The following is a 114,154-nucleotide window of genomic DNA, read 5'->3' on the forward strand; positions in this document are numbered from 1 at the left end:
CGGATCACCGCAAGTGAGAACAACGGCGAGGACCGTGACGCCGCCATCATCCGGCTCGATCCCGCCGCCGGCCAGCCCAACGGCAGGATCGCCGGCCGGTACCCGGTGGCCAATGTGTTGACCGCCGACCAGATTCACGTCGGGATGACGATCTGCAAGATCGGTGCGCAGACCGGTGAGACCTGCGGTCCCGTCAGCGCCATCGTCGGCAATCTTGTGGAGACCGATGTGTACAGCACGATCGGCGACAGCGGCAGTCCCGGCTACGTGGTCAACCCGGACGGCACCGTCAGTGCGGTCGGTCTGCTGATGGGCGGACCGGTCGACGATGACTACTCCACCGACTTCGTCCTGCTGGATCCGTTCCTGCGGCAGTGGGGTTTGCACGTGGTGCGTTAGGGTGCGCTGAAACGTCGCGATTCCGCCGACCTGCGCAGCGCCAAGGTGCATGCTGGACCCATGGCTCATTACAAGAGCAATGTCCGCGATCTGGAATTCAATCTGTTCGAGCTGCTGGGCCTGGAGCAGTGCCTGGCTGACGGCGCGTTCGGAGACCTCGATGGCGACACCGTGCGCCAGATGCTGGCCGAAGCCGCCCGGCTGGCCGAAGGGCCGGTCGCCGAGTCGTTCGCCGCTGGCGACCGCCATCCACCGGTGTTCGATCCGGCCACCCACCACGTGACACTGCCCGAACCGTTCAAGGACTCCCTGCGGGCCTGGCAGGCCGGCGAGTGGTTCCGGATCGGTCTGAGCGAGGAGGTCGGCGGCGTGCCGGCGCCGGCGATGGTGTCCTGGGCCATCAACGAACTGGCGTTGGGTGCCAACCCGGCGGTGTTCATGTTCATGACCGGCCCGATCTTCGCCAACATTCTCTACGGCCTGGGCAACGAGCAGCAGCGACACTGGGCGGCCATGGCGATCGACCGGAACTGGGGCGCCACTATGGTGCTCACCGAGCCCGACGCGGGGTCGGATGTCGGGGCGGGCCGGACCAAGGCCGTCGAGCAGCCCGACGGCAGCTGGCACATCGACGGGGTCAAGCGTTTCATCACCAACGGTGACAGCGACGACCTCTTCGAGAACATCATGCACATGACCCTGGCCCGCCCCGAAGGCGCCGGGCCGGGAACCAAGGGGCTCAGCCTGTTTCTGGTCCCCAAGTTCCTGCCGGATCCCGAGACCGGGGAGCCCGGTGAGCGCAACGGGGTGTTCGTCACCGGACTGGAACACAAGATGGGGCTGAAGGTTTCGACCACCTGTGAACTGACCTTCGGCCAGCACGGTGTGCCGGCCAAGGGGTGGTTGGTCGGCGACACCCGCAACGGGATCGCGCAGATGTTCCACGTCATCGAATATGCGCGAATGCTGGTCGGTACCAAGGCGATCGCGACGTTGTCCACGGGCTACCTCAATGCGCTGGAGTATGCCAAGTCGCGCATTCAGGGCGCCGACCTGACCCAGATGACCGACAAGTCTGCGCCGCGGGTGACAATCCTCCACCACCCGGATGTGCGGCGGGCCCTGATGATGCAGAAGGTCTACGCCGAAGGCATGCGTGCGCTGTACCTCTACACCGCAGCCCACCAGAACCCGCAGGTCGCCATGCACGTGTCCGGCGCCGACGCCGAGATGGCCGAACGCGTCAATGACCTACTGCTCCCCATCGTCAAAGGGGTCGGTTCGGAACGGGCCTATCAGTACCTGACCGAGTCACTGCAGACGTTCGGTGGCTCGGGCTTCCTTCAGGACTATCCGATCGAGCAGTACATCCGGGACGCCAAGATCGACTCGCTCTACGAGGGCACCACCGCGATCCAGGCGCAGGACTTCTTCTTCCGCAAGATCGCCCGCGATCGTGGTGTGGCGCTGGCACATCTGGTCGGGGAGATCGAGGCGGTGCTGGACAGCGCCGACGGCCACCCGGAACTGGCGGACTCACGCAAACTGCTGGCGACCGCGCTCGATGACGCGCGAGCCATGGTGGCAGCCATGACCGGATACATGCTCGGGTCGCAACAGGAGCCCCGTGAGCTCTATCGGGTTGGCTTGGGTTCGGTGCGGTTTCTGCTGGCGGTCGGTGACCTGGTGATCGGCTGGCTGCTACTGCGTCAGGCTGAGATCGCGATGACCGCACTAGACCAAGGGGCATCCGGAGACGAACAGAACTTCTACCGCGGAAAGGTCGCCGCGGCACGGTTCTTCGCAGCCAACGTCCTACCCCGACTGGGATCGGATCGGCTCATCGTGGAAAGCGAGGACCTCGCGTTGATGGACCTACCCGAGGACGCCTTCTGAGCATTGCTCAGCGGTGAAGCCGCCGGCGGGCGCGATCCCGCGCCGCCGGCGGCCTTGCCTCATAGTCGACGTGTTCAGCTCTGCAGGGTGTAGCCCATCGGCATCAGCACGCTCTTCTGCTGAGTGAAGTGCTCCACACCCTCTTTGCCGTTCTCTCGGCCGATGCCGGAGTTTTTGAAGCCGCCGAACGGGCAGCACGGGTCGAAGGCGTACCAGTTGATCCCGTAGGTGCCGGTCCGGATCTTGCTGGCGATCTCGATCCCGCGCGGCACATCGGCGGTCCAGACGCTGCCGGCCAAGCCGTACACCGAGTCATTGGCGATCGCGATCGCGTCGTCCTCGGTGTCGTAGGCGATGATCGACAACACCGGCCCGAAGATCTCCTCCTGGGCGATGGTCATGGAGTTGTCCACGTCGGCGAACACCGTCGGCTCGACGAAGAAGCCGGATTCCAGGCCTTCGGGGCGGCCACCACCGCAGACCAGCCGGGCGCCTTCCTCGATGCCCTTGGCGATGTAGCCCTCGACCCGCTCGCGCTGCTTGGCGCTGATCAGCGAACCGATCTGGGCGCCCGGGTCATCCGGCAGGCCGACCGGCAGCGCGGTGACGAAGTTCTTGACCGCCTCCACGACCTCCTCGTAGCGGGAGCGCGGCGCCAGGATGCGGGTCTGCGCCACGCAGGCCTGGCCGGTGTTCATGATGCCGGAGAACACCAGCATGGGGATGGCCGAAGCCAGGTCCACGTCCTCGAGCACGATGGACGCCGACTTGCCGCCGAGCTCCAGCGTGCACGGCTTGAGTAGGTCCGCGGCGCGCTTGCCGATCTCCTTGCCGACGGCCGAGCTGCCGGTGAAGGAGAAGATGTCCACCCCGGGGTGGGAGGTCAGGGCCTGGCCGGTCTCGGCGCCACCGGGCACGATCGACAGCACACCCTCGGGCAGGCCCGCGTCGGCGAATGTCTGTGCCAGCAGGTTGGCACTGAAAGGGGTCTCCGCGGCCGGCTTGAGCACCACCGTGCAGCCGGCCAGCAGGGCCGGGCCGAGCTTGTTGACCGCCAGGAACAGGGGCACGTTCCAGGCCACGATTGCCCCGACCACGCCGATCGGCTCGCGGCTCACGATCGTCTGACCGTAGGCGCCGGTGCGCACTTCTTCCCAGCTGACCTCGTCGACGGCGGGGCCGGCGAAGAAGTTCAGGGCGCCCAGCGAGCTCATCCAGTGCATGGTCTCGACGCTCAGCGGGGGCTGACCCGTCTCGGCGCCCAGCAGTCCGGTGAACTGGTCCTTGCGCTCTTCCATCAGCTTGATGGCCGCGGCGATGACCTTGGCTCGCTCGGCCGGCGGGGTGGACGGCCACGGTCCGGAGTCGAAGGCGGCACGGGCGGCGTCCACCGCGGCGTCCACGTCGGCCTTGGTCGCCAGCGGCACCTTGCCGACGTACTTGCCGGTGGCCGGGCTGTGCACCTCAATGACCTGGTCGGTCGCCGGGGCGGTCCACTTACCGCCGATGAAGAGGGTGTCGTATTCGGTGATGCTGGAGTCCATGGGCGTCACCCTACCTAGCTGACGGGCGGATTAGAACACGTTGCAGTCAATGGGTTCGGTTGGGCTCTAGAACCAGCACGAGATTGCTCACGCCGAACTCGCGAATGCCCGGCGCGGAAGTGATCGACCACGCCCATCGCGGGTGATAGCGGGGGAAAGCCGCGACCAAGGCGCCGGTGTGGCGGGCCCAGTCCAGCCCCTCTGCGGCCGACACCGCGAACAACGACGAGCCGTAGTTGTTCTTCGGCGGGTGGCCATGCCGGCGGGTGTAGCGCCGCGCGGCGCGCCGTCCGCCCAGATAGTGCGTCAGGCCCATCTCGTGCCCGCCGAACGGGCCCAGCCACACCGTGTACGACAGCACCACCAGCCCGCCCGGCCGGGTGACCCGAAGCATCTCGTCGCCGAGCTGCCAGGGCCGCGGCACATGTTCGGCGACGTTGGACGACAGGCAGATGTCGACACTGGCATCGGCGAACGGCAGCGCCATACCCGAGGCCCGGACGAAACTACCGGCGCCGGCGGCCGGTCGCGGTCCGGCTGCGTGCATCTCGTCCGCGTCGGGCTCCACACCGATGTAGCGCAGTCCCGTCTCGGCGAATGCAGTGGCGAAGTAGCCGGGCCCGCCGCCGACGTCCAGTAGGGTCCGGCCGGCCGGCTCGTCGCCGCGCGTGCCCCGCCACAGGTCGGTGATCATGGTGGCCGTGTCGTCGGCCAGCGCGCCGTAGAACCGGGCCGGATCGCTCTGTTCGTAGCGGAACTGCGACAGCAGGCGCACCGACCGGGTCAGCGTCGCGCGTCGCGCGAACAGATCGGTGCCAGCCACCGGGCAAGCCTAGGCCCCGAATCAGACGACTACCCTGGTCGGCGTGTCTGCTGTGCGTTCGGTCCTGCTGCTGTGCTGGCGTGACACCGGGCATCCGCAGGGCGGCGGCAGCGAGACTTATCTCCAGCGCATCGGTGCCGAGCTGGCCGCCGCCGGCGTTGCGGTCACCCTGCGCACAGCCCGTTACCCGGGTGCGCCGAAACGTGAGGTCGTCGACGGGGTGCACATCAACCGCCGCGGCGGGCCGTACACCGTGTATCTGTGGGCGGGGGCCGCCATGGTCGCCGCGCGGTTCGGCCTTGGCCAGCTGCGGCGGGTGCGGCCCGACGCGGTGATCGACACCCAGAACGGGTTGCCGTTTCTGGCCCGGCTCGCCTACGGGCGGCGGGTCGCGGTGCTGGTGCACCACTGCCACCGTGAGCAGTGGCCCGTTGCCGGGCCAGTGCTCAGCCGGATCGGCTGGCTGGTGGAGTCGCGGCTATCGCCCCGGCTGAACCGGCGCAACCAGTACCTGACCGTCTCGCTGCCCTCGGTGCGCGACCTGATCGAGCTCGGGGTGGGCGCCGAACGCATCGCCGTGGTGCGCAACGGCCTGGATGAGGCGCCGCCGGACACCTTGGCACACCCCCGTTCGGCAACACCGCGGGTGGTGGTGCTGTCCCGGTTGGTGCCGCACAAGCAGATCGAGGACGCCCTGGACGCCGTTGCCGCGCTGCGGGACCGGGTGCCGGGCCTGCATCTCGACGTGATCGGCGGCGGCTGGTGGGATGACCGGTTGGGGGAGCACGCCGCGGGACTCGGGATCACCGACGCGGTGACCTTTCACGGCCATGTGGACGAGGTCACCAAACATGAACTGGTGCAAAGGGCGTGGGTGCACGTGCTGCCCTCCCGTAAGGAGGGCTGGGGCTTGGCGGTCATCGAAGCGGGCCAGCACGGCGTCCCCACCATCGGCTACCGGGCCTCCGGTGGGTTGACCGATTCGATCGTCGATGGCGTCACGGGGGTGTTGGTCGATGACCGCGACGAGCTGATCGAGCAACTGCATGGGCTGCTCACCGATCCGGTCCTGCGCGAGCAGCTCGGGGCCAAGGCGCAGGCCCGCAGCGCCGAATTCTCCTGGCGCCAGAGCGCCGAGGGCCTGCACACCGTGTTGGAGGCGGTCCGAGAACGCCGCTACGTCAGCGGTGTGATCTGACGCGTGCGGCGCTCGCTACGCCGTGGATGTCTGCTCAGGGCGTGCGTCGCCACGGCTGGAGCTGCTCGAGCTGAGCGGCGAGGCCCAACAACGTCCGTTCTGATCCGGGTCTGCCGACCAACTGCACGCAGACCGGTTGGCCGTGGTTGTCGAGTCCCGCGGGCACGGTCATCGCGGGCCAGCCCACCATGTTCCACGGTGCGGCGAAGGGGGCGTATCGCGCATTGGCGAGCAGAGAGGTGAGCCAGCCGCGCTCGGACCAGCGACGCGACTTGATCGGAGGTTGAGCCAGCGCCGGCGTGATCAGGACATCGGTGTCGGTGAAGAAATCCAGCGCCCGGCGCCGCCAGACCTCGCGCCCCTTGGGGTGGGAAAGGCCGCGCCGGTAGACAACATCGCCGATCCGCACATGGACACGGTTACGCCGCTCCAATTGTGAGATATCGGTGCACGCATGTGCGTCGGCGGCAACACCCGCTGTCCACAACGCCAGGGCAGTAGTACTCATCAGCGTTGCCGGGTAGCGCGGGGTCGCCGACCGAACGACGTGAACGGCGCGAAGCAGGTCAGCGCTGCGACGGGCCGCCTCGGCCCACGCATGCGCGACAGGCGTTGCGGGTCCGGGAGCCGACGTCGACACGGCGATCCGCAACGCGGACGGTTCGATCAGTTGCGCCGCGCCGGGGTTATCGGCCATCACCGAGAACATCAGCGCTGCATCGGCGACCGTGGTCGCGAGCGGTCCGTTCTCCGACATACCTCCCCACGAGGTCTGCGCCTCGCCAACCGGCACGACCCCGAGACCAGGCTTGAGTCCCACCAGACCGCAGCACGCCGCGGGGATCCGAATCGAGCCCATGCCGTCGTTTCCATGGGCGATGGGCACCGCCCCGGACGAGACCGCGGCCGCGGAGCCTCCGGACGAGCCTCCGGGGGTGCGCTCGGGATTCCACGGATTGCGGGTCACGCCGAAGGCGGAATCGGTTGCGCCCCAAACACAGAGCTCGGGGACACGGGTGAGGCCGACAATTACCGCGCCGGCCGCGCGGAGACGGCGAACGATCTCGTGGTCGGAGCTCTGCGGCGTGGCGATCGTGGCCAGTGAGCCGTCGCGCATCGGTTCGCCGGCGACGGCGATGTTGTCCTTGATGGCGATCGGAACGCCCGCCAGCGGGAGCGAACCGCGGTCGGCGCGGGCATCGACGTCGTCCGCCTCGGCCAAAGCCGCGTCGTGGCGGATCACCTGCCACGCGTTGAACGCCGGCTGCGTCTGCTCGATCCGGTGTAGTGCCTGCTCCGTAGCGGTTCGGGCCGTCAGCGTGCCGCGCTGAACCGCGGCCGCGATCTCGGTCGCCGTGTGCTCCACGCCGTGACCCTATCTCGGTGTCGGACGTCCTACCGGGGCATACTGGCCGTAGCAGTGTGCAGACAGCGGAAGGTGCGGCGATGCCCGACGATCACGCTATGCCGGTGTTGCTCTACGACGGCGTCTGCGGAATCTGCAATCGATCGGTCCAGACGATCCTGCGGTTCGACCGGCGGGGCACGCTGCGATTTGCGGCACTAGACAGTGACTTCGCTCGCAGCGTCATCGAGCGCCATCCGGGTCTGCAGGATCTCGACTCGATGGTCTTCGTGCAGAACCCTGACCGGCCCGATGAGCGAATCGCTGTGCGGTCGGCTGCGGCTCTGCAGGTGCTGAGCTATCTCGGTGGCCCCTTTCGGCTGCTGCTGGCGGCGCGCCTGATTCCGGCAGGACTGCGTGATTGGCTCTACGACCGCTTCGCCGCGATCCGCTACCGGCTCGGTGGCCGCCATGACACCTGTCCGGTGCCGTCTCCCGACGTGCGTTCCCGCTTTCTGGACGTCTAGGTGCCCGTAGCGGCATATGTAGTCGACACGTTTACGGCGGTCAGGTTCCGGGGGAACCCCACCGGTGTGGTGCTGCTGGATGGCCCGGCCGAGACCTCGTGGATGCAGGCGGTGGCGGCAGAGTTCAACCACCCGGCAACAGCTTTCATCGGACCAGCCGATGCTGGGTCCGGTCCACGAGCTCTGCGGTGGTTCAGCCCGGTGGCCGAATTGGCGTTGTGCGGCTCGGGAACCCTGGCCAGTGCGCATGTCCTGGGCGGGGAGCAGTCCTTCCAGGCGGGCTCCCGGTTGCTGTCGTGCACGACGGATGCCGATGGTGCGATCAGTATGGGATTTCCGGCGGATCCGGTGCGCGGCGAGTCGCCGACACCGGAGCTGGTGGCGGGCTTGCCCCAGGTGAGCATCCGGTCGGTGTGGCGGGGAAACCTGGATGTGGTTGTGGAGGCCGGATCGGCCGCCGAGGTCCGTGCGCTGCAACCGGACACGGCGTCGTTAGCGAAGGTTGATGCCCGCGCGATCGTGGTGACGGCGGCCGGTGACGGCGGCGCCGACGTCGTGAGCCGGGTGTTCGCGCCCCGATTCGGAGTGCCCGAGGATCCGGTGACCGGATCAGCGCACTGCACTCTGGCCGCGCTGTGGGGACCGCGCCTGGGGGTGGAGGAGTTCTCGGCCGAGCAGGCCTCAGGGCGCGGCGGTGAACTGCGGGTTCGCTGTGACGGCGACCGGGTCATCTTGATCGGTCACGCCGTGACCGTCCTGCACGGCGAGCTTCGCCGTTAGTCGCGCACGCGTCGCCGCATCGACGCCACCGCCAGCCCGCCCGCGCCCACCAGGAGCAGGGTCAGCCACACCAGATGCGCGACCATGGCGGCCCGGCGCTGGCCGGCCGCGACCTTGGGCGCGCGCCCACCGACCCGGTACAGGGTCAGGTCGGCGTCGCGGTAGGACACCGGCAGTCGAGTCAGGGTCTTGGCTGCCGCGCCGATCTCGCCGTCCACGGCTGTCTCGTTGACCACCCAGCCCACTCCCTGCACGCCCAGCGTGGTGGGCTCGGCCCCGGACAACAACGCCTCCTGCACCTCGCGGGCATGAGTGCCCTCGCCCGGCACCGTCTGGCCACCGACCGTCAGATCGCCGGTGGTGAGCACCTCGGCACGCACCCAGCGGGGCAACGGATCGAGTACCGGAGCCGAACCGGCCCAGGAGAAGTGGCGCATGGTGTCGGCCGGCAATACCGCTACCGGTCGCGGGTCGGCGTTGATCTTGGCCGCCACCGCTGCCCACCCCGGCGGATACTGCACCGGAGTCAGTTGACCGGCCACTCCCCAGGTCAAGTCAGGCAGAACGACCAGCAGAGCAAGGCAGCACGCCAGGGCCGCCCGCGCCGGCGGCAACCGATCCCGCAGGCCCAGGACCGCTCCGGCCCCGGCCAACAGGTAGCCCGGCACCGCCAGCGCCACCCACTTCTGGCCGTCGCGCAGCATGCCGAGCCCGGGCACGACATCGGTCGCCCAGCGCAGCGCGACCAGGCCTGGCCCGGTGGCCAACAGGGTGAAAACCAGCACCGTCGCGCCCGCCAGGATCAGCAGCGGCCGCACCGCAGGCAGGTCTCGGACCGAGGACCACCCCAGCGCCAGCACACCGACGAACACTGCGGTCGCCACCAGCGCGAAAGCCGTTCGGCGTGAGCCGGGAACCGCCTCGGCGTTCCAGATCCCGCCGAGCCCGGCAAGACTGCCCAGCGTGCCCAGCCCGGGCTCCGCACGCGCCGCGAACACCGCCGCTCCGAGCGCCTCGCCGCGCGCGGACCCCGAGCTCAGTGCCGACGCCATCAGCCAGGGCAGTGCGGCCGTTGCCGCGATCGCCATCGTGCTCACCGTGCACCACCAGCGTGGCGGTCCGACGCCGGGCCCCGCGACGCAGACCAGCGCCACCACCGCGGCCAGGATCAGCCCGGTCGGGGTCAACCCGGCCAATGCCAGGAAGAACGCCAACCCCCACAGCCCGGAGGCGCCGGAACGCAATCTCAGCATGGCCACCGCCACCCAGGGCAGACAGCCGTAGCCGACCAGCAGGCTCCAATGGCCCTGGAGCAGGCGCTCGGCCACATAGGGATTCCAGAGCGCCACGGTGATCGCCACCAGCTGACCGGGCAGCCCGGCATCGGCAAGCGCCTCCGCCGCCAGGCGTGCGGCACCGCAGCCTGCCAGCCACAGACCCGCGAACAGCAGCGCCTTGACCACGTAGCCGCCGTCGAACATCCGCGATGCCAGCGCCACCGCGAAGTCCTGCGGCACCGCGCGCGGAGCCGCTTCGCCCAGCCCCAGAGCCGATCCGGTCAGGTACGACCTCGGTGTCGAGACGGCGTCGCGCATCAGGAAGTAACCCGGGCGCAGCAGGGGCGCCAGGATGAGCAGAGTCAGCCCGAGTGCATAGCACGGCGCAACCCAGCGCCCGGCTCGCACCACAGCGGAACTACGGCTGGTCGGGAACCGAATCCGAGGGGCTCGATTCCGGTGGCCCCGCCGGGCGGTCCAGCTGGGGACGTTGCGTCGGCAGCTTCTCGGTCTCAGCCTCAGCTCCGGAAGGACGTTCTGCCATCGGTGCCTTGGGTGCGAATCCACCGAAGAACCCACCTTCGGAGCCATCGCGACCGGCACGGGCCAGAGCGGCCTCGGCCGGCAGGCTGAACCAGCCGATCAGCACCCCTCCGATCAGGCAGATCAACCCCGCGGCGGCGAAGGTGATCGGCAGGATGCGGGACCACAGCGCGAACCGGTCGCGCTCGTTGCGGGCCGCGTTGACCTGCGCTTCGATGGTCTCCTCGGCGCTGGTGACCGTGTAGTCGGCCAGCGCGACCTCCGGCTGGAGCGGATCGCGGGCGTAGTAGTGGTTGGCGTGCACCTTCGACTTCACGATGGTGCCCGAGACCGGGTCCACCCACATCGTCCGCTGCGCGGCGTAGTACCGCGTCATCGTGACGTCCTCGTCGGGGTCGGCGCCCTCGATGTTCCAGATCCGGCCGGGGGCGGTGATCTCACCGTCTTCGTCGTGGCCGTACAGCGAGGGGTAACGGACCGGCTCGGCCAGCCTGCCGTCACTGTCGTAGCCGACGTTCTGCACAAACCGGTAGGTGGTCAGCCCGTTGACGTCGTCCTCGGCCTCGTAGTTGGCCTCATATGCCTTCTGCGCGATCGGGTCGAAGTACTCGTAGGACTGCTTCTTGGTCTCGAACGGGAACCGGTACGTCAGTCCCTCGTGAGGCAGTGCGATGTTGGTGGGCGGAGCTTCGTCTTCGAAGTTGCGCGGCCGCTGCACCGAGCCACCCGGGTGAGTGTCATCGGAGATGGCCTGCGCGGTCGTACGGTTCAGGGTCACGGTGTCGACGATCGCGAGCAGCAGGCCGGCTTCCCTCTGCCGGTCAGCGCGCCGCAACGACGAGCCGACCTGCAGGGTCACCACGTCGGCATTGGCAGGCGACTCGACGGTGATCTGCTGCTGGGATACCAGGGGGACGTCCTGATCGACGATGGCGTGTTCACCACCGAGGGACTCCGGGTCCAGTGCGGCGCCGCTGCCGTTGCCGATCAGGGTGACATCGATGTCCAGCGGGATCTTGGCGATCTTGCCCACCGTGTAGGTGGACAGCAACATTGCCGCGACCATCAGGGCGGCGCCGAGGCCCATGACTGCGCATGCCGCGATACGCATCATGATTGCTCGGTTCACGTCGCCGCTTCCTCCTTAAATCCGTACCTAAATCTGTTCGACCCTAACAGCACTAGATGAAACAGCTACTGTGTGTCCATCGATGCCCCGGTCGGAAATCAGATGAAACAGCAGGTGGGTGGCGCACGCAGCTTCCTGCCCGCTGTCGAGGGTATGCGCGCCTGCGCGGCAATCGGGGTGGTCATCACCCACGTCGCGTTTCAGACCGGACATTCGTCGGGCATCAGCGGCCGGTTGTGGGGCCGCTTCGACATGGCGGTGGCGGTGTTCTTCGCGCTGAGCGGATTCCTGCTGTGGCGGGGCCATGCGGCGGCTGCCCGTGGGCTGCGTCCCACGCCGCCCACCGGGCATTACCTGAGGTCGAGGGTGGTGAGGATCCTGCCGGCCTACCTGGTGTCGGTGGTGGTGATACTGGCGCTGCTGCCCGATGCGGGCGGGGCCAGCTTGACCGTCTGGCTGGCGAATCTCACGCTGACGCAGATCTACATTCCGTTGACGCTGACGCCGGGACTGACCCAGATGTGGAGCCTGGCGGTCGAGGTCAGCTTCTATCTGATGCTGCCGTTCTTGGCCTGGGGGGCCCGCCGGCTACCGGTTCGTGCCCGGATCCCGGCGATCGCGGGATTGGCGCTGCTGAGCCTGGGGTGGGGTTTTCTGCGGATCCACACACCGGTCGGGGTGAACCCGCTGAACTGGGCGCCCGCCTACGGCTGCTGGTTCGGGGCGGGCATGTTGCTGGCCGAGTGGGTCTACACCCCGGTCGGCTGGGTGCACCGGCTGGCGCGTCGGCGGCTGCCGATGGCAGGCGTGACCCTGGTGGCGTTTCTGGTGGCGGCGTCACCGCTGGCAGGGCCGGAAGGGTTGACCTCGGCCACGGTCGGCCAGTTCATCGTGCGTACCGCCATGGGCGGTGTGCTGGCGTGGTCGCTGCTGGCCCCGCTGGTGCTGGATCGCCCCGACGTGCGGCACCGGTTCTTGGGCAGTGCGCCGATGGTGACGTTGGGTCGTTGGTCCTACGGAATCTTCATCTGGCACCTGGCGGCGCTGGACATGGTGTTCCCGGTGATCGGCCGTTTCGCGTTCACCGGGGTCATGGCGGTCGTGCTGGCGCTGACGATGGCCTTCACCGTCGCGATCGCCGCGGTCAGTTACGCCTTGGTGGAGCAGCCGTGCCGCGAGAAGCTACGCGGCTGGGAGACTCGGCACCCGACGGTACGTGGCGAGGGCGCTCAGGCGGCCCTGCCGGACGGGGTGTACTCGGCCGCGTCGCTGGTGAATTCGGGCGTTCCGTAGGCCTTGAGCCGCTTCTTGAGCAGTCGGAGTACGTAGGCGTTGGTCGGGCCGCGCAGGCCGGGGATGCGTACGGCCTGTTGCACCAGCAGGAGGCGGCCGGTCACAAACGGTGCCGTCAGGGCGATCCGCAGATAGTCACCCGCACTGAGGGTGACACTCATCTTGGCGGCGACGTCGCGTTTTCCACCGCAGAACGTCTTGACGAAAAAGGCTTTGCTGTAGCTCTTTTCGACCGCGTCGGCGATACGCTCACTCAAGGTGTTCTCTTGCCGCAGGTAGGCGGCCATCGTCGAACGGACCAGCTCCCCGCAGGTGGAGTCGTCGAAGTCGTCGCGCAGCAGCGCAGCGCGGGCACTGAACACGCGGATGATCTCGTCGGGTGTGGTCGGCAGCATCTCCTCGGGCAGGCCCAGGAGAACGCAGCGGTAGCGGGTGAACTCGACCTGGGCGCGCTCGCTCGACGTGAACTCCGTACGTCCCTGGCGACGGGCGTCCATCGCCAGCACGAAGAGGTTGATCATCCCGGCCGGCATCTGGTCGATCTGCGGAATCGGCAGCCCGTAGATGCCGATGTCCCACTTCGGGGAGCGCTTGAGTGCGTTGAACCGGACCATCGAGTGCATCAGCCGCACCATGGCGGCCGCCTCAAAGCCCGGTCCGTACCGGTCCAGCGCGCCCGGCAGCGTGGTGACCGCGAAGAAACTGGTGGTCTCGTTGACCCGTCCGGCGGCACGCTTGCCCGACAGTGCGCCGGTCAGCGCCATCGGCAGCGCGGCGTAGGTGTTGAGGAAGGTCGCGATGAATGCGCCGCGGACCACGAACGGTGCCAGCAGAGCCATCGGGAGCCGGGAGTGCTCGGCGCCCTTGTGCACCAGGTCCATGTCCAGCCAGTCCGGTGTGGACTCCATGTCGGCGATGAACGCGGCCAACTCCGGCGGGGCGTCGGGCACCGTGTCGATACCTTGCCGGCAAGCCTGCTTGAGCATGCCGATCAGGGTGCTGACGCTGTACTGGCCCATCAGTGCCGCGTAGGAGTCTGACACCACGTCGCCCAGCCAGGTGGCCGTGGTGATCAGCTCGACGGCGGCCTCGTCGGCCAGCAGCTTTGCTCGGGTTTCGGGCTTGCCCGGCAGCGACGCGACGTCGTTGGGGTCGGTCGTGGTGCGGTAGGGCTGCACATCGAAGTCCAGGCCACCGTAGAGCTCGGGCAGCAGCTCGGCCTGACGGCGGACGCGCTCGTGGAGCTCGGGGTAGTGCGTGGACATCCAAGACCTCCGGTTGCTAGCAGATCCTCTGCACAATGACACAAATTCATGTATTTGTGCCACGATAACACGTGGGGGCGTCCCGACCGCGGTCTGCGCGCCGGTCCAGCTCACTCGCAACATGACAGGATGAACGAGATGGCCGGTCCGGCAGTAGTCAAGGTCGGCGAACCCGTGAGTGGCACGGCGGGCGCCATCCTCGACGCCGCCCGGGTGGAGTTCGCGCGGCATGCGTTTCGCCGAGCCAACATCGATTCGGTCGCCCAGCGTGCCGGCGTGAGCCGGCGAACGTTGTACCGGCACTTCCCCACCAAGGAAGCGCTCTTCGAACAGCTCGTGGAGACCGATACCCAGGCCCTCTTTGTCGAGCTGGGCCAGGCCGCCCGGGCGCAGGACGCCGCAGGTGCAATCGTGGAGTGCTTCACCCTGGCGATGCGCCGCATCACCGAAAGCCCGCTGGCCACCGCGATCATCGAGACCGAGCCGGAACTGCTCGTCGGCATCAACACGCCCAGCGGCGAAAAAGCGCTGCTGCGTGCCAGTCACCTGGTCGCTGCGACGCTGCGGCTGTGTGGCGTGACCATGCCCGACGACACGGTCCTGACCGCCGCGGAGATCTTGGTGCGCCTGGTGGGATCACTGCTCACCAACCGCGCGGGTGTGCTCGATATCAACGACACCGCCGCCGTCCGGGAATACGCGCAGACCTACCTGGCCCGCCTGGTCTGGTGACGGGGGACCTCAGGCCAGCTGCCCAGCGGGCGTGTAGTCGTCTGCGTCGCTGGTGAATTCGGGCTTGCCATAGGTATTCAGTCGGAGCTTGACGAGCCGCACCATGTAGTCGTCGGTCATCTGACGCAGCGCCGGGACCCGGTTGGCCCACCGCACTGCCATCAGACGCCCGATGATGAACGGTGCTGTCATCCCGACGCGCAGGTAGTCGCCCACACCTATGGAGACGCCCATGGTCTTGGCGACTGCGCGGTCGCCGTTGCAGAACGCCTTGGTGAATGCTGTTTTGCTGTAGCTCTTTTCGACCGCATCGGCGATACGTTCCCATCGAGTGTCGACCGGTCGCAGGTAGGCGGCCATGGTCGAGCGCACCATCTCCCCGCAGGTGGCGTCGTCGAAGTCGTCGCGCAGCAGCGCCGCGCGGGTATGAAAGAGGTGAATGATCTCGCCCGGGGTGGTCGGCAGCAGTTCCTCGGGCAGACCGAGAAGAAACGCCCGGTAGCGGGTGAATTCGACAACGGCGCGTTCGCTTTTGGTGAATTCGGTGCGCCCTGCGCGCTGGGCGTCCGTGGCCAGCAGGTAGAGATTGATCATGCCGGCCGGCATCTGGTCGACCTGAGGCACCGGAATGCCGTAGACATCGGCGTCCCACTTCGCGGAACGTTTGAGCGCGTTGTAGCGAACCATCGAGTGCATCAGGCGCACCATGGCCGCCGCCTCGAAGCCGCGACCATGGCGCTCCAAGGCCCCGGGCAGGGTGGTTACGGCGAAGAAGCTGGTGGTCTCGTTGACCCGACGCGCCGAACGGCGGCCGGACAAGGCGCCGGTCAGTGCCATCGGCAGCGCCGCGTAGGTGTTGACGAAGGTGGCGATGAAGGCGCCCCGGGTGACGAACGGCGCGAGCAAGGCCGCTGGGACTCGCGAGTACCGCGCGCCCTCACGCACCAGCTTCATGTCCAGCCACGGCGGTGTCGCTTCCATGTCGGCGATGAATGCCACCAACTCGGGCGGTGCGTCGGCGACCGCGTCGATGCCTTTCCGGCAGGCCAACTGAAGCATGCCGATCAGGGACGCGACGCTGTACTCGGACATCAGGCTCGCATAGGGGTCTGCCACCACGTCCCCGAGCAGGGTCGCGATGCAGATCAGCTCGACGGCTCGCTCGTCGGACAGGTAGGGAGCGCGGTCGGCGACCCACTCCGGTAGGGAGGATCGGTCAGCTGGATCGGTGGTGGTGCGGAAGGGCTGAGTGTCGAAGTCGATATCGCCGTAGAGGCCGGGCTGCAGCTCGCGCTGACTGCGCACACGTTGGGCCAGCTCGGGGTAGTACTTAGGCATGACGCGTCTCCAGGGAACTAACATATTGTAAGTTACACAAGTAACAGACTGTTAGTTAGGCTGTCAACCATGACTTCGGGGCAGTCACGGCGGCGTTTGACCGCCGAGGCCCGGCGGCGTCAGATCCTCGACGTCACCCACGCGATCGTGGACGCAGAGGGTTTCCACGCCGCCACTCCGAATCGGATAGCGAGTGAGGCGGGCATCAACCGCTCCCTCATCTACCAGCAGTTCGGAGACCCGGCTGGCCTCTTCGTCGCCCTGATCGATCGCGAGGTCGCGCGGGCGGGCGCCCAGTTCGCCGAGGTGATCGCCGCAGGGGCGGATTCGGCGGGCGGCGACGGCGACCTGGTCGACAGATTCGACAGTGTGGTTCAAGCCGCCGATGCGCATCCTGCGACCTGGCGACTGTTCCTCTTCCCGCCGCAGGGCGCACCCCCGGAACTGCACCAGCGTCTTGGGCAGGCGCAGGAAATCGTGCGCGCCTACCTAGCTGGGGAGTTGCTGCGCAGCTACCCCGACCTACCCGATCCCGACTACACCGCCCGGGTATTGCAGGCCGCGGCGCGCGAACTCCTGCAGCTGCGGCTCAGCGATCCTGCCGCCGCCACCCGCGAGCGGCTGCACGCACTGGCCAGGTCGCTGGCATTGCCGCTCCCCGGTGCGGTGACGGCGAGGGGTCAGTAGCCGCCGCTGTGCGCCAGTATTCTGCGCGGGTTGTCCACCAGCATGGTGTGCAGATGTTCATCGGTGACGCCACGCTGCCGCAGGGCCGGGATCACGTCGTTGTGGATGTGCAGGTAATGCCAGTTCGGGGCGGTCACCGAACTCAGTTCGCCGGGTAGCGCATCGAAGTAACAGTTCGCGTCGTGGGAGAGCACCATCTTGTCGGCGTGGCCGCGCTCGCACAGCTGCGCCACCGTGTTGACCCGGTCCTCGAACGGCAGGATCGCGTCGATGCCGAATCGGTCCATGCCCAGATACGAACCGGCCGCGATCAGCTCCTCCAGATAGCCCAGGTCCGTGCTGTCCCCGGAGTGCCCGATCACCACCCGGGACAGGTCGACGCCTTCCTCTTCGAAGATGCGCTGTTGCTCGAGGCCGCGGCGCAAGCCGGCGTGGGTATGGGTGGAGATCGGTGCCCCGGTGCGGCGGTGGGCCTGCGCGACTGCGCGCAGGACCCGCTCCACCCCGGGGGTCACGCCGGGTTCGTCGGTGGCGCACTTGAGGATTCCCGCTTTGATCCCCGTATCGGCGATGCCGGACTCGATATCGCGGACGAACATGTCAGCCATGATCTCCGGGCCGTCCAGCAGGGTGCCGGGGCCGCGGTAGTGGTAGAAGAAGGGCACGTCGTTGTAGGTGTAGATGCCGGTGGCGACCACGATGTTGAGTTCGGTTCCGGCTGCCACCCGGGCGATCCGCGGGATGTAACGGCCCAGTCCGATCACGGTCAGGTCGACGATGGTGTCAACGCCGGCGTCCTTCAACTGGTCCAGTCGGGTGATCGCATCGGCCACCCGGGTGTCCTCGTCGCCCCAGGCCTCCGGATAGTTCTGGGCGATCTCGGTGGTCATGATGAACACGTGTTCGTGCATCAAGGTGACGCCCAGATCTGCGGTGTCGATCGGCCCACGCGCCGTATGGCATTGCGACATGGCCCGATCGTAGGGAGCTTCTCCGGCGGCCGGTTGTGTTCGCCGAGAATCTCCTAGCGCGACAGCAGGTTGTCGCGGATTCGCGCGTAGGAGTGGGTGTACAGCTCCACTTCGCGGGGACTCAGCGAGTCGAACAGGCCCGCGCGCACCGCGTGGACATGGCCGGGCGCGGCTGCCCGTAGCTTGTCGGCGCCCGATCCGGTGAGCTCGGCGAACAAGCCGCGTTTGTCCTCCTCGCACTTGACCTGCTGTACCCAGCCGGCGTCGGTCAGTCGCTTGACTGCGCGGGTGACTCCGCTGCGCGTCGTCACGGTCATGTCGGCCAGCTCGTTCATTCGTAGTCGGTGCGCCGGAGCCTCCGACAGCAGCGCCAGGATCTCGAAGTCAGCCAGGCTGATGCCCGCGTCGGCGGTCAGCTGCCGGTCCAGACTCCGCAGTAACAGTCGCGTGCTGTCGAGGTAGCCGCGCCACATCCGCTGCTCCTCCTCGCTGAGCCATCGGGTCTCCATCCTCCAAATATAGTTGATTTCACGATGACCATCCAGGTCTGCTGGCCCGCTTTAGCTGCGGCACGGTCGGGAATGTCACAAAAAATAGTTGCGTTCGCAACTATCAGCTAGAGTGATCAACAACGAGCCAAGGAGGCCCCGCCGTGACGAGCACCGGTATGCAGTTCGGCATCTTCACCGTCGGAGACGTCACCGTCGACCCGACTACCGGCCGCGCGCCGACCGAGGCAGAACGGATTAAGGCGACCGTCACGATCGCCAAGAAGGCCGAGGAGGTCGGCCTGGACGTGTTCGCCACCGGCGAGCACCACAACCCCCCGTTCGTGCCGTCGTCGCCGACGACGCTGCTGGGCTACATTGCGGCACAGACCGAGCGGATCGCGCTGACCACCTCCACCACGCTGATCACCACCAACGACCCGGTGAAGATCGCCGAGGACTACAGCGTGCTGCAGCATCTCGCCGACGGCCGGGTGGACCTGATGCTGGGGCGGGGCAACACCGGCCCCGTCTATCCCTGGTTCGGCAAGGACATCCGCACCGCGCTGCCGCTGACCGTGGAGAACTACCAGTTGTTGCGCCGGTTGTGGCGCGACGACGTCGTGGACTGGAGCGGGGAGTACCGCACCCCGCTGCGCGGGTTCACCCTGGCGCCGCGCCCGCTAGACGGAGTTCCCCCATTCGTCTGGCACGGGTCGATCCGCAGCCCCGAAATCGCGGAACTAGCAGCGCATTACGGAGATGGGTTTTTCGCCAATCACATCTTCTGGCCGCCGTCACACACCAAGCGAATGGTGCAGTTGTACCGCCAGCGCTTCGAGCACTATGGCCACGGCGGCGCCGACCAGGCCATAGTCGGTCTGGGCGGCCAGGTGTTCCTGCGGCCCAACAGCCAAGACGCCGTGAACGAATTCCGGCCGTACTTCGACAACGCCCCGGTGTACGGGCATGGTCCGAGCCTGGAGGAGTTCAGTGCCCAGACGCCGCTGACGGTCGGGTCGCCCCAGCAGGTGATCGACAAGACCTTGCGCTTCCGGGACTACGTCGGTGACTACCAGCGCCAGCTGTTCCTGGTGGACCATGCGGGTCTGCCGCTGAAGACGGTTCTGGAGCAGCTTGATCTGCTGGGCGAGCATGTCATTCCGGTGCTGCGCAAGGAGTTCGCCGTAGGCCGGCCCGCGCACGTTCCCGGTGCGCCGACGCATCAGTCCTTGCTCGCCGCGGCGCGGCAAACCCAGATTCAGGAGGCGTCATGAGAGTGGTTGCGATCAGCGGCGGCCTGCGTGAGCCGTCGACCACCCGCCTGTTGGTCGACCGGCTGGCTGCGGCGGTGGGCGACGAACTGGACCGGGCCGACATCGAGGTCATCGAGCTGCGCCGACTGGCCCGTGCGATCACCGACGCCATGCTGACCGGGTTCGCCGCGCCGGAGCTGGCCGAGGTGTTCGACGCGATCGCCGGCAGTGATGGGGTGATCGCGGTGACACCGACGTTCAACGCCACGTTCAGTGGGTTGTTCAAGTCGTTCTTCGACGTGCTACCCGAGCGGACCCTGGACGGGCTGCCGATGTTGATTGCGGCCACCGGGGGCACCGAGCGGCACTCGCTGGTGCTTGATCACGCGCTGCGCCCGATGTTCAGCTATCTGCATGCCCTGGTCTCGCCCACCGGGGTCTACGCCGCCACCGCGGACTTCGGAGCGGATCGGGCCGGCTCGGCCCTGTCCGTACGAATCGCCACCGCGGCCAGAGATTTCGCTCGCCTGGTGCGCGCGAGCGGCCCACGGCCGCACCCGGAGAAGTTCACCGACGAACTGACCGAGATTCAGGGCCTGCTGACCGGCACGCGCTGACCAACCCGACACGACAGACAAGGGAGAGATGGCAATGACGAAATTGGCGGTTATCTACTACTCGGCCACCGGCCACGGCACCGCAATGGCGCAGCGGGTGGCTCAAGCCGGCGAGGCGGCCGGTGCGGAGGTCCGGGTCCGGCACGTCGCCGAGACCCGCGATCCGGAGACCTTCGCCGGCAACCCGGCGTGGACCGCCAACCACGCGGCCACCAAGGACCTGCCCGCAGCCACCGGCGACGACGTCGTCTGGGCCGACGCCGTGATCTTCGGCTCGCCCACCCGCTTTGGTTCCCCCGCGGCGCAGTTCCGCAACTTTCTCGATGGTTTGGGCGGGCTGTGGGCCAAAGGCGAACTCGCCGACAAGGTCTATGCCGGCTTCACCTCAAGTCAGACCGCACACGGTGGGCAGGAAGCCACGCTGTTGAACCTCTACGTGTCCCTCATGCACTTCGGTGGCATCCTGGTGCCGCCGGGCTACACCGACCCGATCAAGTTCGCCGACGGCAACCCGTACGGCGTGGGGCACATCACCGGGCCGGACAACCAGAATCCGCTGGACGAGGCCACCCTGGCGGCACTGGACCACCTGGCCACTCGGGTGGTGGGCGTCGCCGCCAAACTCGCAGCGGGCTGATCGCCTTACTCAGGCCACCCACACCGTCTTGAGGTTGCAGAACTCGCGGATGCCGTGCGCCGAGAGCTCTCGGCCGTATCCGGATCGCTTGATGCCACCGAACGGCAACTCCGGATAGGACACCGTCATCCCATTGATGAAGACCTGACCGGCTTCGATCTCGTCGGAGAAACGGCTGATCTCGGCCTCGTCGCGGGTCCAGGCGTTGGACCCCAGCCCGAACGGGCTGTCATTGGCGATCGCAATGGCCTCGTCGATGTCGCGGGCTCGGTATACCGATGCCACCGGGCCGAAAACCTCTTCGGTGAAGATCGGCATGTCGCGGGTGATGTCGGTGATCACCGTGGGCGGATAGAACCAGCCGGGCCGGTTCAGTCGCTTGCCGCCGCAACGGATCACCGCGCCGCCGGCGGCGGCGGCATCAACCTGCTGGGCGACCTCGTCCCGGCCCCCTTCGGTGGCCAGCGGCCCGACATCGGTGTCCGGGTCGGTCGGATCGCCGACCCGAAGCGCGGACATCTGGGCGACGAACGCGGCGACGAAGTCGTCGTAGATATCGGTGTGGACGATGAATCGCTTCGCCGCGATACAAGATTGGCCGTTGTTCTGCACCCGCCCCGTTACGGCGGTGCGTACCGCGGAGTCCACGTCGGCTGAGGGCATCACAATGAACGGATCGCTGCCGCCCAACTCCAGCACGGTGGGTTTGATCTCGTCACCGGCGATTGCGGCGACCGACCGTCCGGCAGGTTCACTGCCGGTCAGGGTCGCCGCCGCCACCCGGGGGTCGCGCAGGACGCGTTCGACGGCGCCCGAGGAGATCAGCAGGGTCTGGAAGCAGCCTTCGGGAAAACCGCCGCGGGCCAACAGGTCGGCCAGATAGAGCGCGGTCTGAGGCACGTTCGACGCGTGCTTGAGCAGTCCCACATTGCCGGCCATCAAAGCAGGGGCGGCGAACCGCACCGCCTGCCACAGCGGGAAGTTCCACGGCATGACCGCCAGCACCACCCCGAGAGGTTGGTAGCGGGCGAATGCCCGAGACGCATTGACCTTCGATGCGTCGGCCACCTCGTCGGCGAGCAGCGTCGCAGTGTTGTCGGCGTAGTAGCGGAAGCCCTTGACGCACTTGAGGGCCTCGGCTTTGGCCGAGGTCAGGGTCTTGCCCATCTCCAGGGTCATCAGGGCGGCGACGTCATCGGCTTCGGACTCCAACAGATCGGCCGCGGCGTGCATCCACCGGGCGCGCTGCGCGAAATCGGTGCGACGGTATTCGATGAAGCGTTTCGCCGCGCGGGCGATGGCGGCGTCGACTTCCGCGTCGCTGGCGGCGGGGAAGGTCTTGACCGTCTCGCCGGTGGCCGGATTGGTGGTGGCGATGGGTGTGGCGGGCACGCGGAACCTCCTACGGGGCGCTGCGAAAGGACGACTGCGTGTCCAGCCTGCCATCTTCTGACCGCGTAGGCTCGCGACGAGCCAGCGTCAGTACATCGATAACGGGAGTTGCCTGATGCGTTTCAACCCACCGCCCAACTGGCCGCCCGCCCCACCCGGCTGGGCGCCGGACGCCAACTGGGCGCCGGATCCGACGTGGCCGCCCCCGCCGCCCGGCTGGCAGTTGTGGGTGGAAGACGGTGCGGGCGTCCCACCGGGCGCATACCCGCCTTATGGCGCGCCGTGGCCGCCTCCCGAGCCCACCTCACGCAAGGGCTTGTGGCTGTCGCTGGGGGCGGCCGCGGTGGCGCTCGCGGTGGTAGTGGGACTGGTTCTGAGTTTCGGCGGCCGGCTCACCGCGGAGGACAAGCCGTCCCGCAAGCCCGATATCACGACTCTGACCTCGGAGATGTTGGTGGAGCGGGCCGCGTTCCCGGACCCGACCGGCGGCAAGTGGATCAGCGGGGTGGACAGCGCCGGCGACGCGCCGTCGGACATGCCGAACCTGAACGTCGACCCGCCGGAATGCGCGGACTTCTACTCCAGCCCGTCGACCGCCACACAGACGGCGACCGCGACCTTGGCGAAGCTGCAGCCCGGTGGCCTGCGCACCATGCGGGTGCGCCTGGCGCTCACGCCGGACCACCCGAATCTCAAGCAATTGGTGGACAAGTGCAAGACGTTCACCCAGACCTTCGAACAGGGCGGGCGGTCGGTGACCACCGACATCCAACTGAATTCCCTCGATGCGGAGGGAGTGCCTCCGTGGGCGGTCGCGACAGTGATCACCAGCGCGAGCAAAGCCGCCAGCCGATTGCCGATCTCGATCACGGCCGCCACCATCTCGGGCTACTACCGTGGGGTGCTCGTCGTGGCGACCAGCAACAACGTCGGTCTGCGTATGGACAGCGACGATTCGGATGAGCCGGCGCAGGAAGAAGACCTGGTGAAGCTGTTCAACACCCAGATCGAGAAGCTCGAGGCCGCGCAGTAGCGGATCCCTGCGCCTGTGGGCGCTGGCCCGCGTCGTCCGACTCCGTCGGCTGGGCCTATTGCGGTGGCCCGCTGCCCTCGACTTCGTCGAGCTTGCGACCGCCGCGTGCAACCACCGCCGTGGCAGCCAGGACCGCCATGGAGACCAGGGCCGCAAGCTGTACCCCCGCGGAATGGCCGGCATAGCCTTCCACCGACCGCCAGGGATGCCGGCACAGCATCGCGCCCGCGAAAATCAGGCCACCGGAACTCAACCCGAGTCGTGCGGCATCGAAGGCTCGCTGCCGATCTCGTAACGCCAGCAGCAAGACCAGCGCGGCCCCGAACACCGCCGCTCCGATGACCCCGGCGATCAGAAAGCCCACCGTCAGCGCCGCGGTAGCCGCCGCATTGCGACTCGGCTGCCAAGGCTGCACCGGCGGGCCTGGATCGGGTCGCCGACGAGCCGGCCACCAGGCCAGCAACGCCAGCAACGGCAACAGCGCCAGCCCGATGGCCATGCCCAGCCGGTACATCCGATTGGGCCCGAACGTCAGGGTGATCGTGCCGTCGGTGCCCGCAGGCAGTACGAAACCCTGTTGCCAGCCGTTGGCCACCACCGGTGTCAGCCGGGCGCCGTCTGGTGCACGGGCCACCCATCCGTTGTTGATGCTCTCGGGGACCACCAGTACCCGAGCGGCTGACGACCCGGGAACCTGCACCTCACGCCGTTCCGCTCCCCAGCTGCCGAGCATCGCGGGAGTGGTGGCGGCACCATGGGGGGCCACCGGCGGCCCGGACAGCAGCGCACTGTCGATGACAAAAGCCGGACCGGGGCTGACCATCAACTCCTGCGCGCCGGGGGGCAACGCGATCGGACGTTGATCGCACGCCTGTGCCGGTATCGGCTTATCGTCGAGCAGCGCCCCCACTGTGGTGCTGATCGAGGTGTGCACGAAACGGCCCGCGATCGCGAGGATGGGCCCGTGATCGCAGTCGACCCGGACCTCACGTGACCGGTTGCGGGCGGGATCGGCGGGAGCGACGGGCCGGCCATCGGGCCCGAGCACACTGACCTCGGACAACCCCGGCGGTTTGAGCTGATCGAAGCCGATCGCGGTGCGGTCGATCACGTCCTCCCATGCCAGCAGGCTGATGGCCACCGTGTCGGTCACCCGTGGCAGCAGCCTCACCTGCTCAGTGTCGGCGTCCGTCAGCTCCCGGACCTGCGGCCCCGAACCCAGGTCGATGGCCACCAGGGTGGGACGTGCCGGCAGGGGAGACTGGCTGGGCGTGAACCGCACCCCGGTCACCTTGACCGGCCGGGGCAAGGTGATGGTCAGCGTCGGCGGGGTGTGGTGCGCGACCACGCGTTGCGACGCCGTCCACGCGGTGCCGGGATCTCCGTCAGCAGCGGCATAGGCCGCCCCCAATGCGTCGAGAACATCGGCGTCACCGCGGGCCCGGAGGACGCCCGGCTCGGCGATCAGGTCGATCAGGTTCGGTCCCTGGCGGGGCCGCACCCAGACGGTCGGGGTCACCTGCATGGGGCGGGGGACGTTGAGGGTGCGGCTGAAGGAGGCGGGTTCCTCGGGCTCCAGCATCATCGACGCTGCACAGCGAACCGCGCCGGCGGCCGGCGCACAGCCGACCCGGCCCGGTAGCCCAGCGCCAAGGTCCCACTGCGTCACCTGGGCACCGGCGGGTGGCGCTGGAACCACGGCTGTGTGGCGCAGGTCCACCGGGTGGGCGAAACCCGAAGCGTCGTATTGGGTCACGGCCAGATCGGTGATTCCGAACTGCACCCCCGGTGAGCCGTCGTCGGTGCCCGCTGCGGTGATCCGCACCCACGGTGTCTCGCCGTAGGGCAGGGCCGCGATGAGAGGCTCACCGGCACGGTCGAACCGCAGCGTCGTGGTGCCATTGACCGTGGAGATCTGAATCCTGCGTACCTGCGCGCCAACGGCCGTCGCGCTGGGGGTCAAGGTGATGGTGCCGTTGGTCAGTGGGTGATCGAAATCCACTTGCAGCCACTGGCCGACAGCCGTCTGCAGCGCATTGGACACCCACGCTGTTCCCGAGTCACTGTCGATGGCAGAGGCCGGTGAGGTCGACGGGGCCACATCGGGCAACGTGGTGGCGTCCGAGGACGAGCTGGACGCGGTGAGGCGGCCGCCCATCCACCCGCCGAACACGGTGCTGGCTCCAGGAGTCGGATAGTCCGGCACCCGGCTCAGCGTGTGCCGGGGGTCGCCGGCCGCCCGGATCGTCGACGCGTTGTCGTCGACCCGGCCGTAGTCGGTCTCGCGGGACAGCGGCGTGTCGGTGACGGTGACGACCGGTGTGCCCAGTTCTGCGCGCCGGGCATCGGCGGTCATCAGGACGGGTCCCAGCGGCGGCTCGCCTCGTAGGCGTTGGTGCTCGTCGAGTCGCAGCAGTACCTCGGGTCCGCCGTCGACCCGCGGCATCGCGTCGAGGTCGGTCAGATATGGCGCGCCTGGGTTGGCGGCGGCCGGGTCCCCGACACGGTAGATCTCGATCGCTGGGTAAGCCGGCCGCAGTCCGCTGTCCGCGACGAAACCGGGGACCGTGCCCGTCCCGACCGGATCGCCGAACTGGGCCACCCGCCGCAGTCCGGGTGAGCCGTCGACGGCGCGATGCACCAACAGGGGCCGAGCCGAGCGTGAGGTGTCGGGGTCCAGATCGTTGCGCACCACCAGGTAGGAGATGCCCTGCCGGGCGAGGGTGTCGGCCAGGCCGGCGGACGGACGGCCGGCGGCGAACAGGCGTTGTACCGAGTCGAGCGCCCGGATGGTCTGCGGCGGGGTCAGCGGAATCGAGTCGCGCACCCCCCACGGGCCGACGTCGAGGACCTGCAGGGGCTCGTCATGGCTGGTGCCCCAGGTCTGGGTGGCGAACGGGGCCCCCGGCGCCACCAGGACCCGGCCGGGTGTGGGACCACTACCGTTGTGTTCGGTAAGCCAATTGGCGGCATCACGCCAGTACTGCGGAAGCGCGCTGTAGGTCCCGTGCGGGGTCAGCCGGCCGGTCCAGGCCAGCGAGGTGGCGACCAGCAGGGCCGTGAGGACCACCAGGCCGACTGCGGCGGGCTTGTGGTGTTCGGGGTGGATGAACGCGCGGCGCCACACCAGCGCGGGCGCGCTGCCGGGCAGCGGGATGCGGCCCAGCAGGTGGATGAGGCCCAGCACCACCGGAATCCGGATCACCGACTCGAGTTTGTGCAGGTTGCGCAGCGGGGCGCCGGTGCCGTCGAGGAAGTTCTGCACCGCGTGGGCCAGCGGCGAGCCCAGTCCACCCGCATAGCCGACGGCCAGCAGCGTCACCCCGATCAGCAGCATGGTGACCAGCCGACCGGCGCCGGGTGTCCGCCGTGACAGCAGGCCGGTCAGTCCGGCCAGACCTGCGGCTGCCACCAGGCAGGTGCCCAGGATCATCACCGGGCTGGTGACCAGCGGCGCCCCGGCCGTGGCGTTCGGCGCTACGAACGGCGTCCAACTGTGTGTACCCCGCAGCATCTCGGTCAGCGAAGTCCACCTGGTGGTGACACCGGCCGATTCGATGAAATCCAGGAACGGCGGGCTGACCCGGCCCAATAACACCAGCGCCACCAGCCACCACGTCACGGCCAGCATCAGGGCCGCCAGCCACCAGCCGGTGAAGCGCCACCAGCGTCGGCTCGGGCGATGACACAGCCACCAGATGATGGCCGGCAGGCAACCCGCCAACGTCGCGACCGCGTTCACGGCGCCCATCAGCGCAACCGCGACCCCAGCCTGGCCGGCGAGCATCCGGGCAGGCCGTTCCGGCGGGTCCGCCTCGGGATCGCCTGGCGCGCCCAAAGCCCGGATGACCGGTAGCAAAACCCACGGGGCCAGCGCCATCGGCAAGGTCTCCGAGGAGATCGACCCCAGAGTGGTCAACACTCGGGGTGACAGGGCGAACGCCGCGGCGCCGATCAACCGCGCCGTCGGTGTCCCGATCCGCAACGTCTCAGCCACCCGTAGGAGGCCCCAGAACGCCACCGTGAGAAGCACCGCCCACCAGAGCCGCTGAATGATCCAGCCGGGCAACCCGATCAGGTCGCCGACCGCGAAAAAAGCGCCGTGCGGGAAGAGGTAGCCATAGGCCTGGTTCTGCACCTGGCCGAACGGCAACTCGCTGCTCCACAGGTTGATGGCGCGAGCCAGAAAGCGCAGCGGAGCCGCGGTGAGATCAAGCTTGGTGTCCGGAGAGATGCGGCCGGGTGCCTGCAGCAGGCTGCAGGCCAGTGCGACCGTGCCGACCAGCCACAACCAGCGGCGGCGCAGCGGTGTCACTGCCTGCGACGTCGTCGGCGGAGTATCGGATGTTGCCGGCGTGCGCAGGTCAGCCGCGGTTGCCGTATTCCACCCTGTTCAGTACCGAAGACTGCGGGTCGCCGCCGGCAATCTGGGGCTTGGTGTCTTGCTGCACCATCAGCGTGACCCCGAAGACGGCCGCCGCGCCCAGCAACACCCCCACGACGATGCTGATGGCGGCCGGTACCACGAACCGAGGCATGGTCAGGCTCCTCCTGCAATTCTCGCGACGTAGATCTGGGGCACCGTCAAACACAGCCCCCGCTGGCCCCCGCCCGCCAAACTAGCACGTGGGCCTCTGGTGCTCGGCGGTTCAGTGGGGCTCGACCTAGGAGAGGCGAGGCTGGGGCCGCCGCATGAGCCCGGCGGTTCAGTGGGGCTCGACGTAGGAGAGGCGAGGCTGGGGCCGCCGCATGAGCCCGGCGGTTCCGGCCGTGACAGCATGGTGCGATGCCTGGATCGCTGACTCGCCAACTGCCCGGTCTGCTGCTGAGCGCCGCGCTGCTGCCCGCCCTTGTCACGTCATGCTCGCACGATCGTGAGAAGTCGGCGCCCACGTCTGAGGCATCCCCGGCAACACCGTCGACCGCCGCACCCGCGGACCCGGTTTGCGAGGGGGTGGCGGCACTGTCGGCCCGCGACAAGCTGGCCCAGCTGGTGATGGTGGGGGTCCGCGACGCGGCGGATGCACGTGCCGTGGTTGCCGATCACCACGTCGGCGGCATCTTCATCGGCAGTTGGACCGATCTGGCCTTGCTCACCGATGGGTCGTTGAAGGAGATCAAGGCAAGCCAAGCGCCATCCGGCCCGCTGCCGCTGGCCGTCAGCGTGGACGAGGAGGGCGGCCGCGTGTCGCGGCTGTCGTCGCTGATCGGGACGTCGCCGTCGGCCAAGGAATTGGCGCAGACCCGCAGCGCCGAGAAGGTCCGTGAGCTGGCGGCCGAGCGGGGCCGCAAGATGGCCGACCTCGGTATCACTGTCGATTTCGCACCGGTCGTCGACGTGGTGGACTCCGACACCGATGACGACACGGTGATCGGTGATCGTTCGTTCGGCTCGGACCCGGCCAAGGTCACCGAGTACGCCGGAGCGTACGCGCAGGGGCTCCGTGACGCCGGGTTGTTGCCGGTACTCAAGCACTTCCCCGGCCACGGCCACGGCTCCGGGGACTCGCACACCGCAGGAGCCGTGATCACCCCGCCGCTGACGCAGCTGCAGGACAACGACTTGGTGCCCTATCGCACCCTGGTCACCCAGGCCCCGGTGGCGGTGATGATGGGTCACCTCGAGGTGCCCGGGCTGACCGAAGATCCAGCCAGTCTGAGCCCTGCTGCGGTCGCGCTGCTGCGTACCGGCACCGACTACCACGGGCCGGCCTTCGACGGCCCGGTGTTCAGCGATGACCTGTCGTCGATGGCGGCGATCACCGAGCACTACGGGGTCGCCGAAGCGGTGCTGCGCAGCTTGGCGGCCGGTGTCGACATTGCGCTGTGGGTCACCACCGACGAGGTGCCGGCGGTGCTGGACAGGTTGGAGCAGGCACTGTCCGCCGGCGAGCTGAAGCAAGAGGCCGTCGAGGCCTCGCTGGCGCGGGTGGCCGCGGCCAAGTTGCCCGGTACGCACTGCCACGGTTGATTCCGGCGGCGCGGGCAGCAAACAAGTTACTCTTCGGTAAGATCGTGCCGAGGGGGAGCGCGGAAGGACCTCGAGGCGATGGCAGCTGGTAGCAAGCGATTACCGCGAGCCGTGCGCGAACAGCAGATGCTCGACGCCGCGGTGCAGATGTTTTCGATGAACGGCTACCACGAGACGTCGATGGATTCGATCGCCGCGGCCGCGCAGATCTCCAAGCCCATGCTCTACCTCTACTACGGCTCCAAAGAGGAATTGTTCGGGGCATGTCTGGATCGCGAACTGCGTCGCTTCGTCGAGTCGGTGCGTACTGATATCGATTTTCAACAGTCCCCGAAAGACATGCTGCGCAATACGATTCGGTCATTCTTGCGCTACATCGATGCCAACCGGGCGTCGTGGATCGTGATGTACACCCAGGCCACCAGTTCGCAGGCGTTCGCCCACACCGTGCGCGAAGGTCGGGAACGAATCATCGAGTTGGTGGGTCGGTTGCTGCGGGCAGGTACACGTAAGCCCGAACCGGGCCTCGACTTCGAGTTGATGGCAGTGGCGCTGGTGGGCGCTGGCGAAGCGATCGCCAGCCGGGTCAGCACCGGAGACACCGACGTCGAGGAAGCGGGCCAGTTGATGATCGACCTGTTCTGGCGAGGGCTCAAGGAGGCTCCGGGAGGCCGCGACGGCGGCGACACCGCCGCGGCCGGGTAACTCCGCCCGCGGCCTCAGGTCCAGCCGGCTACAGCGCCCGCACTGCCCCGGTCAGGTAGGGGTAGCCCTTGGAGACGTTGCGTAGTGAAAGATCCCAGCCGCCCTCGACCTTGTCGACGTAGAGCCCTGGGCTGGCCGGAAGCAACATCGGTTTGCCGAACCGCACCGTGTAGTCCACCGCGTCCGGAAGCGCGCCTTCGATGTTGGCCAGAACCGTTGCTGCGGAGAACATCCCGTGCGCTATCGCGGTGGGAAACCCGAACAGCTTGGCGCCGATCGAGCTGGTGTGGATCGGGTTGTGATCGCCGCCGGCCGACGCGTAGCGACGAATCTGTCCCGGCGTCACCCGCAGCACCGCGTTGGGCGGTCCCAGTTTGGGCTGCTTGGCCGGTGCGGGCTTCGGCTCGTCGGACAGGCTGGTGCGCTGCTGGTGCAAGAACGTCGTCACCTGATGCCAGGCCGGGTCGTTGCCGACGCTGATGTCGGTGACGATGTCGACCAGCAGGCCCTTGCGATGCTCCCGCAGATTCTCTGCGTGCACCGTGACTGCGACGGTGTCGGTGACAGCGATCGGGCGATGGCGGGTGATCCGGTTCTCGGTGTGCACCGAGCCCATCGCCGCGAACGGGAAATCGAACCCGGTGGCCAACTCCATCACGGTCGGGAACGTCAACGCGAAGGGATAGGTAAGCGGTACCTGGTCGGCGAAACGCAGGCCGGTGACGGCCGCGTAGGCGGCGACGTGGTTGGGATCGATGGTCAGCGCGTCGACGCGCAGCGTCCGATTCGGCAGGGTTTGCGCGCGCGAAACAAAGGGCAGCGCGCCAGCGACCGCGCGCACCATGTTTCTCAGGCCACTTGGTTGGGACATCCGACTCACGCCCCCAGCATGGCTTGGCCGCAGACCCGGATGGTGTTGCCGGTCACCGCGTTCGATGCCGGGCTGGCGAAGTAGCCGATCAACTCGGCGACATCGACGGGCTGACCACCCTGGAACAGCGAGTTGAGCCGACGGCCTACCTCGCGGGTGGCCAGCGGGATCGCTGCCGTCATCTCGGTCTCGATGAACCCCGGGGCGACGGCATTGATCGTGATGCCCTTCTTAGCCAGCGTCGGAGCCAGCGCTTCGGTTAGGCCGATCATGCCGGCCTTGGTGGCCGCGTAGTTGGTCTGGCCGCGGTTGCCGGCGATCCCGGCCATCGACGACAGGCCGATCACCCGGCCGCCCTCACCGATGCTGCCGCCTGCGACCAAGCCCTCGGTGAGACGCTGCGGCGCGAGCAGGTTGACGGCCAGGACCGCGTTCCACCGAGCGTCGTCCATGTTGGCCAGCAACTTGTCACGAGTGATGCCGGCGTTGTTGACCAGCACGTCGGCTTTGCCCCCGTGGTGCTCGGCGAGGTGTGCGGCGATCTGATCCACCGCGTCGTCGGCGGTGACATCCAGGGCCAGCGCGGTGCCGCCCACTCGGGAGGCCGTCTTCTCCAGTGCCTCGGCGGCCTGCGGCACGTCGATCGCCACCACCTTGGCGCCGTCACGGGCGAACACCTCGGCAATGGTGGCACCGATGCCGCGCGCCGCGCCGGTGATGATCGCGACCTTGCCCTCCAGCGGCCGGTCCCAGTCGGCGGGGGCCGTCGAGTCGTCGGCGCCCACGTAGAACACCTGGCCGTCGACGTAGGCAGAGCGGGCCGAGAGGATGAATCGCAGCGTCGACTCCAGGCCGCTGGCTCCGGGCTTGGCGTCCGGCGACAGGTACACCAGCTGCACCGTGGCGCCGCGCTGCAGTTCCTTGCCCAACGAGCGGGTAAAGCCCTCCAGCGCGCGCTGGGCAATCTGCTCGTCGGCGCTACCGGTCTCCTTAGGGGTGGTGCCGATGACGACCAGCCGGCCGCAGCGGCCCACATTGCGCAGCAGCGGGGTGAAGAACTCATGCAGCGCGGTCAGCCCGGCGGGGGAGGTGATGCCGGTGGCGTCGAAGACCAGCCCGCCGAACGAGTCGGCCCAACGGCCGCCCAGGTTGTCGCCCACCAGCTCGTAGTCGTCGGCCAGTGCGGCGCGTAGTGGCTCGACCACCCGGCCTGACCCGCCGATCAGCAGGGGTCCGGCCAGGGCCGGCTCGCCGACCCGGTAACGGCGCAGGGTCTCGGCCTGCGGAACGCCGAGCTGCTTGGACAGAAACGATCCGGGGGTCGAGCCCAGGATCTGGGACAACAGGTCCGAGGAGAGCTTGGGGGCCTTGGGGGGCATGGTGCTGCCTTCCATGTGGGGACGTGCCTGGTGCGGGCCACGGTGTCGACAACGAACTTACTCCAGAGTAAGAATACTGGGTAGTATCAGGCCGACCGTCCCCGGCAATGCGGGGGACCCACCATCAGAGACGAGAGATCGTGGCATCTGCATCTGCTGCTAAAACTGCCGAGGCAACCGCCGGCACGCGACGCCGTGTCGCCGTCCTCGGGGGCAATCGCATTCCGTTCGCGCGCTCCGACGGCGCCTACGCGAACGCGTCCAACCAGGACATGTTCACCGCAGCGCTGGGCGGCCTCATCGATCGGTTCGGCCTGGCCGGCGAGAAGCTGGACGCGGTGATCGGCGGGGCGGTGCTCAAGCACAGCCGCGACTTCAACCTGATCCGCGAATCGGTGCTCGGCTCTGCGCTGTCGCCCTACACGCAGGCGTTCGACCTGCAGCAGGCCTGCGGCACCGGGCTGCAGGCGGCGATCTGCGCCGCCGACGGAATCGTCGCCGGTCGCTATGAGGTGGCCGCCGCCGGCGGGGTGGACACCACCTCGGATGCGCCCCTGGCAATCGGCAATGAACTGCGCCGCACGCTGCTTGCACTGCGCCGGTCGAAGTCCAACGTGGCGCGCCTGAAGCTCGTCGGCAAGCTGCCCGCCGCGCTGGGGGTGGAGATTCCGGCCAACAAGGAGACTCGCACCGGCCTGTCGATGGGGGATCACCAGGCCATCACCACAAAGCAGATGGGCATCAAGCGGGTCGACCAGGACGAACTGGCCGCAGCCAGCCACCGCAACATGGCCGCCGCCTATGACCGCGGCTTCTTCGATGACCTCGTGACGCCGTTCCAGGGGCTCTACCGCGACGACAACCTGCGGCCTCAATCCAGCCCGGAGAAGCTCGCCACGCTCAAGCCGGTGTTCGGCGCCAAGGCCGGTGACGCCACCATGACCGCGGGCAACTCCACCCCGCTCACCGACGGTGCGTCGGTGGCGCTGCTGGCCAGCGAGGAGTGGGCCGCCGCGCGCAATCTGACTCCGCTGGCGTATTTCGTCGACGCCGAGACCGCCGCGGTGGACTACGTCAATGGCGCCGACGGCCTGCTGATGGCCCCGACCTACGCGGTGCCGCGACTACTCGCACGCAACGGTCTGACCCTGCAGGACTTCGACTTCTACGAGATCCACGAAGCGTTCGCCTCCACGGTGCTGTGCCACCTGCAGGCGTGGGAGTCCGACGAGTACTGCACCCAGCGGCTGGGACTGGATTCGGCGCTGGGTGCCATCGACCGCTCCAAGCTCAACGTCAACGGCTCATCCCTGGCGGCTGGGCACCCGTTCGCGGCCACCGGTGGTCGGATCGTGGCGCAGGCGGCCAAGCAGATCGCCGAGGCCAAGGCCGCCAAGAAGGGTGCCGCGAAGAACAAGCCGGTGCGCGCGCTGATCTCGATCTGCGCCGCCGGAGGACAGGGCGTCGCCGCCATCCTTGAGGGGTAGCGCCCGGCTGTTCCCGATTGTGGTTTGACCGACGGCGAAGCCGGGTACTGCAGAGGCTGTGGTCGGCTTCGTGAGGTCGTCTGCCCCCAGCGGCACCGCGGTGCAGCCCGCCGGTGGCTCGCCGTTGAACTGAGGGGATTCAACGGCGGGTCATTTGGCCCCGTCGGCCGCGGGCGGCGCCGATGGCCCGGTCCCACAGCAGCAGTGCGCTCGCCTTCAACTGTGCCGGCTTCGCCACTTCCCTGACCATGAGTGCGGTGGCCGCCGCCTTGGTCTGCGCCGTGGCTTTGGACATGTGGCCGGAGTCGAACGGCGGCTGCGGGTCGTACTCCATCGACAGCTGGATCGCTTTGGCACGGCCCTCACCACCGATCTGGCCGGCCAGCCACAACCCGAGGTCGATGCCGGCTGACACCCCGGCGCAGGTGACGATGTTCCCCTCGTGCACGATGCGCTCGTCTCCGACCGCGGTGGCGCCGAAGGCCTTCAGAGCCGGTAGCGCCATCCAATGCGAGGTTGCGCGCCTGCCAGTGAGCAACCCGGCAGCGCCCAGCACGATCGAACCCGAGCAGACCGATGCCGTCCACGTCGCCGTCCGGTGGGCCGAGCGGACCCAGTCCAGCAGCTTCTCGTCGCGGGCATGCTCCATGGTCGTCATCCCGCCGGGAATCACGATCACGTCGGGGGCGGGAGTTTCGGCGAAGGAATGCGTCGCACCGACCACGAGGACTCCCGAGTCGGCGGTGATCGGGCCGGGCTGGTGCCACACGAAGTGCACCTCTGTGTCGGGGAGCCAGCGCAGGGCCTCGTAGGGGCCGATGAAGTCCAGCGCGGTGAAGCCGGGATAGAGCACGACGGCGATCTGCATGGGTGTTCCTTTCAGGCGAACGTCTTGCGGTAGTGGTCGGGTGAGACGCCGAGTCGGCGAATGAAAGTCCGTCGTAGGGTTTCTGCGGTGCCGAATCCGCAGCGTCCGGCGATCGCGACGACGGTGTCGTCGGTCTCCTCGAGCTGCCGGCGCGCGGCTTCGGTACGCACTCGCTCCACGTAGGCGCCCGGCGCCATACCTACCTCGTCGGTGAATACCCGGGTGAAGTGCCGGGGACTCATCGCGGCCCGGGCCGCGAGGTCGCTGATTCGGTGCGGGCCACCGGGTTCGGATTCGATCAGCTCCTGCACATCGCGGATCGGGGTGCGCCGGGAACGTGGCAGCCATCCCGGTGCCGCAAACTGGGACTGGCCGCCGGGGCGGCGTAGATACAACACCATCCAGCGCGCCGTGGTCTGTGCCACCTCGGTCCCGTGGTCTTCTTCGACCAGCGCCAGTGCCAGATCGATCCCCGCGGCGACGCCCGCCGCGGTCCACACCGACTCCGAACTCCGGACGAAAATGGGCTCGGGGTCGACGGTGACCGCCGGAAACTCGCGAGCCAGCGCGTCGGCGAACGCCCAGTGTGTGGTGGCCCGGCATCCGTCGAGCAGGCCCGCCTGCGCGGCCAGGAACGCCCCGGTACACACGCTGACCACGCGCCGGGTGTGCATCGAGGAGCGGCGGAGCCATGCCACGGTCTGTGCGTCCGCCTGCGCTGCTTGGACGCCGATGCCGCCGGGGAGCACCAGGGTGTCTATGGGCTCGCCGGGGGATGGCAGCGGCCCGGGAGAAAGGGTCAGTCCCCCGCTGGTGGCGATCGGCGCGCCGTCGACGCTGGCCACCGTGACCCCGTAGCCATCCTCGCCGCGGCCCTGACCGAAGAGTACGAGCGTCGCGGTGGCGAAGACCTCCGCGGGCCCGAAGACGTCGAGAGCCTGGATGCCGGGATAGCCGAGGATGACCACGGTGCGTGTCATTGCACCAGTGTCGGCCCCGGGCGCGATGGCGTCTACGCCATACATCCCACAGATCAGGACAAGCCGCATCGACCGAGCCCCAGCCCGGAAATGCAGCAGGCCCCCAAGGGGTCTCCCCGGGGGCCTGCGCGGTCTGTGCTCAGCGCTTTAGAACGCTGCTTCGTCGAGCTCCATGATGTCGTTGTCGATGTTCTCCAGCACCGTGCGGGTGCTGGTCAGCAGCGGCAGGAAGTTCTTGGTGAAGAACGACGCCACCGCGATCTTGCCCTCGTAGAAGGACCGGTCGGCGCCTTGGGCGCCGGCGTCGAGCTTCTCCACCGCCACCGCGGCCTGGCGGGTCAGCAGCCAGCCGATCATGAGGTCGCCCACGCTCATCAGGAAGCGGACCGAGCCCAGGCCGACCTTGTAGATGCTGGAGATGTCCTCCTGCGCGGCGATCAGGTAGCCGGTCAGCGTCGCCGCCATGCCCTGCACGTCGGCCAGCGCGGTCGCCAGCAGTTCGCGTTCGGCCTTCAGTCGACCGTTGCCCGTCTCATTGGAGATGAAGGCTTCGATCTCGCCTGCGACGTGGCCTAGTGCGGCGCCCTTGTCGCGGATGATCTTGCGGAAGAAGAAGTCCTGTGCCTGGATCGCTGTGGTGCCTTCATAGAGCGAGTCGATCTTGGCGTCACGGATGTACTGCTCGATCGGGTAGTCCTGCAGGAAGCCGGAGCCGCCCAGGGTTTGCAGGCTCTCGGTGAGCTTGGCGTAGGCCTGTTCGGACCCGACACCCTTGACGATCGGCAGCATCAGGTCGTTGATCTTTACGGCCAGGTCGGAGTCCACCCCGTGCAGGATCTTGGCCACGTCGGAGTCCTGGAAGGTGGCGGTGAACATGTACAGCGCCCGCAGTCCTTCGGCGTAGGCCTTCTGAGTCATCAGCGACCGTCGGACGTCCGGGTGGTGGGTGATGGTCACCCGGGGCGCGGACTTGTCGGTCATCTGGGTCAGATCGGCGCCCTGGACCCGCTCCTTGGCGTACTCCAGTGCGTTGAGGTAGCCGGTGGACAGGGTGGCGATGGCTTTGGTGCCCACCATCATTCGGGCCTGCTCGATAACCTCGAACATCTGCGCAATCCCGTTGTGCACGTCGCCCACCAGCCAGCCCTTGGCCGGCACGCCGTGCTGGCCGAAGGTCAGTTCACAGGTGGCCGAAACCTTCAGGCCCATCTTGTGCTCGACGTTGGTGACGAAGGCCCCGTTGCGTTCCCCAAGCTCACCGGTTTCGAAGTCGAACAGGAATTTCGGTACGAAGAACAACGACAGTCCCTTGGTGCCGGGCTTGGCGCCCTCGGGACGCGCCAGCACCAGGTGGAAGATGTTCTCGAACAGGTCATCGGAATCGGCCGAGGTGATGAATCGCTTCACACCGTCGATGTGCCACGAGCCGTCTTCCTGCTGGACGGCTTTGGTGCGGCCGGCACCCACATCCGAACCGGCGTCCGGCTCGGTCAGCACCATGGTCGAGCCCCAGCTGCGTTCGGCGGCGAGGACGGCCCACTTCTTCTGTTCCTCGGTGGCGATGTTGTAGAAGATGTTGGCGAAGCCAGCGCCGCCGCCGTACATCCAGATCGCGGGGTTGGCGCCCAGGATGTGCTCCTGCAACGCCCACATCAGTGCCCTGGGCATCGGTACGCCGCCCAGTTCTTCAATGACACCGATCCGGTCCCAGCCGCCGTCGAGGTTGGCTCGCACGGACTTCTTGAAGGACTCCGGCAGTTTGACCGTGTGGGTCTCCGGGTCGAATACCGGCGGGTTGCGGTCACCGTCGACGAAGGACTCGGCGATCGGCCCCTCGGCCAGCCGGACCATCTCGTTGAGCATCTCCCGGGCGGTCTCGAGGTCCAGGTCACTGAAATTGCCCTGGCCGAATGCCTGGTCCAGGCCGAATACCTCGAACAGGTTGAAGACCTGGTCGCGGACATTGCTCTTGTAGTGGCTCACTACTTCCTCCTCATGGAATGCCACTTGATGGTTGGGTACTCGGGATTAAGTTACCCACCAGTAACGTAACCTGAAATATACTCGCCAGTAGCCATAGTGCAAGCTGATGTGAGCTACGTCCTTCGATCGGGTAACCAACCGGTTGGTCTCCGCCCGGGAATCTGGTCGTCAACGGCCCATCTGCCGAGGCCACGGGCCCGGCGGGTAGGGTTCGGGGCGAAAACCACAGACCAGACGAGCCGAATGGGTCCCCGGTGAATCCCCACGTGAGTTCCGAGAGCAAGCTGACCCCGCTGACCCCCACCTCGCTTCGGGAAGCGTTCGGGCATTTCCCTACCGGGGTGGTGGCGGTGGCCGCCGAGATCGACGGTGTTCGGGTCGGCCTGGCAGCCAGCACCTTCGTACCGGTCTCGTTGGAGCCCCCATTGGTGTCCTTCTGCGTGCAGAACTCCTCGAGCACGTGGCCGAAGCTCCAGGACTCGCCGCGGTTGGGTATCAGCGTGCTCGGCGAGGCGCACGACGTGGCGGCCCGCACCCTGGCCGCCAAGACCGGTGATCGATTCGCCGGGTTGGAGACGGTGACCAACGATGGAGCGGTGTTCATCAAGGGCACCGGGGTGTGGCTGGGCAGCTCGATCGAACAGTTGGTCCCCGCCGGCGACCACACCATCGTGGTGCTGCGAGTGTGTGAACTCACCGTGGATCCCGAGATCGCGCCGATCGTCTTTCACCGCAGCGGCTTTCGCCGGCTCGGAGGTTAGGCCCCCGTCGCGGCGCCGGCGAAGGTGCGGCGATCGCCACAGATGTGCTGCGATGGGCAGATGGCTCCGCATAGCAGTGACCCGGTCGAGTTGAGGATCATCGCCGAAACATTGGTGACCGAGGCCGCGGAATTCGTACGGTGTCGGCGCGCCGAGGTGTTCGGCGCCCCGGGTGCCGAGAATTCGCCTGGGCTGGTCCAGACGAAGAGCACCCCGACTGACCCGGTGACCGTGGTCGACACCGAGACCGAGAGCTTCATTCGGGACCGGCTGTCCGTGCTGCGACCCGGCGATGCGGTGCTGGGCGAAGAGGGCGGCGGTTCCACCGGCCACGAGCCCGACCTTGTGACCTGGGTGGTCGACCCGATCGACGGCACCGTCAATTTCATGTACGACGTCCCGGCATACGCGGTCTCGGTGGCGGCGCAGATCGGTGGGGTGTCAGTGGCCGGCGCGGTCGCCGATGTGGTGGGTGGCCGGATCTACTCTGCCGCCGCCGGATTGGGTGCCCAGGTGCTCGATCGGAACGGCTCGGTTGGGCTGCGGTGCACCGATGTCAGTGAGCTGTCACTGGCGTTGCTGGGCACTGGCTTCGGCTATTCCCCCCGGCGCAGAGCCGCTCAGGCGGAGCTGCTCACCCGGCTGCTGCCGGTGGTCCGTGACGTGCGCCGGATCGGATCGGCCGCACTGGACCTGTGCATGGTCGCCGCGGGGCGCCTCGATGCCTACTTCGAGCATGGGACCAAGCCCTGGGACTACGCCGCCGGCGCGCTGATCGCGGCCGAGGCGGGTGCGCGGGTGGTGCTGCCCAGCCCGGACGTCGACAGCGGGGAGGTACTGATTGCGGCGGCGCCCGGCGTCGCAGATGCCTTCATCGCACTGCTGCATCAGGCAGGCGGTTGGCCGCCGATGCCGGAGTAGCCGCCACGCGCGAGCACGCCGGTTCCCGCCTTACCGAGTCAGTCTGCTTTGCGCCGGAAGATCTTTCGGCCTAGCCAGACGACCGGGTCATAGCGGTTTCCGGCCACCCGCTCCTTCATCGGAATGATGGCGTTGTCGGTGATCGTGATGTGTTCCGGACAGACCTCGGTGCAGCATTTGGTGATGTTGCACAATCCGAGTCCGGCCTCGTCTTGGCCGAAGTCGCGCCGGTCGGCGGTGTCCAGTGGGTGCATATCCAACTCCGCCAGCCGGATGAACATGCGCGGTCCGGAGAACTGCTGCTTGTTCTCCTCATGGTCGCGGATGACGTGGCAGACGTTTTGGCACAGAAAGCATTCGATGCACTTACGGAACTCCTGCGAGCGCTCCACATCCACCTGCTGCATGCGGTACTCGCCGGGCTTGAGATCGGCCGGGGGCTTGAAAGCCGGCATCTCGCGGGCCTTCTGATAGTTGAACGAGACGTCGGTGACCAGGTCGCGAACCACCGGGAAGGTTCGGACCGGAGTCACCGTGATCGTCTGCTCCGGGTCGAACGTCGACATCCGTGTCATGCACATCAGCCGGGGAAGGCCGTTGATCTCGGCCGAACATGATCCGCATTTGCCGGCCTTGCAGTTCCAGCGCACCGCCAGGTCCGGTGTCTGGGTCGCCTGCAGCCGGTGGATGACGTCGAGCACCACCTCACCCTCGTTGACCTCGACCTCGAAATCCTGCAGTTCACCGCCGTCGACGTCACCGCGCCAGACTCGCAGCTGCGCGTTGTATGTCATTACGCTCTCCGTCCCGGATGTTGCGCCAGCTCTTGGTCGGTGTAGTACTTCTCCAGCTCGGAGATCTCGAACAGCTCCAGCAGGTCCTCGCGCATCCCGGTCTGGGCCTCGGGTGTGACCGTGATGTCGGGTACGACGCGGTCGTCCGAAGCCCGGCAGACCAGCAGGGTCTTGCGCCAGCTGGAGTCCATGCCCGGGTGGTCGTCTCGGGTGTGCCCGCCGCGGCTCTCGGTGCGCTGCAGCGCGGCCTTAGCCACGCATTCGCTGACCAGCAGCATGTTGCGCAGGTCAATCGCCAGGTGCCAGCCCGGGTTGTAGTGGCGTCCGCCGTCGACCGCCACGGCGGCGAACCGGGCTTTGAACTCCTCGATGCGAACCAGCGCCTGCTCCAACTCGCCCGCGTTGCGGATGATGCCGACCAGATCGTTCATCGACTGTTGCAGGTCGGAATGCAGCGTGTAGGGATTCTCCGGGTTACCGCCGCCGGCCGGCCCGTCGAACGGTGCCAGCGCCAATTGGGCCGCGGCTTCCAATGCTGCCGGGGTCACCGCCGGTCGAGCCGGTAGCGCCTGAACATACTGCGCCGCACCCAACCCCGCCCGGCGACCGAACACCAGCAGATCTGACAGGGAGTTGCCGCCCAACCGGTTGGATCCGTGCATTCCGCCGGAGCATTCGCCGGCGGCGAACAGCCCGGGTACCGCTGCGGCGCCCGTGTCCGGGTCGACCTCGATACCACCCATCACGTAGTGGCAGGTGGGCCCGACTTCCATCGCATCCTTGGTGATGTCGACTTCGGCGAGCTGCATGAACTGGTGGTACATCGAGGGCAGTCGCCGCTTGATCTCCTCAGCGGTCAGCCGCGAGGCGATGTCGAGGAACACCCCGCCGTGCGGCGAGCCGCGCCCGGCCTTGACTTCGGAGTTGATCGCGCGGGCCACCTCATCGCGCGGCAGCAGGTCTGGGGTCCGACGAGCCGAGTCGTTGTCTTTGAGCCACTGGTCGGCCTCTTGCTCGGTTTCGGCGTATTGGCCCTTAAACACCGGCGGGATGTAGTCGAACATGAACCGGGTGCCGTCGGAGTTCTTGAGCACGCCGCCGTCGCCACGTACGCCTTCGGTGACCAGAATTCCCTTCACGCTGGGTGGCCACACCATGCCGGTCGGGTGAAACTGAACGAACTCCATGTTGATCAGTGTTGCGCCGGCCCGCAGCGCCAACGCGTGTCCGTCTCCGGTGTACTCCCAGGAGTTCGACGTCACCTTGAAGGACTTGCCGATCCCGCCGGTGGCCAGCACGATCGCCGGTGCCTCGAACAACACGAAGTTGCCGCTTTCGCGCCAGTAGCCGAAGGCGCCCGAAACGGCGCCGGACGCTTCGTCCTTGAGCAGTTCGGTGATGGTGCATTCGTGGAAGATCTTGATCCGCGCTTCGTAGTCACCGAACTGGGCGTAGTCCTCCTGCTGCAGCGAGACCACTTTCTGCTGCATGGTGCGGATCAACTCCAGCCCGGTGCGGTCTCCGACGTGTGCCAGCCGTGGGTAGGTGTGGCCACCGAAGTTGCGCTGGCTGATCTTGCCGTCGGGAGTGCGGTCGAACAGGGCGCCGTAGGTCTCCAACTCCCAGACCCGCTCCGGTGCTTCCCGGGCGTGCAGTTCGGCCATCCGCCAGTTGTTCAGGAACTTCCCGCCGCGCATGGTGTCGCGGAAGTGCACCTGCCAGTTGTCCTTGGAGTTGACATTGCCCATCGACGCTGCGCAGCCACCCTCGGCCATCACGGTGTGTGCCTTACCGAACAGCGACTTGCACACCACCGCGACGCTCAGGCCCTGCTCACGGGCTTCGATGACCGCGCGCAGGCCAGCGCCGCCGGCACCGATCACGACTACGTCGTAGGAGTGCCGTTCGACTTCAACCATGAATCCTCACTCGTCTATGAGTTGACACTTCGAAAACGCTTGTCAGCCAATGAATCGCAGGTCGCTGATGGTGCCGCTGGCGACCAGCATGATGTAGAAGTCGGTCAGCATCAGGGTGCCCAGTGTGATCCAGGCGAACTGCTTGTGATGCACGTTGATCTTGCTGATCTGTGACCACATCCAGTACCGCACTGGGTGTTTGGAGAAGTGCTTGAGGCGCCCGCCGAACACGTGCCGGCACGAATGGCAAGACAAGGTGTACGTCCACAGCATCGCGACGTTGCCCACCAGAATGAGATTGCCCAGTCCGAAGCCGAAGCCATGTGGGCCGGTGTCGGAGTGGAATGCCCCGATCGCATCGTTGGTGTTGATGACGGAGATGACGGCGGCGATGTAGAAGAAGTAGCGGTGGCTGTTCTGGATGATCAGCGGAAACCGGGTCTCCCCGGTGTAATGGGCGCGGGGCTCGGGGACGGCGCACGACGTGGGCGACTGCCAGACCGTCCGGTAGTAGGCACCGCGGTAGTAATAGCAGGTCAGCCGGAAAAGCAACAGGAACGGCAACGACATCGCCGCGTAGGGAAGCCACCACACATCGGGCAGGAAGCGTGGCCAGAACTCGCTGGCCTCGGGGAGGCAGCCTTGGCTGACGCAGGGCGAATAGAACGGTGTCAGGTAGTGGTATTTCTCGACGAAGTAGTGGTTCTGCTGAAACCCGCGGGCCGTCGCATAGATGAGGAAGGCGGCGAAGCCCAGGTCGATCCTCAGCGGGGAGAGCCACCAGCGGTCGGTCCGCAGCGTCCGATTGGCGATCCGTGCGCGCGTCGCCGAGAAGACGCCGGGGCCGGGACGATTCACGGCGGGTGCGCTCATCTGGTGGGGTTCCCTTCGGCTGGAGTTCGTCGGAGGGCGCCCCTTATCGACAAGCAGCACCCGGTGGGTTCAGTACCTGCCTTGGCCGCCGACGCCCTCGTCGTCGACGTCGCGCCAGAATTCGCTGTCGTACTCGGTGTCGGGGATGGTGACCTTCTCGTGCGACCGCTCGGCCGCCCAGCGCTCCAAGTCCATCTCTCCGGCATCCGATTCGAGGAGCTGGACATCGGTGAGGATGCGTTCGGCGTCCAGTTCTATGCGGCGCATTCCGGGAATGTCACCGACGCGGGTCTTCAGCCCCAGCACGCAGCGCCGCAGGTCACCAATCAGGGTGTGCAGTTCGGCGAGTTCGGTAGTGCTCGACACCAGGCCTCCTCGGGTGGTACAGCTCACAGTACGTCCACCCGATGCTAGTCACATCTGGAACCGAACGTGAGACAGATCACGTTGTCCGCGGGACGTGTTGGGCGCCGAAAAGCCCCCGAACGCAGGTGTGTGCGGGGGCTTTCGGGCCGGTGTGGCGGTGCCGGGCTACTTGGTGATGGTGATCCGCTGCGGCTGGCTGCCGGCGTACACGCCCGCTACCCGCACCGTCAGAACGCCGGCGTCATAGGACGCAGAGACGGCTTCGCCGGTGACGTTCGCGGGAACTGCGAACGAGCGGCGGAACGCGCCGTAGCGCACCTCGCGAAGCGTGCGGTGGGTGTCGCCCTCGGTGTCGGCATGCTCGTCGCGGCGTTCGCCGTGGATCACCAGTCGACCACCGCCCAATTCGATCGTCACGTCCTTGTCGACGTCGATGCCGGGTAGCTCCAGCCGGACCACCGCGTCGTCGCCGTCCTTGATGATCTCGGCGGCCGGGTGTAGTCCGCTCGAAGCGGGCGATCGCCAGTCGTTGGCCGTGGCCGGGCCGAAGAAGTCTCGGACCCAACGGTCGGTGTCGGAGGCGGGCTTGAGTGGACGCTGCCAGAGTGTCAGAGTGCTCATGGGTCTCTCCTTTGAGGTGATTGCCGCGTGCCGGTCTGGTGCCGGTCCGTCACCGAGTAGAACTTGAGTCGACCGCGCTAAAGTTCCGCGTTCGCCATGGGTGAACACCAGCGCATATGCCCTTCGGTGTGACCTGGGTCACATTTGCGTGAGCACACCTTCACGCATTTGTAACGTAGAGCGATATACCAGCAATGATTGATTGCCTAATCTTTTTTGTATGACCACGATCGAAACGCCGCGCGCCGTCAGGGACCTTGTGGTGGTCGGCCACGGCATGGTGGGCCACCGCTTCGTGGAGGCGCTCCGTAGCAGGTCAGGCGACGAGAACTGGCGGGTCACGGTGCTTGCCGAGGAGGCCGATCCCGCCTACGACCGCGTCGGGCTGACCTCCTACACCGACGGCTGGGACAGGACGCGGCTGGCGCTGCCCGGCAACGACTACGCCGGCGACGAACAGGTGCGGCTGCTACTGAGCACCCGAGTCGCCCGCCTCGACCTCTCCGACAAGTCGGTGGTCGCCGCGGACGGTCGGCGCTACGGCTACGACACCCTGGTACTGGCGACGGGATCGCGTGCATTCGTACCGCCGGTCCCCGGCCACGATCTGCCCGGTTGCCACGTTTATCGAACCCTGGATGATCTGGACGGGATCCGGGCCGACATCGAATGCATGCTCGAAGTCGGCAACAGTCGCGCCGGAGTGGTGATCGGCGGCGGACTGCTGGGTCTGGAAGCGGCGAACGCGTTGCGCGCCTCCGGGGTCGAACCGCACATCGTCGAGATGGCACCGCGGCTGATGCCGCAGCAGCTCGACGATGCCGGTGGGGTGCTGCTGAGCCGGATGATCTCGGATCTGGGCATCGCGGTGCACGTCGGCGTCGGCACCGAGGCGATCGAGCAGCTCACCCACGAGCACGGGTCGCCGAGCCTGCGGGTGCGCCTGTCCGATGGCACCGCGATCGAGGCCGGTCTGGTGATCTTCGCCGCCGGTGTCCGCCCCCGTGACGAGCTGGCTCGTGAGGCCGGACTGGCAGTCGCCGATCGGGGCGGGGTCTTGACCGACCTCTCCTGTCGGACAAGCCAATCCGATGTCTACGCGATCGGCGAGGTCGCCGCCATCGAAGGCGTCTGCTACGGCTTGGTGGGACCTGGCTACACCAGCGCAGAGGTGGTCGCCGACCGGCTGCTCGACGGCTCGGCAGAATTCGGTGAGGCCGATATGTCGACCAAGCTCAAGTTGCTCGGCGTCGACGTCGCGAGCTTCGGGGACGCGATGGGAGCCACCGAGAATTCCCTGTCGGTGGTGATCAACGATCCGGTGAAGCGAACCTACGCCAAGCTGGTGCTGTCCGACGACGCGAAGACGCTGCTCGGCGGGATTCTGGTGGGCGACGCATCGTCTTACGGCGTCTTGCGTCCGATGGTCGGCGCCGAACTGCCCGGCGACCCGCTGGACCTGATCGCACCGGCCGGCGCGGGTGAAGGCAAGACCACCTTGGGGATCAGCGCGCTGCCCGGTGCGGCGCAGATCTGCTCCTGCAACAACGTCACCAAAGAGCAGCTGTGCGAGGCGATCGGCGGCGGTTGCCACGATGTGCAGAGCCTCAAGGGCTGCACCAAGGCAGGGACCTCCTGCGGATCGTGCATCCCGCTGCTCAAAGAACTGCTGGTGGCCGAGGGGGTGGAGCAGTCCAAGGCGCTGTGCGAGCACTTCGCCCAGTCGCGCGCCGAGCTGTTCCAGATCGTGCAGGTCACCGGTATTCGTACCTTCTCCGACCTGCTGGATCGGTTCGGCACCGGCCACGGCTGCGATATCTGCAAGCCCACCGTCGCCTCGATCTTGGCGTCCACCGGCTCCGAGCACATCCTCGACGGTGAGCAGGCTGCCCTACAGGACACCAACGACCACTTCCTGGCCAACATTCAGCGCAACGGCAGCTACTCGGTCGTTCCGCGGGTTCCCGGGGGTGAGATCAAGCCCGAACACCTGATCCTGATAGGTCAGATCGCCCAGGAGTTCGGCCTATACACGAAGATCACCGGCGGACAGCGCATCGACATGTTCGGTGCCCGGGTGGACCAACTACCTCCCATCTGGCGCAAGTTGGTCGACGCCGGAATGGAATCTGGTCAGGCCTACGGCAAGTCGCTGCGGACGGTCAAAAGCTGCGTCGGTAGTGATTGGTGTCGCTATGGGCAGCAGGACTCCGTGAAGATGGCCATCGACTTGGAGCTGCGCTACCGCGGGCTGCGTGCGCCGCACAAGATCAAGATGGGGGTGTCCGGCTGCGCTCGGGAGTGCGCCGAGGCGCGCGGCAAAGACGTCGGCGTGATCGCCACCGAAGTCGGCTGGAATCTCTATGTCGGAGGCAACGGGGGGATGTCGCCCAAGCACGCCCAGCTGCTCGCCAGCGACCTCGACACCGAGACGGTGTTTCGCTACGTCGACCGATTCCTGATGTTCTACATCCGCACTGCCGACCGGTTGCAGCGCACCGCGCCGTGGATCGAGTCGATCGAAGGCGGCCTCGACCACGTCCGCGATGTCGTCTGCGACGACTCGTTGGGGCTGGCCGAGGAGTTCGAGTCCGAGATGGCCCGCCACGTCGACAACTACACCGACGAATGGAAGGGGGTTCTCGACGATCCGGAGAAGTTGTCGCGGTTCGTGTCGTTCGTCAACGCCCCCGACGCCGAGGACCCCACCGTCGCGTTCACGGTGCGCGACGGGCGCAAAGTCCCTTTACCCGTCCCAGTCCTGCGTTCATCTAAGGAGGAATCATGAACAACAGCAACATCGAAACCTGGACCACCGCTTGCCATTACGACAGTCTGCTGCCCGGACTCGGTGTCGGTGTGTTGCTGGCCGACGGCAAGCAGGCCGCACTGTTTCGCTTGGACGACGGCTCGATCCGCGCGGTGTGCAACATCGATCCGTTCTTCCGGGCGGCGGTCATGTCCCGCGGGATCGTCGGCGACCGTGGCGGGCGGCTGTCGGTCATCTCGCCGTTGAAGAAGCAGGCGTTCGCCCTCGACGACGGCAGCTGCCTGGATGACCCCGAGGTGTCGGTGCGGGTGTACCCGACCCGGATCACCCCGGACGGCTATGTGCAGGTCGGCCAGGTCGGTCCCCAGAGGGCTGTCGCCTAGCCGGCCGCCTGGCCCATGCTCAGATCCATGTCCGCCTGATCCACCGCCAAGCGGTATCCCCGTTTGACGACGGTGGCGATGATGTTCTTGTCGCCCAGGCTGGTGCGCAGCCGCAGCACAGCGGTCTCCACCGCGTGGGTGTTGGCCCCGTGGCCAGGCAGTGCCGCTAGAAGCGTCTCGCGTGAGACGACTCTGCCCGGCTGGTGCGCCAGTGCGCGCAGTGTGGCCATGCCCGCCGGCGAGACCGGCCTGGACACCCCGTCGACCGAGACTCCGCTGCCGCTGATCTCGATACGGTGACCGGCCGCGGAGATGATGTGGGTGCGCAGTCGCGGCAACTCATCGGCGATGTGTCGGGCCAACGCCCCCAGCCGCATCCGCTTCGGCGCCGAGGTCGGAACACCCAACAGTTCCAGTGGCCGCGCCGTCAACGGCCCGATGCACATGGCCTGTACGTCGGATCGCAGTGCGCGCAACAAGGCGTCGGAGATACCCAGTTCGGCCGCACGAGTCAGCGTCGCCATGACAGCCGCCGCGGAGGTGAAGCTGACCGCGTCGAACTGCCGCTGCGAAATCTGGATCGCCAGCTTGTCGAACTCACCGCCGGGCCGGGCCGGCCGCCACCGGTAGACCGGGATGGGCAGCACCTCGGCTCCGGCTTTGCGGAACTGCTCTAGCAGCTCCGGTACCGGATCCCAGTCACCGGTGGTGCCGTGCAGCTGAACCGCGATGCGGGCACCGGCGATATCGGACTTGAGATAGTCGGCGATGGCCGCAGATGACTCGGAATCGGGGGACCACTCCTCGGGCAGGCTGACGGTGCGCAACGCTTCCACCGCTTTGGGGCCGCGCGCCACGATCCGCGCGGTGGACAAGGCCGCGATCAGCTGCTCGGCCAGACCCCATCGGTGTGCGGCCCCGATCCAGCCGCGGAAGCCCATCGCGGTCGTCACCACGAGCACGTCGGGCGGCGCCTCGATCAAGGATTCGGTACGCCCGCGCAGCGCGACGTCGTCGGTCAGATCGATCATGGTGATGGCCGGGGACGCGCAGACCGTGGCGCCGTGGCGCCGAAGCAGGTTGGCGAGCTCGTCCGCGCGTCGCGCTGATGTCACCGCGACGCGGTAGCCGCAGAGAGAGCCGGCCACGTTATGCCGTAGCCATCGCGGCCAGCGCGGGCTTCGCGGGCTGTACGACGTAGATCGGCCGACGCACATATCGCAGCCACGTCAGCGCCCCGGCGACGACGTAACCCACCAGGAAGATGCAGAAAGCCGCAGTGGCCGAGCCGCTGGTCATGTACGACTGGCGCAGCGCCAGGTTGATCCCTACGCCGCCGAGGGCGCCGATGGCACCGGCGAATCCGATCAACGCCCCGGACATGGCGCGCGCCCATTGCCGTCGATCGGTTTCGCGCATGCCCAGGCGGTGACTGCGCGCCTCGAAGACCGAAGGGATCATCTTGTACACCGAGCCGTTGCCGATTCCGGAAACGATGAACAGCGCCACAAAGCCGATCACGTAGCCGACCATGATCGCCCCGGATGTGGGGCCGCTGCGGTTGCCGTCGATGGTGCTCACGGCGACGAGAAGTCCTGAGGCCGCGAACAGGCCGCCGAAGGCCGCCAGCGTGACGCGACTGCCGTCGAGCCGATCCGCCAGGCGGCCGCCGACAATCCGGGACAGTGACCCCAGAAGCGGCCCCAAGAACGCAATCTGGGCCGCGTGCAGGGAAGCCGACGCGGGGCTTTGGCCGCCCCCGACGAAGCTGATCTGCAGCACCTGACCAAACGCGAAGGAGAATCCGATGAACGAGCCGAACGTCCCGATGTAGAGCAGGGCGACGATCCAGGTGTCGAGTTCGGGAAGAATCGACCGCATCGCCGTCAGGTCGGCCTTCTGACCGTCGAGGTTGTCCATGAACAGCGCCGCGCCGATGGCAGCTACCGCGAGCACCACCAGGTAGATCGCACATACCCAGTACGGCTGTCGGTTACCGGCGGTGGCCAGCACCGCCAGGCCGACCAGCTGGATCAGGGGCACACCCAGGTTGCCGCCACCGGCGTTGACCGCCAGCGCCCAACCCTTGAGCCGGTGTGGGTAGAAGGCATTCACGTTGGTCATCGAGGCCGCGAAGTTGCCGCCGCCCAGACCGGTCAGGGCCGCGCACACCAGGTAGGGCCACAGGGGCAGGCCGGGATGCGCCAGCAGGCCCATCATCCCGACGGTGGGAACCAACAGGACCAGCGCCGAGAAGATCGTCCAGTTCCGGCCGCCGAACGCGGCAGTGGCCAGCGAGTAGGGGATGCGCAGCACGCCGCCGGCCAGGGTGGCGGTGGCCGCCAGCAGGAACTTGTCGCCGGCGGTGAAGCCGTAGACCGCTTCAGGCATGAACAGCACCATGACCGACCAGATCGACCAGATCGAGAAACCGGCGTGTTCGGCGATGGTCGACCAGATCAGATTCCGCCGAGCGATCTTGTCGTTACCGGCCGTCCAGGCCACGGTGTCTTCAGGATCCCACCTTGTGATTACGTGTGAACGCGCCATGAAGTCACGGTAGAAATCTTTCGTTACCGCCATGCTGCCCGAAATGACCCGCCCGTGAACTTCTCCTCACGGAGCTGACGTGCCGCAGTGGGGACGGCGTCTACTCACCACGCGTGGAAGGCGCCCCGGGGTAGCCGGTCCGACACGATGCCGGCGCTCCTGCCGGCGGTCGAGGGAGCAGGTTCAGCGCACCGAGACCCGTGGTTGAGCGGTGATGAACCGGTCGGCGACGATACGGGCGATCCCGGGATGGGTGCCCAGTGGCTTGGTCACCAGATCTGCGCCGGCGGCATACAGACGGCGCTGAAACAGGCCGTCGGCCAGTAGGTAAGACGCCACGGCGACACGGCCCGGGCGGCGGCTGCGCAGGCAGGCCACGGCCTCGGCGACGCTGGGTCCGCCGGTTGCTGCGAAAGCCAGTTCGACGGGCGCATCGATCAACGCAGACAGCAGCTCGGTGGCCCGGATCAGGTCATTGCGCGCGGCGGGGTCCGACGATCCCGCTGCCGCGAGAATAACCGAATTACCTGCACGCCAGCCGGATTCAATCAGCCGAGCCGCGACCACTGCGGCAACGCGCGGGTCGGGTCCGAGTGCCGGAGTGAGGGTGACGTCCGGGTGTCCGCTGGCCGCGACGTGAGTGGGTACGTCGACTCGGACGTGATATCCACGTGCCAGAAAGGCGGGCACGAGTATCGCCGGGCGGCCGCTGTCGGCCTCCGCGGCAAGGACCTCCGCCGGACTGGGTCCCAGCACGTCGACGAATGCCACCCTGACCGGCTGCGCCAGCAGCGAACCCACCCGTTCGGCCAGCTCTCCGATCATGACGACACCCTCGGGCGCCCGGGTGCCATGCGCGACCAGCACCGGGGTCATGCGACGCCCTGCTCACTGTCGACCGCCAACCGGTACCCGCGTTTGACCACAGTGGCGACGATCTGGCTGTCGCCGAGCGCAGTTCGTAACCTCAGCACCGCGGATTCCACCGCGTGCGTGCTGGTGCTGCGGCCCGGGAGGGCCCGCAACAGCGTGTCGCGAGCAACCACGTGACCCGGACGCTGCGCGAGCACGCGCAGAGCGGCCAGGCCGGCGGGGGAGACCGGCATCACAATACCGTCGACGAGGACCCGGCTCTCCTCGATCTCGATCCGGTGACCGGCGGCGTTAACGGCGGTACTCATGTACAAGGTGTAGCCCCAGCCGATTTCATCGGTGTTACCGACCGATTTCCGAATAGTTGCTCCATCGGGTCGGTGGCGTCCATCACGCATCACGCCGACACCTTCTCGGGGTCCTGCGCACCAGCGGCCCGATGGGAGCCTCGTGCCAGCGGAGGCCGGCGGACGTACATCACCCATGTCAGTCCCGCAGCCGCGCAGTAGGACGCCAGGAACACCCAGAACGCCGGTGTCTCGCTTCCGAAGCTGGCGTATGCCTGCCGCAGAATCAGGTTGATGGCCACCCCGCCGAGTGCACCGACCGCGGTGGAGAACCCGATCAGTGCACCAGAATGCGAACGGGACCAATGGCGACGTTCCGCTTCAGTGGCAGCCAGTGAGCGGCTTCGGGCCTCGAAGATCGACGGAATCATCTTCAGCACGGACCCGTTTCCCATCCCGGCCAGAACGAACAGCACCATGAAAGCCGCGATGTAGAACACGATCGTCGAGGTAGCAGCGCGACTGTTGTGGTCATCGATGGTGCTGGTGACGACCAGCACCGCAGAGGCCACGATCATGCCGAGGAACACCACCAGGGTTACCCGCCCGCCACCACGGCGGTCGGCCACCCGACCACCGTAGATGCGGGATAGGGCGCCCAATAGGGGCCCCAGAAAAGCGATTCGGGCGGCGTAGAGCGCCGCCTCGGCGGGGCTGTGGCCGGCTTTCTCGAAGGTGGCGTGCAGTACCTGGGCGAAGGCGAAGGCGAATCCGATGAACGAGCCGAAAGCTGCGCAGTACAACGCCGAAACGATCCAGCTGTCGGGGACTGACAGAATCGATCGGATGCCGCCCACCTCTTGCCCGCCGTGGTCGAGGTTGTCCATCCACAGCGCAGAACAGACGCCGATCACGGCCAGCAGTACCAGGTAGATCGCGCACACCAGTTCGGGCTTGGTGTTGCCGACTGTGGCCAGTACCAACAGGCCGACCAGCTGGATGGCGGCGACCCCGAGGTTGCCTATGCCGCCGCACAGCCCGAGGGCGACGCCTTTGAGTCGTTGCGGGTAGAAGGCGTCGACGTTGGCCAGCGCCGCGGCGTAGTTGCCGCCGCCCAATCCGGTCAGCGCCGCGCACACCAGATACATCCAGAGCGGTTGACCGGGATTGATGAGCAACAGCAGCGTCCCCACGGTGGGAATCAGGAGAATCAGCGACGAGAACACCGCCCAGTCTCGGCCGCCGAACTTCGCGTTGGCCCGCACGTACGGAACGCGGGCGCATCCGCCGACCAGAGTGGCGACCGCCGCCAGCAGAAGTTTGTCACCGGCCTTGATGCCGTAGACGGATTCGGGCATGAACAGCACCACCACCGACCATAACGACCAGATGGAGAACGCGACATGCGTGCTGGCGGTGGACCAGATGAGGTTGCGTCGCGCGATCGCGGCATTGCCGGCCTCCCAGGCCGCGCAGTCCTCCGGATCGAAATTGCTGATGTGGCGCTTGGTCATACGGTCTCCTCGGGCTCCGGGACCACCGCTATACGAAGAATCTCGCATCACGATGGACGGAGTGCGAACCTACCGAGCCGATCTGGCAAGCAGCAGAGCAGAACCTGAAAATGAGATGGACCGCCGACGCCGGAGTGGCCGGCGTCACGTATTTAGCCTAGGCGCAGCGCATTTCGCCTGGCTGAGCAGCTCAGCGACGAAGCGTTGCGTTCGGTTGGAAACATCTGTCAGCTGACTGGAAACCAGCCGTCGACTGCCTTCGCGAACTGGAGATACAGCGGAATTCCGATGGTCACGTTGTAGGAGAACGTGAGTCCCAGGGAGGCGGCCAGCGGCACCGTGGGACTGGCCTCGGGTATGGCCGCTCGCTGCACCGCGGGTACCGCGATGTAGGACGCCGCGCCACACAGCACCGCGAACAACACGTAGCTGCCGGTCTCGAAGTGGGTACCGGTAAGCAGGGCATAGATACGGATGATGATGATCCCGCTCATCGCAAACAGATTCGGAGCCAACAGTCCGAACGCGATCAATCCGCGACCAGCGCTGCGCAGATCCTGGAGTTTGCGCGACGCCGTCATTCCCATCTCGAGCAGAAACAGGCACAACATCCCCTGGAATGCCGTCACGAAGACGCGGTCGTCGTCCTCGATGACGGAGGCGCCCTGCAGACGACTGACGAAGCCGATCATGATCCCACCGAACAACAGGAACAGTCCTGGGTTGAGCAGCACTTCTCGCGCCAGTGCTCGCGTGCTCGGTGCCGAAGCCGAAGAGGCTGCCGCAGTATCCGACTCGGTGCCCTCCAGCCTTTCCAGTGAGAGGTCGATCTCGTCTTGAACCCCTTGGGTGTACCGCGTCGAAGCGTTTCCGCCCACCTGGGCGGCCCCGACCAGCTGCCGACTGGCCTGCGCGGTGTAGCCGGGCTCGTCGGCCATGTTGCCCAAAGCGTCCACGCCGCGCTCCCGAATCCGCGCGACCAGGATCAGGGCTACGAGGCAGCCCGGGATCTCCATCACCGCCAGCATCACCGGCATGTACGCGTCGAACGCGATGTCCAACGTGCCGAGCACGCCCACGCAGGTCGCGAATGTGCCGGCCGAGTCCGAGCCGTAGTAACCGGCGACCGTGGCCCGATCGATGCGGCGCATGCGGGTCATCCGCGCAAGCAGGCCGTAGGTGACGAATCCGATAGTCAGGTTGGTCAGGAAACCCAGCACGATGAGCCCCAGAACGCCACCGATCTTCGATGTGTCGAGCGTGGCGAGCTCTTCACCGCCACGCCAGCCGATGGCCACCAGCAAATACAACGTCAGGCCCTGATACAGCACCTGCGGGAACTCGAACTTGATCCGCAGCAGGGGGATGAGGAACCCCATGTAGAAGAAAAGCAGCAGGGGCTTGAACAAGTTGTGGGTGAAGTTGTGCCAGAACTCGTACAGCATGTGGTGTCTCTCCAGGGGTTCTTCGTACAGCGGCCAGGGCAAGCCCGCGACGGTCACACCATAAGTCCCGTTTTGTCGGGCGTCTTGCCGAAGTCGGCCCCTGGAGACGATTGGCAGCAGAGTGGCAGGGAGCCAAAAATTCGGGCCCCGGGCCCACGTCATCGGTGCCCTGGGTGCGGGGGGCCGGTGGAAGATCTGGCGCGATGAACACGCAGCTCATCGCCGCGGCAGCGTTGTCTCTGGGGAGAAGCGAACCGTGCATGTGCAGCTCGCAGCAGGATCCCGGGTGAGCCGACTGCAACATTAAGTTAATGAATAATCGTGCCGGTGGGTAGATCCCACGGGTGATTCTTATGAACGCTCCAATGATGCGACCGGGCTGGACGGTCTGCCGCCCGGCCACTCGGCGTGCACCGCCCGTCCATCGGGCGTTAACCGAGCGCTACCAGACGTGGCCGTCGCGCCAGTCACACGCGAGCGCGGCGCTGGTGTCCAGGTCGATGCCGACCGGCATGACGAACACGGAGCCGTCCGCCTCGGGGGTGCGGGCCGGTCCAGACGGTGACAGTACCGACGTCGCTCCCTGCCACAGCAACCATCCGCGCGCGGTGTACAGGCGGTGGCCGATGTCCGGCGAACTGAGCGCCCCGAGTTCGAAGGCGCCCCGGATCACCTGTTCGCAGGCCTGAAGGACGGCGGTGGCCAGGCCTCGTCCGCGGTGCTCGGTCGCCACCGTGACGGCTTCGACGTAGCCGCAGCGCAGGGATCTACCGCGGTGGAGAAGCTGGCGCCGGATCACCGAACCGTGGGCGATCAGGGTGCCGTGATGCCAGATCAACGCGTGCATGCCGCCGAGCGCGTGCTGCCAGTCGGCGTCGGAGAGGGTGCCGCCGGAGGACTCCGTGACCAATCGCTGCGCGCCGCGACGGGTCTCGTCATCCAGATCGCTGGTATGGATCAGGCGGGCGGTGTGGAGCTGGCCGGACACCCGACCTACCAGGCAGAATGCGGCGCGGGGTGCTGGCGCGGCCGCGACCAGTGCATCCGCACGGTCTGTCCGGGTCTGACCTGGGCCAGCGTGTCGAGGTCGTCATCGACGACGACGCCGATCACCGGGTAGGCGCCGGTCACTGGGTGGTCGGGGCCCAGGATGATCGGGAAGCCGTTCGGCAGGATTTGAATGGCGCCCCGGTCGGTGCCCTCCGCGGGCAACTGCCTTTCCGGCCACCGGTATTCCAGTGGCATTCCCACCAGTCGCATGCCGACTCGGTCGCTGCGGTTGCTCACCAGCCAGTTGGTACGCACCATGATGTCCGGGTCGACGAACCAGTCATCGCGCGGTCCAGGCCTGACCCGCAGCTCGACCACATCGTCGGGGATGGTGGCCACCGGTGCCTGGTCTATCTCGGCATAGTTGCCGGTTCGCTCGCCGACCCGCAGGACGTCGCCGTCGCGCAGCGGCGCGGGGCCGATCTCGCCCATCACGTCGTAACTGCGTGAACCCAGCACCGGTGCGACGTCGATGCCGCCCCGCACCGCCAGGTAGGTGCGCAGGCCTGAACGGGGGGTCCCCAGCGACACGACCTGGCCGCGGCGGATCCGCTGAATGCTGTTGGTGCCGAAGGTGACTCCATCGACCTGAGGATCAGTGTCGGCGCCGGTGACCGCGATGTCGACATCGCCGCCACAGACCCGCGCGGAGAACCCGCCGAAGGCCACTTCGATGGTGGCCCGATCATCGGGGTTGGCGAGCAGCCTGTTGGCCAGCTTGTGGGAACGCCGGTCGGCTGCGCCGGAGGTACTGACGCCGAGGTGTCCGAGGCCGGACCGGCCCAGGTCCTCGACCAGGGCCAGGGGGCCGGTGTGCAGGATCTCGAGGGTGGTGGTCATGGCGATCACGCGGCCCGGAACTGCACTGATAGGCCCGGCGTCAGCAGTGCGGGGTCGGGCCGATCCAGGTCCCATAAGACGGCGTCGGTATGGCCGATGATCTGCCAGCCGCCGGGCCACTCACGCGGATAGATACCGCTGAACTGGCCGGCCAGTGCCACCGAGCCGGCCGGAACCGCGGCCCGCAACTCGGCCCGGCGCGGTACCTGCAGTCGGGGATCCCCGCCGAGCAGATAGGCGAACCCCGGAGTGGAGCCGCCGAACCCGACCAGCCACGGTGCGGCGGTGTGGGCGTTGATGATCTGGGCGACACTGAGGCCGGTGCGCTGAGCCACCTCGGTCAGGTCCGGCCCGTCGTAGACGACGTCGATAATCACGTCCGCGGGGCCGTGTGGGGCGCGGGCCGCGCCGGCGTCGGTGTCGACATGCAGGTGTGTCAGCCGATGCCGGATGCCCGGCAGAAAGCGGGGAGAAGCCACCTTCACCAAAACCGTGTGTGAGGCCGGGACGATGTCGACGACGCCGGGGAAGTCGGCCGAACGCAGCGCCGCAGTCCAGGCCAGAACGTCGCTGGTGGAGTCGAACTGCAGCAGCAAGGCGCTGTCGCCGTAGTCCAGGATCGCGTCGGTCTTGGTGAAACCCGGGAAGTCCAATGCCACGCTCATGCCACGACCGTAGCCCCCAACGGCGTCAAATAGTGACGTAGAACACAATTCTGCGGGGGCTGCCAGAGGGGTCTTACCGAACCTCCAGAGTTGCGCCTAGCCAGTGATCGTGGCGATCAGCGCCGGCAGCTCCCGGGCCACCACCGGATAGCTCAGGGGTGAGGCAAACGCGATGGCGCCTGCCTGCTCCTTCGTGGTGAAGATGCTGCGCGACTCGTAGGCCGCAATCTCGGGGTCGGCCAACAGCGCCGAGCGCTCGTCGTCGCTATCGGTGGTCCAGATCAGCACATCGGCGTTGCCCAGTGTCTGCCCGAGCCGATCACCGTCGATCAGCGGCGCAGCGTCGGCGACAGTCAGCCCCATCTGGGCCAGAAATGCCGTGCGCCAACCGGTGGCGGCGCTCACGGCGCCCCGGTCGAGGCGCCCGGCCAGCAGCAGCACCTTCTTCCCGGCAAACCCGGGGTGCGCGGCGGCAACATCGGTGAACGCGGCATCGACACCGTCGACCAGCGACTGCATCTGCTGACCGCGATGCACCGCTGTACCGATGGCGGCGGCCTGAACCTTCCAGGGTTCGAAGAAGGCTTCACCGCTCGACTGCGGCACGGTCGGTGCTATCGCGGACAGCTTCTGATACGTATCGGCGTCCACGCCGGCATTCGTGGCGATGATCAGATCGGGTTTGAGGTCGGCGATCGGCTTGACTGCGATCCCCTCAGCCAAGGTCAGCACTACCGGCTTGGCGTCCCCGAGCTGGCGCCGTGCCCAGGGCCAGACTCCGAAAGGCTGATCCCCGAACCATTCGGTCACCGCGATCGGGACGACGCCCAGGGCCAACAGGTCGTCCTGCCCGGTGTAGCCGGCACAGACCACCCGGCGTGGGGGCTCCGGGACGGTCGTCTCGCCGAACAGGTGCTTGATGGTGACCGGTCCGGGCGCCGCGTCGTTGCCGGGCTGGTTCGATGAGCAGGATGTCAGCAGTGCGGCGGCACCAGCCGCGCCGCAGAGGCCGAAGAAGCCGCGCCGGCTCCACTGGTCGGACATCGCGTGAGATTAACTCCGATCAGCGGGGCTCGCCATACCCGCCACCGCCCGGAGTTTCGATCACCAGCACGTCCCCGTGGAAAACGTCGACGGAATCGCATCCGGCCAACTCGGTCACGGTGCCGTCGGCGCGTTCCACGCGGTTGCGGCCCAACCCTCCGGGCAGGCCGCCTGCCATCCCGTAGGGCGCAACCCGCCGGTGCCCCGTCAGCACGCTGACCGTCATCTGTTCGAGGAACTCGATTCGCCGCAGCCCGCCATCGCCGCCGCGCCAATGTCCGGTACCGCCACTGCCGTGGCGTATCGAGAACTCGCGCAGTAAGACCGGAAAGCGCATCTCCAGGATCTCGGGGTCGGTGAGCCGCGAATTAGTCATGTGGGTCTGCACCACCGAGGCGCCGTCGAAGCCTTGTCCTGCGCCGGACCCGGAGCCGAGCGTCTCGTAGTACTGGTGGCCGGTGTTGCCGAACGTGACGTTGTTCATGGTTCCCGAGCCTTCGGCCTGCACGCTCAGGGCAGCCAGCAATGCGCCGGTGATGGCTTGGGAGGTCTCGACGTTGCCGGCTACCACCGCGGCCGGGTACGCGGGCGACAACAGCGTCCCGGCCGGGATCCTGATCTGCAGCGGGCGCAGGCAACCGTCATTGATCGGGATGTCGTCGGCCACCAGAGTTCGGAAGACATAGAGCACCGCGGCCGTGGCCACCGAGGACGGCGCATTGAAGTTCGTCGTCAATTGCGTCGACGTTCCCTCGAAGTCGATGACGGCGCTGCGCGCCGCGCGGTCGACGGCGACGCGTACCGCGATGGTTGCGCCGGAGTCCATCTCATAGTGGAACTCGCCGTCGTCGAGGGAATCGATGACACGGCGGACGGCTTCTTCGGCGTTGTCCTGCACGTGGCGCATGTAGGCCTGTACGACCTCCAGGCCGAAATGGGCGATCATGGAATGGATCTCGTCGATGCCCTTGTTGTTGGCGGCGATCTGTGCGCGAAGATCGGCGAGGTTGGTCTCCGGGCTACGCGAGGGATACGTCGCGCCCGCCAGAAGCGCGCGGGTCGCCTCTTCGCGGAATTGCCCGTCGTCGACCAACAGCCAGTTGTCGAACAGCACGCCCTCCTCGACCACGGAGTGGCTGTCTGCCGGCATGGAACCGGGTGTGGTTCCGCCGATCTCGGCGTGGTGACCGCGCGAGGCGACGAAGAACAACACGGGGTCGTCTTCGGTGGCGCAATCGGCGTACACCGGGGTGACGACAGTGATGTCGGGGAGATGCGTGCCGCCGTGGTACGGATCGTTGACCGCATAGACCTGACCGGGCCGCATGGTCGCGGCCCTGCGCGCGATCACTTCCTTGACGGTCGCGCCCATCGAGCCCAGGTGTACCGGGATATGCGGTGCATTGGCCACCAGGTTGCCGTGCGCATCAAACAGCGCGCAGGAGAAGTCCAGCCGTTCGCGGATGTTCACCGACTGGGAGGTGGCCTCCAATCGGGCGCCCATCTGCTCGGCGATCGCCATGAACAGGTTGTTGAAGATCTCCAGCAGCACGGGATCGGCCGCGGTGCCCGCCGCGGCCGCTGCGGTGGTGGCGAGCTGTTGCAGCACCAGCTGTCCGTCGGCGGTCAGCTGAGCCTGCCAGCCCTCATCGACCACCGTGGTGGCGTTGTCCTCGGCGATGATGGCCGGCCCGGTCACCATGTCGGCGAGCGATTCCCGCCGGTACAGCGGTGCATCGCGCCAGGCGCCGCCGCTATACAGGCGCACCATGGCGCCGCTGCGGCCGGACGTGGTGCTGCCGCCTGGCTGGAACAACTCGGGTTGCGCGGTGAGCCCTGTTGCCTCGACGGCGACCGCCTCGGCGATCAGCGGGCGTTCCATCAGAAACGAGTACATGCTGCGGTGGCTGTCCCCGAAAGCCGTCGTCATCGCGGTCAGGTCACCGAGCTCGACGGGGATCGAGGTGTCGGTGCCCGCGTAACGCAGGTGCACGCGCCGGATGATTCGGATTCGCTCGGGCGAGACATCCTGGGCGGCAAGCTCGTTGCGCGCCTGTCGTTCCAGGTCGTCGGCGACGTTGCCTAGTTCGGCGAGGTTCTCGGCCTCCAGCGGTATCTCTGTCGCGCGTTCACGAATCACCGTGGTGTCGGCCAGTCCGATCCCGAGTGCGGAGAGCACCCCCGCCATGGGCGGCACCAGCACCGTGCGGATACCGAGTTCGTCGGCGACCGCGCAGGCGTGCTGCCCCCCGGCTCCGCCGAAGGTGGTCAGGGCGTAGCGGGTGATGTCGTGGCCCTTGGCCACCGAGATCTTCTTGACGGCATTGGCCATGTTCGCCACGGCGATGCGCAGGAATCCCTCGGCCACCTGTTCGGGACTGCGCGCGTCGCCGGTGGCGATGCTGATTTCGTTGGCCAAGGCGGCAAAGGACCGCTCGACGGTCGCGGCATCCAGCGGCTGGTCGCCGGCGTCGCCGAACACGGCCGGGAAGTGGGCGGACTGGATCCGACCGAGCATCACGTTGGCATCGGTGACGGTCAAGGGACCGCCGCGCCGGTAGCAGGCCGGTCCGGGGTTGGCGCCGGCGGACTCCGGGCCCACCCGATACCGACTTCCGTCGAAGTGCAGGATCGAGCCGCCGCCCGCCGCGACCGTATGGATGTGCAGCATCGGTGCCCGCAGCCGCACCCCGGCAACCTCGGTGGTGAACACCCGCTCGTATCCGCCGGTGGCCACGCTGTAGTGCGACACGTCGGTGGAAGTGCCGCCCATGTCGAACCCGATCACCGAGTCGAAGCCGGCCAGCGCCGACATGCGGACCATGCCGACGATCCCGCCGGCGGGCCCGGACAGGATCGCGTCTTTGCCGCGGAAGTGATCTGCGGCCGCCAGGCCGCCGTTGGACTGCATGAACATCAGCCGCACGTCGGTCAGCTGGTCGGCCACCTGCGCCACGTAGCGGCGCAGTACCGGTGACAGGTAGGCGTCGACGACGGCGGTGTCGCCACGGGGAATCAATTTGGGTAGTGGACTGGCCTCGCACGACAGGGAGACCTGGGTGAATCCGATCCGGCGGGCGAGCTCGGCGATCGCCTTCTCATGCGCGGCATTGCGGTAGCTGTGCAGGCACACCACCGCGCACGCGGCGATACCGTCTGCGTGGGCGGCGCGTAGTGGCCCCGCCAATGCCTCCAGGTCGGGTGTCTGCAATACGGTCCCGTCGGCGGTGATGCGTTCGTCGACCTCGATGGTGCGTTCGTAGAGTTGCTCGGGCGCCACGATGTGCCGGTCGAAGATGCGCGGCCGATTCTGATAGGCGATCCGCAGCGCGTCGCCGAAGCCCCGCGTGATGATCAGCAGGGTGCGCTCGCCGGCGCGCTCAAGCAGCGCATTGGTGGCCACCGTGGTGCCCATCCGCACCGAGTCGATCAGCCCGGTCGGAATCGGCGCGGTGTCGTCGAGCTGCAGCAGCGCACGGATTCCGGCCACGGCAGCGTCGCGGTAGTTGCCGGGGTTCTCCGAGAGGAGCTTGTGGGTGAGCAGGTGGCCGTCGGGGTGGCGGGCCACGATGTCGGTGAACGTGCCGCCCCGGTCGATCCAGAACTGCCAGGTAGCCGACACGGGTCACATTCTGCCGTCGATGGGCGGGGGTGGGGAAGCCAGTCCGGGGCTGCGGTGTCCGGTGAGCAGCGCGACCGCGAAATCGGCGTAGGTGCGTGCGGTTTCTTCCGGCGTGGCGGGGCCGTCGGCGTTGAACCATTGCGGCAGCGAGGTGCACATGGTCGTGATGGCGCGTCCGGCGATCCGGCGGTTCAGAATGTCGCCGACGTCGACGGCGCACTCCCATGCGCAACGGTCGATTGCTGCGTCGAGCATGTGTTGCAGGTGATTTCGCGAGTCCGCGATCCGTTGGCGATTCGCGGCGGTAAGGCTGCGCATCTCGCTGGCTCCGATGAACGCCAGCTTCTGGCGGTGGGTGTGGAACAGTGCCAGAGCTTCCACGGCCAGGCGCACCTCATCGAGACCGGACGTGGCTTCGGCGCGGGCGGCGTCGACTCGCCAATGCAGTTCGGTCATCGTCAGGTCGAGGATCGCGACCAGCAGGGTCTGCTTGTCGGGGTAGTGGTGGTAGATCCCGGGAACACTCATACCGGCGCGGGCAGAGATGTCCCGCATGGTGCTGCCGTGATAGCCGGTCTGAACGAAGGCGTCGATGGCCGCCGCCAACACGCCGTCCAGCGCCAGGGGCGGAAAGCGTCTCCAGTCGCGGGGGCCCGCGTCGGCGTCGCCGTCCTGCGCGCGTCGCGGATTGACCGGAGGGCGGGTGACGGTGCCGGCAAGGATCTGGGCCGGCGTCACGCCGAGAGCTCCGGCGCACTCCTGAAGTCGCGACACCGAGATCCCCGTTTTGCCGTTCTCGATCGCGCTCACCGTGGCGGGGCTGACCCGAAGGCACTGTGCGAGGTCTCGGACGGTCAGGCCCCGGGCACGGCGTGCGGCGCGGATCGCGGTGCCGCACTGCTGCGAGCCTGCCACCGTCACCTCCGCTGTTGTTCAGGAATACTGAACTATACCGCAGCGGAATCTGCGCCCCTGAACCGTTTTTTGACGGCAAATGCTCCGTTGTGTCACAGTCCGTAGTGTTCGGGCCGAGTGATCGGTCGGTAAATGCGAGTGGGTGATGGGGTGACATGGCGATCGAGTTGAGCTACTCGCCGGACGTGACGGCGCTGGTCGAGAAGACGCGGGCATTCATCGAAGAAGTGGTACTTCCGGTCGAAGACCGCCACGGTGGCGACATCGCTGCCGCGGGCGGGGACGCCACGGTGCAAGAACTGCAGGCCGCGGCCCGCGACGCGGGCGTGTTCGCGCCGCACGCGCCCGTCGAGTACGGCGGGCTCGGGCTGAACATGTCCGACCGCGCGCCGGTGTTCGAGGCGGCGGGCTACTCCCTGTTCGGGCCGTCAGCGGTCAACATCGCCGCCCCCGACGAGGGCAACGTGCATCTGCTGGCCGAGGTGGCCAGTCCCGATCAGAAGGCTCGTTACCTTGCACCGCTGGCGGCCGGCGAGGTGCGGTCCGCCTTCGCGATGACCGAACCTGCGCCGGGCGCGGGCTCGGATCCGTCGGCACTGGCCACCACCGCCGAACGTCGCTCGGGCGATTGGTACATCAACGGTCGCAAGTGGTACATCACCGGTGCCGACGGTGCCGGATTCTTCATCGTCATGGCCAGGACCTCCGGCGAGGCCGGCCAGCGCGGCGGGGCCACCATGTTTCTGGTACCCGCCGATACCCCGGGCCTGACCGTCGGCCGGCACATCCCCACCCTCGATCGCTCCATGGTGGGCGGGCACTGCGAGGTGTTCTTCGAGGACGTCCGGGTTCCCGACGAGGCGGTGCTGGGCGAGGTGGACCGCGGTTTCGAATACGCCCAGGTCCGGCTGGGGCCCGCGCGGATGACGCACGTCATGCGCTGGCTTGGCGCCGCGCGGCGTGGCCATGACACCGCGCTGTCGCACATCGTGACACGCGAGGCGTTCGGGTCGGCGCTGGGTGATCTGGGCATGATCCAGAACATGGTGGCCGACAACGAGATCGATATCGCGGCCACGCGGTCGCTGCTGGTACGCGCGTGCTGGGAACTGGATCAGGGCGGCAATGCCGGCGATGCGACGTCGATCGCCAAGACTTTCGCCGCCGAGGCCATCTTCCGGATCGTCGACCGCAGTGTGCAGATGTGTGGGGCGCTCGGAGTCACCGAGGACCTGCCACCGGCGCGGCTCTCCCGCGAGGTGCGCCCGTTCCGGGTGTACGACGGCCCCTCGGAGGTGCACCGCTGGGCCATCGCCAAGCGGCGGGTCGGGGCGGCGCGGCGGGCGCGCAAGGACGCCGGTCAGTGACGGTCCAGGCGCTGGACCCGGTTGCCCTGCGGCAGTACCTTGTCGCACAGGATGTTCCGGTTACGGGTGAGCTCACCGTCGAACTGATCGCCGGCGGCCGGTCGAACCTCACCTTCAAAGTCGGCGACGACGTGTCGGCCTGGGTGGTACGCCGCCCGCCGCTCGGCGGGCTCACTCCCTCAGCGCACGATGTGGGCCGCGAGTTCGTCGTCACCGAAAAGCTCTACGGCACGGGAGTTCCGATCGCCCGGCCCGTGGCGTTGGACGCCGAAGGTGTGGTCTGCGGCGCCCCGTTGACCGTGACGGAGTTCGTGACCGGCCGGGTCTACCGGCATAAGGACGACCTGGATTCCCTGACGGACCCGGAATTGGCCGCCAATGCCGCGGCGCTGGTTCGGGTCCTGGTGGATCTTCACGCGGTGGACTATCGCGCCGTCGGGCTCGAATCCTTCGGCAGGCCCGACGGGTTCCTGGAGCGCCAGGTCCGCCTGTGGGCCCGGCAGTGGGACCTGGTCAAGGCCGGCGAGGCCGATGCCGCACTCTCCGTGGACGTGGAGAAACTGGCCGCCGCGCTGAGCGAGAGCATTCCGCAGACGTCGCAGCCCTCGGTGGTGCATGGCGATTTCCGCATCGACAACACCATCTGCGATCCAGAGCACGTGGACCGGATCCGTGCCGTGGTGGACTGGGAGTTGTCCACCCTCGGTGATCCGCTCACCGATATCGCATTGATGTGTGCCTACCGGTCGCCGGCGTTCGACCTGGTATTCGGCCATCCCGCGGCCTGGACCAGCGAGCGTTTGCCATCGGCCGACACCCTGGCCGAGCAGTACGCGCAGCAGTCGGGCCGTGACCTGAGCGGCTGGAGTTTCTACCAGGCGTTGGCGAGCTTCAAAATCGGAGTCATCGCCAAGGGAATCACCCACCGCGCCCAGCACGGTGCCCAGGATGTGCAGAACGCCGATGAAGCGGCGCAGGCCACGCCGGAATTCATCGCCGCGGCTCTAAAAGCGTTGAAGCAGAACTGAAAGTCAGGAAAGGTGAGTCGGGTGAGCGTACTGGACAAGTTCCGCATGGACGGCAGGGTCGTCGTGGTGACCGGGGCATCCTCGGGCCTCGGGGTGTACTTCGCCAAGGCCTTCGCCGAGGCCGGTGCCGACGTGGTGCTGGCGGCGCGGCGCGTGGAGAAGTTGGCGCAGGCGGCTGATCTGGTGGCTGCTGCCGGCCGGGTGGGCCTGCCGGTGGCCACCGACATCGCGGACCCGGCTGCCGCTACGGCCATGGTGGACGCCGCGATGGAGCGGTTCGGCCGAGTCGACGTGCTGATCAACAATGCCGGAATCGGGACGGCGCATCCGGCCACCCGCGAAACCCCGGAACAGTTCCGCGAGGTCATCGACGTCAACCTCAACGGCGCCTACTGGGCAGCGCAGGCCTGCGGACGGGTGATGCAGCCCGGCTCGTCGATCGTCAACATCTCCAGCATTCTCGGCCTGACCACCGCCGGGCTGCCGCAGGCGGCCTACGCAGCCAGCAAAGCAGGGCTCATCGGGCTGACCCGGGATCTGGCCCAGCAGTGGGGCGAGCGTAAGGGGATTCGGGTCAACGCGATCGCGCCGGGCTTCTTCGAATCAGAGATGACCGAGCAGTACCGCCCGGGCTATCTGGAAAGCATCTCCCACCGCATCGTGCTGGGCCGGATGGGCGATCCCGAAGACCTCGCGGCGTCGGTGCTGTGGCTGGCCTCCGATGCCGGCGGCTACGTCACCGGGCAGACCATCGCCGTCGACGGTGGCTTCACGATCAACTGAAGCCGCGGTTCCCATGCCCCGTCCGCGGTAGCCTCGGCGCATGGATCCCGTGCTCCCGCAGCAGTACTTCGATCTGCGTCACGCACCCGACTGAATGCCCACCGATATCGCGGGCATGCTGCTCGATCGCCTTGGCGACCAGCACCCCGGACTGCGAACCCGGCAGCGGGACTGGACCTGGGACGAGGTGGTGCGTGAATCGGCCGCGCGGGCCGCGCTGGCCGCCACGCTGCGCCACGATGGGCCGTTTCACATCGGAGTGCTGCTGGACAATGTTGCGGACTTCGTGTTCTGGCTCGGCGCCGGGGCGCTGGGGGGCGCAGTCATCGTCGGCATCAACCCCACCCGCGGTGACGCCGAGATGGCCGCCGAGATCCGGCACGCGGACTGCCAGCTGATCGTCACCGACGCAACCGGCATGGATCGGCTACGCGGACTGGACCACGGCCTGGACCCCGCGCGCTTCCTGGTCATCGACGACCCCGGCTACCCGGCCTTGGTCGAGCGGCATCGGGTGGAGCCTGCCGCTGCCGCCGGAGTGGACGCAGCATCGCTGCTGCTGTTGCTGTTCACCTCCGGCACCACCGGCGCCTCCAAGGCGGTCAAGTGCAGCCAGGGCCGGCTGGTCCGGATCGCCGAAGCGGCCACCGCCAAATTCGGTCACGTCCGCTCCGACATCGACTACTGCTGCATGCCGCTGTTCCACGGCAACGCGATTATGGCGCTGTGGGCGCCCGCACTGGCCAACGGTGCCACGATCTGTCTGACGCCGAAGTTCTCGGCGTCGCAGTTCCTGCCCGACGTGCGCTACTTCGGCGCAACGTTCTTCACCTACGTGGGCAAGGCCCTGGGCTATCTGCTGGCGACCCCGGAAGGGCCCGACGACGGCGACAACGCCCTGGTTCGCGGCTTCGGCACCGAGGCGTCTCCGCAAGACCAGGCCGAGTTTCTCCGTCGCTTCGGCGCGGTCCTGCATGAGGGCTACGGCTCCAGCGAGGGCGGCAACGCCGCGATACCGGATCCGGCGGCGCCGCCCGGCGCGCTGGGGCGCCCGGCGCATGCGGGCATCGCGATCGTCGATCCGACGACCCGTGCCGAATGCCCCCCGGCGATTCTCGACGAGCACGGCAGGGTGTGTAACGCCGACGACGCGGTGGGTGAGATCGTCGACAAGTCTGGGGCGCGCGACTTCGAGGGCTACTACAAGAACGACGCCGCGGACTCCGAGAAAGTCCGGGACGGGTGGTACTGGACCGGCGACCTCGGCTACTTCGACGAGGCCGGCTTCGTGTACTTCGCCGGCCGCCGCGGCGACTGGATCCGGGTCGACGGCGAGAACACCTCCGCGCTGACTATCGAGCGGGTGCTGCGCCGGCACCCGCTGATCATCAGTGCCGGCGTCTACGCGGTGCCCGACCCCCGCTCCGGCGACCAGGTGATGGGCGCCATCGAGGTCGCCGACCCCGACAGCTTCGACGTGTCGGCCTTCGCCGGGTATCTGGCCGCCCAGCCCGATCTGGGCAGCAAGGGTGTCCCGCGGTTTCTGCGGGTCTCCGCGGGTCTGCCCGTCACCGGTTCGAACAAGGTGCTCAAACGTGAGTTGCAGGCGCAGCGTTGGCACACGTGCGAGCCGGTATACCGCTGGGTCGGACGGGGTGCCCCCGAGTACACCCGCATGACCGATGACGACAAGCGCTGTCTGGACGCCGAATTCACGTCCTACGGCCGGCAGAGCTACTTGCGAGGCGCAGGCTAGCGCTAGGGCTGTGCGCCCGGCCCCTTCTTCTGCGGGCTCCTCCACGGGCTGTAGTCGGCGATCAGATCTTCCTGCGGCGGGCGCTGCGCCTGCGCGACGTGCTGCAGGTTGATCCGCACCCGGTAGTACAGCGAACTCGGACCGCGCATGCCGTCGATCAAGACATCTTCGGGCGCCAGCTGCTGCACTACCGCGGGATGGCTTTGCCGCCAGACCTCCAGGGCGGCCAGCGCCTCATCGCGCGTCTTGGTGCGGGCTATCTCGATCAACGGCAACGGGGACGTGCGCCGGCCGTCGACACTCTTGCGGGCCCCGCGTGGCGCCCGCTCCGCGGGGCCCTGCGCTTGGGCCAGTTCCAACAGCGATTCCAGCCTGCCGGCGGCCGCGTCCATGCCCGCCCACGGATCGCCCAGCTGGGCGTACCGCTGCGGCACGGTGTCCAGCGTGAACGCCGCCGGATCGGCGTCGGCGACTTCCTCCCAATACAGCGGCGTCGAGACCCGAGCATCGGCGGTGGCGCGCACGGAGTAGGCAGAGGCGACAGTGCGGTCCTTGGCGTTCTGGTTGAAGTCCACAAAGACGCCGTGCCGCTCTTCCTTCCACCACCGGCTGGTGGCCAGCTGCGGGGCACGCCGCTCGATCTCGCGGGCCACCGCCTGGGCTGCCAGGCGAACCTGGGCGAACTCCCACTCGGGCGTGATCCGCGCGTAGATGTGCATGCCTCGCGAGCCCGAGGTCTTCGGCCAGGCTGTCAGCCCGTGGTCGGCCAGCACTTCGCGGGCAAGCAGGGTCACCTCGACGATCGCCGACCACCCGACGCCCGGCATCGGATCGAGGTCGACCCGCAACTCATCGGGATGCTCCAGGTCGGCGGCGAGCACCGGATGGGGATTGAGATCCACGCAGCCCAGATTGATCACCCACGCCAGTCCGGCCGCGTCGTCGACCACGACTTCGTGCGCCGAGCGGCCGGAGGCGTAGCGCAGTTCCGCGACCGACACGCAGTCCGGGCGGTTGGTCGGTGCACGCTTCTGAAAGATGGCCTCGGCGCCGATGCCGTCGAGAAAACGCTTGAGGATCATCGGCCGTCCCGCCACGCCCCGCAACGCGCCGTCGGCCACCGACAGGTAGTACCGAATCAGCTCGAGCTTGGTACGTGGGGCGCTGGCTATTCCCCCTGGGAACACCACCTTGTCCGGGTGGGTGACCACCACCCGGTGCGCCGCCACGTCCAGCGACAACCCGCCGGCCATGCGCCCATGTTAATGAGAGGCCACCATCCGCCGCCCGACGGCGATCTGCGTCACATAAGGTTGTCTCATGGCTAAGCTCACTGACCTGCCCAGCCAGGCCGTAACCAAGCTCGGTCGCTATCTCGAACGCGGTGGCGCCGAGTTGCACTATTTGCGCAAGATCCTGCAGTCGGGCGCCCTGAAGCTGGAGTCCCCACGGTTCATCGCCAGTGCGCTGGCCGATGGGGCGCGCTGGGGCGAGCTCGGGATGATTCCCGCGCTCAATGCCCGCCGGAACCCGAACGGCCTCGCCGTCATCGACGACGACGGCAGCATCACGTTCAAAGAACTCGACGACGCCGTCAACGCGGTGGCCAACGGCCTGCTTGCGATGGGTGTGCGCGGTGGTGACGGGGTGGCGATCCTGGCCCGCAACCATCGCTGGTTCCTGATCGCCAACTACGGCTGTGCCCGGGTCGGTGCCCGGCTGATCCTGCTGAACAGCGAATTCTCCGGCCCGCAGATCAAGGACGTCTCCGAACGTGAAGGCGCCAAACTGATCATCTACGACGACGAGTACACCGCCGCCGTTGCGCAGGCCGAGCCCACGCTGGGCAAGTTGCGGGCACTCGGTGTCAATCCGGACACCGATGAGCCGTCGGGCAGCGCCGACGAGACGCTGGCACAGCTGATCGCGCGCAGCAGCAAGGCGCCGGCACCCAAGATCACCAAGCCCGCCTCGATCATCATCCTGACATCGGGCACCACCGGTACCCCCAAGGGCGCCAACCGCAGTACGCCGCCCACGCTGGCGCCTATCGGCGGCATCTTGTCGCACGTCCCGTTCCGGGCCGGTGAGGTGACATCGCTGCCCTCGCCGATGTTCCACGCACTGGGATACCTGCATGGCACCTTGGCGATGTTCTTCGGCTCGACCTTGGTGCTGCGGCGTCGCTTCAAGCCGGCCACCGTGCTCGAAGACCTGGAGAAGTACAAGGTGACGGGCATGGTCGTCGTCCCGGTCATGTTGTCGCGGATCCTCGACCAGCTGGAGAAGACCAGCCCCAAGCCGGACCTGTCCGCGCTGCGGATCGTGTTCGTCTCCGGGTCGCAGCTCGGTGCCGAACTGGCGTCGCGGGCCTTGAAGGATCTGGGGCCGGTCATCTACAACATGTACGGCTCCACCGAGGTCGCCTTCGCCACCATCGCCGGGCCCGCCGACCTCCAGCACAACGCTGCAACCGTGGGACCGGTGGTCAAGGGCGTCAAGGTCAGGATCCTCGACGACAACGGCAACGAAGTGCCGCGAGGCGAGGTCGGTCGGATCTTCGTCGGCAACTTCTTCCCGTTCGAGGGCTACACCGGTGGCGGAGGCAAGCAGATCATCGACGGTCTGTTGTCATCCGGCGACGTCGGTTACTTCGACGAGCGTGGGCTGCTCTATGTCAGTGGCCGCGACGACGAGATGATCGTCTCCGGCGGCGAGAACGTCTTCCCCGCCGAAGTCGAGGACCTGATCAGCGGACACCCCGAGGTGATCGAGGCGACCGCATTGGGCGTCGACGACAAAGAGTGGGGTGCACGCCTGCGGGCCTTCGTGGTGCGCAAAGAAGGTTCCAGCGTCGACGAGGACACCATCAAGGTCTACGTCAAGGAACACTTGGCCCGCTACAAGGTGCCGCGGGAAGTGGTGTTCCTCGACGAGCTGCCGCGTAACCCCACCGGCAAGATCCTCAAGCGCGAACTGCGCGACCTGTAGTCATCAGCACCGAGATTGCTTCTAGGGTCGTGCGCCCGACGGATTCACAACCCTAGAAGCAATCTCAACGCCGTCGTGGGCGACCATCGCCGATTGCCTCAGTCGAAACCCGTTGCGCCGTCGAGTTGTTCGCGCAGGATATCGATCTGGCCGCAGTGCCGGGCGGTCTCTTCGAGCATGTGGATGTAGATCCAGCGCAGTGCCACACGACCGAGGCGTCGGTGCGCCACGGTGTGGTCGAGCGGATATGCCGCGGCGATCTGCCGGGACCGCTCGCACTGCCGGCGGTACTCGGCCACTAACGCCGGCAGCGAATCGCCCTCGGAGAGATCGAATTCCACAGCCCGATCGTGTGGGCGGCGGTTGTCATCGAGCTGGCCCTGCAACAGCTGCTCGAACCAGCCGAATTCCGCCCAGCGCAGGTGCTTGACCAATCCCCCCACCGTGGTCGGTGACGACACCAGGTGCCGGCGGGCGTCGGCCTCCGAGAGTCCGGATACTTTGTGCACCACGATGTCGCGGTAGTCGTCTAAGAACGCCTCGAGAGTCTCGCGTTCTGAAGACCCGACCAGGCCACGACGACCCGGGGGCAAAGGCGCATCGGTCACCGTGTCAACGGTAGTGCGCAATCCCGCTAGGGATCCCGGGGCAGGCCCAAGAGCCGCTCGGCGATGATGTTGAGCTGGACCTCTGAGGTGCCGCCATAGATGGTGGTGGCGCGGCTCATCAGCAGGTACTCGGCCCACCTGCCGGGCAGCTGCTCGCGATCGCCGATCGCGGCGTCACCGGCGAATGTGCCCACCGCGAACTCCGCATAACCCTGGCCGGTACGCATTGAGAGCAGCTTGGACACCGCTGCCGCAGGCATCGGGTCCTTGCCGGCCAAGGTCAGCAGCGTAGAGCGCAGATTGAGCAGTTTTGCCGCGTGCCCCTCTGCGATCAGCTGACCGGCCCGCCGCTGCTCGCCATGATCGAACTGGCCGTCGCGGATGAACTCCACGAACCCGTCGAGGCTGGCCAGGAACGGCATCTCGCTGCCGCCGATCGACACCCGCTCCGCGGTCAGCGTGTTGCGGCTGACCTCCCAGCCCCGGTTCACCTCGCCGAGGACCAATTCGTCCGGCACGAACACGTCGTCGATGAACACGGTGTTGAACATCGCGCCGCCGGTGAGTTCCCGCAGCGGGCTGACGGTCACGCCCTCGGCCTTCATGTCCAACAGGAAGTAGGTGATGCCGTCGTGCTTGGGCGCCGAGGAGTCGGTTCGGGCCAGCAGGGCACCCCACTGCGAGAACTGTGCGGCCGACGTCCAGATCTTCTGGCCGCTGATCCGCCAGCCGCCGTCGACTTTGGTGGCCTTGGTGGTCAGGCTGGCCAGGTCTGAACCCGCGCCGGGCTCGGAGAACAGCTGGCACCACACCAGTTCCCCGCGGAAAGTCGGCGGCAGGAACCGTTGCTTCTGCTCGTCGGTGCCGAACGCCACGATCGACGGCATGAGCCACGCGGCGATGCCCAGCGCCTGACGCCGCACCCGGCCGGACGAGAACTCCTGCTCGATGATGATCTGCTCGATCGGTTCGGCGGCGCGCCCCCAGGGCTTGGGCAGGTAGGGCAGTACCCAGCCGCCCTCGGCGATCGCGACCGTGCGCTCGTCCTGCGCCATGGCTTTGAGCGCGGCGACCTCGGCCCTGATCTCGGCACGCAACTTCTCGGTGTCGGGGTCCAGGTCGATGTCGATCTTGCGCATGCCGCCGGCGGCGGCGGTGTCGACCACCTGCTGCGGGTGTGCCGAACGGGTGCCGAAGGACGCCGCCAGGATCAGTGCCCGCCGGTAGTACACGCCCGCGTCGTGCTCCCAGGTGAAGCCGATTCCGCCATGCACCTGAATGCAGTCCTGCGTGCAGTGCTGTGCGGCGCTGGGCGCCAAGGTGGCAGCCACCGCGGTAGCGAACTGCACGGTCGAACCCGCTGCCTCCCATCCGTTCTGGTCGGCCTCGTCGATAGCGCGGGCGGCGTCCCATACCGCGGCGGTGGCCCGCTCGGTGTCGGCGATCATCTCCGCGCACTTGTGCTTGATGGCCTGGAACTGGCCGATGGGTCGACCGAACTGCTCCCGGATCTTGGCGTATTCGGCCGCGGTGTCGGTGGCCCACCGGGCCACGCCGATGGCCTCAGCGGACAGCAGCGTCGAGATCAGCGCCTGCGCGCGTTCGCCCGACAAGCTGCCCAACACCGCCGAGCTGTTCACCTCGACGCCGTCGGCGCGCACCTGCGCGATGGGCCGCAGCGGGTCCACGCTCGCCACCGGCTCGATCTCGAGCTGGTCGGCGCGCAGCAGCACCCAGGTGGTGGCCTCTTCGAGCGCCACCGGCAGCACCAGCAAGGACGCCTGAGCGGCGGCGGCCACGGCGCGAGCCTCGCCGCGGACTACCAAACCCGTCCCACCGGCGGTGGCGGTGAGGCCCGGGTTGACCGTGTAGGTGGCGATCACCTCGCCACTGGCCAGCCCGATCAGCTCAGCGGCCGTGGGGTTGTTGGCGGCGATCAGGGCGCTGGCGATGGCCGACGGTACGAAGGGTCCCGGTACTGCGCCGTAGCCGAACTCGGCCAGCACCACCGCCAGCTCCAGGATTCCGAATCCCTGTCCGCCGACGTCCTCGGCCAGGTGCAGACCTGTCAGTCCCTGCTCGGCCGCGGCTCGCCAGAACGACGGTGGGTTCTCGATCGGAGCGTCCATGGCCGCGTGCAGCAGCTCGGAGGGCACGGCGCGTGTCAGCAGGGCCCGCACGGAATCGGCGAGGTCCTGGTGCTCGGAGTTGATCGCTATCGGCATGGGAGACGCCTTTCGGTGGGTACGTCAGCTGAATCTAACAACCAGTCGGTTGGTTGACCACGTGGGTCAGGGGCAGTCCGTCGCGGAGCCGGCGGCAGTTGTCGACGGCCACAGTCAGGTAGCGCCGCATGGTGTCGGCGGTGTACCAGCTCACATGCGGGGTGAGCACCACGTTGTCCAGCCCGAGCAGGGGGTTGTCGGCGGTCACCGGCTCAACGGCGAAGACGTCCAGGCCCGCGCCGGCCAGCCGCCCCCGGCCCAACGCCTCGGCCAGCGCGGCCTCATCGACGATCGGCCCACGAGAGGTGTTGACCAGCACCGCGTCGGACTTCATCTGCGCCAGGGCCGCGTGGTCGATCAACCCCTCGGTAGTAGCGGTCAGCGGAACGTGCAGCGAGACGATGTCGGCTGCCGCCAGGAGCTCCGGTAAGGGGCGCCAGCCCGGCGTGCCGTCGTCGCGGGTACTGGTGTGCAGCACCTGGGCGCCCATGGCGGCCACGATCTGGGCCACCCGCTGCGCGATGCTGCCGAAGCCGACCAGGCCCACGGTGGAGCCGCCGATGTCCCGGCAGCGTTCACCGAGATCGGGATCGGTGGGCCAGCCGCGAATCTGTCGGGTCGCCCGATCCAGTGGCAACAGCTGCCGCAGCACGGCGAGCATCAGCATCACAGTGCCCTCGGCGACTGAGGCGGCGTTGGCGCCGGGCATATTGGCCACTGCGATCCCACGCTGTGTTGCGACATCGACGTCGATGGTGTTGATGCCCACCCCGAACTTGTGCACCAGCCGCAGCGCCGGACCGCTTCGCAGGTCGTCGCCCGAGAGCGGGCGCAGGATGTGCCAGAGCACCTCTGCGTCAGCCAGCTCACGATGTAGCGTTGCGTCATCGTCAGCGGCGCACCATCGGATGTCTAGCCAATCCGATTCGGGTGCAACGAATTCGAGCACCTTCGGACCGGGGATGAAGTGCGCCAGGACTTTCAGCGTCATGCTCAGGAGCTCTCCTCGGTGTAGATGGCCCGGTAGAAGACGTTGGCCAGCGTGCGAATACACGTTGCGTCGTCGGGGTCGGCGCCATGCCGGGGCGTGGCCAGCTGGATATAGCAGAACTGGTTGAGCATCGACACGATCGCCACGGCCAGCAACTCCGGGTCGTCATCGGTGCAGAAACCCTCCGACTGCGCGCGCTTCACCGTCTCGGTGATGTGACCGACAGGCACCGCACAGATCTCTGCCCAGTAGCGGGCGAAGTCGTCATTGACCATCGCCAGCTGGGAGACACCCACCATTTCGGCCAATCGATTGCGGTAGGTGTGCCAATGTGCGGCCGTGGCCTGTTCGATCCGTTCCCGATTGGTCAGGCCGTGTCGTGTGACGTTCGAGGCCCGCTCGCCGGCCTCGTCGCGAAAACGCAATGCCCACTCCCGGACCATCGCCTCTTTGGAGTCGTAGTAGTTGTAGAACGATGCCGCTGAGCGTCCCGCCTCGGTCGTGATGTCGGCGATGGTGGTTGCCAGAACTCCCTTGCGGGCGATCACTGCCCGCGCGGCCGCGTCGATCGCAGCCTGAGTGCGCCGGCCCCGGTGGGTGGGCAGCGGTGCCCGCCGGACGGGTTGTTCGGAGGATTTCGGCACCGAATCGGACTTCCTGTCTCAGTGGGCCTGGATCAGATCTAAATCTGATGTTAGATTCAGTTTCAGATCTTGACCAGAGGAGTAGCTGCAATGATCAAGCCGCACGGTGTCAACACCGAGTTCGAAATCAGTGGGATCAACCACGTGGCGATGGTGTGCTCGGACATGGAACGCACCGTCGACTTCTATACCAACATCTTGGGCATGCCGTTGATCAAGTCGCTGGACCTGCCCGCGGGCATCGGTCAGCACTTCTTCTTCGACGCCGGCAACGGGGACTGCGTGGCCTTCTTCTGGTTCCGCGACGCCCCTGACCGGGTTCCCGGTATCTCGTCGCCGGCCGCCATACCCGGGATCGGCGAGATCACGAGTGCCGTGAGCACACTCAATCACCTCGCCTTCCATGTGCCGGCGGACAAGTTCGATGCCTACCGCCAGCGACTCAAGGAGAAGGGTGTTCGGGTGGGGCCGGTCCTCAACCACGACGAGTCCGAGTGGCAGGCCAGCCCGACCTTGCATCCCGGCGTCTATGTCCGCTCCTTCTATTTCCAGGACCCCGACGGCATCACCCTGGAATTCGCCTGCTGGACCAAAGAATTCACCGGCGACGAAGCGCACGTCACGCCCAAAACGGCAGCCGATCGCCGGGTTCCGGCCAGCACCTAGCCCGCTCTAGGCGGGATGGCGAGACCGATCAGCAGGTCGAGCTCGTCGACGCAGGTGTGTAGGGCAGCGGCCTGCAGCACTTCGCCCCCGGGCGCCACAAGCTGGTCACGGGCCGCCTGAGCGTGCGACGCAGCGGGAGTCCAGGCTCCGCCGGTCAGGGCGGCGACCGCCGCGGCCAGCTCGTCGATGGCAGTGTCGGTCGGTTCGGTGACGGTTTGGCCGGCCTCGGTCACGACGCGCGCGAGATGAAGGACTGAACCGGCCAGCAGGGACAGTTGAGCGGCTTGTCGATCGGCGACCCGCGTCGCGTCGCGCAAGGACCACCGCAACGGACAGATCTGCGCTACTTGCTCGGCGGTGCCACGGGCTTCGCTCAGGCGGGCCAGCCGGTGGTAGAGCTGCGCGGCCACCGGCTGTAGCCAGTTCGGATCCCCGGATCGGTGATCGAGCTGGCTGAGCAGCACCCGCAGCGTGGCCAGCACCTCGGTACGGGCAGCGCGCAACACCGCCAGCGGATTCTTCGGAAACAGAACCACGCTGAAGATCACCGCGATCCCACCGCCGATCAGGGCATCGAACAGTCGTTCCGCCCCGACACCACCGTGCGGAAACGCCAGCACGAGGATCGCCGAGATCACCGTCTGATTGACGAACATCGGGCGTTGGATGAGGAACCGTCTCCCGACCAACAACGCTGCGCACAGCGAGGCGAAGACAACAACGGCCATCGCGAACGGGCCGGTGCCCAGGAACCTGTGCACGCCGCTGCCCAAACCGATCCCCAAGCCGACGCCGACCATCATCTCGACCGCGAGTTCTGCGCGGACCACGTTGGTCGCCCACATGCACACAGCCGCCGCGATCGGAGCAAAGAACGGGGCAGGGTGCCCGAGTGCATCGCGAGCGAGATACCAGGCAAAGCCCGCGGCCAGTGCGGTCTGCGTGCTGGGCCACACAACGGTCCCGAGCAGGTCCGACCGTCCACGAAACAGACCGCCGCAGGTACGCAATACGGTTCTGGTCATCGTCGTAGAGCCTAGACAACACATCGAGGCGCAGGCCCCGAGATGACGAAAGGGTCCGGGCAAGAAGCTGGACGCCTATCACGGCCGCCATTAGTGTTTCGGGTGCCCGAGTTCGACGTGCTGTGTCCGATAGATGACGACAATCCAGAAGGCCAGGTGACGATGGGACGGGTGACCACCCGCCGTAGTGCCCGTCACCTGCTAGGTGGCCGTGCAGCGGACAGGTCTGAGACGCTGGCCGTGGAGGAGCCGCTGGAGATCAGGCTCAACGGCAGCGCCTTGACGGTTACCATGCGCACCCCGGGCTCCGATATCGAACTCGCACAAGGGTTTCTGCTGACCGAAGGGGTGATCGCCCGACGGGACGACATTGCGACCATCCGGTATTGCCCAGGTGCCGATGCGGACGGAGTGAACAGCTACAACGTTCTCGACGTCGTCTTGTCCCCCGGTGTCCCGCTGCCCGAGATTGACGTCACGCGCAATTTCTACACAACGTCGTCGTGTGGCGTCTGTGGAAAGGCGTCGCTGGAGGCGGTTCGGACGGTCAGTCGACACTGCCCCGGCGACGATCCGGTAACCGTTTCGGCGCAGGCCATCACCGTCATGCCGGGCCGACTCCGTGAGGCGCAGAAGGTGTTTGACAGTACCGGCGGTCTGCATGCGGCAGCACTGTTCGACAAAGATGCCCAGTTACTGGTGGTGCGCGAGGATATCGGCCGGCACAACGCGGTGGACAAGGTAATCGGTTGGGCGGTCGAACATGGCCGGATCCCACTGACCGGCACGGTCCTGTTGGTCAGCGGGCGCGCGTCGTTCGAGCTGACGCAAAAGGCAGTGATGGCCGGGATACCCTTATTGGCAGCGGTTTCCGCGCCATCCTCGCTGGCGGTCGACCTCGCCGCGCAGTCCGGTATGACGCTCATAGCGTTCCTGCGCGGAGAGTCCATGAACGTCTACAGCAGGGCTGACCGGATCATCCACTGAACGTGGAAAACAGGTGCGATGAAGTGGAACTCTGATACATTCCTCGATCACTATGACCCTTTTTCGCAGTCCTTTTCGGCGCCCTACCCGCAACGTTGCCCGCGCGATGGTCATATGGGCCGCCGCGGTCAGCTGCGCCGGGACGGCGTTCGCGGAACCGCCACTGATCAACGGTGTCTTCCAGGGCGCTGACGAAGAGTTCGCCTGGACGATAGCCACCAGCTGTAGCCAGGTCGACTGCAATGGGACCGTGAGCAGCAACCAGGGCTGGACAAGTCCGATGAGGCTGATCAATGGGGAGTGGCACTTCAGCATCACCAAGCCCGACGGTGGGCTTTGCGCGGACGGCAGCTATGTGCCGACCGTGATTGGGGTGATGATCGACCCGGTGTCGCTCGGCGGTGTCGTCACGACCAGTTCCGACGGAGAGTGCCCGGGAAGCACCCTGACCTCTCGGCCGTTCCAGCTGCACCAGCTCGGCTGAGGCCCACCTACCGGCGTCATCGCCCTTGATCGGCCGCGGCGCGCAGGTGCAGCTTCGCATCCATGACAGACCTTCGGTCCTGAAGTCGGCATCCGGGGAACTTCACCGGCGCTGCCTACGACTAATGGAATGGGCGAATGGGGTGTGGTGATGAGTTTGTGGGATGCGCATATGCCGCAGGTGGGCGCGTCGGAGTCGGCGTTCGGTGCTCAGTCCGCGCAGGAGACCGACACGGTGACGGTGAACGCACGCTGTCGGGTCCTGGGCCGTTTCAACAGCGTTTATCCGGCATTTTCCGTGGTCACTCCAGCGTAGGGTCGGTGGAATGCCTCTGATGCGTAGTGAAGGTGACAGCTGGGATATCACCACCAGCGTTGGTTCGACCGCCTTGTTCGTGGCGACCGCCAGAGCGTTGGAGGCCGCCAAGCCTGATCCGCTGGCGGTCGATCCCTACGCCGAGCTGTTCTGCCGGGCGGCCCGCGGGGACTGGGCCGCCGTGCTGGACGGCAACCAGCCCGACCATGAATTGTTGACCAACGATTTCGGTCAGCACTTCGTCAACTTCCAGGGCGCCCGCACCCGCTACTTCGACGACTATCTCCGGGGTGCCGTGGCGGCGGGCATACGTCAGGTAGTGATTCTGGCGTCCGGACTGGACTCGCGGGCCTTCCGGTCGCCCTGGCCGGACGGCACCACGATCTTCGAATTGGACCAGCCGCAGGTGCTCGCCTTCAAGAGCTATGTGCTGTCTCAGCGTGGCATCCGGGCGACTGCCGAACGGCGGGAAGTGGCTGTCGACCTGCGTGAGGACTGGCCCCAGGCGCTGCGCGACGCCGGCTTCGACCCGACCAGGCCCTCGGCGTGGATTGCCGAGGGCCTACTGATCTATCTGCCCGCCGATGCGCAGCAGCTGTTGTTCGCCGGGATCGACGGCTTGGCCGCCCCGGGCAGTCACGTCGCAGTGGAGGACGGTGCCCCGATGCCCGAGGACGACTTTGACGCTGCGGTAGCGGCCGAAGTCGCGGCCGGCGACGACACCCGCAACTTTCATCGGTTGGTCTACAACGAGCAACATGCACCCGCCGACCAGTGGTTCGGGGCTCGGGGATGGGCGGCGGTCGCCACACCGCTGGCCGAGTATCTGCGGCGGCTGGGTCGGCCCGTCCCGGACCCGGCCACCCCAGCCGGTCAGATGGTCGCGCGGAACTCGTTGGTCTCGGCGGTCAAGGAGTAGTTGCGGTCCGCCATCGGTTGGCGAACCGCTGTGGAGGACGAGTTCGCCATGCGGTACCGTGCACATTTAACGAAAATGGTTTTCAATAAGGAGTCGGTGATGGGTTGGGACGGCGTCGGCGCGTCAGTGCGCGATTCGTGGACCCGAAGTCCGCGTTCAGGGGTGACGAATGTCGCCCGGCGAGCGTCTCGATCGATCTCGACAAGTTAGCTTATGCAATGCTAACTTCAGCCGGGTTGGTTCAAGGAAATACAGCAAAGGGGCGAGTCACGCATGAACAACGGTGATGCGGCTGTGCTCACCCCGCAACCCCGGGTGGACGAGGAGACGGTCAGCCGGTTCGCCACCTGCTGTCGGGCCCTCGGTATCGAGGTCTACCAGCGCAAACGGCCCGCCGACCTGGCAGCTGCTCGCACCGGTTTCGTCGCGCTGACGCGGGTCGCCCACGAGCAATGTGACGCGTGGACCGGCCTGGCCGCCGCGGGTGACCAGTCCCCGCGAGTGCTGGCTGCCATCTCGCAGACTGCCGCCAGCTCCGGAGCGTTGCAACGGCGCCTGGAACTCAAGCCGGGAGCTCTGGGTTTCCACTACGACACCGGGCTGTACCTCAAGTTCCGCGCCACCGAAGCCGACGACTTCCACCTGGCCCACGCCGCACAATTGGCGATGGCCGGCCGGTGCGCCGAGGCCAACGCAGTGGTCGCCGAGATCAGCAAGCGCCGTCCCGACTGGAATGACGCTCGCTGGATGGCGATTGCGGTCAACCACCACGCCGGTCGCTGGTCAGAAATGGTCAAGCTGCTGACGCCGATCGTCAACGATCCAGACCGCGACGAGCTGTTCTCGCACGCCGCCAAGATCGCGCTGGGGATCGCCTTGGCCCGGCTGGGTATGTATGCGCCGGCGTTGTCCTACCTCGAGGAGCCGGAGGGCCCGATCGCTGTCGCCGCCACCGATGGCGCGCTGGCAAAGGGTCTTATCTTGCGGGCGCAGGACGATGAAGAGTCCGCGGCGGAGGTGCTGCAGGACCTCTACGCGGCCAATCCGGAGAACGAAGAGGTCCAGCATGCCTTGCTGGACCACAGTTTCGGGATCGTCACGACCACCGCGGCCCGTATCGAAGCCCGCACCGATCCCTGGGACCCCGCGACCGAGCCGACGGCTGAAGACTTCGTCGACCCGTCCGCCCACGAACGCAAGGCTGAGCTTCTGGCCGAGGCCGAGCGGGAACTCGGTGAGTTCATCGGTCTGGCCGAGGTTAAGAACCAGGTGCAGCGCCTCAAGAGCTCGGTGGCCATGGAAGTGGTGCGCAAGCAACACGGGCTTGCCGTCGGTCAGCGCGCGCACCACCTGGTTTTCGCGGGCCCGCCCGGAACCGGTAAGACCACCATCGCCCGCGTGGTGGCCAAGATCTACTGCGGCCTGGGGCTGTTGAAGAAAGAGAACATCAAAGAGGTCCACCGCGCCGACCTGATCGGTCAGCACATCGGGGAGACCGAGGCCAAGACCAACGCGATCATCGACAGCGCGTTGGACGGCGTGCTGTTCCTCGATGAGGCCTACGCCCTGGTGGCCACCGGTGCCAAGAACGACTTCGGCCTGGTCGCCATCGACACGCTGCTGGCGCGGATGGAGAACGACCGGGATCGCCTTGTGGTGATCGTCGCCGGTTACCGGGCCGACCTCGACCGGCTCCTCGACACCAACGAAGGTCTGCGCTCGCGCTTCACCCGCAGCATCGAATTCCCCTCGTACGAGCCGTCGGAGCTGGTGGAGATCGCCTACAAGATGGCCGAGCATCGCGACAGCCGTTTCGAGCCGGACGCCCTCAGTGAGATGCAGACACTGTTCGCGCAACTGGCGGCGGCGTCGAGCCCGGATGCCAATGGTGTTGATCGGCGCAGCCTCGACATCGCCGGTAACGGCCGGTTCGTGCGAAACCTGGTGGAGCGCTCCGAAGAAGAGCGTGAATTCCGGCTTGACCATTCCGAACAGTCCGGCACCGGGCTGTTCACCGATGAGGAGCTCATGACCATCACGACCGACGATGTTCGTAACTCGGTGGCACCGTTGCTGCGCGGCCTGGGCCTGGAGGGCAAGGCATGAGCGAGCAGTTCGATGAAACTGAGGACGGGCGGCGTTCCTTCGCCTCTCGCACTCCGGTGAACGAGAACCCCGACCGGGTGGAGTACCGACGCGGGTTCGTCACCAAGCACCAGGTCAGTGGGTGGCGCTTCGTCATGCGGCGGATCGCTTCCGGAGTGGCGCTGCACGACACCCGGATGCTGGTGGAGCCGCTGCGCTCGCAGACCCGGGCGGTCCTGATGGGTCTCCTGGTGCTCGCCACGGTGGTCGGCGGCTGCTTCGTCTTCACCCTGATCTGGCCCAACAGTGCGGCCAACAACGATCCGGTGCTGGCCGATCGATCGACTTCGGCGTTGTATGTCCGGGTCGGCGATCAGCTGCATCCGGTGCTGAACCTGACCTCCGCGCGACTCATCGCGGGTCGGCCCGTCAACCCGACCACGGTGAAAAGCGCTGCGCTGGACAAGTTCGCCCGCGGCAATCTGATCGGTATTCCCGGCGCCCCGGAACGCATGGTCCAGAGCGGCTCTCGCGACGCCGACTGGACGGCATGCGACTCGGTGACCGGCTCCGCTGCCGGGGTCACGGTGATCGCAGGGCCGTTGGACAACAGTGGTTCTCGCGCCCGCGCGCTCGACCCGGAGCAGGCAGTCCTGGTCGACAACGGTGCCGGCGCATGGCTGCTGTGGAACGGCAAGCGCAGCCGGATCGACCTGGCCGACCACGCCATCACCGGTGCCCTGGGACTCGGCGACCGGGGTTCGGCGGTTCCCACCCCACGCCCGATCGCCACCGGACTGTTCAATGCGATCCCGGAGGCGCCCGCTCTGGTGGCGCCGGTGATCCCCGGCGCCGGCGACAAGCCGTCGTTCGACTTGCGCGTTGCCGCGCCGGTCGGTGCCGTGGTGGCCGCGCATTCTCTGGAGGGGCAGTCCGACAGCGTGCTGCGTTACTACGCGGTGCTTGAGGATGGGCTACAGCCGATTTCGGGTGTGTTGGCGGCGGTGTTGCGTAATTCGGATTCGCAGGGGTTGGATCGGCCGCCGGTGTTGGGTGCTGATGATGTTGCGCGGTTGCCGGTGTCGGGGTTGTTGGATGTGTCGCGTTTTCCGGAGCGTCCGGTGCGTGTGGTGGATGTGGTGTCGGCTCCGGTGACGTGTGCGCAGTGGGTTAGGGCTGTGGGGGCGTCGACGAGTTCGTTGGTGTTGTTGTCGGGTTCGGTGTTGCCGTTGCGTGAGGGTGTGGCGACGTTGGATTTGGTGGGTGCTGGTGTGGGTGGGACTGCTGCTCGGGTGGCGTTGCCTGCAGGTTCGGGGTATTTCGTGCAGAGCGTTAATGGTGATCCGGCAGCGGATCCGGTTGCAGGTCCGTTGTTTTGGGTTTCTGACACGGGTGTGCGTTATGGCATTGACACTGAGGGCGGCACCACTGGTGGTGAGGGTGACACGGTGTCGGCGTTGGGTTTGAGTGAGCCTGCGGTGCCGATTCCGTGGTCGGTGTTGTCGCAGTTTGCGGTGGGGCCGTCGTTGTCGCGGTCGGATGCGTTGTTGGCTCATGACGGTTTGGCGCCGGATGCGCGGCCGGGTCGTCGGGTGTCAGCGGTTGGTTCTAGCGGGGGAGAGACCCGATGAGTCGTTTGATTTTTGAGGCACGTCGTCGGTTGCCGGTCCCGCCGGTGGATCGGGGTGCGATCACTGTGGAGCCGCCGCCGGAGTTGCCGCGGTTGGTTGCGGCGTCATTTTTGCAGCGGGCGTTGCCGGTGGTGATCGTGTTGTTGATCGTGGGCATGGTGATTGCCATGTTCGCCACGGGTATGCGGTTGATCTCGCCGGTGATGCTGTTCTTCCCGTTCGCGTTGTTGGTGGCGGCTGCGGGTATTTATCGGGGTGGGGACAAGAAGTCCCGCACTGTTGAGGTGGATGCTGAGCGGGCGGACTATCTGCGGTATTTGTCGGTGGTCCGCGACAACATTCGGGGTTCGGCGGCGAAGCAGCGGGCGGCAGCGGAGTGGTCGCATCCGGATCCGGTGGATTTGGTGGCGGTGCCGGGTTCGCGTCGGCAGTGGGAACGCGATCCCCACGATGAGGACTTCCTGGTGGTGCGCACGGGCCGCCATGTCGTGGGGTTGGCTAGTGCGGTGCGGGTGGCTGATACCGCTGATGAGATTGATTTGGAGCCGGTGTCTCACAGTGCTCTGCGCAGTTTGTTGGATACCCAGCGCACGGTGCGTGATGTGCCGGTGGGCTTGGATGTGGCGTCGGTGTCGCGGGTGACGGTGCTTGGTGAGGGTGAGCAGGCCGGCGATGAGGTGCGTGCGGCGGTGCGGGCGTGGCTTGCTCAGGCGGTGTGCTGGCATGACCCGACGATGTTGGGGGTGGCGTTGGCGTCGCCGGAGTTGGAATCTCCGGCGTGGTCGTGGTTGAAGTGGTTGCCGCACACTGATATTGCGGGTGCGGTTGATGGTGTGGGCCCGGCCCGGTATTTGGCGGCCAGTGGTGAGCAGTTGGTGGGATTGTTGGCGCCGGTGTTGGCGACACGTCCACCGTTTACCGGTGAGCCTGCTGATGCGGTGCGGCACTTGTTGGTGATTGTTGATGACCCGAATTTTGATGTGGCGGCCTCGGTGTTGGGTGCCGGTCGTGCTGGGGTGACGGTCATTGTGGTGGGCGGTGCCAGTGCTCCGCATCGTGAGCAGTACCCCGACCCGGAGCGTCCGATCTTGCGGGTGACTGCGGGTGGGGAGGCGATTGATCGCTGGCAGACCGGTGGTTGGGTGCGGTTTGTGGATGCCGCTGACAGTGTGAGTGTTGCTGATGTGGGGCATTTGGGCCGGCGGTTGTCACGCTGGGATTCCAATCCCACTCATGCCGGGTTGCGGTCGGCGGGCACTCGGGGTGCGACGTTCACCACGTTGTTGGGCATTGCTGATGCCTCGCAGTTGGATGTGCCGGCGTTGTGGTCCCCCCGTAGTCGTGAGGACGAGCTGCGGGTGCCGATTGGGGTGACCGCGACCGGGGAGCCGTTGTACTTCGACCTCAAGGATGAGGCCGAGGGTGGGATGGGTCCGCACGGCTTGATGATCGGTATGACCGGTTCGGGTAAGTCGCAGACGTTGATGTCGATCCTGTTGTCGTTGCTGACGACGCATTCGGCGGATCGGTTGATCGTGATCTACGCCGACTTCAAGGGTGAGGCCGGCGCGGACATCTTCCGGCATTTCCCGCAGGTCGTTGCGGTGATCTCGAACATGGCCGAGAAGAAGTCCCTAGCCGATCGGTTCGCGGACACGTTGCGTGGTGAGGTCGCCCGCCGGGAGTTGTTGCTGCGGGAGGCGGGCCGCCGGGTTCAGGGCAGTGCGTTTAACTCGGTGACTGAGTATGAGGCGGCGATCGCGGCCGGTCATGATCTGGCGCCGATCCCGACCCTGTTCATCGTTGCTGATGAGTTCACGTTGATGTTGGCCGATCATCCCGAGTACGCCGAGTTGTTCGACTACGTCGCCCGTAAGGGCCGTTCCTTCCGGATCCATATCTTGTTCGCGTCGCAGACGTTGGATGTCGGCAAGATCAAAGACATCGACAAGAACACGTCGTATCGGATCGGGTTGAAGGTCGCCTCGGCGAGCGTGTCGCGTCAGATCATCGGTGTCGAGGACGCCTATCACATCGAATCGGGTAAAGAACATAAAGGTGAGGGCTTTTTGGTGCCGGCCCCGGGGGCGGCGCCGATCAAGTTCCGTTCCACCTATGTCGATGGGATCTATGACCCGCCACGGCGATCGCGGGCGGTGGTGATCAATGCGCTACCGGAACCGAAACTGTTCACCGCGGGGGTCGTCGACTCCGGGCAGGACACCACGATCGTGGACGCTGAGGAGTTCATCGAGGTGGCGCCGCGCAAGTTGATCGCCACCATCGGGGATCAGCTGGCCGGGTATGGGCCCCAGGCGCCACCGTTGTGGTTGCCGCCGTTGGAGGAGCCGATCCCGTTGGCGGCGACCCTGGCCACCGCGGGGATCTCCGAGCGGGCGTTGCGGTGGCCGTTGGGGCAGATCGACAAGCCCTTCGACATGCGTCGTGACCCACTGGTCTTTGATGCCCGCTCCGCCTCGGGCAACCTGCTCATCCATGGCAGCCCCAAGTCGGGTAAGACCACCGCCTTGCAAACGTTCATCCTCTCGGCCGCAGCACTGCATTCCCCGCGGGAAGTCAGCTTCTACTGCGTGGATTACGGGGGCGGGCAGCTGCGGGCCCTCGACGGGCTGGCTCATGTGGGCAGTGTGGCCTCAGGGCTGGAACCGGACAAGATCCGCCGCACGTTCGGGGAACTCGAGCAGTTGTTGACCGCACGTCAGCAACGTGAAGCGTTCCGCGACGGCAGTATCGGTGCCTTCAACGACGGCTACGGTGAAGTGTTCCTGATCATCGACAACCTCTATGGATTCAGCCGCGACAACACCGATGCCTTCAACACCCGCAACCCGTTGCTGGCCAAGGTCACTGAACTGGTCAATGTGGGGCTGGCCTACGGCATCCATGTCGTGGTCACCACCCCCAGCTGGCTGGAAGTGCCGTTGGCGATGCGTGACGGTTTGGGCCTGCGCCTGGAACTGAAACTCCATGATGCCCGCGACTCCAACGTGCGTGTTGCCGGCGCGTTGACCCGCCCAGCTGAAGCCGTGCCGGCCAACCAGCCCGGTCGCGGTCTGACCATGGCCGCCGAGCATTTCTTGATCGCCCAACCCGACCTCGAGCAGATCGCTGCGATCAACGCCCGCCACCCCGGCTTGGCTGCACCCCCGGTGCGGTTGCTGCCGACCAACCTGGCACCCGAAGAACTCGGAACCCTCTACCCCGCACCAGAACATGTGGTGATCGGGGTGCGCGAAGAGGACCTGGCACCCGTGCAGGTCGACTTCACCACCAACCCCCTGCTGTTGGTGCTCGGTGACACCAAGTCAGGCAAGACCAGCCTGCTGCGGCACCTCATCCGCACCGTGCGCGAAAACAACACGGCTGAGCAGGTCGCGTTCACCGTCATCGACCGGCGCCTGCACCTCGTCGATGAGCCCCTCTATCCCGACAATGAGTACACCGCCAACGTTGACCGGGTCATCCCCGCGATGCTGGGCCTATCAGCGTTGATCGGCTCCAGACGCCCCCCGGCGGGCTTGTCTGCGACCGATCTGGCGGCCTGGAGCTATGAGGGCCACACCCACTACCTGATCATCGACGACGTTGATGCGATCCCCGACACCCCAGCGCTGTCTGGGCCCTACGCCGGGCAACGTCCCTGGACCACCCTCATCGAACTGCTCTCCCAAGCAACCGATCTGGGACTACGCGTCATCGTCACCGGCCGCGCCACCGGCTCCGGCCACGCACTGATGACCAACCCCCTCCTCAGACGCCTCAACGACCTACAAGCCACCACCCTGATGCTCTCCGGCAATCCCGCCGACAGCGGCAAAATCCGCGGCCAACGCTTCGCCCGCCTCCCCGCAGGCCGCGCAATCCTCCTAGCCGACAACGACGAACCCACCTACCTACAACTCGTCAACCCCCAATTCAGCCAAAGCCTCACCGGCTGATGCGGATCGCAGTGTGGAAGGAGAATCTGTCATGACGCTCAACGTGGTTCCGGAAGGCCTCGCTGCCGCCAGTGCAGCGGTCGAGGCTTTGACCGCCCGTCTGGCCGCCGCGCAGGCCAGCGCCGCCCCGCTCATCACCGCGGTGGTGCCGCCGGCGATCGACCCGGTCTCGCTGCAGACCGCTGCGGGTTTCAGTGCGCAGGGCAGCGAGCACGCCGCGGTGGCGGCTCAGGGTGCCGCCGAGCTGGGCCGCGCCGGTGTGGGTGTCGGTGAGTCCGGGATCAACTACGCCGCTGGCGATGCAGCGGGAGCGGCCACCTATTTCGGCGGCCTTCGGGGCAGCGCCGGCTGATGATTTCCGCCCCGGTCTGGATCGCCTCCCCACCGGAGGTGCATTCAGCATTGCTGAGCAGCGGCCCTGGAACGGGTCCGTTGTTGTCGGCTGCCGGGGCATGGAACTCACTGAGCGCCGAGTATGCCTCGGCGGCAGACGAACTCACCGCGGTACTCGGTGCGGTGCAGAGCGGCGCCTGGCAGGGGCCCAGTGCCGAGACGTATCTGGCCGCGCACGCTCCGTATCTGGCCTGGTTGGGTCAGGCCAGTGCGGACAGTGCCGGGGTTGCCGCGCAGCACGAGGTGGCCGCCACGGCCTACACGACTGCGCTGGCGTCAATGCCGACCCTGGCCGAGCTGTCAGCCAATCATGTGACGCACGGGGCGCTGGTCGCCACCAACTTCTTCGGCATCAACACGATCCCGATCGCGCTCAACGAAGCCGACTACGCCCGGATGTGGCTCCAGGCGGCCGCCACCATGACCAGCTACCACGCGGTATCCGGTGTGGCATTGGCGTCGGCGCCGCGGACGGCGGAAGCACCGCCGGTCATCAAGTCGTCCTCCGCCCTACCCGCCGAAGACACCTCGCCGGGCAGCGGGAATTTCTGGACTGATCTATGGAACCAGTTGGTGCAGCTCTTCGAAGACCCGATGGCGACTATTCGGGCCATCATGGCCAACCCGGCGGCCTGGTTCCCGCTGTTGTTCTTCCTCGCCTATGAGGCGTTCTTCATTCCGTTCGGTTTCACCTTCTGGGGCGTAATGCTGGGCGCCGCCATCATGGCGCCGATCGTGCTCGGCGTGGGCCTGGGCCTACTGGCCGACTTCTTAGGCGGTGACTGGACCAGCGACGCCGCGAAGCCGAAACCCGCACCGGTCGCGGCGTCACCGGACCGGCCGATCGTCGCGGTGGCCGGTTTCGGACCGGGCGTCGGTGCACCCGGTGCCGCTGGTGTCCCGGCGGCGCCGCCCACCTCGGCGGCGGCACCGCCCGCCCCGGCCGCTGGTTCGATCGGCTTCGGGTATCTGGTCAGCGGCGCCGATCCGGGCACCGGGCTGGGACCCACTCTTACCGACCGCAACAAGGCGAAGGCGACGGCGTCACGGGTGCCTGCCGCCGCAGCGGTCGTCAGCAGCTCTGCGAGGGAGAGGTCCCGGGCGCGACGGCGACGGCGGGCCGTTCTGCACGACCACGCGGACGAATTCATGGATATGAATTCCGGTCCCGGCGAAGAAGCTCCCTCAGCGACCCCGTCCATGGCCGGTTCGCAGCGTGGCGCCGGGACTCTCGGATTCACCGGGACGGTGGGTCGCGAGGCCCGCAGCGGGGCTGCCGGCCTGGCCACCTTGACCGGTGACGGGTTCGGTAGCGGTCCGAATATGCCGATGTTGCCCGACACCTGGGGCGATAGGGAAATTGACGGCTCCGCTGGGGAGCCCGAATCGGAACAGAAGTAGATAACACGAAAGGGGTGTGGTGATGAGTCTGTTGGATGCACATATTCCGCAGTTGGTGGCGTCGGAGTCGGCGTTTGGTGCCAAGGCGGCGTTGATGCGCTCGACGATGGCGCAGGCGGAGCAGGCTGCGATGTCGGCGCAGGCGTTTCACATGGGTGAGGCGGCCGCAGCGTTTCAGGGGTCGCATGCGCGGTTCGTGGCGATGGCGGCACGGGTGAATGCGTTGCTGGACATGGCGCAGGTGAACTTGGCGGATGCGGGTTCGACCTACGTCGCCGCCGACGCCGCAGCGGCTTCCGGTTACACCGGCGTTTAGAGAGGAATCTTCTGATGTCTCAGATTGTCTACAACTACCCGGCGATGTTGGCTCATGCCGCGGAGATGAACGGGTATGCGGGCACCTTGCAGGCGGTGGGTGCCGATATCGCCAGTGAGCAGGCGGCGTTGCACGCGGCGTGGCAGGGCGACACCGGGATGACGTATCAGGCCTGGCAGGTGCAGTGGAACCAGGCGATGGAGGAGTTGGTTCTGGCGTACCGCGCGATGGCGTCGACGCACGAGACCAACACGTTGATGATGAGCGCACGCGACACCGCCGAAGCAGCTAAGTGGGGCTGACGCCAATGATCGGCTCGATGAGGGAAGGCAGCGATGGGAACTGAACCCAACGCTGCCGAACTGACCGTCGAGCAAGCCTGGTACATCGCGGAAACCGTGGGTGCCGGGTCCTTTCCGTGGGTCTTGGCGATCACCATGCCCTACACGGATGCCGGGGAGCGCGGCGCGTTCATGGCACGACAGCGCGACGAGCTCACCCAGATGGGAATCGTCTCGCCGGAGGGCACGGTCAATCCGGCCGTGGCCGAATGGATCCGGGTGGTGTGCTTCCCGGACCGTTGGCTGGACCTGCGCTACGTGGGTTCAGCCGCCGGCGGGACCCAGGAGATGTTGCGCGGCATCGTGGCGCGCCGCGATCAGCCCGGCAAGCCCAGCCGGACCGTGGTGGCGCTGCGCAACGCCCAACTGGTCACGTTCACCGTCATGGACATCGATGACTCGCGCCTGCTGGTGCCGGTCCTCGGTGCGGGTCTGCGGCAGCGCCCGCCGGCCCGGTTTGACGAGTTCACCTTGCCCGCACGTGTCGGCGCGCGCGCCGACGAGCGTCTGCGGGCCGGCGCCCCACTCGCCGAAGTCCTTGACTACCTGGGCATTCCCGCCTCAGCGCGGCCGATCGTGGAGTCGGTGTTTACCGGCCCACGCAGCTATGTCGAAGTGGTCGCGGGATGTGCGAAGGACGGCCGGCACACCACCACCGAGGTGGGGATGAGCCTGGTCGACACCGACGCGGGTCGCATTCTGGTGACCCCGTCGCGGGCCTTCGATGGCGAATGGGTATCGACGTTCCGGCCCGGAACCGATTTCGCGACCGCCGTCGCGATCGAACAGTTGACCGCCACCTTGCCGGAGGGCACCTGGTTCCCCGGTCAACGCCTTTCCAGAGATTTCACCACCCAGCTGTCCTAGGCAGCGCTACAAGTACGTCCTCATAGAGCGAGAAGAACAGGGAACACCAATGACCGAAGCCCCGGTGCTGACCAGCGCCGTCATGCCGATTGTCCGGATCGCGGTCCTGGCCGACAGCCGGTTGACCGAGATCGCTGTGCCTGCGGAGTTGCCGCTGCGCGAGATCATTCCCGCGGTGCAACGCCTGGTTGCCCCGGACACCGGTGACTCGGCCGACCCGGACGCTGGTGCGACGACCCGGCTGAGCCTGGCGCCGGTCGGCGGCGCCCCGTTCAGCCTGGACGCCAGCCTCGACACCGTCGGCGTGGTGGACGGCGACCTGTTGGCGCTGCGGCCCGTGCCGGTGGGGCCCGCAGCCCCCGGCATTGTGGAAGACATCGCCGACGCGGCCGTCATCTTCTCGGCCTCCAGGCTCAAGCCGTGGGGGACCAAGCACATTCAACGCACAGCGTTGGCCGCCGGGACAGCAGTGGTCTTCGCGGCCACGGGGCTGGCTGCGGCCCACCGTGCCATCACTGGTGAGCCGACCGGTCTGATCGCTGCCGGGGTCATCGCATTGCTCACGGTGCTCGCCGCGCTGCTGTGCCGCTCTCGTTCGGCTGAAGCCGCACTCGCCCTGTCGATCGCGGCGTTGGTGCCGGTCGCGGCTGCGGGCGCCCTGGCGGTGCCGGGAGCGTTCAGCCCGGCACACGTGGTTCTGGGTGCAGCGGCGGTCAGTGCGTGGGCACTGATCTGCCTGATCCTGCCCCCCGGGGGTCGTGGGGAGCGCGGGATCGCGTTCTTCACCGCTGCCGTGGTGGTCGGCGTCGGGGTGCTGGCGGCAGCTGCCGTCGCATCCTTCTGGGCGCTTCCGCCGCTCAGCCTCGGATGCGGTCTGATCGCCGCCTCGCTGTTGTTGACCGTTGCCGCGCCGCAGGTTTCGGCGTTGTGGGCGCGTCTGCCGTTGCCGGTGATCCCGGCGCCGGGAGACCCGACCCCGTCGGCGCTGCCGGAGAGTGTCCTTGCCGACCTGCCGCGCCGCGTCCGTGTTACCGACGCCCACCAGACGGGCTTCATCGCCGGTTCCGTGTTGCTCGCCGTGCTCGGCTCGGTCGCCATCGCGTTTGCGCCTGAGGGACTTTCGGGTTGGGCCTGGTACGTGGTCGCGGGCATCGGCCTGGCTTCGGTGCTGCGGGCTCGGGTCTGGGACTCCGCGTGGTGCAAGGCGTGGCTGCTCGCCGAGCCGCACCTGGCCGCGATTGCGCTGCTGGTCGGCTACGCGGCCACCGGCCGCTACCTGGCCGCCGTGGGGGCCGTGGTGGTGCTGGCTGTCTTGGCCGCGGTGTGGGCGGTGGTCGCCTTGAGCCCGGCCGTGGGCTCGCCGGAGAGCTATTCGCTGCCGGTCCGCCGCCTGGTGGGCTTCCTGGCTTCGGGCATCGACGCCACCCTGATCCCGGTCATGGCCTACCTGGTCGGCATTTTCGCCTGGGTTCTGTCTCGATGACCGTTGCCGCACAGCACAGCCGGGGTCTGCCGGTGGCTCGAGCCGCCGGCGCTGCGGTACTGGCAGCGTTGTTGACCAGCGCGCCCGCCCTGGCGATCACCCCGCCCACGATCGACCCGACAGTCCCGCTGCCCAGCGGGGCGCCGGGCCCTGTCACGGCTATGGAACAGCGCGGCGACTGCGCCTTCTCGGCTTTGATGCCCGGCAGCGAAGTCAACACCGTGCCGGCCGGACAGCGCCTGCTCGACCTGTCCGCAGCCTGGCAGTTCTCCCGCGGTGAGGGGCAGACCGTTGCTGTCATCGACACGGGCATCCGGCCGGGGCCGCGTCTGGCGGCAGTGGAACCCGGCGGCGACTACATCGGAGCCACCGATGGGCTGACCGACTGTGATGGGCACGGCACGCTGGTCGCCGGGATCGTCGCGGGCCTGCCCGCGTCAGATGGGTCGGACGGCTTCAGCGGCGTGGCCCCGGCGGCGCGACTGTTGGGACTGCGGACCGCATCTGCGGCCATCTCGCCACGGCTGTCGGGAGACGACCCGCGCACCACGCGGGTGATCACCGATATCACCGCGCTGTCGCGGGCGATCGTGCATGCCGCCGACCTCGGTGCTCGGGTCATCACCATCTCCACCACGACCTGCCTTCCGGCCGACCGCAATGTCGACCAGACGGCGCTGGGCGCGGCCCTGCGGTACGCGGCGGTGGAGAAGGACGCGCTGATCGTGGCGGCCGCCGGTGATGCCGGACAGACCGGATCGGTCGGTGGGGGCGGGGAGGCCTGCGAGTCGAATCCGCTGACTGACCTGAGCCGTCCGCAGGACCCCCGCAACTGGGCCGGTGTGACGTCACTGTCGGTGCCGTCCTGGTGGCATCCCTACGTGCTCTCGGTGGCTTCGCTGGCTTCCAGCGGCCGGCCATCCGGCTTCACCATGGCCGGACCGTGGGTCGGTGTGGCCGCCCCCGGCGAGGAGATCGTCTCGGTGAGTAACCGCGAGGACGGTGGCCTGGCCAACGCCTTGCCTGGCAACCAGGGCAAGCTGGTTCCGCTCAGCGGTACCGGTTACGCCGCTGGTTACGTGGCGGGGGTGGCCGCGTTGGTTCGCAGCCGCTACCCCGAGCTGAATGCCATGCAGGTGGCGCATCGGATCGTCGCCACCTCCCACAACTCTGCTCGCGCACCCTCAGACGTGGTGGGTGCCGGAATCATCGACCCGGTGGCGGCTCTGACCTGGGAATTGTCCCCGGTAGCCGACCCAGCCGCTTCGCCTGCAAAGAAGGTCTCTCCGCCTCCGGCGCCGCAACCCGAGGACCCCGCGCCCCGGATCGTGGCCTTCGCCGGTACCGCGCTACTGGCCGGCTTGGTCGTCGCTGTCGCCACCGGCGCCGCGGCGGCAGCCCGCCGACGAAAGGAAAATCAACTGTGAGCTCGCAAATGACCACCATTCCCCGGCCCGGCCCGGCCCGAATCGCCTTGGTGTTGTTGGCCGTTGTGCCTGCAGTGCTGGCCAACCCGTGGGAGACCAGCGCCCAGCGCTGGGCGCTTGCCGTCGGTGTGCTCGTGACGATCCTGCTGCTCGGCTGGTGGCAGGGCCTGCACTTCACCACCATCGCGCGGCGTCGTATCGCCATGCTGCGTTCGGGCGGGGGTGCGCACAGCGACCGCCGTGCGGTCGCCGGCGTAAAGGCAACGGCAGCACTGCGGATCACGGCCTCTGCTGCGGGGGATGCGCTGCCGCTGGAACTGATCGCGGATTACCTGAACCGATACGGCCTGCGTGCCGACGCCGTCCGTGTCACCAGCCGTGACACCCGATCGGCTTCCGACGCGGGCGCCAGCGACACCTGGATCGGCCTGACCTATTCGGCGGCAGCGAACCTGGCTGCGCTGCAAGCACGTTCGGCGTCGGTCCCGCTGCAAAGTACCGTCGACGTCGCCGTCCGGCGACTCGCCGATCATCTGCGTGAGATCGGCTGGGAAACCGTGACCGTCGCCAGAGATGAGGTTCCCGCCCTGGTGGATCCCAATGCCAGGGAGGCGTGGCGCTCGGTGATCGACGGCTCCGGTGATCACGTCGCCGCCTACCAGGTGGGGATCGATGCGGCGCTGGCCGACACGCTCAGCCGGATCCGGGCTGCTCATGCCGACGAGACCTGGACGGCACTGGAGTTCGCCGAAGACGGTGGCCAGCGGACGGTCGCGGTGGCCTGCGCCCTGCGTACCGGGTCGGCGCCCGACTGCGTCCCGGTGGCAGGTCTGATATCGCAGCAGGGCAACCAGCGCAACGCACTGCGAGGCTTGCACCCGTTGTCCGGCATTCGTTTGGACGGCCACGCCGCCCTGTCCGGAGACGATCTCGCCGGCCTGCGGTGGCCCGTGGCCGCAGCAGCGCCTGCACGCTAGCCGAGCGTCTCGGGCTAGAACATGTACGGCCGCAGGAAGGCTGTCATTCGGCGGAGGTAGGTCGGCTGGCTGACGTGCAGCACGTGGTTTCCTGGGAACCAGTGCAGCGCGCACTGATCCCAGTGGTGCCAGAGCATTTCGGACTGTTCCGGTGGTGCCAGCCGGTCGCCTAACCCGGTGATGATGAGTCGGCGTTCCTTGGCCACCAGCGGGGTGTAGTTCAGCGGTGAGTGGAAAGCCGTCGCGGCGCCGAAGGCATCGTTGCCGACGTGTCCCAGCAGTTGCGCGCCGTGCAACACCACATTGGCCGGAAACCAGTCCCGGATCTCTGATTCGACGGAGACCACCGGCACATTCGGGATCACCGCCTGCAGTCGCGGTTCGACAGCGGCGAGCAGGGCACTGGTGTAACCGCCCAGGGACAGGCCGGTCAACGCAAAGCGGTCGACACCAGTGGACTCCAGGTAGTCGATCATCGAACGGAAGTCGTGAACCGCTTGGGCCATCGCCTCGGCGAAGCCGGACATGCCGTGCGAGAAGTAGCCGTATCCGCTGAAGGGCGACAACTTTTCAGCGCGTCCGCCGTGAAAGGGCAACGTGAACAATGCGACGTCGTACCCGGAACGGAAGAACCAGGGCAGCGAGAAGAAGAGCCCATTGAACAGGTAGGCCGACCCCATGAACCCGTGGATGACGCACAGCGTCGGCCGGGGTCCGTCGTCGTGACGCCAGTGCTGAAACCGCGCCGTGTTGTTGTTGCCGAGGGCATGCCAGGAATCGCGCATGGCCGGGTTGATCGCTTCGAAGCTGCTCGCAAACGACACGTTTTCGACCGAACCGCGTGCAACCCGCTCGGCCAACGGATTGGCGCGTCGGGCCGATACCCGGGGCAGCGTGGTGGGCGCCGGGAAGGAGCGTTTCGGGTCATGGGCTGATGCCAGGTCGGCGTAGAACCCCAGCCGTTCCCGCTCCTGCCGGGACTGTTTGCGACCGACCGCCGTGGTGAGTACCGAGGGGATCATCGCGGCCGCCACCATGGAGGCGACCGCGGTGCGCAGCCCGATATCGGCGACGGCCGAAACATCCACGATCGCCTTCTCCCGCAACGTCAACTCGCTGCGATGCGGCAGGCCCTGAGCGCCGGCGTCGGCCCCTGGGACGTCGGGAATCGGGATGGGCGGGTTGAGAGGGGTGACGTCAGTGGTCACGGGTCACGGCCTTTCTCGCGTGCGGTTCGCACGGACCCTTACTGATCCCGGTGCGACGTCAACCGGATGGTAACTCGATCTTGAACAGCCGCGCGGCATTGTCGTGCAGAACCCCTCGTAGCCAGGCGTCGTCGATCCCGGGAAGTGCGGTGATCGCGTCCAGGGCCTCGCGGTAGCCGTAGGGGATATTGGGAAAGTCGCTGCCGAACAGGATCCGCTCGCCCGCCACGCGCAATCGGGGGTCGACCCCGGAGGGAAAGGGCATGAACGCGTCGACGAAGGACGTGAACGCCATGGTGGTGTCGAGATGCACGCGCGGCGAACTCAGGCAGATGTCCAGAAATTCATCGTATTCCGGCATGCCCATGTGCGCGACGATCAAGGCCAGTCCAGGATGCCGACGCAGCAATCGCCGAATCGGCTCGGGCCCGGTGAAGCGCCCGGGCTGCGGTCCGGATCCGCAGTGGATCACCACGGGTATGCCGGCGTCTTCGATCACGCCCCAGACGTTGTCGAGTAGGGGATCGTTCGGATCGTAGTCGCCGACTTGGATGTGTGCCTTGAAGATTCGGGCTCCGTCACGGATCGCCTTGTCAACGTATTCGGCTGCCCCGGGCTCGGGATAGAACGTTGCCGTAGGCAGGCAATCCGTTGTGTCGCGGGCGAATTGTGCCGCCCACTGATTGAGCCAGGCGGCCATGTCCGGCTTGTGCGGATACACCAGGGAGGTGAATCGTCGGACACCGAATGCGCGCAGCGCGTCCACCCGTTCAGCCTCGTCCATCCGATAGGTGATCGGCCACGGGCGTCCGACCATCGGGCCCGCCGAGTCGAAGTAGTTCCAGACCTTGTCCATGACCGACTTGGGCATGAAGTGGGTATGGACGTCGATGATCCCGGGAAGTCCGAGGCTCGCCCACAGCTGGCGCACAGAGGCGGCCTCGTCGGCGTGGGTCATCGTATCCCCCAAGTGTTTTCGGAGACGAAATCGCTCAACGGCTGTCGGTAGGCCCACTCGTCGGCTTCCAAGGCCGGCCGGTCCGGAAACTCCGGGACCGGTCCGAGGCACAGCACAGCCACCGGCTCGGCGTCGGCGGGCATACCCACCATCTCCGCCAACGCCTGCGGTTCGAACAGGGACACCCAACCCATCCCCAGTCCCTCTGCGCGGGCGGCAAGCCACAGGTTCTGAATCGCACACGAAACCGACGCCAGATCCATCTGAGGAAGCGTGCGCCGGCCGAAGATGTGCGCCTGCCGACCATCGCGCAACGCCACCACCAACAGTTCGGCACACTCCCGGATGCCCTCCACTTTCAGGGCCAAGAACTCCTGTTCCCGACGGCCCAGCGCGCGGGCAGTGCGATGGCGCTCCTCGTCGACCAGGGCGTGGATACGCTGCCGAAGGACGTCGTCGGTGATCCGGATGAATCGCCACGGCTGCATGAGGCCCACGCTCGGTGCGGCGTGGGCGGCCGCCAGCAGCCGGGTCAGGACGTCCGGGTCGATCGTGCTGTCGGGGGAGAACCGGCGCATGTCTCGGCGCTCGGCGATCACCCGGTACACGGCTTGGCGCTCCTGCTCGGTGAACGATGGATCAGCCACGGGATCATGGTAGGAGCCACACGAAGGGACGCCCCTCATGAACCGTTCGCAACTGCTCGACCACTTCTCCGCCGACAACGCCGGCGACGTGGTCTACGGCGAGCCCCACCAGACCCCGGACGGCACGACGGTGATCACCGCCGCACGGGTTACCGCCTCGGGACCCGACGGTTCGCGAGTGACCGCCACGCCGCTGGGGGTGATGGTGATCCGCGGCGAGAAGGCCAAATGGGTGGCTGCCGTCGACGCCAATCGGATCGGGATGGTGGGAGTGCTTACCGGGCTGTTGTCCGCGGTCATCACCTGCCTGGCAGTGCTGCGTCGACCGCCCTGGCCGGACCTTCGAGCGGGCGCGCTTCGCGGTGATGGGAACTGACGGGGTGACAGCGCGCAAAGCGCACGCAGTCGCGTTGAGTTCGGTGGTGGCCGCGGCGGCGGTCTATGTGCTGATGCTGGTGGGTTACCTGCAGGGTTGGGGGTGGCTGGCCGGCATTGACGCGGCCGCACTGGACGCAAGCTACGACATAGCGGTCAAACACCCCGGGTGGGTGCGCTGGTGGGACGGCGTCTCGACCTACTTGGCTCCCGCGGTGTTCCGGGCGGTGTGCATGGTGGTGGCGGTGGTCGCGTTGCTGCGTGGGCGGTTGCGTGCCGCGCTGTTCCTACTGGTTGCGGTGGAGACGAGCGGGCTACTCACCATGGTGGCCAAGGGCTCGGTTGGTCGGCCGCGTCCGGTGACCGCGCTGGTTTCGGCGAGCTCGACGTCCTTTCCCTCCGGGCATGCGCTGGGGGTGATGGTCGGCGTCGGCGCGTTGCTGGTGTTGGTGTTGCCGGTGCTCAGGCGCAGCGCCAGGGTGGCGGCGCTGGCTGTCGGGGTGCTGGTGGTGGCCGGGGTCGGGGTCGCCCGGGTTGCGCTGAATGTGCACCATCCGTCCGACGTGCTCGCCGGTTGGGCCCTGGGCTGGGTCTATCTGGTGGGCTGGGCTCTGGTCTTCACACCGTGGCGGCGACCAGGGTTGCCCGGATCCCGCGGCGCACTGCAGGAGGCTCGTGATGACCAGCCGTGACGCCGATCCGGTGGGAGAGCTCGTCTGCTCCCGCAAAGGCTGCAGCGCCGAGGCGCAGTACGGCATGTTGTGGAACAACGCCAAGCTGCACACCCCCGAACGGCGGAAAGTCTGGCTCGCGTGTCCTGAGCACCGGGACTATTTCCGCGACTATCTGTCGTCGCGCGGTCTGTTCCGGGAACAGGTGCCGGTGGAAGATCTGCCGCGCCGTGCCGAGTCGTGACCCCGGCGCGCCGTGATCGGTGTTTGACCGGCTCCCGGCGTGCGCAGATGATGAGGAGATGCGCCGACTGCTCAGTTCGTTCAGCGCTGCGCTGTGCACAGTTGCCGCGGCCCTGACCTCGGCACCGGGAGCCCAAGCCGACGTGGCGCCGTGGTTTGCCTCCTCGGTCGGCAACGCCAGCCAGGTGATTTCGGTGGTGGGGGTAGGCGGTTCGGACGCCAAGATGGACGTCTACCAGCGCGGTGCCACAGGCTGGCAGCCAGTGGCCGCCGGAATTCCGACGCACGTCGGTTCGGCGGGCATGGCAGCCAAGGCGAAGAGCGGCTACCCGGCAACACCGATGGGCGTCTTCACCCTGCCGTACGCGTTCGGCACCGCGCCCAACCCCGGCGGCGGGCTGCAGTACGTGCAGGTCGGTTCCGACCATTGGTGGGATGGCGATGACCACAGTCCGACCTTCAACACCATGCAGGTCTGCAAGAAGGCGCAGTGCACGTTCGACACCAGCGAGAGCGAAAACCTCGAGATTCCGCAGTACAAGCACGCTGTGGTGATGGGGGTCAATGCCGCCCGCACGCCCGGTGACGGCGCCGGCTTCTTCTTTCACACCACCGACGGCGGTCCGACCGCGGGTTGTGTGGCCATCGACGACGCCAAGCTGGTGCAGATCATCCAGTGGTTGCGCCCCGGCGCCGTGATGGCGATCGCGAAGTAGTCCTCAGGCCTGCTCGGCTAGCTCCTCCCGCGTCCGCGTTGCAGGTAGTGGGCGACCATCTCGATCAACACCCGCCGTTCGGCCTGCCAGTCGACGGGCCCGCCCATGATCATCTGCGCCAGCACGATGCCCCGCAAAGCTGCCCAGATCACCTCGGCCACACCGGCATCGGCAGGGTCATCGGAGACCAGTCGCCCCAGCTGGTTGATGGCAGCGTTGGCCTGCAGCAGGTGTTCGAGGGACTGCTCGCCCAGACGTCCGCGGGTGGCCCGCAGAATCTCGAACGCGGCCAGCGAGGTCGGGCTGGCGTAGCAGCGCCATGCGGTGTCCACCACGGCCTCAATGCGTTGCCGCAGGCCCAGCTCGCCGACATCGACGGCGGACAGGCTCGTCAGTAGCTCGGTCACGCCGTCGTCGACGACGGCCATCAGCAGGCCGTTGCGGTCGCCGAAGTGATATTGGATGACCCCCCATGTGACCCCGGCCCGCTCGGCTACGTGCTTGGCGGTCGCCGCACCGAATCCCTCGTCGGTGATGCAGCGCACCGTCTCGTCGATGATGCGGGCGCGGGTGTCGTCGCCGCGCTTGCGGGGCGCGCTGGTCCGCCGGGTGGGCCCGGTCGGCCGAACAGAACCAGCGGAAGAAGTCATTGTTGACTTTATAACATAGACAGAACTATTTTTTGGGCGTGACCGAATCCAGGTATGCGTCGCTGTCGCGCGACGAGTTGGCTGTGCTGGTGCCCGAACTGCTCCTGATCGGACACATGATCGACCGCTCCGGAATGGCTTGGTGCATCTCGGAGTTCGGCCGTGAAGAGATGGTGCAGATCGCGATCGAGGAGTGGGCGGGCTCAAGCCCCATCTACACCCGGCGCATGCAGCGGGCGCTGGGCTACACCGGCACCGATGTGTTCACCATCTTCAAAGGCCTGCAGTTCGACATCGGCTCGCCGCCGCAGTTCATGGACTTCCGCTTCACCGTTCACGACCGCTGGAACGGCGAATTCGAGCTGGCCAGCTGCGGCGCGCTGATCGACGTGGAGCCCATGGGTCACGACTACATCTTCGGCATGTGCCACACCATCGAAGACCCGACCTTCGATGCCACCGCGGTGGCCACCAATGTCCACGCGCAGTGCCGCCCGGTGCACCGGCCGCCCCGCACGCCCGCCGACCGGCAACCGCACTGCCACTGGACGGTCATCATCGACGAGTCCTACCCCCCGGCCCAGCCGATTCCCGCATTGGCCGTGATCAGCGAAACCCGGGCCGCAACGTGGGAACTCAGCGACATCGACTCCCGAGACGAGGGCCTGGCCGACTACAGCGGACCGCTGCTGACCGACGTCGACTTCACCGCTTTCTCGCATTCGGCGCTGGTCCGCATCGCCGACGAAGTCTGTCTGCAGATGCACCTGCTCTACCTTTCCTTTGCCCTGGCGGTGCGTGCCCGGGCCAGCTCCGACGAGCTGGCCGCATCGGTGGGCCGGCGGCAGCTCACCGGACTGGCCGGTCTGGGCGCCCAGCGCATCAAGAACGCGATGAAGCTTTCGGCAGATATCGAGGGGGCGCTGCGCACCTTCGAGCTGCACCCGCTGCTCAATCCGATCGGCTACGTGCGGGCCGACTTCGGTCAGGACACCATTTCGGTGCACCACTCGCCCGCGCATGACGACGGCGCCTGGATCACGTTGTGTTCGCCGCAAGACCTCAAGCCCTTGCAGGCCATCGCCACCGCGGTCAACCCGCTGCTACGGGTGGAGGTCGAGGGCACCGACGACACCTGGACACTCCGGCTCACCGAAGTCGACGCCGAGGCCAAGGAACTTCCCGAGGTGATGGTGACCAAAGTCAGCACCGGCGCGGATTTCGTGTTCCGCACCCGCACCTCGCTGCCGTTGACCGTGGTGTGAATCGGCTGATAGCCGCCCGCCCGCCGGTGTGTCGGGGATCCTGGACGGTGTGGCCCCGCCTAGGGTGAGGGCCATTCCAGCCGTTGTCGATCCAAGGTAGTCAGCTATGTATGACCCGCAGGATGACGAGGCCACCAGAGAAGCGGAAGCTGTCGACGCGACGGACATGGCGCCGACGGTGATGTCGTCTCCCGGTTCCGGTGCTGTTGTCGACGCTCTTGCCTGGTCGCAGGAGGACGGCAGCGCCGGTGCCGAACCGGTGCCCTACGTCGAGGACCCCTATGACTACGACTTGGGCACCGGCCGCCGCCCGACGGTGGTGGTGCCCGCCGCGACGGTCCCCGGCCGTCGAGCGCCCTCGCGGTTGCCGCGGATCGCGCTCGGCTTCGGCATCCTGGTAGCGCTGGTCGCCGTGGCCGGTGCGCTCTACAGCCTGACCCGCAGTCACGACGAAGCGCCGGTCGCGCCCGAGACCAGCTCGGTGCTGCCGCCGGCCCCGTCGCCCAGTGCACCGCCACCGCCACCGCCGCCGGTGGCCACGACGTCGGTTGTGCCGCCGCCGGTCACCACCACGGAGCCTCCACCGACCACGACGACGGCACCACCCACTACGACCACCACGCAGCCACCCACCACGACCACCACCACGACCACCGCTCCGCCCACCACGACGACCACGACGGCTCCGCCCACCACTACGGTGCCGTCGAGCAGCGCCGAACCGCCGACCACGACCACGCCGATGACCACCGAGTACCTGACGATTCCGTTCGTTCCGGTCCCGATCCCGATCACGGTTCCGCAGAACTGACGGGCGCCCCAATCTCCTCCGTCGCTGCGGTGGCCGGACCGGGCCGGCGCAGGCACACTGGGGGAGAGCGACCGGGGTGAAAGGGGCTCGCAATGGGCGACAGCGGTGCGTTCGGATTCGACTCCGAGGACATGGACCGGATGATGCGTGAGGCGGGGGAGGGTCTACGCGCGGCGTTCGATCGTTTCGCCGGGACGTTCGCCGCTCCCAACGAGCGTGCGGGGTGGAGCGCGATCTTCGCCGATCTGGCCCGCGCGGCCCGCGCCGAGCCGACGACCACCGGTGAGACCGGTGACGGCGTCTGGGCTATCTACACCGTCGGCGACGACGGGGCCGCGCGGGTGGAACAGGTATATGCCACCGAGATCGATGCCCTGCGCGCCAGTCAGCGCAATCCCGACCCCAAACGTCGGGTGCGCTTCCTGCCTTATGGGATCGCGGTCGGGGTGCTCGACGACAATGCCGACGGTGACGACGTGACCTAGGCCACGCCCCTGGGCTTGTCCTGTTTGACACCGGTGCGCGGTGGGTTAGATTGCCAGCGTGCCTGAGATGAACCGCCGTCAAGTAATGCTGATGCTGGGTGCCGGCGCCTTGGCCGCCGCAGCGCCCAACCCGCAGGCCAGAGCTGTTCCTGCGGTTCCCGGTGCGCCCGGCGACCCGGCGCAGCCCCCGGCTGCTCCGGTTGACCCCGCCGCGCCGGCCGCACCCGCGGCCGCTGCGGCCAAGCCCGGCGGCTTCATCTGGCATGACGAATTCGACGGCCCGGCCGGATCGGCCCCCGATCGGTCCAAGTGGACGATCTCCAATCACCGCACGCCGATCCGTCGCCCGGTCGGCTGGGACCGGCCCGAGTACTTCTACCAGTACCGCGACAGCCGCAAGAACGTCTTCCTCGACGGCAATTCCAACCTGGTGATCCGCGGCACCCAGGAAGGCAACACCTTCTTCGGCGGTCTGGTGCACGGCAACTGGCGCGGCGGAATCGGGACCACCTGGGAAGCCCGGATCAAGCTCAACTGCCAGACCGCGGGCTGCTGGCCGGGCTGGTGGCTGTCCAACGACGACCCGGGCCGCGAAGGCGAAATCGATCTGATGGAGTGGTACGGCAACGGGGAATGGCCGTCGGGCACCACCGTGCACGCCAACCCGTATGGCACCGCGTTCGAGACCCATGCGATCCCGGTCGATGGCAACTGGCACAACTGGCGGGTCACCTGGAACCAGAGCGGCATGTACTTCTGGCAGGACTACGTCGAGGGGATGGAGCCCTACTTCAGCGTCCCGGCAGTCGGCATCGAGAACCTGGAGGAGCCGGGCCGGGAGTGGCCGTTCAACGACCCGGGCTACACGGTGTTCCCGATCCTGAACCTGGCCATCGGCGGATCCGGTGGCGGTGACGCCCGGGTGGGCAGCTACCCGGCCGACATGCTCATCGACTGGGTGCGGGTGTTCTAGAGGGGGCTCACCTCTCCGGTCTCCGTACTGCCCTCCTGAGCATTCAGCCAGGCCACGCCCGCCTCGGCGGCCCGGATCAGCGCGCCCCGTTCGCCGAAATAGGAAGCGATCAAGCCGAACCCGGGCAGTGACCCGAGGTACTGGTAGAGCTTCTTGGGATGCGGACGTTTGGTCACCTCGTCGAACGTCGCACGCAGGATTCCCGCCAGCTGCCAGACGGTCCGGGTGATCACCACCGGCGTCGATTCGGTGATGGCCTTCAGCGGCTTCCAGCCCGGCGGTGGTGTCTCGGGCAATGGCGCGGGGTCGGGCTGCGCGGGAATGTCCACGCTCTCGGTCAGATGCCGCCCGCACAACACCTCGGCCAGCAGCCTGACCTGCTCGCGCCGGTCGGTGACGCCGTACTCGCGCGCTATCGCGCACAGCACGATGGCGTGATTGACGAAACCCGCCAAATCACCCACCGGCAGCACCCGCGACAGGAAGCCGAACGCCCCAGGGGAAGCCACTACCAGGGTGTTCAGCGCCCCAACCCGATGCACCCACCAGTGCACCCGCTGCTCGCGGCTCATCCGGTCCCACGCTGCTGTGCCGGGCAGGTCCGCGGCATTGATCAGCTGCGCCCCGGCGTTGAGGGCGCGATTGGTGACGCTGGGGCCGCGGCCGGCCTCGTGCCGGCGCCGCCGGAGCTGAAACCTGCGGATGCGATGGCTCAGGCCGCGCGGCGGCGTGAGCAGTCGGCGGGTGCGCCTGCGCAGCCCTATCGGATCGGCCTGCGAGAGCAGGTCGAGCAGCGGGTCGATGACCGCGACCGCGCGGCTCAACGCATCGGCGACCTCGGCGTCGGTGAGGGTGGCGTGCGGCTTCGGGAATAGGCCCATACCGGTGATTGTGCCTTTGCCACGGATCGCCGAAGCGACAAACCGCTGCTGGACGTCTGCAGCCAAACGATTAGGCAGTACCCGGCGCTGTGGGCAGGGTTTGTTTCCTGTGAGATTTCATGTGCTGTTGCAAAGAAAAAACATGGTGGACACATATCGTGGTTAGCCTTTGGGCCATGAGAATCGTCGCCGCTTCAGTCATGCTCGCTGCTGCGCTCACGGGCGTGGTCACACCTGTCACAGCCTCCGCGGACGGGCCCGTCCCCAGCCCGGATGAGGTTCTCGGCGTCATGGCCGAGCTGACCAACCCGGACATCCCCGCGGTGGCCAAGGGCAACATCGTCGCCCCCGGGTTCTCCCCGGAGGAGGCGCAGACCATCGACCAGCGTCTGCGTGAGTCCCAAGAGGCCGGCCTGCTGCCGTACCACTTCGTGGTGAGCGACATCCAGCCCGCGCCGGGCAATTTCGCCGGTGCGACGGTCACGTCCGAGGGCGGCTTTCACGACCAGAGCGCGCCCGAGCACATTGTTTTGACTGAGCAGGGCGGGCGGTGGCTGATCACGCATGACACCGCGGTGACGGCGCTGGACAACTTCTGGCACAACGCCAACCGGCCGTTCGTGCCGATCGTCCCGTGGGTTAAGTAACGGGCTTTCCCGGTATTCGCACTCGGCGGCCCCGCGACACCCGTGTCGCGGGGGTTCGCGCTATCTGCGGAGCCGATGACGGGAATCGAACCCGCGTATTCAGCTTGGGAAGCTGATTCAGTGCGTGCGTCGCTGGCCGGTGGAGTGCATCGGGGCCTATGACCAGTGAGTTTGGGTACATCAGCGTGCGCCGTGGCGGATGGATGTCTCGGTGAAAAGTGACACGCTCGTGACAGCGGGACTCAAGTAGGCGCAGTGAAAACGTGGTCACGGGTTCTGTGCCGCCATTCCCGTTGTAAAGTCTCCGCCGGGAGGGTCGGTTGAACGCTACTGGGCACTATCAAGTGTGGAACGGCAACGAATGGCAAGACTATTGCCTTCGTTTGTTGAAGGCTCGGTACGCTAATCATCGGCTACAAGAGGTGCCGGATCGTGACCGGGGAGACCTTGGCGTTGAGGCATTCACGCACGACGGCGTAGCATTTCAGTGCTATGCAGCGGAAGAGCCGCTTGATGTAAAAGAGCTGTATGAAAAGCAACGGAGCAAGCTTACTTCCGATCTAAACAAACTAAATAGAGCGACAAAACGCCAAGAGCTAATCGCACTCTTTAACGGCGTGAAGATCCACACATACGTCTTTATGGTTCCCAGGCATGAATCGAAGGAACTTGTAAAACATGCGCAAGCTAAAGCGTTAGAGGTTCGCGGCTGGAACCTGCCGTTCATTGCAGACGATTTCGCCATTACCGTCGAAACTGATGAAAATTATGACTGCGAACGCGATCAAATATGGTCCATACCGCGCCCACTGATAGACGACCGGCCAATAGGCGGTGTGGAGATCGCAAAGTGGCAAGAGCAGAACAACCCACTATTCTTAGACGCCGAGCGCAAGCTACGCGACTTGGGGCTGGTAGGCGAAAGTTTGTCGGCGGCACTGCGTACACTGCTCTCAGGGTATCTAAAAGGTGAGAACATGTTGACGAGCTTGCGAAGTAGCTTTCCGGACGGATGGCAGGCAGTAGAGAGAGTGAAGTCTATGAAGGAGGACTTGCTTGCTCTCGAATACCCGCCGGGCGCAGCCGAAACACTGGGCGACGTAAAGTTGATCGCCGAGGAGTTGGCGAAGGAAATTTGCATGGCGGCGCCGACCGTCGACCAACAATCGGCGCGTGCGCTCGCGTGGTCAGCCGTTGCAGATTGGGTATTCCGCTGCCCGTTGGACTTTGTGGGTTCAGAATGACTTCGGTCGAAGCGGTGGAGGAACTATTCTCCGGCCGGTCCACGAGAATTGGGTTCAGGCGCAGGAATGATTCTATTCCTGGCGACTTGCGTATTTCATGGAGGTTGGCGGTTCTTTGTCTACTACTGGCTCGATTTCGAGCGAAGACGGCGAGGATCGAACATTTGCACACACTGTGGTGGGCGATACGCTCTGAGAACTCTCGCGACCTGATTATCCGGTGGTTCGACAATAAGCCCATACCAGATGAAATAATCGTCAGATTTGATCCCTCACTCACGCAGACGATCGACTTAGCTGTTGGTCAGGGTCTAGTTAAGTCCGACGGCCGTGGGAGTGTAAAGCTTTCTCCGACAGGCGTGGCGATGGCTCAGGCCGCAGGAACGAGAGACGGCGTTCTCGCAGACGAAAAGAGCTTTCTTGAAAGGCTACCTAGAAATATCTCACAAAAGGCGATGAAAGAGATGACGGAATGGCGTTAGATCCTGGCCTCAAAATCATCGCGGTGAGATTGGTCGTTGAGACTGTCTCGGGCGTACAGTTCGGGCATACATTCACATTTCAAGAGGGCCTAAATGTCATCCGTGGTGATAACACAAGCGGTAAATCGACGACCCTCCAAGCGATCGTCTATGCCCTGGGATTAGAAGGGATGCTGGGCGCATCGCACCAGATACCGTTACCGCATTCGATGACAGAGAAGCTCGCGTTTGATTCCGAGGAATTTGATGTCATCGAGTCGTATGTTGAACTTGAAGCAGCTAACAAGAATGGGCAATTTGTCACAGTTCGCAGATTCGTAAAGCATCCATCGGTGAATACGAAACTGATCAATGTGGCGATGGGGCCAGCGATTACAGAACCGAATGCTTACGAGTCGCGCGATTTCTTTGTTCGTCGTGCTGGCGGTGCTCAGCGTGAAGCCGGTTTTCACCACTTCTTAGCGGACTTCATTGGTTGGAAACTCCCAAACGTAACTCGAATGGATGGCTCAGAGATACCGTTGTACATGGAGACTTTGTTTCCGTACTTCTACGTTGAGCAAAAACACGGATGGTCCGGCGTGCAGGCGCGAATCCCAACGTACCTCGGCATTAGAGATGTGGGCAAGAGGTCGGCAGAATTCGTACTTAGGCTCCAAATATTTGACCTCATTTTAGAAAAACAGCGGATATCTTCTTCGGTCGCCGAATTGGAGGCGCAATGGCGTCAATCACTGCGTGACCTAGGGGAGGCTGCGGATGCTGCCGGCGTTACGCTGGCAAAGGTTCCGTCAACTCTCAAAGAGTCCTTGGAAGAAGATATTGCTGAGCCTCTGACCGTTGTCGAGGGTGATTGGGTGGCGCTTGATGAAGCGATACCTCGGCTACGCGATCAGCTTTCGGCCATGATGGCTCGGTCTGTTCCGGCGGTGAGGGATGTATCGACGCAACTTGATACCGATGTCGCTGCCGAGGAGGACGCCATCAATGACCGACTAGTTGAAGTCGCAGTTATTGTAAATCAGCGAGAAGAATTTCGCCGCCGGCGTAATCAGTTGGAGCTTCGAATTGATGCCCTCGAAGCCGATCTTCAAAAACACAAGGACGCTCGTACTCTCGTTGAACTAGGTGCAAATTTCGCGACAGAATTACTTGGAGAAAACATCTGTCCGACATGTCACCAGGATGTTCACGATGGTATGGATATCTCGTCACACGTAATGGCTGTTCAAGAGAACATTGATTTCATCGGCCGTGAATTGACGACACTGCGTTCAGCGTTGAACGATATTGAGAGTTCGGGTTCCGCTCTGCGCGTTCGTGAACGGAGTGCTCGCACCGCACTGATAGACGCGCGGCGAAGGGTCCGCGCGCTTCGTGAGACGCTTGTGAGTGCTGATAGTGCGCCATCCGCGATTGATGTGGCAAATCGACTACAGCTACAAGACCGTGTTGAGCGGCTAGAGGAGAGTGGTCGCCAAATTGCTGGCTTGCGTCAAGGACTTGTGTCGACTGCGCAGCACTGGCAAAAGCAACGTGAATTGCTTCGGTCGGTGAATGTCAACGATTTGCATGGCACGGACCTGACGAAAATACTCGCGCTTGAGACATACCTCAGATCACAACTTGTGCGCTACGGTTTCAGCTCTTTGAGTACTAGCGAAGTTGACATTAGCCGGGAGACCTACAGGCCGGCTCACGAAGGATTCGATTTAGGATTCGACTTGTCCGCTAGTGATATGATTCGCGTGATTTGGGCATATTTGATGGGCATTCTCAGGGTTGCCGACGAATATGGCGGGAACCATCTCAATCTGTTGATTTTCGATGAGCCGAAACAGCAAGATACGGCGTCGGAAAGCTATCAAGAGCTTTTACAAGAGGCAGCAGGTCAGGGCGCGAGGGGTGCCCAGCTCATCTTCGCAACGAGCGAGAATCTCGACAGTCTGCTCGCGATGTTGGGCGATACGGCGTACCACTTGCAGGACATCGGCGCAGGTAAAAAGTTGTTGCGCCCCATCACAAGTTCCTGACCTGACGAACGGCGAGTTTTCTAGAGCGAGAGCAGCCGCTTGCAGATTGAGGCGCAACTCTATCGCGGTAAAGGGGCACCCCCGCCCTTGGACGGATGTATGAGTCAGCGTCCGTCCGTCCGCTGCCCGAACCTCACGCCTTTTTAGGGGGTGCATGGGGACGGACGTTGAACATTTGTCCTGGCCGGGTGTTTTCTGCTGGTGGTCGCCTGACTCCGTTAATAAGGTGATCGCGACAACCGGTCAGGTACTGGCAGATGCGAAGGCCGAGGGGATCGTTTCGCGTAACGTCGCTGAGTCAGTGAATCGCGTATCGGTGCCACATGTATCGGTGCCACATAAGGATGCCGATACCTGTACAGAGGCCGAGGTCAGCACCTTTCTCGGGGCAATCGAAGGCCATCGCCTTGCCCACGCTTGGGAACTAGCGCTTTCCGGCCTGCGCCGTGGAGAGCTGGCCGGCCTTCGCTGGCTGGATTTTGACTTCGACGCGAAAATGCTTGCGATTGCTAACAAGCGCGTCGCGGCCCGCGGACGCACCGTCGAGAACGACCCGAAGTCTGCGGCGCCGCGCCGTATGCTGCCCCTCCAGGAATGGCTCGTCAACGTCCTGCGGTCTGCTAAGGCCCAGCAGGCGGCCCGAACGCTTGGCGCTCGGGGCGAGTATTGGCGAATGGGCGTACGTAGTCAGCAATGAGGTCGGCGAGCCGTACGCACCTGGCGTTCTATCGCGCTATTGGCGAGACACTGTGAAAGCCGCAGGCATCCGCCACATTAAGTTGCACGCGGCGCGGCACACATGCGCGACGCTGATGCATCTGCAGGTTGTCCCAGCGGCGGTGATTGCAGCATGGATCGGGCACAAGGACGCCACGCTCACGATGAAGCTGTATGCGCATTCTCAGGATGACGTATTGAAGGCAGCGGGGGCGACGTTGAACCCGGGTTGTCACAACTCGTGACACCGACGTGGTCTAGTCGAACAGTTCGAACAGCGTTTCCGCAGTTCACACGTGGAGCCGATGACGGGAATCGAACCCGCGTATTCAGCTTGGGAAGCTGATGTTCTGCCATTGAACTACATCGGCGTTGCTGCCTTGGAAGGCTAACACTCGGTTGCGGGCGGCGGTGCGGGGGTGAGCGCCCCCGGCCTCACGTCATCCCCGCCCGGGCGGCCGGCATTCGACGCCAGGGTTCTGGCAGTACATCCCGACGCCGCCGCGAACAACAGAGCCGCCCTGCACGTTCGACTGAGACAGCTCGTTGCCGGGGGAAGACAGAGCCGGAATCTGCGCCGAGATGAAGTCGTCGATGATCGGTGAAGGCCCACCCGGAAGGGGATTTGGGTCGGACGGATCCGCATTCGCGGCCGCCGCGCCTCCCAGCACCGAGAGGGTGCCGAGAGCGCCGATCGCCAGGGCGTGGGCGAAGCGTTGCCGCATCATCGCCTCCCTGGAGTCGTCGCTGGTAATTCGCCGGGTGAAGCCCCAGGCTACCCCCGGCCACCGCCGGGAAGGCGGCGCAATATCGCGGAGCGGTTACGAACGCAAAACGGTATTTGCCGAGGTGCCTCGCGTAATCAGGATCTGTTCCCAGCCGTCCCTAGCGTATCGATCATGGTGTCGGCCACGTCAGTCCTTTGTCGGGTGGTGATTCTCGCCTGCGTGGGTTGTCTGGTGGCGCCGCCGGCTGGTGCCGATCCCGCCCCCGACGCTGTCCCGGTGGCTGCGGAGGTGCCTCCGAAAGAACCTGCCACCGTCCGCACCCCGGATGGCTGGACACTGACCGTCGGCACCAGGGATGAGGCGCAGGTTCCGGTGGCGCCGTTGACCACCGCGATCTCGTCTCGCGAGTACGTGTCCAGCGGAACATACTTCGCCGAGCTGATCGCTCCCGAGGGAGAGGCGCCAGCGGGAGTCCTGGAGGCGGGGTACCAGATCGGCTGTGGAATCGACATGAGTACCGCCAACGGCGTCACCATGTCCGGTTCCGCCGGCATGGTCCCGGGGCTGGGCGCGATGGTGCCGATCCCGCCGGGGCCGGCTGCCCCGTTCCAGTTGCTGCCGGCTCTCGCCACCCCGGTCACCGGTGTGGTCACCGTCGGGCTCAAACCTGGCCTGGTGTTCATCGTGCCGGTGCATCAGAAGGTGTTCAAGGGAGCCCATCCCTGGGTCATGATCAGCGAGTTCCACGTCAAGATCGACGGTTGTGTGGGGCAGTCGTTCATTCGCTCCTACGCGGTGCTCACCCGCGAGACCGAGGAATCCGACGTAGTGCTGTCCTACGTCGGGGCCACCACGACTGTCTGATCGCGATTCCGCGGCGCCACGCCGTGCACCAGAACCCGCCGGGCAGCGGATACGCTCGTGCCGTGCTGCTCTCCGATCGCGATCTGCGGGCCGAAATCGCCGCCGGCAGGCTGGGTATCAACCCCTTCGACGACGCTCTGGTCCAGCCCTCCAGCGTGGACGTTCGCCTCGACAGCCTGTTTCGGGTGTTCAACAACACCCGCTATACCCACATCGACCCTGCCAAGCAGCAGGACGAGTTGACCACGCTGGTCGAGCCCAAACCCGGCGAGCCGTTTGTGCTGCACCCCGGCGAGTTCGTGCTGGGTTCCACCCTGGAGTGCTGCACCCTGCCCGACGATCTGGCCGGCCGGCTGGAGGGAAAGTCGAGCCTGGGCCGGCTGGGTCTGCTGACGCACTCCACGGCGGGATTCATCGACCCCGGCTTCTCGGGCCACATCACTCTGGAGCTTTCCAACGTCGCGAATCTGCCGATCACACTGTGGCCGGGCATGAAGATCGGCCAGCTCTGCCTGCTGCGGCTCACGTCGCCGGCCGAGCACCCGTATGGCAGCACGCGCGTAGGGTCGAAATATCAGGGCCAGCGCGGGCCGACGCCGTCGCGCTCGTACCAGAACTTCATCAAGTCTGATTAGCCCTCGGATGTGACGGCCGCTCCGCGGCTGCGATGAAGCCGGTTTCGGCCAGCCCTGGTGGGGGAATGGGTCGGTGACGCCGGACGAAGAGCAGCAGGGGAGGTTGCGTGGACATCGTTTTGGGAGTGTCAGTGGCGCCCTCGGCGGTCCGCATGGTGTTGGTGGAAGGCCAAAGCGCCGACGGGGTCACCGTCGAGCACGACGACTTCGACGTCAGCGCCGACACCCAAACCGCCCCGGAGCGGGTGGTCTCAGCGATCCTGGGCACCCGCGAGGGCGCCCGCGAAGGCGGCTATCAGCTCAGCTCCACCGGCGTGACCTGGAGCCATCCCGCCGAGGCGACCGCGCTGCGTGAGGCGCTGGCGGGCCGCAAGGTAGAGAACGTGATGCTGGTGTCGGCGTTCCTGGCCGCGGCCGCGCTGGCCCAGTCGGTGGGCAGTACGACGCGTTACACCCGCACGGCGCTGTTGTTCGTCGAGCCCGAGACCGCCACGCTGGCCGTCGTCAGTTCCGACGACGGTTCGATCACCGAGGTCCATCGCCAGGCGCTGTCCCCTGATGACGAGAGTGCGGTCGCGGAGATCACCGACCTGGCGGCCGGTGCCCAGCGGCTCGAGTCGCAGCCCGACGGTCTGTTCGTGGTGGGTTCGGGCGTAAACGTGGCGCTGATCAAACCGGAGTTGGAGAAGGCCACGCCCTTGCCGGTCAGCGTGCCGGAGGAGCCGGACATGGCGCTGGCCCGCGGCGCTGCATTGGCCAGCGCCCATGCGCCCCTGTTCTCGTCGTCCACCCAGGCGCAGGCCTGGGCGCAGGATCCGGGCACCGGTGCATGGGATCCGGCGCTGGTCGGCGGCGGCCACGCCTACCTCGCGCCGGGAGAGGTGGACTACAACCTCACGGCCAGTAACGAGCCGCTGGCGTACAGCGCGATGCCTGAGGTCGCCGATGATCCCGAGCTCGTCGACTCTGGGCTGCTCGACTTCAGCACCGGGATCCAGCCGCGCGAGCGCAAACCGATGCTGGTCACCGGTGGGGTAGCGGCGCTCTTCGTCGTGGGGGTGCTGGGACTGGCGATCGCGCTGGCCGTGGGTATGCGCGCGGCCAACACGTCCCGCCCCGACGTGCGGGCCAACGTCGTCACCCATCAGGCGCCGCCGCCGAAGGCTGTCGTCCCGCCTGCTCCCGCGCCGCCGGCGGCCCCGCCCGTGCCTGCCGTCGAACCAGCGCCACCGCGGGCGCCCGCTCCCGCGCCTGCCCAGCGGGTCCCCGAGCCGCTGCCGGTGGCTCCGGCTCCGGTGCCCGTTCCTGTGCCGGTGGCTCCGCCGCCCCCGCCACCGGTGCTGCCGCCCCCGCCGTTGCCCAAACTCGGTATTCCGGGCCTGCCCGGCGGCCCACCGCTGTTCGGCCCGCCCAAGGGGGGTTGGGGGCCTGGCGACAGAGGACGCGGTGGGGGCCGTGGCCCAGGTGGCGGCAAGGGGCCCGGCAAAGGACCCGGCGGCGGGCATGGGCGCGGCGGCGGCCCCTTCCCGTTCCCGCTGCCCGGCCTACATTTTTAGGTGGGGATCTCGCCCGCACGCTTGTAAGATTGACTAAGAAGTCGCCGACCCTAGTGGAGGAGGTGCGGTGGACATCGTTTTGGGGGTCTCGATGGCGCCGCCATCGGTACGCATGGTCCTGGTCGAGGGGGAACGCGCCTCAGGCGTCACCGTCGACGAGGACGGATTTGAGGTGGACGCCGACTCTCCGGTACTGCCCCATCAGATCGTGTCGGCCATCCTGGGCACCCAGGAAAGCGCCCGCGAGAGCGGCTACCGGCTGGCCTCGACCGGGGTGACCGTCGCCGACCCGCTCCAGGCCGGACAGTTGCGCGACGCCCTGGCCGGCCATCGGGTCGAGAACGTGATGCTGGTGTCGGCGTTCTTGGCCGCCGCCGCCCTGGCGCAGACGGTGGGTGGATCAGTCGGCTATGAGCACACCGCCCTGATGTTCATCGAGCCCGACGGGGCGACCCTGGCCGTCGTCGACTCTTCAGACGGCTCGATCGCCGATGTGCAGCGGGTGGCGCTGCCCTCCGACGACGCCGCCGCCATGGGCGCGCTGACCCGGCTGGCCGCTGCGGCCGGCCGACTGTCCCCGCGCCCCGATGGCCTCTTCGTCGTCGGCTCCGGTGTCAACGTCGGCATGGTCAAACCGGAGTTGGACGCAGCCAGCGCCATCCCGGTCAGCGTCCCCGAAGAACCCGAGACCGCCCTGGCACGGGGCGCGGCGCTGGCCAGTGCCCACGCGCCGCTGTTCGATTCCTCGACCTCGGCGCTGGCGTGGGCGCGCGACCCCGGCACCGGCGTGATCGACCCGGAGCTGGTTGCGCTTGGTTACGCCTGCCCGGCCGACTATGACGCGACCATGGGCGAGTTCGCGCTGGCCTACAGCGCGGTGCCCGACGACGCCTACAGCGGCTACCTGGACTTCGCCGGAGACGATGCTGTCGAGGATGTCGTCGGCTCCGACGACGAGTTCTACCCGCCGAGTTCCGAACTGCGCCTCATCGAGGAGGACAGCGCACCGATTCGTAGGCGCCCCTTCCTGCTGGCTGGAAGCGGCTTGGCGGCGTTCTTCGTCGTCGGTGTCTGCAGTCTGGTGGTCGCACTGGCGGTCAGTATTCGGCCCACCGCCGCAGACCACCCACCGCCCACCGGGCACCTCGTCGGACCCGCTCAACAGGCCCCGGCCCCGGCGCCCGCCCCCGAAGCCGCGCCGGTGCCGGCCCCCGCGCCACCACCGGCGGCCCCGCCGGCGGTCAAGGTCCCGGTTGCTCGACCTGCCCCCGCCGCCCCGGCGCCTGCGCCTGCCCCCGCCGCCCCGGCACCGAAAGCGCCGGCACCCGCGCAGGTGGCTCCGGCCCCGATACCGGTGCCCGTTCCGATCCAGGTGCCTGCACCGGTCGAGATTCCCGCCCCGGCGGCCCCGGTACCCGCCGCTCCGGCTCCGCCGCCGCTGATCCAGCAACCCGAGCTGCCGCCGTTCCTGCGTCCGCCGGCGCAGAAACCGCCGTCCAACAACGGCGGCAATCCCTCGTGGTTGCCGGGCAACAACAACGGCGGCGGGAACAAGGGGGGCAACCCCTCGTGGCTGCCCGACAACGATGGCGGCGGCAAAAAGGGCGGAAACCCCTCCCCGTGGCTGCCCGGCGTCGGCTCCAACGGTGGCGGGAACCCGTGGTTTCCGGGCCTCGGTGGCAACTCCGGCGGACGCGGCGGCACCGGCGGAGGCTCCTGGTTCCCCGGCCTCGGCGGCGGTGGCGGCGGCAAAGGCGGGGGAGGCGGCGGAGGCGGCGGAGGCGGCTGGCCCTTCTGAGCCACCGGTCTATCCACTAGCCTGGCGGCGTGGATTACGCCGCAGCATTGCTTGCTCAGACGCGTGCGTTCGGGGAGTTGTTCCGAGTAGGCGATCCCGAGCTGGCTATCCCGACCTGCCCGGAATGGAATCTGAACCAACTGTTCCGGCACTTTGGGCGGGGAAACCGTTGGTCAGCACAGATTGTCGCTGATCAGATGGACGGCCCACTGGATCCGCGCGAGGTCGCCGGCGGCAAGCCGCCCGCCGAGACCACCGCGGCGATCGACTG

Annotated in this window: 103 protein-coding genes, 2 tRNA genes and 1 pseudogene (2 of these 106 only partly in view); 58 read left to right on the forward strand and 48 right to left on the reverse strand. The window is 66.7% G+C overall.

Features of this window, described 5'->3' with window-relative positions:
* Together G6N09_RS09535 and G6N09_RS09540 are read left to right on the forward strand one after the other, a co-directional pair.
* A protein-coding gene (locus tag G6N09_RS09535; RefSeq protein WP_083026436.1) for a S1 family peptidase crosses the window boundary here: on the forward strand, positions 1 to 399 show its 3' portion. It extends 228 nt beyond the left edge of the window; 399 of the gene's 627 nt are visible here — the last part of the coding sequence; its start codon lies off the left edge, out of view; it ends in the stop codon at positions 397 to 399.
* Positions 400 to 459: 60 nt separating this feature from the next.
* On the forward strand, positions 460 to 2,295 hold the full coding sequence (locus tag G6N09_RS09540) for an acyl-CoA dehydrogenase (protein ID WP_083026437.1): 1,836 nt from the start codon (positions 460 to 462) through the stop codon (positions 2,293 to 2,295).
* Between the two features lie 74 nt (positions 2,296 to 2,369).
* Here the strand turns inward: G6N09_RS09540 and G6N09_RS09545 are convergent, their stop codons facing one another.
* Both G6N09_RS09545 and G6N09_RS09550 read right to left on the reverse strand, forming a co-directional pair.
* Positions 2,370 to 3,839 carry an aldehyde dehydrogenase gene (locus tag G6N09_RS09545; protein ID WP_083026440.1) on the reverse strand — a complete coding sequence of 490 codons (1,470 nt, stop codon included), beginning with the start codon at positions 3,837 to 3,839 and terminating at the stop codon, positions 2,370 to 2,372.
* Between the two features lie 46 nt (positions 3,840 to 3,885).
* Positions 3,886 to 4,662 (reverse strand): class I SAM-dependent methyltransferase, encoded by a 777-nt coding sequence (locus G6N09_RS09550; RefSeq protein WP_083026441.1) that lies wholly within the window; start codon positions 4,660 to 4,662, stop codon positions 3,886 to 3,888.
* A gap of 43 nt (positions 4,663 to 4,705) precedes the next feature.
* Here G6N09_RS09550 and G6N09_RS09555 point away from each other — a divergent pair, with 43 nt between their 5' ends.
* Complete coding sequence (locus G6N09_RS09555; protein ID WP_083026444.1) at positions 4,706 to 5,860, forward strand: glycosyltransferase family 4 protein; 1,155 nt, start codon at positions 4,706 to 4,708, stop codon at positions 5,858 to 5,860.
* A 34-nt stretch (positions 5,861 to 5,894) separates the two neighbouring features.
* Here G6N09_RS09555 and G6N09_RS09560 read toward each other — a convergent pair whose 3' ends face one another.
* Positions 5,895 to 7,226: an amidase gene (locus G6N09_RS09560; protein ID WP_083026446.1), complete on the reverse strand. Its 1,332-nt coding sequence runs from the start codon at positions 7,224 to 7,226 to the stop codon at positions 5,895 to 5,897.
* Positions 7,227 to 7,306: 80 nt separating this feature from the next.
* Between G6N09_RS09560 and G6N09_RS09565 the strand changes: the two genes are divergently transcribed.
* A complete protein-coding gene (locus G6N09_RS09565; protein WP_083026448.1) occupies positions 7,307 to 7,732 on the forward strand; it encodes a thiol-disulfide oxidoreductase DCC family protein in 426 nt (141 codons plus the stop codon).
* Between the two features lie 66 nt (positions 7,733 to 7,798).
* Positions 7,799 to 8,512: a PhzF family protein gene (locus tag G6N09_RS09570; protein WP_244959516.1), complete on the forward strand. Its 714-nt coding sequence runs from the start codon at positions 7,799 to 7,801 to the stop codon at positions 8,510 to 8,512.
* On the opposite strand, the gene G6N09_RS09575 is transcribed toward G6N09_RS09570, so the two are convergent.
* Positions 8,509 to 10,200 (reverse strand): MmpA family trehalose lipid delivery protein, encoded by a 1,692-nt coding sequence (locus G6N09_RS09575; protein WP_083026453.1) that lies wholly within the window; start codon positions 10,198 to 10,200, stop codon positions 8,509 to 8,511. The genes G6N09_RS09570 and G6N09_RS09575 overlap by 4 nt on opposite strands.
* Positions 10,201 to 10,207: 7 nt before the next feature.
* Positions 10,208 to 11,461, reverse strand: a complete 1,254-nt coding sequence (locus G6N09_RS09580) for a cell envelope lipid trafficking protein PgfA (RefSeq protein ID WP_163752744.1) — start codon at positions 11,459 to 11,461, stop codon at positions 10,208 to 10,210.
* Between the two features lie 102 nt (positions 11,462 to 11,563).
* On the opposite strand from G6N09_RS09580, the gene G6N09_RS09585 reads away from it, so the two are divergent.
* Positions 11,564 to 12,754 carry an acyltransferase family protein gene (locus G6N09_RS09585; RefSeq protein WP_083026557.1) on the forward strand — a complete coding sequence of 397 codons (1,191 nt, stop codon included), beginning with the start codon at positions 11,564 to 11,566 and terminating at the stop codon, positions 12,752 to 12,754.
* Here the strand turns inward: G6N09_RS09585 and G6N09_RS09590 are convergent.
* Entirely contained in the window at positions 12,691 to 14,019 is a 1,329-nt protein-coding gene (locus tag G6N09_RS09590; protein WP_083026458.1) for an oxygenase MpaB family protein, read from the reverse strand. The two genes, G6N09_RS09585 and G6N09_RS09590, sit on opposite strands and share 64 nt — an antisense overlap.
* A 138-nt stretch (positions 14,020 to 14,157) precedes the next feature.
* On the opposite strand from G6N09_RS09590, the gene G6N09_RS09595 reads away from it, so the two are divergent.
* The gene (locus G6N09_RS09595) at positions 14,158 to 14,751 is read left to right on the forward strand and encodes a TetR/AcrR family transcriptional regulator (protein ID WP_083026559.1); all 594 of its coding nucleotides are present in this window, start codon (positions 14,158 to 14,160) and stop codon (positions 14,749 to 14,751) included.
* A 9-nt stretch (positions 14,752 to 14,760) separates the two neighbouring features.
* On the opposite strand, the gene G6N09_RS09600 is transcribed toward G6N09_RS09595, so the two are convergent.
* Positions 14,761 to 16,089 (reverse strand): oxygenase MpaB family protein, encoded by a 1,329-nt coding sequence (locus G6N09_RS09600; RefSeq protein WP_083026460.1) that lies wholly within the window; start codon positions 16,087 to 16,089, stop codon positions 14,761 to 14,763.
* Positions 16,090 to 16,158: 69 nt separating this feature from the next.
* On the opposite strand from G6N09_RS09600, the gene G6N09_RS09605 reads away from it, so the two are divergent.
* A complete protein-coding gene (locus tag G6N09_RS09605; RefSeq protein ID WP_083026462.1) occupies positions 16,159 to 16,776 on the forward strand; it encodes a TetR/AcrR family transcriptional regulator in 618 nt (205 codons plus the stop codon).
* Here G6N09_RS09605 and G6N09_RS09610 read toward each other — a convergent pair.
* Positions 16,770 to 17,747, reverse strand: a complete 978-nt coding sequence (locus tag G6N09_RS09610; RefSeq protein ID WP_083026464.1) for a phosphotriesterase family protein — start codon at positions 17,745 to 17,747, stop codon at positions 16,770 to 16,772. The genes G6N09_RS09605 and G6N09_RS09610 overlap by 7 nt on opposite strands.
* 53 nt (positions 17,748 to 17,800) lie before the next feature.
* A complete protein-coding gene (locus G6N09_RS09615) occupies positions 17,801 to 18,256 on the reverse strand; it encodes a MarR family winged helix-turn-helix transcriptional regulator (RefSeq protein WP_083026466.1) in 456 nt (151 codons plus the stop codon).
* 158 nt (positions 18,257 to 18,414) lie between these two features.
* Between G6N09_RS09615 and G6N09_RS09620 the strand changes: the two genes are divergently transcribed.
* The 3 genes from G6N09_RS09620 to wrbA are packed head-to-tail and all read left to right on the forward strand — an operon-like array spanning position 18,415 to position 20,745.
* Positions 18,415 to 19,512 carry an LLM class flavin-dependent oxidoreductase gene (locus G6N09_RS09620; protein ID WP_083026561.1) on the forward strand — a complete coding sequence of 366 codons (1,098 nt, stop codon included), beginning with the start codon at positions 18,415 to 18,417 and terminating at the stop codon, positions 19,510 to 19,512.
* On the forward strand, positions 19,509 to 20,108 hold the full coding sequence (locus tag G6N09_RS09625) for a CE1759 family FMN reductase (protein ID WP_083026468.1): 600 nt from the start codon (positions 19,509 to 19,511) through the stop codon (positions 20,106 to 20,108). The genes G6N09_RS09620 and G6N09_RS09625 overlap by 4 nt, the downstream gene beginning before the upstream one ends.
* Before the next feature lie 34 nt (positions 20,109 to 20,142).
* On the forward strand, positions 20,143 to 20,745 hold the full coding sequence (wrbA, locus tag G6N09_RS09630) for an NAD(P)H:quinone oxidoreductase (protein WP_083026470.1): 603 nt from the start codon (positions 20,143 to 20,145) through the stop codon (positions 20,743 to 20,745).
* A gap of 9 nt (positions 20,746 to 20,754) precedes the next feature.
* Here wrbA and G6N09_RS09635 read toward each other — a convergent pair whose 3' ends face one another.
* Positions 20,755 to 22,137 (reverse strand): NADP-dependent succinic semialdehyde dehydrogenase, encoded by a 1,383-nt coding sequence (locus G6N09_RS09635; RefSeq protein WP_234807039.1) that lies wholly within the window; start codon positions 22,135 to 22,137, stop codon positions 20,755 to 20,757.
* Between the two features lie 115 nt (positions 22,138 to 22,252).
* Here G6N09_RS09635 and G6N09_RS09640 point away from each other — a divergent pair, with 115 nt between their 5' ends.
* Positions 22,253 to 23,170: a hypothetical protein gene (locus tag G6N09_RS09640; RefSeq protein ID WP_083026474.1), complete on the forward strand. Its 918-nt coding sequence runs from the start codon at positions 22,253 to 22,255 to the stop codon at positions 23,168 to 23,170.
* A gap of 55 nt (positions 23,171 to 23,225) precedes the next feature.
* Here G6N09_RS09640 and G6N09_RS09645 read toward each other — a convergent pair whose 3' ends face one another.
* Both G6N09_RS09645 and G6N09_RS09650 read right to left on the reverse strand, forming a co-directional pair.
* Complete coding sequence (locus G6N09_RS09645) at positions 23,226 to 27,485, reverse strand: alpha-(1->3)-arabinofuranosyltransferase (RefSeq protein WP_109558945.1); 4,260 nt, start codon at positions 27,483 to 27,485, stop codon at positions 23,226 to 23,228.
* Between the two features lie 49 nt (positions 27,486 to 27,534).
* Positions 27,535 to 27,708 (reverse strand): DUF2613 domain-containing protein, encoded by a 174-nt coding sequence (locus G6N09_RS09650; RefSeq protein ID WP_013827163.1) that lies wholly within the window; start codon positions 27,706 to 27,708, stop codon positions 27,535 to 27,537.
* 248 nt (positions 27,709 to 27,956) lie between these two features.
* Here G6N09_RS09650 and G6N09_RS09655 point away from each other — a divergent pair, with 248 nt between their 5' ends.
* Both G6N09_RS09655 and G6N09_RS09660 read left to right on the forward strand, forming a co-directional pair.
* The gene (locus tag G6N09_RS09655; RefSeq protein WP_083026476.1) at positions 27,957 to 29,141 is read left to right on the forward strand and encodes a glycoside hydrolase family 3 N-terminal domain-containing protein; all 1,185 of its coding nucleotides are present in this window, start codon (positions 27,957 to 27,959) and stop codon (positions 29,139 to 29,141) included.
* Positions 29,142 to 29,219: 78 nt separating this feature from the next.
* Positions 29,220 to 29,846, forward strand: a complete 627-nt coding sequence (locus G6N09_RS09660) for a TetR/AcrR family transcriptional regulator (RefSeq protein WP_083026479.1) — start codon at positions 29,220 to 29,222, stop codon at positions 29,844 to 29,846.
* Between the two features lie 28 nt (positions 29,847 to 29,874).
* On the opposite strand, the gene G6N09_RS09665 is transcribed toward G6N09_RS09660, so the two are convergent.
* Together G6N09_RS09665 and G6N09_RS09670 are read right to left on the reverse strand one after the other, a co-directional pair.
* Positions 29,875 to 30,717, reverse strand: a complete 843-nt coding sequence (locus tag G6N09_RS09665; RefSeq protein ID WP_083026564.1) for a MaoC/PaaZ C-terminal domain-containing protein — start codon at positions 30,715 to 30,717, stop codon at positions 29,875 to 29,877.
* 5 nt (positions 30,718 to 30,722) lie between these two features.
* Positions 30,723 to 32,096 carry a 3-oxoacyl-ACP reductase gene (locus G6N09_RS09670; protein ID WP_083026566.1) on the reverse strand — a complete coding sequence of 458 codons (1,374 nt, stop codon included), beginning with the start codon at positions 32,094 to 32,096 and terminating at the stop codon, positions 30,723 to 30,725.
* A gap of 107 nt (positions 32,097 to 32,203) precedes the next feature.
* Between G6N09_RS09670 and G6N09_RS09675 the strand changes: the two genes are divergently transcribed.
* Complete coding sequence (locus tag G6N09_RS09675; RefSeq protein WP_083026481.1) at positions 32,204 to 33,583, forward strand: acetyl-CoA C-acetyltransferase; 1,380 nt, start codon at positions 32,204 to 32,206, stop codon at positions 33,581 to 33,583.
* Between the two features lie 139 nt (positions 33,584 to 33,722).
* Here the strand turns inward: G6N09_RS09675 and G6N09_RS09680 are convergent, their stop codons facing one another.
* The 3 genes from G6N09_RS09680 to G6N09_RS09690 form a co-directional block, all read right to left on the reverse strand.
* The gene (locus G6N09_RS09680; RefSeq protein ID WP_083026483.1) at positions 33,723 to 34,451 is read right to left on the reverse strand and encodes a DJ-1/PfpI family protein; all 729 of its coding nucleotides are present in this window, start codon (positions 34,449 to 34,451) and stop codon (positions 33,723 to 33,725) included.
* 11 nt (positions 34,452 to 34,462) lie between these two features.
* On the reverse strand, positions 34,463 to 35,431 hold the full coding sequence (locus tag G6N09_RS09685; RefSeq protein ID WP_083026568.1) for a GlxA family transcriptional regulator: 969 nt from the start codon (positions 35,429 to 35,431) through the stop codon (positions 34,463 to 34,465).
* A 147-nt stretch (positions 35,432 to 35,578) separates the two neighbouring features.
* Positions 35,579 to 37,414 carry an acyl-CoA dehydrogenase gene (locus G6N09_RS09690; protein WP_083026485.1) on the reverse strand — a complete coding sequence of 612 codons (1,836 nt, stop codon included), beginning with the start codon at positions 37,412 to 37,414 and terminating at the stop codon, positions 35,579 to 35,581.
* A 284-nt stretch (positions 37,415 to 37,698) separates the two neighbouring features.
* On the opposite strand from G6N09_RS09690, the gene G6N09_RS09695 reads away from it, so the two are divergent.
* Entirely contained in the window at positions 37,699 to 38,175 is a 477-nt protein-coding gene (locus tag G6N09_RS09695; RefSeq protein WP_109558949.1) for a flavin reductase family protein, read from the forward strand.
* A gap of 60 nt (positions 38,176 to 38,235) precedes the next feature.
* Positions 38,236 to 39,096, forward strand: a complete 861-nt coding sequence (locus G6N09_RS09700) for an inositol monophosphatase family protein (RefSeq protein WP_083026491.1) — start codon at positions 38,236 to 38,238, stop codon at positions 39,094 to 39,096.
* Between the two features lie 38 nt (positions 39,097 to 39,134).
* On the opposite strand, the gene G6N09_RS09705 is transcribed toward G6N09_RS09700, so the two are convergent.
* The 5 genes from G6N09_RS09705 to G6N09_RS09725 all read right to left on the reverse strand — a co-directional run bounded on the left by G6N09_RS09705 (position 39,135) and on the right by G6N09_RS09725 (position 43,669).
* Positions 39,135 to 39,890 (reverse strand): succinate dehydrogenase/fumarate reductase iron-sulfur subunit, encoded by a 756-nt coding sequence (locus G6N09_RS09705; protein ID WP_083026493.1) that lies wholly within the window; start codon positions 39,888 to 39,890, stop codon positions 39,135 to 39,137.
* Positions 39,890 to 41,809: a fumarate reductase/succinate dehydrogenase flavoprotein subunit gene (locus tag G6N09_RS09710; RefSeq protein ID WP_083026495.1), complete on the reverse strand. Its 1,920-nt coding sequence runs from the start codon at positions 41,807 to 41,809 to the stop codon at positions 39,890 to 39,892. The genes G6N09_RS09705 and G6N09_RS09710 overlap by 1 nt, the downstream gene beginning before the upstream one ends.
* Before the next feature lie 42 nt (positions 41,810 to 41,851).
* Positions 41,852 to 42,682: a succinate dehydrogenase subunit SdhC gene (locus tag G6N09_RS09715; RefSeq protein ID WP_046188671.1), complete on the reverse strand. Its 831-nt coding sequence runs from the start codon at positions 42,680 to 42,682 to the stop codon at positions 41,852 to 41,854.
* 69 nt (positions 42,683 to 42,751) lie between these two features.
* Complete coding sequence (locus G6N09_RS09720) at positions 42,752 to 43,048, reverse strand: Rv0250c family protein (protein ID WP_083026571.1); 297 nt, start codon at positions 43,046 to 43,048, stop codon at positions 42,752 to 42,754.
* 165 nt (positions 43,049 to 43,213) lie between these two features.
* The gene (locus tag G6N09_RS09725) at positions 43,214 to 43,669 is read right to left on the reverse strand and encodes an Hsp20/alpha crystallin family protein (protein WP_083026498.1); all 456 of its coding nucleotides are present in this window, start codon (positions 43,667 to 43,669) and stop codon (positions 43,214 to 43,216) included.
* Positions 43,670 to 43,889: 220 nt separating this feature from the next.
* Between G6N09_RS09725 and nirB the strand changes: the two genes are divergently transcribed.
* Together nirB and nirD are read left to right on the forward strand one after the other, a co-directional pair.
* Complete coding sequence (nirB, locus tag G6N09_RS09730) at positions 43,890 to 46,457, forward strand: nitrite reductase large subunit NirB (RefSeq protein ID WP_083026502.1); 2,568 nt, start codon at positions 43,890 to 43,892, stop codon at positions 46,455 to 46,457.
* Complete coding sequence (nirD, locus tag G6N09_RS09735; protein WP_083026504.1) at positions 46,454 to 46,822, forward strand: nitrite reductase small subunit NirD; 369 nt, start codon at positions 46,454 to 46,456, stop codon at positions 46,820 to 46,822. Before nirB ends, nirD begins: the two co-directional genes overlap by 4 nt.
* On the opposite strand, the gene G6N09_RS09740 is transcribed toward nirD, so the two are convergent.
* From G6N09_RS09740 to G6N09_RS09795, 12 genes and pseudogenes are all read right to left on the reverse strand, one after another.
* Positions 46,819 to 47,937, reverse strand: coding sequence for a uroporphyrinogen-III synthase (locus G6N09_RS09740; RefSeq protein ID WP_234807041.1), 1,119 nt, complete (start codon positions 47,935 to 47,937; stop codon positions 46,819 to 46,821). The genes nirD and G6N09_RS09740 overlap by 4 nt on opposite strands.
* Positions 47,938 to 47,971: 34 nt before the next feature.
* Positions 47,972 to 49,372 (reverse strand): nitrate/nitrite transporter, encoded by a 1,401-nt coding sequence (locus G6N09_RS09745; protein ID WP_083026574.1) that lies wholly within the window; start codon positions 49,370 to 49,372, stop codon positions 47,972 to 47,974.
* A gap of 183 nt (positions 49,373 to 49,555) precedes the next feature.
* Positions 49,556 to 50,248, reverse strand: coding sequence for a sirohydrochlorin chelatase (locus G6N09_RS09750; protein ID WP_083026507.1), 693 nt, complete (start codon positions 50,246 to 50,248; stop codon positions 49,556 to 49,558).
* Positions 50,245 to 50,541 (reverse strand): annotated as a pseudogene (locus G6N09_RS09755) (winged helix-turn-helix domain-containing protein); the annotation flags it as partial. The pseudogene G6N09_RS09755 and the gene G6N09_RS09750, both read right to left, overlap by 4 nt.
* Positions 50,542 to 50,642: 101 nt before the next feature.
* Positions 50,643 to 52,046, reverse strand: a complete 1,404-nt coding sequence (locus G6N09_RS09760) for an MFS transporter (protein ID WP_083026508.1) — start codon at positions 52,044 to 52,046, stop codon at positions 50,643 to 50,645.
* A gap of 227 nt (positions 52,047 to 52,273) precedes the next feature.
* Positions 52,274 to 53,491 carry a sodium-dependent bicarbonate transport family permease gene (locus tag G6N09_RS09765; protein WP_083026579.1) on the reverse strand — a complete coding sequence of 406 codons (1,218 nt, stop codon included), beginning with the start codon at positions 53,489 to 53,491 and terminating at the stop codon, positions 52,274 to 52,276.
* Positions 53,492 to 53,933: 442 nt separating this feature from the next.
* Positions 53,934 to 54,479: a GNAT family N-acetyltransferase gene (locus G6N09_RS09770; protein ID WP_083026509.1), complete on the reverse strand. Its 546-nt coding sequence runs from the start codon at positions 54,477 to 54,479 to the stop codon at positions 53,934 to 53,936.
* Positions 54,480 to 54,484: 5 nt separating this feature from the next.
* Positions 54,485 to 55,381, reverse strand: a complete 897-nt coding sequence (locus tag G6N09_RS09775) for a 5-oxoprolinase/urea amidolyase family protein (RefSeq protein WP_083026581.1) — start codon at positions 55,379 to 55,381, stop codon at positions 54,485 to 54,487.
* Between the two features lie 5 nt (positions 55,382 to 55,386).
* A complete protein-coding gene (locus G6N09_RS09780) occupies positions 55,387 to 56,046 on the reverse strand; it encodes a 5-oxoprolinase subunit B family protein (RefSeq protein WP_083026510.1) in 660 nt (219 codons plus the stop codon).
* Positions 56,047 to 56,142: 96 nt separating this feature from the next.
* A complete protein-coding gene (locus G6N09_RS09785; protein WP_083026512.1) occupies positions 56,143 to 57,090 on the reverse strand; it encodes an ABC transporter substrate-binding protein in 948 nt (315 codons plus the stop codon).
* Positions 57,091 to 57,109: 19 nt separating this feature from the next.
* Positions 57,110 to 60,712, reverse strand: a complete 3,603-nt coding sequence (locus G6N09_RS09790) for a hydantoinase B/oxoprolinase family protein (RefSeq protein WP_083026513.1) — start codon at positions 60,710 to 60,712, stop codon at positions 57,110 to 57,112.
* A 3-nt stretch (positions 60,713 to 60,715) separates the two neighbouring features.
* Complete coding sequence (locus tag G6N09_RS09795; protein ID WP_083026583.1) at positions 60,716 to 61,627, reverse strand: type II toxin-antitoxin system RelB family anti-toxin; 912 nt, start codon at positions 61,625 to 61,627, stop codon at positions 60,716 to 60,718.
* A 155-nt stretch (positions 61,628 to 61,782) separates the two neighbouring features.
* Here G6N09_RS09795 and G6N09_RS09800 point away from each other — a divergent pair, with 155 nt between their 5' ends.
* From G6N09_RS09800 to G6N09_RS09815, 4 genes are all read left to right on the forward strand, one after another.
* Positions 61,783 to 62,994, forward strand: coding sequence for an acyl-CoA dehydrogenase family protein (locus G6N09_RS09800; RefSeq protein ID WP_083026514.1), 1,212 nt, complete (start codon positions 61,783 to 61,785; stop codon positions 62,992 to 62,994).
* Positions 62,991 to 64,022 (forward strand): phosphotransferase family protein, encoded by a 1,032-nt coding sequence (locus tag G6N09_RS09805; RefSeq protein ID WP_083026516.1) that lies wholly within the window; start codon positions 62,991 to 62,993, stop codon positions 64,020 to 64,022. The genes G6N09_RS09800 and G6N09_RS09805 overlap by 4 nt, the downstream gene beginning before the upstream one ends.
* A gap of 21 nt (positions 64,023 to 64,043) precedes the next feature.
* Positions 64,044 to 64,805, forward strand: a complete 762-nt coding sequence (locus tag G6N09_RS09810) for an SDR family NAD(P)-dependent oxidoreductase (protein WP_083026517.1) — start codon at positions 64,044 to 64,046, stop codon at positions 64,803 to 64,805.
* Positions 64,806 to 64,899: 94 nt separating this feature from the next.
* Positions 64,900 to 66,561: a steroid-22-oyl-CoA synthetase gene (locus tag G6N09_RS09815; protein WP_083026519.1), complete on the forward strand. Its 1,662-nt coding sequence runs from the start codon at positions 64,900 to 64,902 to the stop codon at positions 66,559 to 66,561.
* 2 nt (positions 66,562 to 66,563) lie between these two features.
* Here the strand turns inward: G6N09_RS09815 and G6N09_RS09820 are convergent, their stop codons facing one another.
* Entirely contained in the window at positions 66,564 to 67,814 is a 1,251-nt protein-coding gene (locus tag G6N09_RS09820; protein ID WP_083026521.1) for a DNA polymerase domain-containing protein, read from the reverse strand.
* A 67-nt stretch (positions 67,815 to 67,881) separates the two neighbouring features.
* Between G6N09_RS09820 and fadD2 the strand changes: the two genes are divergently transcribed.
* Positions 67,882 to 69,552, forward strand: a complete 1,671-nt coding sequence (fadD2, locus tag G6N09_RS09825; RefSeq protein WP_083026523.1) for a long-chain-fatty-acid--CoA ligase FadD2 — start codon at positions 67,882 to 67,884, stop codon at positions 69,550 to 69,552.
* A 98-nt stretch (positions 69,553 to 69,650) separates the two neighbouring features.
* Here the strand turns inward: fadD2 and G6N09_RS09830 are convergent, their stop codons facing one another.
* The 4 genes from G6N09_RS09830 to G6N09_RS09845 are packed head-to-tail and all read right to left on the reverse strand — an operon-like array spanning position 69,651 to position 74,020.
* On the reverse strand, positions 69,651 to 70,160 hold the full coding sequence (locus G6N09_RS09830) for a DinB family protein (RefSeq protein WP_083026524.1): 510 nt from the start codon (positions 70,158 to 70,160) through the stop codon (positions 69,651 to 69,653).
* Between the two features lie 26 nt (positions 70,161 to 70,186).
* Positions 70,187 to 72,385 carry an acyl-CoA dehydrogenase family protein gene (locus G6N09_RS09835; RefSeq protein WP_083026526.1) on the reverse strand — a complete coding sequence of 733 codons (2,199 nt, stop codon included), beginning with the start codon at positions 72,383 to 72,385 and terminating at the stop codon, positions 70,187 to 70,189.
* 34 nt (positions 72,386 to 72,419) lie between these two features.
* A complete protein-coding gene (locus G6N09_RS09840; RefSeq protein WP_179959823.1) occupies positions 72,420 to 73,376 on the reverse strand; it encodes a 2-hydroxyacid dehydrogenase in 957 nt (318 codons plus the stop codon).
* Between the two features lie 2 nt (positions 73,377 to 73,378).
* Positions 73,379 to 74,020: a TetR/AcrR family transcriptional regulator gene (locus G6N09_RS09845; RefSeq protein ID WP_083026528.1), complete on the reverse strand. Its 642-nt coding sequence runs from the start codon at positions 74,018 to 74,020 to the stop codon at positions 73,379 to 73,381.
* A gap of 90 nt (positions 74,021 to 74,110) precedes the next feature.
* Between G6N09_RS09845 and G6N09_RS09850 the strand changes: the two genes are divergently transcribed.
* Positions 74,111 to 74,686, forward strand: coding sequence for a VOC family protein (locus tag G6N09_RS09850; RefSeq protein WP_083026531.1), 576 nt, complete (start codon positions 74,111 to 74,113; stop codon positions 74,684 to 74,686).
* Here the strand turns inward: G6N09_RS09850 and G6N09_RS09855 are convergent.
* Positions 74,683 to 75,711: an FUSC family protein gene (locus G6N09_RS09855; RefSeq protein WP_163752747.1), complete on the reverse strand. Its 1,029-nt coding sequence runs from the start codon at positions 75,709 to 75,711 to the stop codon at positions 74,683 to 74,685. The genes G6N09_RS09850 and G6N09_RS09855 overlap by 4 nt on opposite strands.
* A 162-nt stretch (positions 75,712 to 75,873) precedes the next feature.
* Between G6N09_RS09855 and fdhD the strand changes: the two genes are divergently transcribed.
* The 15 genes from fdhD to eccE all read left to right on the forward strand — a co-directional run bounded on the left by fdhD (position 75,874) and on the right by eccE (position 93,296).
* Positions 75,874 to 76,698 (forward strand): formate dehydrogenase accessory sulfurtransferase FdhD, encoded by an 825-nt coding sequence (gene fdhD, locus G6N09_RS09860; RefSeq protein ID WP_083026590.1) that lies wholly within the window; start codon positions 75,874 to 75,876, stop codon positions 76,696 to 76,698.
* A gap of 106 nt (positions 76,699 to 76,804) precedes the next feature.
* A complete protein-coding gene (locus G6N09_RS09865) occupies positions 76,805 to 77,182 on the forward strand; it encodes a hypothetical protein (RefSeq protein WP_083026533.1) in 378 nt (125 codons plus the stop codon).
* Positions 77,183 to 77,332: 150 nt separating this feature from the next.
* A complete protein-coding gene (locus tag G6N09_RS09870) occupies positions 77,333 to 77,497 on the forward strand; it encodes a hypothetical protein (protein ID WP_163752750.1) in 165 nt (54 codons plus the stop codon).
* Between the two features lie 19 nt (positions 77,498 to 77,516).
* Positions 77,517 to 78,416, forward strand: coding sequence for a class I SAM-dependent methyltransferase (locus tag G6N09_RS09875; protein WP_083026593.1), 900 nt, complete (start codon positions 77,517 to 77,519; stop codon positions 78,414 to 78,416).
* A gap of 273 nt (positions 78,417 to 78,689) precedes the next feature.
* Positions 78,690 to 80,522, forward strand: a complete 1,833-nt coding sequence (eccA, locus tag G6N09_RS09880; protein WP_083026537.1) for a type VII secretion AAA-ATPase EccA — start codon at positions 78,690 to 78,692, stop codon at positions 80,520 to 80,522.
* Entirely contained in the window at positions 80,519 to 82,132 is a 1,614-nt protein-coding gene (gene eccB / locus G6N09_RS09885; RefSeq protein ID WP_163752752.1) for a type VII secretion protein EccB, read from the forward strand. The genes eccA and eccB overlap by 4 nt, the downstream gene beginning before the upstream one ends.
* Complete coding sequence (gene eccCa, locus G6N09_RS09890) at positions 82,129 to 86,091, forward strand: type VII secretion protein EccCa (protein WP_163752754.1); 3,963 nt, start codon at positions 82,129 to 82,131, stop codon at positions 86,089 to 86,091. Before eccB ends, eccCa begins: the two co-directional genes overlap by 4 nt.
* 31 nt (positions 86,092 to 86,122) lie before the next feature.
* The gene (locus tag G6N09_RS09895; RefSeq protein ID WP_083022517.1) at positions 86,123 to 86,443 is read left to right on the forward strand and encodes a PE family protein; all 321 of its coding nucleotides are present in this window, start codon (positions 86,123 to 86,125) and stop codon (positions 86,441 to 86,443) included.
* 2 nt (positions 86,444 to 86,445) lie between these two features.
* Positions 86,446 to 87,885: a PPE family protein gene (locus G6N09_RS09900; RefSeq protein WP_407662688.1), complete on the forward strand. Its 1,440-nt coding sequence runs from the start codon at positions 86,446 to 86,448 to the stop codon at positions 87,883 to 87,885.
* 22 nt (positions 87,886 to 87,907) lie between these two features.
* The gene (locus G6N09_RS09905) at positions 87,908 to 88,201 is read left to right on the forward strand and encodes a hypothetical protein (RefSeq protein WP_046191360.1); all 294 of its coding nucleotides are present in this window, start codon (positions 87,908 to 87,910) and stop codon (positions 88,199 to 88,201) included.
* A gap of 14 nt (positions 88,202 to 88,215) precedes the next feature.
* A complete protein-coding gene (locus G6N09_RS09910; protein ID WP_046191358.1) occupies positions 88,216 to 88,503 on the forward strand; it encodes a WXG100 family type VII secretion target in 288 nt (95 codons plus the stop codon).
* Between the two features lie 33 nt (positions 88,504 to 88,536).
* On the forward strand, positions 88,537 to 89,409 hold the full coding sequence (locus tag G6N09_RS09915) for an ESX secretion-associated protein EspG (protein ID WP_083022519.1): 873 nt from the start codon (positions 88,537 to 88,539) through the stop codon (positions 89,407 to 89,409).
* A 49-nt stretch (positions 89,410 to 89,458) separates the two neighbouring features.
* On the forward strand, positions 89,459 to 90,892 hold the full coding sequence (gene eccD / locus G6N09_RS09920; protein ID WP_272937501.1) for a type VII secretion integral membrane protein EccD: 1,434 nt from the start codon (positions 89,459 to 89,461) through the stop codon (positions 90,890 to 90,892).
* Positions 90,889 to 92,319: a type VII secretion-associated serine protease mycosin gene (mycP, locus tag G6N09_RS09925; protein ID WP_083022520.1), complete on the forward strand. Its 1,431-nt coding sequence runs from the start codon at positions 90,889 to 90,891 to the stop codon at positions 92,317 to 92,319. Before eccD ends, mycP begins: the two co-directional genes overlap by 4 nt.
* Before the next feature lie 8 nt (positions 92,320 to 92,327).
* On the forward strand, positions 92,328 to 93,296 hold the full coding sequence (eccE, locus tag G6N09_RS09930) for a type VII secretion protein EccE (protein WP_083022521.1): 969 nt from the start codon (positions 92,328 to 92,330) through the stop codon (positions 93,294 to 93,296).
* 14 nt (positions 93,297 to 93,310) lie between these two features.
* Here eccE and G6N09_RS09935 read toward each other — a convergent pair whose 3' ends face one another.
* From G6N09_RS09935 to bluB, 3 genes are read right to left on the reverse strand one after another with little or no spacing between them, the layout of a single operon-like run.
* The gene (locus tag G6N09_RS09935) at positions 93,311 to 94,504 is read right to left on the reverse strand and encodes an alpha/beta hydrolase family protein (protein ID WP_083022522.1); all 1,194 of its coding nucleotides are present in this window, start codon (positions 94,502 to 94,504) and stop codon (positions 93,311 to 93,313) included.
* Positions 94,505 to 94,562: 58 nt separating this feature from the next.
* Positions 94,563 to 95,462: an amidohydrolase family protein gene (locus tag G6N09_RS09940; RefSeq protein ID WP_083022523.1), complete on the reverse strand. Its 900-nt coding sequence runs from the start codon at positions 95,460 to 95,462 to the stop codon at positions 94,563 to 94,565.
* On the reverse strand, positions 95,459 to 96,040 hold the full coding sequence (gene bluB, locus G6N09_RS09945; RefSeq protein ID WP_407662689.1) for a 5,6-dimethylbenzimidazole synthase: 582 nt from the start codon (positions 96,038 to 96,040) through the stop codon (positions 95,459 to 95,461). The genes G6N09_RS09940 and bluB overlap by 4 nt, the downstream gene beginning before the upstream one ends.
* A gap of 106 nt (positions 96,041 to 96,146) precedes the next feature.
* Between bluB and G6N09_RS09950 the strand changes: the two genes are divergently transcribed.
* The 4 genes from G6N09_RS09950 to G6N09_RS09965 are packed head-to-tail and all read left to right on the forward strand — an operon-like array spanning position 96,147 to position 98,114.
* Positions 96,147 to 96,485, forward strand: coding sequence for a hypothetical protein (locus G6N09_RS09950; RefSeq protein WP_083022525.1), 339 nt, complete (start codon positions 96,147 to 96,149; stop codon positions 96,483 to 96,485).
* A gap of 4 nt (positions 96,486 to 96,489) precedes the next feature.
* A complete protein-coding gene (locus tag G6N09_RS09955; protein ID WP_234806878.1) occupies positions 96,490 to 97,176 on the forward strand; it encodes a phosphatase PAP2 family protein in 687 nt (228 codons plus the stop codon).
* Positions 97,163 to 97,399: a hypothetical protein gene (locus tag G6N09_RS09960; RefSeq protein WP_083022526.1), complete on the forward strand. Its 237-nt coding sequence runs from the start codon at positions 97,163 to 97,165 to the stop codon at positions 97,397 to 97,399. Before G6N09_RS09955 ends, G6N09_RS09960 begins: the two co-directional genes overlap by 14 nt.
* Before the next feature lie 58 nt (positions 97,400 to 97,457).
* Complete coding sequence (locus G6N09_RS09965) at positions 97,458 to 98,114, forward strand: L,D-transpeptidase family protein (protein ID WP_083022527.1); 657 nt, start codon at positions 97,458 to 97,460, stop codon at positions 98,112 to 98,114.
* 17 nt (positions 98,115 to 98,131) lie between these two features.
* Here G6N09_RS09965 and G6N09_RS09970 read toward each other — a convergent pair whose 3' ends face one another.
* The gene (locus tag G6N09_RS09970; protein WP_083022528.1) at positions 98,132 to 98,764 is read right to left on the reverse strand and encodes a TetR/AcrR family transcriptional regulator; all 633 of its coding nucleotides are present in this window, start codon (positions 98,762 to 98,764) and stop codon (positions 98,132 to 98,134) included.
* Between the two features lie 38 nt (positions 98,765 to 98,802).
* On the opposite strand from G6N09_RS09970, the gene G6N09_RS09975 reads away from it, so the two are divergent.
* The 4 genes from G6N09_RS09975 to G6N09_RS09990 all read left to right on the forward strand — a co-directional run bounded on the left by G6N09_RS09975 (position 98,803) and on the right by G6N09_RS09990 (position 102,298).
* Positions 98,803 to 100,029 (forward strand): hypothetical protein, encoded by a 1,227-nt coding sequence (locus tag G6N09_RS09975; protein ID WP_083022529.1) that lies wholly within the window; start codon positions 98,803 to 98,805, stop codon positions 100,027 to 100,029.
* A gap of 106 nt (positions 100,030 to 100,135) precedes the next feature.
* The gene (locus G6N09_RS09980; RefSeq protein WP_163752756.1) at positions 100,136 to 100,840 is read left to right on the forward strand and encodes a hypothetical protein; all 705 of its coding nucleotides are present in this window, start codon (positions 100,136 to 100,138) and stop codon (positions 100,838 to 100,840) included.
* Positions 100,841 to 100,932: 92 nt separating this feature from the next.
* Entirely contained in the window at positions 100,933 to 101,325 is a 393-nt protein-coding gene (locus G6N09_RS09985; RefSeq protein ID WP_083022530.1) for an Rv0313 family protein, read from the forward strand.
* 67 nt (positions 101,326 to 101,392) lie between these two features.
* Entirely contained in the window at positions 101,393 to 102,298 is a 906-nt protein-coding gene (locus G6N09_RS09990; protein ID WP_109558776.1) for a glycoside hydrolase family 16 protein, read from the forward strand.
* Here the strand turns inward: G6N09_RS09990 and G6N09_RS09995 are convergent.
* A complete protein-coding gene (locus G6N09_RS09995; RefSeq protein ID WP_083022532.1) occupies positions 102,295 to 103,179 on the reverse strand; it encodes a hypothetical protein in 885 nt (294 codons plus the stop codon). The two genes, G6N09_RS09990 and G6N09_RS09995, sit on opposite strands and share 4 nt — an antisense overlap.
* Before the next feature lie 176 nt (positions 103,180 to 103,355).
* Here G6N09_RS09995 and G6N09_RS10000 point away from each other — a divergent pair, with 176 nt between their 5' ends.
* Entirely contained in the window at positions 103,356 to 103,826 is a 471-nt protein-coding gene (locus tag G6N09_RS10000) for an MTB12 C-terminal domain-containing protein (RefSeq protein WP_133053065.1), read from the forward strand.
* Positions 103,827 to 103,896: 70 nt separating this feature from the next.
* Here G6N09_RS10000 and G6N09_RS10005 read toward each other — a convergent pair.
* A tRNA-OTHER gene (locus G6N09_RS10005) sits at positions 103,897 to 104,011 on the reverse strand.
* A 237-nt stretch (positions 104,012 to 104,248) separates the two neighbouring features.
* On the opposite strand from G6N09_RS10005, the gene G6N09_RS10010 reads away from it, so the two are divergent.
* The 4 genes from G6N09_RS10010 (at position 104,249) to G6N09_RS19990 (ending at position 108,547) form a co-directional block, all read left to right on the forward strand.
* Positions 104,249 to 105,070 (forward strand): hypothetical protein, encoded by an 822-nt coding sequence (locus G6N09_RS10010; RefSeq protein ID WP_133053066.1) that lies wholly within the window; start codon positions 104,249 to 104,251, stop codon positions 105,068 to 105,070.
* A 472-nt stretch (positions 105,071 to 105,542) separates the two neighbouring features.
* Positions 105,543 to 107,585, forward strand: coding sequence for an AAA family ATPase (locus tag G6N09_RS10015; protein ID WP_083022535.1), 2,043 nt, complete (start codon positions 105,543 to 105,545; stop codon positions 107,583 to 107,585).
* A 226-nt stretch (positions 107,586 to 107,811) separates the two neighbouring features.
* Entirely contained in the window at positions 107,812 to 108,282 is a 471-nt protein-coding gene (locus tag G6N09_RS19985; RefSeq protein ID WP_234806879.1) for a site-specific integrase, read from the forward strand.
* Entirely contained in the window at positions 108,233 to 108,547 is a 315-nt protein-coding gene (locus tag G6N09_RS19990) for a tyrosine-type recombinase/integrase (protein WP_234806880.1), read from the forward strand. The genes G6N09_RS19985 and G6N09_RS19990 overlap by 50 nt, the downstream gene beginning before the upstream one ends.
* 52 nt (positions 108,548 to 108,599) lie before the next feature.
* Here the strand turns inward: G6N09_RS19990 and G6N09_RS10025 are convergent.
* Both G6N09_RS10025 and G6N09_RS10030 read right to left on the reverse strand, forming a co-directional pair.
* A tRNA-Gly gene (locus G6N09_RS10025) sits at positions 108,600 to 108,673 on the reverse strand.
* Positions 108,674 to 108,742: 69 nt separating this feature from the next.
* On the reverse strand, positions 108,743 to 109,030 hold the full coding sequence (locus tag G6N09_RS10030; protein ID WP_083022536.1) for a hypothetical protein: 288 nt from the start codon (positions 109,028 to 109,030) through the stop codon (positions 108,743 to 108,745).
* A gap of 171 nt (positions 109,031 to 109,201) precedes the next feature.
* Between G6N09_RS10030 and G6N09_RS10035 the strand changes: the two genes are divergently transcribed.
* The 5 genes from G6N09_RS10035 to G6N09_RS10060 all read left to right on the forward strand — a co-directional run.
* Positions 109,202 to 109,894 (forward strand): MspA family porin, encoded by a 693-nt coding sequence (locus G6N09_RS10035; protein ID WP_083022537.1) that lies wholly within the window; start codon positions 109,202 to 109,204, stop codon positions 109,892 to 109,894.
* 62 nt (positions 109,895 to 109,956) lie between these two features.
* Complete coding sequence (gene dcd / locus G6N09_RS10040; protein WP_046190725.1) at positions 109,957 to 110,529, forward strand: dCTP deaminase; 573 nt, start codon at positions 109,957 to 109,959, stop codon at positions 110,527 to 110,529.
* A 107-nt stretch (positions 110,530 to 110,636) separates the two neighbouring features.
* A complete protein-coding gene (locus tag G6N09_RS10045) occupies positions 110,637 to 112,085 on the forward strand; it encodes a DUF7159 family protein (protein WP_234806881.1) in 1,449 nt (482 codons plus the stop codon).
* Between the two features lie 67 nt (positions 112,086 to 112,152).
* Positions 112,153 to 113,883, forward strand: coding sequence for a DUF7159 family protein (locus G6N09_RS10050; protein WP_197745879.1), 1,731 nt, complete (start codon positions 112,153 to 112,155; stop codon positions 113,881 to 113,883).
* A gap of 29 nt (positions 113,884 to 113,912) precedes the next feature.
* On the forward strand, positions 113,913 to 114,154 hold the 5' portion of the coding sequence (locus tag G6N09_RS10060; protein WP_083022539.1) for a maleylpyruvate isomerase family mycothiol-dependent enzyme. Its footprint extends 520 nt past the window's final position; only the first 242 of its 762 coding nucleotides appear in the window; its start codon is at positions 113,913 to 113,915; its stop codon lies off the right edge, out of view.

The sequence above is a fragment of the Mycolicibacter minnesotensis genome, from assembly GCF_010731755.1.
GTDB classification, from domain to species: domain Bacteria; phylum Actinomycetota; class Actinomycetes; order Mycobacteriales; family Mycobacteriaceae; genus Mycobacterium; species Mycobacterium minnesotense.

What these genes read in the sequence shown, in the direction of transcription:
- G6N09_RS09540 (WP_083026437.1), top strand. Translation starts at nt 460, where the DNA reads ATGGCTCATTACAAGAGCAATGTCCGCGATCTGGAATTCAATCTGTTC.
- G6N09_RS09545 (WP_083026440.1), bottom strand. Translation starts at nt 3,839, where the DNA reads ATGGACTCCAGCATCACCGAATACGACACCCTCTTCATCGGCGGTAAG.
- G6N09_RS09565 (WP_083026448.1), top strand. Translation starts at nt 7,307, where the DNA reads ATGCCCGACGATCACGCTATGCCGGTGTTGCTCTACGACGGCGTCTGC.
- G6N09_RS09585 (WP_083026557.1), top strand. Translation starts at nt 11,564, where the DNA reads ATGAAACAGCAGGTGGGTGGCGCACGCAGCTTCCTGCCCGCTGTCGAG.
- G6N09_RS09590 (WP_083026458.1), bottom strand. Translation starts at nt 14,019, where the DNA reads ATGTCCACGCACTACCCCGAGCTCCACGAGCGCGTCCGCCGTCAGGCC.
- G6N09_RS09595 (WP_083026559.1), top strand. Translation starts at nt 14,158, where the DNA reads ATGGCCGGTCCGGCAGTAGTCAAGGTCGGCGAACCCGTGAGTGGCACG.
- G6N09_RS09600 (WP_083026460.1), bottom strand. Translation starts at nt 16,089, where the DNA reads ATGCCTAAGTACTACCCCGAGCTGGCCCAACGTGTGCGCAGTCAGCGC.
- G6N09_RS09605 (WP_083026462.1), top strand. Translation starts at nt 16,159, where the DNA reads ATGACTTCGGGGCAGTCACGGCGGCGTTTGACCGCCGAGGCCCGGCGG.
- G6N09_RS09610 (WP_083026464.1), bottom strand. Translation starts at nt 17,747, where the DNA reads ATGTCGCAATGCCATACGGCGCGTGGGCCGATCGACACCGCAGATCTG.
- G6N09_RS09615 (WP_083026466.1), bottom strand. Translation starts at nt 18,256, where the DNA reads ATGGAGACCCGATGGCTCAGCGAGGAGGAGCAGCGGATGTGGCGCGGC.
- G6N09_RS09620 (WP_083026561.1), top strand. Translation starts at nt 18,415, where the DNA reads ATGCAGTTCGGCATCTTCACCGTCGGAGACGTCACCGTCGACCCGACT.
- G6N09_RS09625 (WP_083026468.1), top strand. Translation starts at nt 19,509, where the DNA reads ATGAGAGTGGTTGCGATCAGCGGCGGCCTGCGTGAGCCGTCGACCACC.
- wrbA (WP_083026470.1), top strand. Translation starts at nt 20,143, where the DNA reads ATGACGAAATTGGCGGTTATCTACTACTCGGCCACCGGCCACGGCACC.
- G6N09_RS09640 (WP_083026474.1), top strand. Translation starts at nt 22,253, where the DNA reads ATGCGTTTCAACCCACCGCCCAACTGGCCGCCCGCCCCACCCGGCTGG.
- G6N09_RS09650 (WP_013827163.1), bottom strand. Translation starts at nt 27,708, where the DNA reads ATGCCTCGGTTCGTGGTACCGGCCGCCATCAGCATCGTCGTGGGGGTG.
- G6N09_RS09655 (WP_083026476.1), top strand. Translation starts at nt 27,957, where the DNA reads ATGCCTGGATCGCTGACTCGCCAACTGCCCGGTCTGCTGCTGAGCGCC.
- G6N09_RS09660 (WP_083026479.1), top strand. Translation starts at nt 29,220, where the DNA reads ATGGCAGCTGGTAGCAAGCGATTACCGCGAGCCGTGCGCGAACAGCAG.
- G6N09_RS09665 (WP_083026564.1), bottom strand. Translation starts at nt 30,717, where the DNA reads ATGTCCCAACCAAGTGGCCTGAGAAACATGGTGCGCGCGGTCGCTGGC.
- G6N09_RS09670 (WP_083026566.1), bottom strand. Translation starts at nt 32,096, where the DNA reads ATGCCCCCCAAGGCCCCCAAGCTCTCCTCGGACCTGTTGTCCCAGATC.
- G6N09_RS09675 (WP_083026481.1), top strand. Translation starts at nt 32,204, where the DNA reads ATGCGGGGGACCCACCATCAGAGACGAGAGATCGTGGCATCTGCATCT.
- G6N09_RS09680 (WP_083026483.1), bottom strand. Translation starts at nt 34,451, where the DNA reads ATGCAGATCGCCGTCGTGCTCTATCCCGGCTTCACCGCGCTGGACTTC.
- G6N09_RS09685 (WP_083026568.1), bottom strand. Translation starts at nt 35,431, where the DNA reads ATGACACGCACCGTGGTCATCCTCGGCTATCCCGGCATCCAGGCTCTC.
- G6N09_RS09700 (WP_083026491.1), top strand. Translation starts at nt 38,236, where the DNA reads ATGGCTCCGCATAGCAGTGACCCGGTCGAGTTGAGGATCATCGCCGAA.
- G6N09_RS09705 (WP_083026493.1), bottom strand. Translation starts at nt 39,890, where the DNA reads ATGACATACAACGCGCAGCTGCGAGTCTGGCGCGGTGACGTCGACGGC.
- G6N09_RS09710 (WP_083026495.1), bottom strand. Translation starts at nt 41,809, where the DNA reads ATGGTTGAAGTCGAACGGCACTCCTACGACGTAGTCGTGATCGGTGCC.
- G6N09_RS09715 (WP_046188671.1), bottom strand. Translation starts at nt 42,682, where the DNA reads ATGAGCGCACCCGCCGTGAATCGTCCCGGCCCCGGCGTCTTCTCGGCG.
- G6N09_RS09725 (WP_083026498.1), bottom strand. Translation starts at nt 43,669, where the DNA reads ATGAGCACTCTGACACTCTGGCAGCGTCCACTCAAGCCCGCCTCCGAC.
- nirB (WP_083026502.1), top strand. Translation starts at nt 43,890, where the DNA reads ATGACCACGATCGAAACGCCGCGCGCCGTCAGGGACCTTGTGGTGGTC.
- nirD (WP_083026504.1), top strand. Translation starts at nt 46,454, where the DNA reads ATGAACAACAGCAACATCGAAACCTGGACCACCGCTTGCCATTACGAC.
- G6N09_RS09745 (WP_083026574.1), bottom strand. Translation starts at nt 49,372, where the DNA reads ATGGCGCGTTCACACGTAATCACAAGGTGGGATCCTGAAGACACCGTG.
- G6N09_RS09750 (WP_083026507.1), bottom strand. Translation starts at nt 50,248, where the DNA reads ATGACCCCGGTGCTGGTCGCGCATGGCACCCGGGCGCCCGAGGGTGTC.
- G6N09_RS09760 (WP_083026508.1), bottom strand. Translation starts at nt 52,046, where the DNA reads ATGACCAAGCGCCACATCAGCAATTTCGATCCGGAGGACTGCGCGGCC.
- G6N09_RS09765 (WP_083026579.1), bottom strand. Translation starts at nt 53,491, where the DNA reads ATGCTGTACGAGTTCTGGCACAACTTCACCCACAACTTGTTCAAGCCC.
- G6N09_RS09775 (WP_083026581.1), bottom strand. Translation starts at nt 55,381, where the DNA reads ATGACCACCACCCTCGAGATCCTGCACACCGGCCCCCTGGCCCTGGTC.
- G6N09_RS09780 (WP_083026510.1), bottom strand. Translation starts at nt 56,046, where the DNA reads ATGAGCGTGGCATTGGACTTCCCGGGTTTCACCAAGACCGACGCGATC.
- G6N09_RS09785 (WP_083026512.1), bottom strand. Translation starts at nt 57,090, where the DNA reads ATGTCCGACCAGTGGAGCCGGCGCGGCTTCTTCGGCCTCTGCGGCGCG.
- G6N09_RS09800 (WP_083026514.1), top strand. Translation starts at nt 61,783, where the DNA reads ATGGCGATCGAGTTGAGCTACTCGCCGGACGTGACGGCGCTGGTCGAG.
- G6N09_RS09815 (WP_083026519.1), top strand. Translation starts at nt 64,900, where the DNA reads ATGCCCACCGATATCGCGGGCATGCTGCTCGATCGCCTTGGCGACCAG.
- G6N09_RS09820 (WP_083026521.1), bottom strand. Translation starts at nt 67,814, where the DNA reads ATGGCCGGCGGGTTGTCGCTGGACGTGGCGGCGCACCGGGTGGTGGTC.
- fadD2 (WP_083026523.1), top strand. Translation starts at nt 67,882, where the DNA reads ATGGCTAAGCTCACTGACCTGCCCAGCCAGGCCGTAACCAAGCTCGGT.
- G6N09_RS09835 (WP_083026526.1), bottom strand. Translation starts at nt 72,385, where the DNA reads ATGCCGATAGCGATCAACTCCGAGCACCAGGACCTCGCCGATTCCGTG.
- G6N09_RS09840 (WP_179959823.1), bottom strand. Translation starts at nt 73,376, where the DNA reads ATGACGCTGAAAGTCCTGGCGCACTTCATCCCCGGTCCGAAGGTGCTC.
- G6N09_RS09850 (WP_083026531.1), top strand. Translation starts at nt 74,111, where the DNA reads ATGATCAAGCCGCACGGTGTCAACACCGAGTTCGAAATCAGTGGGATC.
- G6N09_RS09855 (WP_163752747.1), bottom strand. Translation starts at nt 75,711, where the DNA reads ATGACCAGAACCGTATTGCGTACCTGCGGCGGTCTGTTTCGTGGACGG.
- fdhD (WP_083026590.1), top strand. Translation starts at nt 75,874, where the DNA reads ATGGGACGGGTGACCACCCGCCGTAGTGCCCGTCACCTGCTAGGTGGC.
- G6N09_RS09865 (WP_083026533.1), top strand. Translation starts at nt 76,805, where the DNA reads ATGGTCATATGGGCCGCCGCGGTCAGCTGCGCCGGGACGGCGTTCGCG.
- G6N09_RS09870 (WP_163752750.1), top strand. Translation starts at nt 77,333, where the DNA reads ATGAGTTTGTGGGATGCGCATATGCCGCAGGTGGGCGCGTCGGAGTCG.
- G6N09_RS09875 (WP_083026593.1), top strand. Translation starts at nt 77,517, where the DNA reads ATGCGTAGTGAAGGTGACAGCTGGGATATCACCACCAGCGTTGGTTCG.
- eccA (WP_083026537.1), top strand. Translation starts at nt 78,690, where the DNA reads ATGAACAACGGTGATGCGGCTGTGCTCACCCCGCAACCCCGGGTGGAC.
- eccB (WP_163752752.1), top strand. Translation starts at nt 80,519, where the DNA reads ATGAGCGAGCAGTTCGATGAAACTGAGGACGGGCGGCGTTCCTTCGCC.
- eccCa (WP_163752754.1), top strand. Translation starts at nt 82,129, where the DNA reads ATGAGTCGTTTGATTTTTGAGGCACGTCGTCGGTTGCCGGTCCCGCCG.
- G6N09_RS09895 (WP_083022517.1), top strand. Translation starts at nt 86,123, where the DNA reads ATGACGCTCAACGTGGTTCCGGAAGGCCTCGCTGCCGCCAGTGCAGCG.
- G6N09_RS09905 (WP_046191360.1), top strand. Translation starts at nt 87,908, where the DNA reads ATGAGTCTGTTGGATGCACATATTCCGCAGTTGGTGGCGTCGGAGTCG.
- G6N09_RS09910 (WP_046191358.1), top strand. Translation starts at nt 88,216, where the DNA reads ATGTCTCAGATTGTCTACAACTACCCGGCGATGTTGGCTCATGCCGCG.
- G6N09_RS09915 (WP_083022519.1), top strand. Translation starts at nt 88,537, where the DNA reads ATGGGAACTGAACCCAACGCTGCCGAACTGACCGTCGAGCAAGCCTGG.
- eccD (WP_272937501.1), top strand. Translation starts at nt 89,459, where the DNA reads ATGACCGAAGCCCCGGTGCTGACCAGCGCCGTCATGCCGATTGTCCGG.
- mycP (WP_083022520.1), top strand. Translation starts at nt 90,889, where the DNA reads ATGACCGTTGCCGCACAGCACAGCCGGGGTCTGCCGGTGGCTCGAGCC.
- eccE (WP_083022521.1), top strand. Translation starts at nt 92,328, where the DNA reads ATGACCACCATTCCCCGGCCCGGCCCGGCCCGAATCGCCTTGGTGTTG.
- G6N09_RS09940 (WP_083022523.1), bottom strand. Translation starts at nt 95,462, where the DNA reads ATGACCCACGCCGACGAGGCCGCCTCTGTGCGCCAGCTGTGGGCGAGC.
- bluB (WP_407662689.1), bottom strand. Translation starts at nt 96,040, where the DNA reads ATGCGCCGGTTCTCCCCCGACAGCACGATCGACCCGGACGTCCTGACC.
- G6N09_RS09950 (WP_083022525.1), top strand. Translation starts at nt 96,147, where the DNA reads ATGAACCGTTCGCAACTGCTCGACCACTTCTCCGCCGACAACGCCGGC.
- G6N09_RS09960 (WP_083022526.1), top strand. Translation starts at nt 97,163, where the DNA reads ATGACCAGCCGTGACGCCGATCCGGTGGGAGAGCTCGTCTGCTCCCGC.
- G6N09_RS09965 (WP_083022527.1), top strand. Translation starts at nt 97,458, where the DNA reads ATGCGCCGACTGCTCAGTTCGTTCAGCGCTGCGCTGTGCACAGTTGCC.
- G6N09_RS09970 (WP_083022528.1), bottom strand. Translation starts at nt 98,764, where the DNA reads ATGACTTCTTCCGCTGGTTCTGTTCGGCCGACCGGGCCCACCCGGCGG.
- G6N09_RS09980 (WP_163752756.1), top strand. Translation starts at nt 100,136, where the DNA reads ATGTATGACCCGCAGGATGACGAGGCCACCAGAGAAGCGGAAGCTGTC.
- G6N09_RS09985 (WP_083022530.1), top strand. Translation starts at nt 100,933, where the DNA reads ATGGGCGACAGCGGTGCGTTCGGATTCGACTCCGAGGACATGGACCGG.
- G6N09_RS09990 (WP_109558776.1), top strand. Translation starts at nt 101,393, where the DNA reads ATGAACCGCCGTCAAGTAATGCTGATGCTGGGTGCCGGCGCCTTGGCC.
- G6N09_RS09995 (WP_083022532.1), bottom strand. Translation starts at nt 103,179, where the DNA reads ATGGGCCTATTCCCGAAGCCGCACGCCACCCTCACCGACGCCGAGGTC.
- G6N09_RS10000 (WP_133053065.1), top strand. Translation starts at nt 103,356, where the DNA reads ATGAGAATCGTCGCCGCTTCAGTCATGCTCGCTGCTGCGCTCACGGGC.
- G6N09_RS10015 (WP_083022535.1), top strand. Translation starts at nt 105,543, where the DNA reads ATGGCGTTAGATCCTGGCCTCAAAATCATCGCGGTGAGATTGGTCGTT.
- G6N09_RS10030 (WP_083022536.1), bottom strand. Translation starts at nt 109,030, where the DNA reads ATGATGCGGCAACGCTTCGCCCACGCCCTGGCGATCGGCGCTCTCGGC.
- G6N09_RS10035 (WP_083022537.1), top strand. Translation starts at nt 109,202, where the DNA reads ATGGTGTCGGCCACGTCAGTCCTTTGTCGGGTGGTGATTCTCGCCTGC.